General features: G+C 71.8%; 82 protein-coding genes, 1 tRNA gene and 1 pseudogene (2 of these 84 only partly in view). 38 read left to right on the top strand and 46 right to left on the bottom strand.

The window, feature by feature from the left end; translation table 11 throughout:
- The 4 genes from ACFZP7_RS28825 to ACFZP7_RS28810 all read left to right on the top strand — a co-directional run.
- Nucleotides 1–502, top strand: partial view of an N-6 DNA methylase gene (locus ACFZP7_RS28825; RefSeq protein ID WP_385636718.1) — the end only. 1706 nt of this gene lie to the left of the window's left edge; 502 of the gene's 2208 nt are visible here — the last part of the coding sequence; the start codon falls outside the window, past its left edge; the stop codon is at nucleotides 500–502.
- A 151-nt stretch (nucleotides 503–653) separates the two neighbouring features.
- A complete protein-coding gene (locus ACFZP7_RS28820; RefSeq protein ID WP_385636715.1) occupies nucleotides 654–2645 on the top strand; it encodes an N-6 DNA methylase in 1992 nt (663 codons plus the stop codon).
- Nucleotides 2642–3925, top strand: a complete 1284-nt coding sequence (locus tag ACFZP7_RS28815) for a restriction endonuclease subunit S (protein WP_385636712.1) — start codon at nucleotides 2642–2644, stop codon at nucleotides 3923–3925. Before ACFZP7_RS28820 ends, ACFZP7_RS28815 begins: the two co-directional genes overlap by 4 nt.
- On the top strand, nucleotides 3922–7104 hold the full coding sequence (locus ACFZP7_RS28810; RefSeq protein WP_385636709.1) for a type I restriction endonuclease subunit R: 3183 nt from the start codon (nucleotides 3922–3924) through the stop codon (nucleotides 7102–7104). Before ACFZP7_RS28815 ends, ACFZP7_RS28810 begins: the two co-directional genes overlap by 4 nt.
- Nucleotides 7105–7160: 56 nt before the next feature.
- Here the strand turns inward: ACFZP7_RS28810 and ACFZP7_RS28805 are convergent, their stop codons facing one another.
- From ACFZP7_RS28805 to ACFZP7_RS28790, 4 genes are all read right to left on the bottom strand, one after another.
- Nucleotides 7161–7343 (bottom strand): DUF397 domain-containing protein, encoded by a 183-nt coding sequence (locus ACFZP7_RS28805; protein ID WP_381940949.1) that lies wholly within the window; start codon nucleotides 7341–7343, stop codon nucleotides 7161–7163.
- Nucleotides 7340–8194: a helix-turn-helix domain-containing protein gene (locus ACFZP7_RS28800; RefSeq protein WP_385636705.1), complete on the bottom strand. Its 855-nt coding sequence runs from the start codon at nucleotides 8192–8194 to the stop codon at nucleotides 7340–7342. The genes ACFZP7_RS28805 and ACFZP7_RS28800 overlap by 4 nt, the downstream gene beginning before the upstream one ends.
- A gap of 114 nt (nucleotides 8195–8308) precedes the next feature.
- Nucleotides 8309–9235, bottom strand: a complete 927-nt coding sequence (locus ACFZP7_RS28795; protein WP_385636701.1) for a phosphotransferase — start codon at nucleotides 9233–9235, stop codon at nucleotides 8309–8311.
- Between the two features lie 5 nt (nucleotides 9236–9240).
- Nucleotides 9241–11892, bottom strand: a complete 2652-nt coding sequence (locus ACFZP7_RS28790) for an ATP/GTP-binding protein (RefSeq protein WP_385636699.1) — start codon at nucleotides 11890–11892, stop codon at nucleotides 9241–9243.
- Nucleotides 11893–12131: 239 nt separating this feature from the next.
- Between ACFZP7_RS28790 and ACFZP7_RS28785 the strand changes: the two genes are divergently transcribed.
- From ACFZP7_RS28785 to ACFZP7_RS28775, 3 genes are all read left to right on the top strand, one after another.
- Nucleotides 12132–12578: an ATP-binding protein gene (locus ACFZP7_RS28785; protein WP_385636696.1), complete on the top strand. Its 447-nt coding sequence runs from the start codon at nucleotides 12132–12134 to the stop codon at nucleotides 12576–12578.
- 158 nt (nucleotides 12579–12736) lie between these two features.
- On the top strand, nucleotides 12737–14284 hold the full coding sequence (locus ACFZP7_RS28780) for a protein kinase domain-containing protein (RefSeq protein WP_385636693.1): 1548 nt from the start codon (nucleotides 12737–12739) through the stop codon (nucleotides 14282–14284).
- Between the two features lie 48 nt (nucleotides 14285–14332).
- Entirely contained in the window at nucleotides 14333–16480 is a 2148-nt protein-coding gene (locus tag ACFZP7_RS28775; RefSeq protein ID WP_385636691.1) for a UvrD-helicase domain-containing protein, read from the top strand.
- A 55-nt stretch (nucleotides 16481–16535) separates the two neighbouring features.
- Here ACFZP7_RS28775 and ACFZP7_RS28770 read toward each other — a convergent pair whose 3' ends face one another.
- From ACFZP7_RS28770 to ACFZP7_RS28760, 3 genes are all read right to left on the bottom strand, one after another.
- On the bottom strand, nucleotides 16536–18461 hold the full coding sequence (locus ACFZP7_RS28770) for a DUF262 domain-containing protein (protein WP_385636688.1): 1926 nt from the start codon (nucleotides 18459–18461) through the stop codon (nucleotides 16536–16538).
- 129 nt (nucleotides 18462–18590) lie between these two features.
- Nucleotides 18591–19598: an alpha/beta hydrolase gene (locus ACFZP7_RS28765; RefSeq protein ID WP_385636685.1), complete on the bottom strand. Its 1008-nt coding sequence runs from the start codon at nucleotides 19596–19598 to the stop codon at nucleotides 18591–18593.
- Entirely contained in the window at nucleotides 19495–21333 is a 1839-nt protein-coding gene (locus tag ACFZP7_RS28760; protein ID WP_385636683.1) for a phosphodiester glycosidase family protein, read from the bottom strand. The genes ACFZP7_RS28765 and ACFZP7_RS28760 overlap by 104 nt, the downstream gene beginning before the upstream one ends.
- 288 nt (nucleotides 21334–21621) lie before the next feature.
- Between ACFZP7_RS28760 and ACFZP7_RS28755 the strand changes: the two genes are divergently transcribed.
- The 5 genes from ACFZP7_RS28755 to ACFZP7_RS28735 all read left to right on the top strand — a co-directional run bounded on the left by ACFZP7_RS28755 (nucleotide 21622) and on the right by ACFZP7_RS28735 (nucleotide 29162).
- Nucleotides 21622–22140, top strand: coding sequence for a hypothetical protein (locus tag ACFZP7_RS28755; protein WP_046249717.1), 519 nt, complete (start codon nucleotides 21622–21624; stop codon nucleotides 22138–22140).
- Nucleotides 22140–23543 carry a hypothetical protein gene (locus tag ACFZP7_RS28750; protein ID WP_385636680.1) on the top strand — a complete coding sequence of 468 codons (1404 nt, stop codon included), beginning with the start codon at nucleotides 22140–22142 and terminating at the stop codon, nucleotides 23541–23543. Before ACFZP7_RS28755 ends, ACFZP7_RS28750 begins: the two co-directional genes overlap by 1 nt.
- Nucleotides 23540–24985 (top strand): VWA domain-containing protein, encoded by a 1446-nt coding sequence (locus ACFZP7_RS28745; RefSeq protein ID WP_385636677.1) that lies wholly within the window; start codon nucleotides 23540–23542, stop codon nucleotides 24983–24985. Before ACFZP7_RS28750 ends, ACFZP7_RS28745 begins: the two co-directional genes overlap by 4 nt.
- A 65-nt stretch (nucleotides 24986–25050) precedes the next feature.
- On the top strand, nucleotides 25051–26175 hold the full coding sequence (locus ACFZP7_RS28740) for an AAA family ATPase (protein WP_019330725.1): 1125 nt from the start codon (nucleotides 25051–25053) through the stop codon (nucleotides 26173–26175).
- Complete coding sequence (locus ACFZP7_RS28735) at nucleotides 26172–29162, top strand: hypothetical protein (RefSeq protein WP_385636674.1); 2991 nt, start codon at nucleotides 26172–26174, stop codon at nucleotides 29160–29162. The genes ACFZP7_RS28740 and ACFZP7_RS28735 overlap by 4 nt, the downstream gene beginning before the upstream one ends.
- Nucleotides 29163–29338: 176 nt before the next feature.
- Here the strand turns inward: ACFZP7_RS28735 and fusA are convergent, their stop codons facing one another.
- Entirely contained in the window at nucleotides 29339–31384 is a 2046-nt protein-coding gene (gene fusA, locus ACFZP7_RS28730) for an elongation factor G (RefSeq protein ID WP_385636671.1), read from the bottom strand.
- 477 nt (nucleotides 31385–31861) lie between these two features.
- Nucleotides 31862–31946, bottom strand: a tRNA-Leu gene (locus ACFZP7_RS28725).
- Between the two features lie 140 nt (nucleotides 31947–32086).
- On the opposite strand from ACFZP7_RS28725, the gene ACFZP7_RS28720 reads away from it, so the two are divergent.
- Nucleotides 32087–33418 (top strand): DUF2254 domain-containing protein, encoded by a 1332-nt coding sequence (locus ACFZP7_RS28720; RefSeq protein ID WP_385636668.1) that lies wholly within the window; start codon nucleotides 32087–32089, stop codon nucleotides 33416–33418.
- 42 nt (nucleotides 33419–33460) lie between these two features.
- On the opposite strand, the gene ACFZP7_RS28715 is transcribed toward ACFZP7_RS28720, so the two are convergent.
- The 3 genes and pseudogenes from ACFZP7_RS28715 to sucC form a co-directional block, all read right to left on the bottom strand.
- Nucleotides 33461–35041 (bottom strand): aldehyde dehydrogenase family protein, encoded by a 1581-nt coding sequence (locus ACFZP7_RS28715; protein ID WP_385636665.1) that lies wholly within the window; start codon nucleotides 35039–35041, stop codon nucleotides 33461–33463.
- Nucleotides 35038–35940, bottom strand: a complete 903-nt coding sequence (sucD, locus tag ACFZP7_RS28710) for a succinate--CoA ligase subunit alpha (protein ID WP_355271275.1) — start codon at nucleotides 35938–35940, stop codon at nucleotides 35038–35040. Before sucD ends, ACFZP7_RS28715 begins: the two co-directional genes overlap by 4 nt.
- A gap of 14 nt (nucleotides 35941–35954) precedes the next feature.
- Nucleotides 35955–37084 (bottom strand): annotated as a pseudogene (gene sucC, locus ACFZP7_RS28705) (ADP-forming succinate--CoA ligase subunit beta).
- A 143-nt stretch (nucleotides 37085–37227) separates the two neighbouring features.
- Between sucC and ACFZP7_RS28700 the strand changes: the two are divergent.
- The 4 genes from ACFZP7_RS28700 to ACFZP7_RS28685 all read left to right on the top strand — a co-directional run bounded on the left by ACFZP7_RS28700 (nucleotide 37228) and on the right by ACFZP7_RS28685 (nucleotide 43858).
- Nucleotides 37228–38910: a thiamine pyrophosphate-binding protein gene (locus ACFZP7_RS28700; RefSeq protein WP_164287199.1), complete on the top strand. Its 1683-nt coding sequence runs from the start codon at nucleotides 37228–37230 to the stop codon at nucleotides 38908–38910.
- 10 nt (nucleotides 38911–38920) lie between these two features.
- Nucleotides 38921–40207 (top strand): formyl-CoA transferase, encoded by a 1287-nt coding sequence (gene frc / locus ACFZP7_RS28695; RefSeq protein ID WP_385636661.1) that lies wholly within the window; start codon nucleotides 38921–38923, stop codon nucleotides 40205–40207.
- A gap of 4 nt (nucleotides 40208–40211) precedes the next feature.
- Complete coding sequence (locus ACFZP7_RS28690) at nucleotides 40212–42356, top strand: acetate--CoA ligase family protein (RefSeq protein WP_385636658.1); 2145 nt, start codon at nucleotides 40212–40214, stop codon at nucleotides 42354–42356.
- Between the two features lie 122 nt (nucleotides 42357–42478).
- On the top strand, nucleotides 42479–43858 hold the full coding sequence (locus tag ACFZP7_RS28685) for an OFA family MFS transporter (protein WP_031021992.1): 1380 nt from the start codon (nucleotides 42479–42481) through the stop codon (nucleotides 43856–43858).
- Nucleotides 43859–43952: 94 nt separating this feature from the next.
- Here ACFZP7_RS28685 and ACFZP7_RS28680 read toward each other — a convergent pair whose 3' ends face one another.
- The 19 genes from ACFZP7_RS28680 to ACFZP7_RS28590 all read right to left on the bottom strand — a co-directional run bounded on the left by ACFZP7_RS28680 (nucleotide 43953) and on the right by ACFZP7_RS28590 (nucleotide 68018).
- Nucleotides 43953–45161: a sugar phosphate isomerase/epimerase gene (locus ACFZP7_RS28680; RefSeq protein ID WP_046251880.1), complete on the bottom strand. Its 1209-nt coding sequence runs from the start codon at nucleotides 45159–45161 to the stop codon at nucleotides 43953–43955.
- A 114-nt stretch (nucleotides 45162–45275) separates the two neighbouring features.
- Entirely contained in the window at nucleotides 45276–46676 is a 1401-nt protein-coding gene (locus tag ACFZP7_RS28675; RefSeq protein ID WP_385636655.1) for an alkaline phosphatase family protein, read from the bottom strand.
- A complete protein-coding gene (gene eboE / locus ACFZP7_RS28670; RefSeq protein ID WP_385636652.1) occupies nucleotides 46673–47848 on the bottom strand; it encodes a metabolite traffic protein EboE in 1176 nt (391 codons plus the stop codon). The genes ACFZP7_RS28675 and eboE overlap by 4 nt, the downstream gene beginning before the upstream one ends.
- 3 nt (nucleotides 47849–47851) lie before the next feature.
- Nucleotides 47852–48700 carry a TatD family hydrolase gene (locus tag ACFZP7_RS28665; RefSeq protein WP_385636650.1) on the bottom strand — a complete coding sequence of 283 codons (849 nt, stop codon included), beginning with the start codon at nucleotides 48698–48700 and terminating at the stop codon, nucleotides 47852–47854.
- The gene (locus ACFZP7_RS28660; protein WP_223780860.1) at nucleotides 48700–49365 is read right to left on the bottom strand and encodes an EboA domain-containing protein; all 666 of its coding nucleotides are present in this window, start codon (nucleotides 49363–49365) and stop codon (nucleotides 48700–48702) included. The genes ACFZP7_RS28665 and ACFZP7_RS28660 overlap by 1 nt, the downstream gene beginning before the upstream one ends.
- Nucleotides 49362–50342 (bottom strand): sugar phosphate isomerase/epimerase, encoded by a 981-nt coding sequence (locus ACFZP7_RS28655; protein WP_086875538.1) that lies wholly within the window; start codon nucleotides 50340–50342, stop codon nucleotides 49362–49364. Before ACFZP7_RS28655 ends, ACFZP7_RS28660 begins: the two co-directional genes overlap by 4 nt.
- Nucleotides 50339–51418, bottom strand: coding sequence for an SCO3242 family prenyltransferase (locus ACFZP7_RS28650; protein ID WP_385636645.1), 1080 nt, complete (start codon nucleotides 51416–51418; stop codon nucleotides 50339–50341). The genes ACFZP7_RS28655 and ACFZP7_RS28650 overlap by 4 nt, the downstream gene beginning before the upstream one ends.
- On the bottom strand, nucleotides 51415–52764 hold the full coding sequence (locus ACFZP7_RS28645; RefSeq protein WP_385636642.1) for an inositol-3-phosphate synthase: 1350 nt from the start codon (nucleotides 52762–52764) through the stop codon (nucleotides 51415–51417). Before ACFZP7_RS28645 ends, ACFZP7_RS28650 begins: the two co-directional genes overlap by 4 nt.
- A gap of 189 nt (nucleotides 52765–52953) precedes the next feature.
- Nucleotides 52954–56658: a ThuA domain-containing protein gene (locus ACFZP7_RS28640; RefSeq protein WP_385636639.1), complete on the bottom strand. Its 3705-nt coding sequence runs from the start codon at nucleotides 56656–56658 to the stop codon at nucleotides 52954–52956.
- A gap of 287 nt (nucleotides 56659–56945) precedes the next feature.
- Nucleotides 56946–57944, bottom strand: coding sequence for a sugar phosphate isomerase/epimerase family protein (locus ACFZP7_RS28635; protein ID WP_385636636.1), 999 nt, complete (start codon nucleotides 57942–57944; stop codon nucleotides 56946–56948).
- Between the two features lie 16 nt (nucleotides 57945–57960).
- Nucleotides 57961–59262 (bottom strand): Gfo/Idh/MocA family protein, encoded by a 1302-nt coding sequence (locus ACFZP7_RS28630; RefSeq protein ID WP_385636634.1) that lies wholly within the window; start codon nucleotides 59260–59262, stop codon nucleotides 57961–57963.
- A gap of 84 nt (nucleotides 59263–59346) precedes the next feature.
- Complete coding sequence (locus ACFZP7_RS28625; protein ID WP_031017864.1) at nucleotides 59347–60390, bottom strand: substrate-binding domain-containing protein; 1044 nt, start codon at nucleotides 60388–60390, stop codon at nucleotides 59347–59349.
- 17 nt (nucleotides 60391–60407) lie between these two features.
- On the bottom strand, nucleotides 60408–61427 hold the full coding sequence (locus ACFZP7_RS28620; protein WP_019328717.1) for an ABC transporter permease: 1020 nt from the start codon (nucleotides 61425–61427) through the stop codon (nucleotides 60408–60410).
- Nucleotides 61424–62941, bottom strand: coding sequence for a sugar ABC transporter ATP-binding protein (locus ACFZP7_RS28615; protein WP_385636631.1), 1518 nt, complete (start codon nucleotides 62939–62941; stop codon nucleotides 61424–61426). The genes ACFZP7_RS28620 and ACFZP7_RS28615 overlap by 4 nt, the downstream gene beginning before the upstream one ends.
- Before the next feature lie 165 nt (nucleotides 62942–63106).
- Nucleotides 63107–64288, bottom strand: coding sequence for an ROK family transcriptional regulator (locus tag ACFZP7_RS28610; protein WP_031017868.1), 1182 nt, complete (start codon nucleotides 64286–64288; stop codon nucleotides 63107–63109).
- 289 nt (nucleotides 64289–64577) lie between these two features.
- Nucleotides 64578–65264, bottom strand: coding sequence for a GntR family transcriptional regulator (locus ACFZP7_RS28605; RefSeq protein WP_029394051.1), 687 nt, complete (start codon nucleotides 65262–65264; stop codon nucleotides 64578–64580).
- 213 nt (nucleotides 65265–65477) lie between these two features.
- The gene (locus ACFZP7_RS28600; protein ID WP_031017872.1) at nucleotides 65478–66428 is read right to left on the bottom strand and encodes a beta-ketoacyl-ACP synthase III; all 951 of its coding nucleotides are present in this window, start codon (nucleotides 66426–66428) and stop codon (nucleotides 65478–65480) included.
- Between the two features lie 137 nt (nucleotides 66429–66565).
- Nucleotides 66566–66709, bottom strand: coding sequence for a hypothetical protein (locus ACFZP7_RS28595; RefSeq protein ID WP_167546083.1), 144 nt, complete (start codon nucleotides 66707–66709; stop codon nucleotides 66566–66568).
- On the bottom strand, nucleotides 66678–68018 hold the full coding sequence (locus tag ACFZP7_RS28590; protein WP_175462542.1) for an OFA family MFS transporter: 1341 nt from the start codon (nucleotides 68016–68018) through the stop codon (nucleotides 66678–66680). The genes ACFZP7_RS28595 and ACFZP7_RS28590 overlap by 32 nt, the downstream gene beginning before the upstream one ends.
- Before the next feature lie 178 nt (nucleotides 68019–68196).
- Here ACFZP7_RS28590 and ACFZP7_RS28585 point away from each other — a divergent pair, with 178 nt between their 5' ends.
- The 6 genes from ACFZP7_RS28585 to ACFZP7_RS28560 all read left to right on the top strand — a co-directional run bounded on the left by ACFZP7_RS28585 (nucleotide 68197) and on the right by ACFZP7_RS28560 (nucleotide 76897).
- On the top strand, nucleotides 68197–69168 hold the full coding sequence (locus ACFZP7_RS28585) for a 2-dehydropantoate 2-reductase (RefSeq protein ID WP_019328710.1): 972 nt from the start codon (nucleotides 68197–68199) through the stop codon (nucleotides 69166–69168).
- Complete coding sequence (locus ACFZP7_RS28580) at nucleotides 69165–71087, top strand: molybdopterin oxidoreductase family protein (protein WP_192340217.1); 1923 nt, start codon at nucleotides 69165–69167, stop codon at nucleotides 71085–71087. Before ACFZP7_RS28585 ends, ACFZP7_RS28580 begins: the two co-directional genes overlap by 4 nt.
- Complete coding sequence (locus ACFZP7_RS28575; RefSeq protein WP_385636626.1) at nucleotides 71068–73089, top strand: NAD(P)H-dependent oxidoreductase subunit E; 2022 nt, start codon at nucleotides 71068–71070, stop codon at nucleotides 73087–73089. The genes ACFZP7_RS28580 and ACFZP7_RS28575 overlap by 20 nt, the downstream gene beginning before the upstream one ends.
- On the top strand, nucleotides 73086–73946 hold the full coding sequence (locus ACFZP7_RS28570) for a 2Fe-2S iron-sulfur cluster-binding protein (protein ID WP_385636625.1): 861 nt from the start codon (nucleotides 73086–73088) through the stop codon (nucleotides 73944–73946). Before ACFZP7_RS28575 ends, ACFZP7_RS28570 begins: the two co-directional genes overlap by 4 nt.
- A gap of 5 nt (nucleotides 73947–73951) precedes the next feature.
- Nucleotides 73952–74800 (top strand): formate dehydrogenase accessory sulfurtransferase FdhD, encoded by an 849-nt coding sequence (fdhD, locus tag ACFZP7_RS28565; RefSeq protein WP_385636622.1) that lies wholly within the window; start codon nucleotides 73952–73954, stop codon nucleotides 74798–74800.
- 207 nt (nucleotides 74801–75007) lie between these two features.
- Nucleotides 75008–76897, top strand: a complete 1890-nt coding sequence (locus tag ACFZP7_RS28560; RefSeq protein ID WP_385636620.1) for an exo-alpha-sialidase — start codon at nucleotides 75008–75010, stop codon at nucleotides 76895–76897.
- Between the two features lie 22 nt (nucleotides 76898–76919).
- Here ACFZP7_RS28560 and ACFZP7_RS28555 read toward each other — a convergent pair whose 3' ends face one another.
- The gene (locus ACFZP7_RS28555) at nucleotides 76920–77951 is read right to left on the bottom strand and encodes a bile acid:sodium symporter family protein (RefSeq protein ID WP_374105044.1); all 1032 of its coding nucleotides are present in this window, start codon (nucleotides 77949–77951) and stop codon (nucleotides 76920–76922) included.
- A gap of 140 nt (nucleotides 77952–78091) precedes the next feature.
- Here ACFZP7_RS28555 and ACFZP7_RS28550 point away from each other — a divergent pair, with 140 nt between their 5' ends.
- From ACFZP7_RS28550 to ACFZP7_RS28540, 3 genes are all read left to right on the top strand, one after another.
- On the top strand, nucleotides 78092–78973 hold the full coding sequence (locus ACFZP7_RS28550) for a LysR substrate-binding domain-containing protein (RefSeq protein WP_220670707.1): 882 nt from the start codon (nucleotides 78092–78094) through the stop codon (nucleotides 78971–78973).
- Between the two features lie 310 nt (nucleotides 78974–79283).
- On the top strand, nucleotides 79284–81110 hold the full coding sequence (locus tag ACFZP7_RS28545; protein ID WP_385636616.1) for an AMP-dependent synthetase/ligase: 1827 nt from the start codon (nucleotides 79284–79286) through the stop codon (nucleotides 81108–81110).
- Between the two features lie 83 nt (nucleotides 81111–81193).
- Complete coding sequence (locus tag ACFZP7_RS28540; protein WP_019328701.1) at nucleotides 81194–82030, top strand: aldo/keto reductase; 837 nt, start codon at nucleotides 81194–81196, stop codon at nucleotides 82028–82030.
- Nucleotides 82031–82106: 76 nt separating this feature from the next.
- On the opposite strand, the gene ACFZP7_RS28535 is transcribed toward ACFZP7_RS28540, so the two are convergent.
- Nucleotides 82107–83045, bottom strand: coding sequence for a class I SAM-dependent methyltransferase (locus ACFZP7_RS28535; RefSeq protein ID WP_385636613.1), 939 nt, complete (start codon nucleotides 83043–83045; stop codon nucleotides 82107–82109).
- Between the two features lie 153 nt (nucleotides 83046–83198).
- On the bottom strand, nucleotides 83199–84935 hold the full coding sequence (locus tag ACFZP7_RS28530; protein WP_175462536.1) for a glycoside hydrolase family 6 protein: 1737 nt from the start codon (nucleotides 84933–84935) through the stop codon (nucleotides 83199–83201).
- A 529-nt stretch (nucleotides 84936–85464) separates the two neighbouring features.
- On the opposite strand from ACFZP7_RS28530, the gene ACFZP7_RS28525 reads away from it, so the two are divergent.
- The 3 genes from ACFZP7_RS28525 (at nucleotide 85465) to ACFZP7_RS28515 (ending at nucleotide 91671) form a co-directional block, all read left to right on the top strand.
- Nucleotides 85465–88386: a glycoside hydrolase family 48 protein gene (locus ACFZP7_RS28525; RefSeq protein WP_385636611.1), complete on the top strand. Its 2922-nt coding sequence runs from the start codon at nucleotides 85465–85467 to the stop codon at nucleotides 88384–88386.
- Between the two features lie 244 nt (nucleotides 88387–88630).
- Nucleotides 88631–91285 (top strand): cellulose binding domain-containing protein, encoded by a 2655-nt coding sequence (locus tag ACFZP7_RS28520; RefSeq protein ID WP_385636609.1) that lies wholly within the window; start codon nucleotides 88631–88633, stop codon nucleotides 91283–91285.
- 140 nt (nucleotides 91286–91425) lie between these two features.
- Nucleotides 91426–91671, top strand: a complete 246-nt coding sequence (locus tag ACFZP7_RS28515; protein ID WP_107477411.1) for a hypothetical protein — start codon at nucleotides 91426–91428, stop codon at nucleotides 91669–91671.
- A gap of 16 nt (nucleotides 91672–91687) precedes the next feature.
- Here ACFZP7_RS28515 and ACFZP7_RS28510 read toward each other — a convergent pair whose 3' ends face one another.
- The 3 genes from ACFZP7_RS28510 to ACFZP7_RS28500 form a co-directional block, all read right to left on the bottom strand.
- A complete protein-coding gene (locus ACFZP7_RS28510; protein ID WP_385636607.1) occupies nucleotides 91688–93565 on the bottom strand; it encodes a rhamnogalacturonan lyase in 1878 nt (625 codons plus the stop codon).
- Between the two features lie 95 nt (nucleotides 93566–93660).
- The gene (locus tag ACFZP7_RS28505) at nucleotides 93661–94401 is read right to left on the bottom strand and encodes a class I SAM-dependent methyltransferase (RefSeq protein WP_019328694.1); all 741 of its coding nucleotides are present in this window, start codon (nucleotides 94399–94401) and stop codon (nucleotides 93661–93663) included.
- A gap of 5 nt (nucleotides 94402–94406) precedes the next feature.
- Nucleotides 94407–94712, bottom strand: a complete 306-nt coding sequence (locus tag ACFZP7_RS28500) for a 4a-hydroxytetrahydrobiopterin dehydratase (RefSeq protein ID WP_019328693.1) — start codon at nucleotides 94710–94712, stop codon at nucleotides 94407–94409.
- A 133-nt stretch (nucleotides 94713–94845) separates the two neighbouring features.
- Here ACFZP7_RS28500 and ACFZP7_RS28495 point away from each other — a divergent pair, with 133 nt between their 5' ends.
- Nucleotides 94846–95661 carry a helix-turn-helix domain-containing protein gene (locus tag ACFZP7_RS28495; protein WP_385636604.1) on the top strand — a complete coding sequence of 272 codons (816 nt, stop codon included), beginning with the start codon at nucleotides 94846–94848 and terminating at the stop codon, nucleotides 95659–95661.
- Here the strand turns inward: ACFZP7_RS28495 and ACFZP7_RS28490 are convergent.
- Nucleotides 95643–96068, bottom strand: coding sequence for a hypothetical protein (locus tag ACFZP7_RS28490; RefSeq protein ID WP_199577520.1), 426 nt, complete (start codon nucleotides 96066–96068; stop codon nucleotides 95643–95645). The two genes, ACFZP7_RS28495 and ACFZP7_RS28490, sit on opposite strands and share 19 nt — an antisense overlap.
- A gap of 229 nt (nucleotides 96069–96297) precedes the next feature.
- Here ACFZP7_RS28490 and ACFZP7_RS28485 point away from each other — a divergent pair, with 229 nt between their 5' ends.
- The 6 genes from ACFZP7_RS28485 (at nucleotide 96298) to narI (ending at nucleotide 104664) form a co-directional block, all read left to right on the top strand.
- Nucleotides 96298–97161 (top strand): helix-turn-helix transcriptional regulator, encoded by an 864-nt coding sequence (locus tag ACFZP7_RS28485; RefSeq protein WP_031017912.1) that lies wholly within the window; start codon nucleotides 96298–96300, stop codon nucleotides 97159–97161.
- Between the two features lie 68 nt (nucleotides 97162–97229).
- Complete coding sequence (locus ACFZP7_RS28480) at nucleotides 97230–98051, top strand: SAM-dependent methyltransferase (protein WP_031017915.1); 822 nt, start codon at nucleotides 97230–97232, stop codon at nucleotides 98049–98051.
- A gap of 104 nt (nucleotides 98052–98155) precedes the next feature.
- The gene (locus tag ACFZP7_RS28475) at nucleotides 98156–101851 is read left to right on the top strand and encodes a nitrate reductase subunit alpha (RefSeq protein ID WP_385636600.1); all 3696 of its coding nucleotides are present in this window, start codon (nucleotides 98156–98158) and stop codon (nucleotides 101849–101851) included.
- A complete protein-coding gene (gene narH / locus ACFZP7_RS28470) occupies nucleotides 101851–103446 on the top strand; it encodes a nitrate reductase subunit beta (RefSeq protein ID WP_046248745.1) in 1596 nt (531 codons plus the stop codon). The genes ACFZP7_RS28475 and narH overlap by 1 nt, the downstream gene beginning before the upstream one ends.
- Before the next feature lie 4 nt (nucleotides 103447–103450).
- Nucleotides 103451–103945, top strand: coding sequence for a nitrate reductase molybdenum cofactor assembly chaperone (gene narJ, locus ACFZP7_RS28465; protein ID WP_030968971.1), 495 nt, complete (start codon nucleotides 103451–103453; stop codon nucleotides 103943–103945).
- Nucleotides 103942–104664: a respiratory nitrate reductase subunit gamma gene (narI, locus tag ACFZP7_RS28460; RefSeq protein WP_031017920.1), complete on the top strand. Its 723-nt coding sequence runs from the start codon at nucleotides 103942–103944 to the stop codon at nucleotides 104662–104664. Before narJ ends, narI begins: the two co-directional genes overlap by 4 nt.
- A 12-nt stretch (nucleotides 104665–104676) precedes the next feature.
- Here the strand turns inward: narI and ACFZP7_RS28455 are convergent, their stop codons facing one another.
- The 6 genes from ACFZP7_RS28455 to ACFZP7_RS28430 form a co-directional block, all read right to left on the bottom strand.
- On the bottom strand, nucleotides 104677–105102 hold the full coding sequence (locus ACFZP7_RS28455; RefSeq protein ID WP_019328683.1) for an OsmC family protein: 426 nt from the start codon (nucleotides 105100–105102) through the stop codon (nucleotides 104677–104679).
- 85 nt (nucleotides 105103–105187) lie between these two features.
- Nucleotides 105188–106996, bottom strand: a complete 1809-nt coding sequence (locus ACFZP7_RS28450; protein ID WP_385636599.1) for a DUF2201 family putative metallopeptidase — start codon at nucleotides 106994–106996, stop codon at nucleotides 105188–105190.
- Complete coding sequence (locus ACFZP7_RS28445; protein WP_355271236.1) at nucleotides 106993–108054, bottom strand: MoxR family ATPase; 1062 nt, start codon at nucleotides 108052–108054, stop codon at nucleotides 106993–106995. Before ACFZP7_RS28445 ends, ACFZP7_RS28450 begins: the two co-directional genes overlap by 4 nt.
- A gap of 75 nt (nucleotides 108055–108129) precedes the next feature.
- On the bottom strand, nucleotides 108130–109542 hold the full coding sequence (locus ACFZP7_RS28440) for an amino acid permease (protein ID WP_385636596.1): 1413 nt from the start codon (nucleotides 109540–109542) through the stop codon (nucleotides 108130–108132).
- Nucleotides 109543–109626: 84 nt separating this feature from the next.
- On the bottom strand, nucleotides 109627–111771 hold the full coding sequence (locus tag ACFZP7_RS28435; RefSeq protein ID WP_127435925.1) for an alkaline phosphatase family protein: 2145 nt from the start codon (nucleotides 111769–111771) through the stop codon (nucleotides 109627–109629).
- 119 nt (nucleotides 111772–111890) lie between these two features.
- Nucleotides 111891–112292: a hypothetical protein gene (locus tag ACFZP7_RS28430; protein WP_019328679.1), complete on the bottom strand. Its 402-nt coding sequence runs from the start codon at nucleotides 112290–112292 to the stop codon at nucleotides 111891–111893.
- An 82-nt stretch (nucleotides 112293–112374) separates the two neighbouring features.
- Between ACFZP7_RS28430 and ACFZP7_RS28425 the strand changes: the two genes are divergently transcribed.
- A complete protein-coding gene (locus tag ACFZP7_RS28425; RefSeq protein ID WP_046248748.1) occupies nucleotides 112375–113148 on the top strand; it encodes an MBL fold metallo-hydrolase in 774 nt (257 codons plus the stop codon).
- Nucleotides 113145–113771, top strand: coding sequence for a DedA family protein (locus ACFZP7_RS28420; RefSeq protein WP_031017925.1), 627 nt, complete (start codon nucleotides 113145–113147; stop codon nucleotides 113769–113771). Before ACFZP7_RS28425 ends, ACFZP7_RS28420 begins: the two co-directional genes overlap by 4 nt.
- A 30-nt stretch (nucleotides 113772–113801) precedes the next feature.
- Here the strand turns inward: ACFZP7_RS28420 and ACFZP7_RS28415 are convergent, their stop codons facing one another.
- Entirely contained in the window at nucleotides 113802–114863 is a 1062-nt protein-coding gene (locus ACFZP7_RS28415) for an MBL fold metallo-hydrolase (protein ID WP_046248749.1), read from the bottom strand.
- On the bottom strand, nucleotides 114860–115343 hold the end of the coding sequence (locus tag ACFZP7_RS28410) for an aminotransferase class I/II-fold pyridoxal phosphate-dependent enzyme (protein ID WP_385636592.1). 794 nt of this gene lie beyond the right edge of the window; the window shows 484 of its 1278 coding nt (coding positions 795–1278); its start codon lies beyond the right edge, outside the window; the stop codon is at nucleotides 114860–114862. Before ACFZP7_RS28410 ends, ACFZP7_RS28415 begins: the two co-directional genes overlap by 4 nt.

Genomic DNA, 115343 nt, shown 5'->3' with positions numbered 1-115343 from the left:
GCCCGAGACGCGTGCGGTGCTCACCGGCTCGGACATCGCGACCGGGTCGGGCCCCACGGGAGACCCGGCGGGGCTGCACGACGACACGGCACCGGTGATCGCCGCCGGGGACGTTCTCGTACGGGCGCTCGCAGGCGACGGGGGCCCGATGGCCCGGGTCGCCGGCGAGGAGGACGCCGGGGCGCTGCTCGGCCACCACGTCCACCTGTTTCGACCGGACCCGGCCCGCCTGGACGCCTGGTTCCTCGCCGGGTTCCTGGGTGCCGAGGACAACATCGCGGGCGCGTCGACGGGCAGCACGGTGCTGACGGTCAGCCCGGGCCGGCTGCGCGTACCGCTGCTGCCGCTGGAGGAGCAGCGGCGGTACGGGGAGGCGTTTCGGCGCGTGCACGAGCTGCGGGCGGAGGCGCGACGGGCGACGGTGCTGGCGGAGGAGACGGCGCGGTTGCTGGCGGGCGGGCTCACGGGCGGACAGTTGCTGCCGCCGCCGGGAGACATCTGAGGCACGCGGGCCGTGGGGTGGCGATTCGCCCCATTCGGCACGCAGGCCTTCACACATGGACCACACTTGTCAGACCGCCCCGGCGGGCCGATCAACCGGCTCGATTCGGGCGGTGGGGTCGGGACATTTCGGAAGGAACCTGGGGATCCAGTTGAACAGCAGTAAGCACACGGAGTTGGCGAACCACGCGTGGTCCGTCGCCGACCTCCTGCGGGGGGACTACAAGCAGTCCGACTACGGCAAGGTCATCCTGCCGTTCACGGTGCTGCGGCGACTGGAATGCGTGCTGGCGCCGACACGCGAGAAGGTCGCGGAGATCGCGGAGCAGTACAAGGACAGCGACATCGACCCGGACCGCTTTCTGCGCCGGGCCTCGGGCCACTCCTTCTACAATAGGTCCCGCCTGACCCTGAAGAAGATCGCCGAGGACCCGCAGAGCGCGGCGATGAACCTGCAGGTGTACGTGGGGGCCTTCTCGGACAACGCCCAGGGCGTGCTGGAGCGCTTCGAGTTCGCCCAGCAGATCAAGCGGCTGGACAGTGCGGGACTGCTCTACAAGGTCATCGGCAAGTTCACGGACCTGGACCTGAGGCCCGAGGTCGTGCCCAACCACAACATGGGTTACATCTTCGAGGAGCTGATTCGCCGCTTCGCGGAGCAGTCCAACGAGACGGCCGGTGAACACTTCACGCCGCGTGAGGTCATCCAGCTCATGGTGCGGTTGCTCGTCGCCCCTGACGGCGACGCGCTCCAGCTTCCCGGTACGGTCCGCACGGTCCTAGACCCGGCCTGCGGCACGGGCGGCATGCTCTCGGCGATGGACGACCTCATCACCGATTTCAACGAGGACGCCACGGTGGAGGTGTACGGGCAGGAGCTGAATCCCGAGTCGTGGGCGATCTGCCGGTCCGACCTCATGATCAAGGGCCAGAACCCGGAGAACATCGCCTTCGGCAACTCCTTCTCCGACGACGGCCACGCCCGCAAGACCTTCGACTACATGCTGGCCAACCCGCCGTTCGGCGTGGAGTGGAAGAAGGTCAAGGAGGCGGTCGAGCACGAGCACAAGGCGCTGGGCGAGGCCGGCCGCTTCGGGGCGGGGCTGCCGCGTATCAACGACGGCTCGCTGCTGTTCCTCCAGCACATGATCGACAAGATGAAGCCGGTGGACGTGAACGGCGGGGGCGGCTCGCGCATCGCGATCGTCTTCAACGGCTCCCCCCTCTTCACGGGCGCGGCGGGCTCGGGCGAGTCGGAGATCCGCCGCTGGATCCTGGAGAACGACTGGCTGGAGGGCATCGTCGCCCTGCCGGACCAGCTCTTCTACAACACCGGCATCTCCACGTACTTCTGGATCCTGACGAACAGGAAGAGCCCGGACCACAAGGGCAAGGTCGTCCTGTTGGACGCCCGCGACCAGTGGCAGAAGATGCGAAAGTCGCTCGGCGACAAGCGCAAGCAGCTGAGCAAGGATCACATCGCGACGGTGGTCAAGCTGTACGGTGAGGCGCTGGCCGTCGCAGACGACCCTGATCACCCGCTGCACGGCAAGGTGAAGATCTTCCGCAACGAGGACTTCGGCTACCAGCGGATCACGGTGGAACGCCCGCTGAAGCTGCGGTTCGAGGTGACGGAGGAGACGCTGGCGGCGCTTGAGGTGTCTAAGGCGATTCAGAAACTTCCCCAGGCTCCGGCACTGGCGGACGCCTTCAAGTCCCTGATGGGCACCAAGTGGGCGACGAAACAGGAGGCTTGGCTCGCGTTGAAGGACGCGGTGGTACAGGCCGGCGGGACGTGGCCCACGGGGGCGCCCTTCAACAAGGCGCTGCGCGAGGTCGTCGGGGTGCGGGACCCGAAGGGCGAGGTCCAGCGCGTCAAGGGCGGGCCCGAGTCGGACGCGGAGCTGCGGGACTACGAGAACGTTCCGCTGGGCGAGGACGTTGAGGATTACCTGGCGCGGGCGGTCCACCCCCACGTGCCGGATGCGTGGATCGATCACAGCAAGACGAAGATGGGGTACGAGATTCCGTTCACACGGCACTTCTATGTGTATGAACCGCCGCGTCCGTTGGCGGAGATCGACGCAGAGTTGAAGGCGTTGGAGGTAGAAATTCAGGGGTTGTTGGGAGAGGTCACAGAATGACGGAGTCACGTCTGGCACCTTGGCTTTCTAATTCACGATGGCCCACGGCACCGATTCGACTGGTGGCACGCTTGGGATCTGGGCACACGCCCAGCCGAAGCAAGCCTGAGTACTGGGAGAACTGCACGGTTCCTTGGATCACGCTCGCCGATGTCTGGCAGTTGCGTGACGGTCGGACCAGCGTCATCGCTGATACCAAGGAGATGGTCAGCCCGCTCGGGTTGGCTAACTCAGCGGCAGTCCAGCACCCCGCCGGAACGGTAATTCTTTCCCGCACTGCCTCGGTGGGGTTCTCCGCAATCATGGGTAGCGACATGGCCACGAGTCAGGACTTCGCCACTTGGACATGCGGCCCAGAGCTGGAGCCTCGGTATTTGCTGCATGCCCTGCGTGGTATGGAACCGGACCTCAAGCGTGTGGCCACAGGGTCGACGCACAAGACCATTTACATGCCGGACATTGAGCAATTGCGGGTACCGCTGCCCCCACTGGGAGAGCAACGCCGCATCGCCGACTTCCTCGACGCCGAGACCGCCCGCATCGATGAGCTGATGGATCTTCGCCGCCGCCAGATCGCTCTTCTGCGCGAACGCGCAGATGTAGCACTGACCGAGCTCTTCTCCCAGGCAACAGGAAGCCGGGAGTATCGCTTCCGTCACCTCATGCGTTTCAACCCCTGCTACGGCGTTCTGGTTCCCCGCTTCGCGGAAGATGGAGTCCCACTGATCCGTGTCAGCAACCTCGGTCGCCTCGACAACGAACTCGACAGACTGCCCCGCATCGAAACAGACCAGGCAGTCGAGTACCGACGCACGCGCATCTCTCCTGGTGATCTCCTGATCACCGTGGTCGGCGCCACGATCGGACGCTGCGATGTCGCCCCACTGGAGACGGACGGGTTCAACGTCAGTCGGGCAATCGCCCGAGTCCAACTGATCCCGGGACTGTCACCATGGCTGATGGCCGCTTGGGTCAGAGGTCGACAGTTCCGGATTCAAGCGGAACTCGCCACGAGTGGAGCGGCCGCCCAACCAGCCCTGAATATGTCCGATATGGCGCATTTTACCGTATGGCTGCCGGAAACCACTAAGGGGCGAGAGCTGCTGGCAGAGCGGGTGAGTAACCAGGAGAAGGCAGTAAACAGCCTGTTGTCTGCCGTGGAAGCACAACTTTCACTCCTGACAGAACGCCGCCAGGCCCTGATCACCGCCGCGGTAACCGGCCAGTTCGACGTGACCACTGCCAGCGGACGCAATGCCACCGAAGGAGTCACCGTATGAGCCCCGTGCACGACGAGTCCTCCTTCGGTTCTGCCATCGTCGCCGCACTCTGCGAGCGAGGCTGGCGGGAGGCCAACCCGGAGGACTATCAGGCCGACCTGGGACTGGACACCAACGAGTTGTTCACCTTCATCGGCGCTACCCAGCCCGACGAGTGGAATGAACTGCTCACCGTCTACGGCCGCAACCCCGATGAAGCCCAGCGCGGTTTCGCGCAGCGGCTCGATCGGGCCATCGCCGATGACGGGCTCCTCCACGTCCTCCGCAACGGCGTCAAGGACCGCGGAGTCCGTCTCCGCGTCGCCTACTTCAAGCCGAACCTCATCTCCGCCGACTCCGTCCTCGACGGCTACCGGGCCAACCGCCTCACCGTCGTCCGGGAACTCCCCTACGCCACCAAGCAGGCCGACTGGGGCCACCGGCTCGACCTGACCCTGTTCCTCAACGGCATCCCCGTCGCCACCGCCGAGTTGAAGAACTCGCTCACCGGTCAGGGCGTCGAGCAGGCCAAGGAGCAGTACCGGACGGACCGCGACCCGACCGAGCTGATCTTCACGCGCCGCGTCATCGCGAACTTCGCCGTCGACCCGGACCTGGTCTTCGTCGCCACGCAGCTGCGCGGCAAGAGCACCCGGTTCCTGCCGTTCAACACCGGCTCCAATGGACCCGGCCAGCCCGGCGGGGCCGGCAATCCGGCACCCACGGCGCACGGCAAGTACGCCACCTCCTACCTCTGGGAAGAGGTCTGGCAGCGGGACAACTGGCTCGACCTCCTCCAGCGCTTCGTGCACCAGCAGAAGCACAAGACGCCCGGCGGCGGCACGACCAAGACGACGATCTTCCCCCGCTTCCACCAGTGGGACGTCGTCCGGAAGCTCACCGCGCACGCCTCCGTTCACGGCGCCGGCCAGAACTACCTGGTCATGGCCTCTGCCGGTTCTGGCAAGTCGAACACCATCGGCTGGCTGGCCCACCGCCTCAGCGATTTGCACGCCCGCATGGACCCGCACGTCCTGCGTCCCGAAGCGCTGGCAGAGGGCCGTATCAAGCCCGGCGAGCCCGTCTTCGACAAGGTCATCGTCATCACGGACCGCCGTAACCTGGACTCCCAGCTCCGGGAGACCGTCGGCGCTTTCAGCCAGACCGACGGCCTCGTCGTGAAGGTCGACGAGAAGCACGGCGCGAAGAGCGAACAGCTCGCCCGTGCCCTCTCCCGGGACACCGGCAAGATCGTCACGGTCACCCTGCACTCGTTCCCGGCGCTGCTCGACTACGTCAAGCGCAACCCCACCGAGATCAAGGGCACCCGCTTCGCGATCATCGTCGACGAGGCGCACTCCTCGCAGTCCGGCGACGCCGCCACCGCCGTGAAGTCCGCCCTGCGCGACCTCGGCCTGGACGCCGACTCGGACGAAGAAGGCGCGTCCACGGTCACCGTGGGCGACAAGCTGAAGGCGAAGGCGGTCGAGCGCTCCCGCGCCGCCAACCTCTCCTACTTCGCCTTCACCGCCACGCCCAAGTCCAAGACCCTCGAACTCTTCGGCACGGAAGGCGTCGAGAACGGCAAGGCCGTCTACCGCCCCTTCCACACCTACTCCATGCGCCAGGCCATCGAGGAAGGCTTCATCCTCGACCCCCTGCGCAACTACGTCACCTACAACACCTACTGGAAGCTGGCGAACCTCAACCGCGACGAGAAGGAGGTCGACCCCTCCAAGGCGAACAGCCTGCTCGCCCGGTTCGCGCTCATGCACGAGCACACGGTGTCCCAGCACGCCCAGGTGATCGTCGAGCACTTCGTCGCGCACACCCGCGGCCGGCTCGGCGGACGGGCCAAGGCCATGGTGGTCACGGCCTCCCGTCACTCCGCCGTGCAGATGGCCCGTGCCATCCGGAGTTACATCGCCGACCGCGAGTACGACACCAAGTACCCGGACCTCGGCGTCCTGGTCGCCTTCTCCGGGACCCTCACCATCGACGGCGAGGAGACCACCGAGAGCAAGGAGAACGGCGGCCTTTCCGAGAGCGCGCTGCCGAAGGCCTTCGGCTACACCCGCGCCGACGACAAGGCCGCGAAGGCAGGCGGCAAGGGCCAGCAGGAGTACCGGATCCTCGTCGTCGCCGAGAAGTACCAGACCGGCTTCGACCAGCCGCTCCTCACGACGATGTACGTCAACAAGACCCTGACCGGCATCGCAGCCGTCCAGACCCTCTCCCGCCTCAACCGCACCGCCGAGCGCAAGTCCCAGGCCGACCTCGCCGTCCTGGACTTCGTCAACGAGGCCGAGGACATCCAGGACGCCTTCCGCCCGTACTTCGAGGAGGCGCACACCCTGCCCTCCGACCCTAACCTCCTCTACACGGCCCAGAGCCGCGTCATGTCCGCGCCGATCATCTCGGAGCAGGACATGGACGAGTTCGTCGCCGCGTACTTCGAGGCACAGGAGAAGGCCGGCGGCTCGCAGTCCAAGTGGGAGAAGCTGCACGCCGAGCTGTACCGGCTCCTCTCCCCCGCCGTCACCCGCTTCACCGCTCTCCTGGAGAGCGACGAGGAGGACGACGTCGAAACGGCCGAGGAGTTCCGGGCCAACCTGAACGACTACGTCCGCAAGTACGGCTTCCTCGCGCAGATCGTCCCGTACCGCGACGCCGAACTGGAGCGCCTGTACCTCTACGGGCGTTACCTGCTCAACCGCCTTCCCCGCCTGGCGGACGGCGGAGTCGACATAGGCGAGGTCGACCTGAGCCACCTGCGCGTCGAGAAGACCGGCGAGCACGACGTGTCCCTCAACCCCGACGGCCCCGCCGAGCTCAAGGGCTTCGGCGATGGCGTCGGCGGCGCGAAGGACGCCGAGAAGTCACTGTTGTCCGAGCTGATCGAGAAGTTCAACGCCAAGTTCGGCACGGAGTTCACCGAGGAGGACGTCCTCCCCGCCTTTAACGCGACCAAGGAGGACCCGAAGGTTCGGGCTGCCGCCCTCGTCAACGACGAGGAGAACTTCGGCATCGTCTTCGACAAGAAGTTCGAGGAGAACATGATGGATCACGTCTCCACGATCGACACGCTCGGCAAGCGGTACTTCGGCACTGACCGTGACTTCAAGTCCAACCTCGACCGCAGCGCCCGCCGCGCGGCCTGGCGGATGATCCGCCGAGAGGAAGGGCTGGACGACATCTGACGCGTCGGGGTCCGGTGCGACGTGCGCACCGGACCCCGCTCGTCGTAAGTCTGAGTTCAGCGGCCGGAGGCCATCCGCACAAAGCCGGCCCACGCCTCCGCCCCGAAGGACAGCCTGGCCTCCACTGGCCGCTTGGAGTCACGTACCAGCACAGCGTTGCTGGTCTCGGCGACCTCGACGCACTCGCCGCCCTCCGCGCCGCTGTAGCTACTCTTGCGCCACGACTCGCCCGTGTTCATAGCTCTCCCAGCACCTTCTCTACGAATCCCAGAGACTCTCGCGGAGTGAGAGCCTGACTTCGGATGATCCCATAACGCGCTGAGATGGACCGCACCTCGTCCCGGTCAGTGACGAGCATGCTGCGTCCCTGTACTTCCAAGTACGCGATCTGTTCGCCCTTCTTCGGGGTGATCAACGTGAACGGGCCATCAACACCGGCATTGTCCTCCTGATCGTTCGGCATGACCTGGACCTCGACGTTCCGTCGATGCCCGATCAAGAGGACGTTCTCAAGCACTCCGCGCAATACGGCCTTGCCGCCGAAGGGCTTGCGCAGCACGGCCTCTTCAATGACGAAGCTCACCAGTGGTGCTGGCCAACGCGCGAACGTCTCCTGACGGGACAGCCGTGCTGAGACCCGCTGTTCAATCGTGTCCTCATCCAGCAACGGTCGTCGCATGGCGAGCAGTGCACGCGTGTAGTCCTCGGTCTGGAGGAGCCCCGGGATCGCCTGCACCGCGTAGAGGAAGAGCTCGTGAGCGTCCGACTCCAGCCGCGCGGCATCCCTGAAGAACGAGGGGTACTGAGCCCGCCCAACCTCCTCCTTCAATGCCACAAGCACCCCACCCGCCCCCAGCACCTCATCCGCCTTCTCGATGAACCGGGCCTGTGGGATCCGCCTCCCCTGCTCGATCGACGCCACCGTGTCCGCCGAGTAGCCGACCCTCTTGCCGAACTCGGCCCGGTCCAGCCCCGCCCGGATCCGCAGCAGCTTCAGCTGTCGTCCGAACGCGGTCACCACGCCCGTTCCCGGCTCGTCCTCCGGTCGCTGCTGACGCTGCGGCGGCTCCTCGTCGTTCACCACGCTCACTGCCCTGCCCCTCTTCCAGCGCAACCCACCTCGGATCACGCTAGGACACAGTCCGCAACCGTGAGTAGCGGTTCGTAAACCAGTCACCCTCCGGTGAAACGGGCAGGCGCAGCCTCACACCCGACCGGCGACCGATTCCGTGAAGCGGACCATCGCCCGGTGATACGTGGCCCTCTCCGGGTTCGGGAACCGGACGTTGTGGCGGTGATAGCGGTGGAAGGCGATGATCAGCGCCGCGTGCTCGATCTCGAGGGGGAGGATCGCGCGGTCCACCGTGGTGAGGGGGCGAAGTTTCTCGTATCCGTCGAGGAGCGCGTGGAGACGCTCGGTGTCGAGAAGGCCGGCCTCGTCCTGGGCGAGGCCCACGGCTGCCATGCCGAGGTCGAGCAGGGGGTCGTCGAGGGAGACCGTCTCCCAGTCCAGGACGGACAGGCCACCGTCGTCACGGACGATGACGTTGTCGTCGAAGAGGTCTCCGTGGATCAGGCAGGGAGCTCGGTGGCTGTCGGCCTCGGCGCTACGGACTAGGTCGAGCCTGGAGGTCAGCCACCGGGCGAACTCCTGGTCCGCGAAGCCGGGGATCGACGCGAGGTGCTCGGCGGAAAGACGGCGGGAGCCGACGGGGACGTCGGCCAGGCCTTCGGCGTCGGGGGCAAGCTCGTGAAGACGAGCGAGGAGGCTGCCGGCCTCGGGAAGGAGGGCGAGGGGCAGGGGCTGCTCGACCGCACCGGCGATCCACCTCTTCAGGACGAGGAGGCGGCCGTCGACCGGGACGATGAGTGATCCGTCCGTGGCGGGGACGACCTCGCTGGTCGGCACGCCGAGCCGCCGGAGAGCGCGGGTGTGGCGGGCGAGGGTGTTCGCCGTGTCCTCGTCGTGGTTGTCGAGGGAGGTCAGCACGTACTCGCCCTGGTCGCAGGCGAGGCGGAAGCTGGAGTTCGCGGCGCCACCCGAGAGCACGGTGAGGGACGCGCCCGTCAGTCCGTACCTGTCGGCAACGCTGGAGAGGTCGATCTGGTCCGCTGTGGTGTAGTGCGCCACCTGATTCAGGCTCCTTGCTGTGCTGCCGACTCCTGTCGGCGATCCTCGATGAGGCCGACCCAGCGTGCCCGCACCTGAGGGGCACTGTCCAGCCACTCGGCGCGCGGGAGGTCGGAAGGCGGTTCCTCGTCCGCCATCAGATAGGTCAGTTCGGCGAGGTACGCGAACTCGACGCCGTTGACGCAGTCCTCCATCAGGCGCTCCCGGGCCTGGGCGAGCGCTCCTGGGGCGCCGGACACGAGGGCATGCAGGCATTCGGCGAAGCGGATATAGGCGACCGACGAGGTCAGCCCCGCCTCCACGGCCTCCACCGCCACAGCCTCGGCGCGCGTCGGCAGGTCCGGCGCGATACCCGCGTCCCTCACCAGTGCTGCGATGCGGGTCTGCGTTTCGGCCCATCGGATCGACACGCCCGCGAGCAGGTCCTCGGCCCGGGCGATCTGCTCGGCGGCGCGCGGGCGGTCCTGAAAGGCCGCGGCGAAGGCGAGGCAGGCCTGTGACAGAGCGGCTTCGCCGACCTGCCCGGTGGCCAGTGCCTGATCGCGGCTGGCGGCGTAGGCGGAGCAGGCCAAGGCGATGGATCCCTGAGGCCACCAGAGGTCACCGAGTACGCGGTCCTGGCGGCCCTCCGTACCCAGGTGCAGTGCCGCCTCCCTGGCCTGCGGGAAGTCACCGATGCGGCGGGCCAGGTGGATCAGCCCCCGGCGGGCGGTCGCGGCGAGGCGGCCTCCCCGTTCCGCGACGCGCTGCATGCCGTTCAGTGACTCCTGAAAGTTACCCAGGTCCCGGTCGCACTCGGCCAGGAAGTAGCGGGGCAGCTCGTCGAGACTCGGCGGCAGGGCTCCGGCCTGCAGGACGTCACGGAGTTGTTGTGCCGTACTGCCTCGGTGCCGGCGCTGGCGCTGGGCGATGGCCGAGAGAGTCGTGGCGAGTGCTTGGGCCGGAGTGGGAGAAGCCCCGGCCAGGACAGCCGCAGGCGGCTCGACGGGCTCCCAGACGAAATCGTCGACGTACTGGAAGGCCGCGTCCTCGAGCCAACCGAGCGGAAGGTCGAACTGGTGGGCCAGGGCGAGGCCTTGGCGGAGAGCGGATACCAGGCGCCCGCGGTGGGACTTGTCTTCCTTGCCGAGGGCCTGGAAGGCGCGTCGCGCAGCGCGCTGCCAGTCGGCAGACGTCCACCGGTCGTCGCTGGTCGAGTCCGCCTCTCGGACCGCGTCCCGGACCAGGGCGTGCAGGCGGTAGGGCCAGGGCGCACCGGGGTCGTGATCGACGAACGGCCTGTCCACCAGGTTCTGGGCCGGAGCATCGTGGTCGAAGCCTGCGGCCGCCGAGGCGAGCGGCACGGAGAAGGTGTCCAGGAGGCTGACGGACCGTACGACTCGCCGGACGTCCGGAGGCAGGTCACGGAAGGTCCGGGCGACCAGGGCGGGGAAGTCGAGGTTGAAGTCGTGCACGGAGGGAGCGTTCCCCGAGCGGCGGTACAGATCAAGGAAGCGCATCGCCGCGAGGTCGAGGTAGAGCGGCAGTCCGTGCGAGTTCGCCGTGATCAGACGGCGGGTCGCTTCGTCCATCATCGGACGGCCGTCACGTGTCAGGCGCTGGGACAGATAGGTTTCGCAGTCTCCCGCGGACAAGTAGCCGACGGTGTGTTGTCGGGGCTCACGCGTCGCACCACCGGCGAGCTGGGGCCAGCACTCCGGACCTGCCCAGTCGAGTTGGCCCTCCAGCAGCGGATCATCCCATTGAAGGCGATTGCGGCCCGTGACGATGAACAGGGCGTTGGGCATCAACCACACCACTCGCTGGACAAGACGCTCCAGATCCCGGTGCACCCGGTCTCCTACGTCCTCGAACGTGTCCAGCAGCACCACCAGGGTGGCCCGGTGCTTGGCGGGCAGGGACGCCAGGTCCCACGCCAGGAGGTGCGGATAGTAGCTGAGTGCGTCCTGGTCGGGAGTGGTCTCCAGCAGGTCGGCGAAGCGACTGCACTCCGCAAGCGCCCTGATCCGGTGCTGTCGTTCCCTCAGCGCTCGCACGACCGTTCGCAGCCCGTGGCCGACCACCTGCCCCACCGTGCCGGGAAGGGCCACCGCTTGCGCCACGTCCGCCAGCGCCGACTGCATCTGTGCCGACAGGTTCCGCGCTCCGGGAAGGGAGCTCAGTCGGGTGCGGCGACGGACGTACTCCTCGAGCGGTTCACCGGGATGGTTGTGTTCCCAGTACCGCTGGAGGGCCAGGTCGAACGTCGGCATCGGCTGCCCGATCTCGGCCGCGGCCAGCCGGACGGCCAGGATCAGGGATTCGAAATCGACGCCCGAGTCGCGCGACAGATCCACCCTCACCGGTACTACGGGGCCGAGGCTCTGGTCGAGCGGCGGCCAGTGCTCCTGGACCGGGAGTTCTCCCGTGAGATGCTGCGCCACGCACCGGGACAACGTCGACTTGCCGATGCCGCCGACACCGTAGAACGTGAGCACATTGCGGCGGGGCGTCTCGAGGTCCTGCACGTCGAAGCCATCGGCGCGAACTTCACGGACGAGGTGGGCAAGGCTCCGTGCCACCGAGTCCCACTCGTCGCGCCTGTCGGCGAAGTAGTCGACCGCCTTGACTTCGCGATCGTTCGAGCGGAACAACGCCCTCAGATCCGACTGGCTCACCAGCGCCCCCTTTGTCGACAATGGTGACAGAAGAGCAGCCGACCTGAATGGGCGTCAAGTTGCCTCCGGAGCGGGCAGACAGTTCCAGAACTCCCCCGTGGTGAAGTACTGGGTGATCCGGACCCCGGACCCACGACCCAGTACCACCGCGTACAGCGCCCGTCTCCGTCCCGTACGGAGGGCCGACGTCAGCGCGTCACCACTGGTCACGCCAGGCCACGGCCCACCACCGTGAGTGCATGACCGCAACGCAATCACCCCGCACGGTGCACCGGTTCACGATGCGCTTCAGCTCCACCCCGCGCGGCGCCCGCCTCGCCCGGCGGCTGTGCGGGCACCGGCTCGACGCCTGGGGCGTCCCGTACGGCAGTGACACGCACGACGTCGTCACGCTCGTCGCGTCGGAGCTGTGCGCCAACGCCGTACGGCACGGGCACGTCGCCGGACGTGACTTCCACCTGCTCCTCACCGCCGACCCGGTGACCGGCACCGTACGGATCGAGGTGAGCGACACGCGTGGGGAACGCCTCCTCCGCCTTTCCGCCGGCGTACCGGAGGACGGTGACGGCGGCCGGGGGCTGCTGCTGGTCGAGGCGCTGGCCGACCGCTGGGGATGGTCACCGCGTTCCTCGGGCGGACCCGGCAAGACGGTCTGGGCGGAGTGCACCGCGCCCGGCCTGAACTGATCCTGTAGCTCCACGGCGACCTGGCTGGACGCGCCGAACCCCGGCCCGCGAGACTGATCCCTTCGGACACGCGACGGGGCGGGAGCGGGGACCAGGTGCCGGACGTACAACGGATCGCGGGGCGTTACGAACTCCTCGAGCAGTTCAACCATGGCGGCATGGGGGACGTTTGGCGCAGTTACGACGCCGTACTGGACCGGCCGGTCGCCGTGAAGCTGATTCGGCCGCAGGCCGTCACGTCGCCGCAAATGGCGGAGGAGTTCGAGAAGCGGTTCCGGCGTGAGGCGCGGGTCACCGCGCGGATCCAGCACCCGGGCGTGCCGCAGGTGTACGACGCGGTGCTGGACGAGTCGTACGAACAGCTGTTCCTCGTGATGGAGCTGGTCGACGGCGTTCCGCTGACCGCGTACGTGCACCCCGATCACCCGCTGCCCGTCAGCTGGGCGGTGGCGGTGGCCGCGCAGGTGGCGACCGTACTGTCGTACGCGCACGACGTGCCTGTCGTCCACCGCGACCTGAAGCCGAGCAACATCATCGTCGCCCGGGACGGCACGGTGAAGGTGCTGGACTTCGGCATCGCGGCGATCCTGCGGACGGACGTCACCAAGCTGACCGCGACGGGCAGTCCCATCGGGACGCATCAGTACATGGCACCGGAGCAGGTGCGGGGTGCCCGGGTCACGCCCCGCACCGACCTGTACGCGCTGGGCTGTGTGCTGCACGAACTGCTCTCCGGCAGGCTGGTGTTCAGCGGCGACAGCGAGTGGCAGCTGATGATGCAGCACGTCAACGCTGCCCCGACGCCGCTGCGGCAGTTGCGTGCCGACGTACCGGTGGCCCTGGAAGAACTCGTCCTGCACCTCCTCCGCAAGGCACCCGAGGCGCGTCCGGCGGACGTGCAGGAGGTGTACGAGCGGCTGCGGCCCTTCCTGCCGGTGCCCGGCGAGGAATCCGTGCCGGAGGAGGCGGGACCCACCGGGGCGCCCGATCCGACGGGGATCTTCCGGCGGCCCTACGCGCCCCGCTCGCGTGCCGGTGCCTCGGGCGGCGCGCGGCCCGACGTAGCCGCTGTCGGCCCGGACGCGCCACCGGTCGTTCCCGCGGCCGAGCGCGAGGCGCTGCGGGAGCAGATCCGCGAGGTGCACGCGCACTATGTGGCGCTGATGGAGGAGGAGCGGTACGCGCAGGCCGCCGATGTGATGGCTGAGTTGATCGAGCCTGCCGCACGGTCCCTCGGCTCGGAGAACAAGGCGGTGCTGCGACTGCGTTCGTGGCGGGCAGCGAGCCGTCAGTTGGCGGGTGACCACCGGGCCGCGCTGCCGGAGTTCGAGGCGCTCGCCGACGCGTACGGGCGCGTGAGCGGCCCGAGCAGCGAGGAGGTGCTGGAGTGCCGGGCCCAGGCGGCGCGCTGCCGCGGTGAACTCGGCCAGGTGACCGAGGCGCTGGCCGGGCTGCACGGCGTCCTGGAGACCGTCCGCGCCGTCGACGGCGACGTCAGCGAGAACGCGGTGGAACTGCGCCGCGACATCGGCATGCTGCTCCTCGCACAACAGCGGGCGGCGGAGGCCTTCGACGTCCTGAAGCCGCTGCACACGGACCTGTGCGTGGTGTTCGGCCCGGACGACGAACTCACCGTCGAGGTGGCCGAGACCCTGGCCGTGATCCGTCTGGATCTCGACGGTGACAGTGCCGCTTCCTCGCCCTGACCTGGCCTTCCCGCACATGGCAGCCCACCCGGACACTAGGATCTCCGCATGCCGCAGCTCGCCTTCGATGTCGGTTTCTTCGCCGAACTCCCCAAGCTCCAGCCTCCCGTCAGGAAGGGTGTCCTCGAGGCTTGGGAGAAGTTCGACCGGCTCACTCTCGACCAGCTCTTCAAGGACCCAGGACTGAAGCTGGAGAGCCTCACGAAGGCGAAGGACAAGCAGATCCGGACCATCCGCATCGACCAGTTCTGGCGCGGTGTCGTGCTCGCACCGCCTTCCGGGGACACCTTCGTCCTGCTGCAGGTGATGCAGCACGACAAGGCCATCTCCTGGGCGATGAAGCAGAAGTCCAGCATCAACGAGGTGACGCGGGCCGTCGAGATCCGGGACGCGGCGACCCTGGACGAGATCACGCCTGCCTACGAGCGGGTGGCCGAGGCCTCGTCGAAGGAGCGGCTGTTCGCGAAGTTCTCCGACGGTGACCTGAAGGCGCTCGGTATCGACGACGAGACGCTGCGGCAGGCCCGGTCGCTGGTCGACCAAGAGCAGTTGGACGTCTTCGCGCCGCTGCTGCCGCAGGACCAGCGGGAGGTGCTGCAGTACCTCGCCGCGGGGTGCACGGTGGAGGAGGTCTGGCAGGACATCGTGGCGCCCGCCTTGCACGCGTCCTCCCAGCCGGTGGACACGGCGGACTACGAGACGGCGATCCAGCACACCCTGGCGCGTATCGCGCTGGTGTCGGCCCCCGAAGAGCTGCGGGACATCCTGGAGAAGCCGTTCGAGGCCTGGCGGGTGTTCCTGCACCCCTCGCAGCGGAAGGTGGCGTACCGGGCCTCGTACTCGGGACCGGCGCAGGTCACCGGCGGGCCGGGCACCGGCAAGACCGTCGTAGCCCTGCACCGGGTCAAGCACCTGCTCGGGCATCTGCGGGACGGCGACCGCATTCTTCTGACGACTTACACCAACGCGCTGGTGAACGCGCTCCGCTCGGGCTTGGAGTCTCTGGTGGACGATCCGGAGCTGCGGGAACGCGTGGACATCTCGACGGTGGACGGCTTCGCCAGCCGGGTCATGACGGAAGCACCGGGCGCGGTGGCTCTTCGGCCGTTGATGAGCAACGAGGAGGTGAGCCGCTGGGGCAAGGCAGCCAAGGCGACCGGCTTCACCGGCAGTGCTCAGTTCCTTGCCCAGGAGTACCGGCACGTCATCCTGGCGCAGGGGATCCGGACGCCGGCCGAGTACGAGACGGCGGACCGGCGGGGCCGCGGGAGCGGGCTGACAGCGGCGCAGCGGCCTCTCGTCTGGGAGACGGTGGAACGGTTCACAGCCACCCTGGTCGAGGACGGGGCTCGCACCTGGCTGCAGACCTGTGCGGAGGCGGCACAGTTGCTCGAGGAGACGGGACCCCGGTACCGGCACGTCGTGGTGGACGAGGCACAGGACCTGCATCCTGCGCAGTGGCGTCTGCTGCGTGCGGCCGTCCCCGCCCGCCCGGACGACCTGTTCATCGCCGGCGACCCGCACCAGCGCATCTACGACTCGAAGGTGTCGCTGAAGTCGCTCGGTATCAGGGTGGCCGGGCGGTCGGTGAAGCTGCGCAAGAACTACCGCAGCACGCAGGAGATCCTGCGCTGGTCCACGGCCCTGCTCATCGGCCGTCCGATCGCCCAGCTCGAGGACGACAGCCGCAACGAGACGCTGCTCGGTTACCGTTCCGCGCTCCACGGGGACGGGCCCACCGTGCATCCGGTGAAGTCCGAGGAGGCCGAGCTGGAGGCGCTGGTCGCGCAGGTGCGCGCGTGGATGGCCGCGGGCGTCGGCGCGGGTGAGATCGGGGTCAGCGCCCGGTTCAACAAGACCTGCGCGAAGGCGGTCGCGTACCTCAAGGACGCCGGTATCCCTGCCGCGACGCTCCGTTCGACCGAGACCGCTGGGAAAGCGGCGACCGTGCGGGTCGGCACCATGCACTCCTTCAAGGGGCTGGAGTTCCGTTGTGTAGCGGTCATCGGTGTCGATGACGAGGCGCTACCGTTCCCGAAGGCGGTCACCCCTCCCGAGGTGGATCCGAAGCAGCACGAGGCCGACATGATGTCCGAACGCTGCCTGCTCTTCGTCGCCTGCACGAGGGCCCGCGACAGCCTGTACGTCTCATGGTCGGGCAAGCCAAGTCAGTTCCTGGTGGAGGCTGGCGTGTGACCGTTTTCGTCCCGCCGAGGAATCGGCAGGACGAAATACCGAAGTTTGTCTGCCACTACCGAATGCTTTGCAGCAGCTGCCCCGTGGCCGTGACGATCCAGAAGGACCATCCGTTTCGGTTCGGATTGACGTGGGGGTTGAGGGCGTGCACCACGGCGACTGCCGCCCCGCTGGGAGTGTCGTACTCGCCCCGACCCGGTCCGGAGGGGATCGTCACCGTGCGGGACAACGGGTCGTAGAAGGCGTCGGTCCGCCGACCCTCGTAGACCGCGTGGACCTCCACCCCCCGCTTCGTACGGAGCCGGTGGACATCCGCACCGATCAGTGTCGGCGCGGACGGTTCCTCCGCGAGCACTTGCTCGTCGGCGGGCAGTTCGTCGGTGTCCTGGTGGACGGTCTGCCCGTCGTAGGCGGGAAGGCCCAACAGCTCGTTGAGGACGTTGGCCAATGCACGCCTCCGGGCAGCCAGGAAATCGGGGAAGCGCTCGAGGGACCGCAGTGCCGGGTCGTCGGGGATCCACTGTTCCGCGAGGCGCTCCCGTGCCACTTCCGCCATGTACTGAGCGGGTAGCCGGGAGGAGATCATCTTGTTGGTCTGGCCGGTGATGAAGGCCAGGTTGGCCAGGCTGTTCCATTCTTCCTTCGCGTACGCGCCCTGGACGCGGGCGCGCGGGAAGACGTGATGGAACTCGATCTTGGCTCCGCTGTTCATCGGCTGGTCGCTGATGGCGATGTTGGTTGCCCAGTCCCGCGCCGTGCCGCGCAGTGCGGCGATGTAGAGCAGCTTGAAGAACGGGTGCGTGGAGTACTTCTGCTCCAAGTCCCTCGGGTGGAGGGCACTGTCCAGGGAGCGAGGGCCGGAAGCGCGGCGGATGAGTTCGGCGAAGAGGTCGTCGCCCGTCCGCGACTTGATCAGCCTGGCCTCGGCGTCGAGCTTGCCCTCGACCTGCAGCGAGTAGTGGCTGAACGCCATGGCCGTGTACACCCAGCGGCGCAGCAGCTGAGCCTCCCCCGGGCGCAGTTTGCCGTCCCGGTGGTGCAGCAGCATGGCCGGCACGATCGTGACGTTCGGCGACGAGAGGACCTCGGACCGGGGGATCGAGCACTCGCCCTTCAGGAAGTCGATGGCGAAACGCAGGGCACGCTCTGTCGCCTGCCAGGCCTCCTTCAGGGCGGCCTCGTCCACGTCCGCCCCGATGAGCTTGATGTGATGGGCGCCGGTTCCCGCGAGGAGGCTCATGAGGCGCAGGACCGCTTCCCGGTTCAGCGGGAAGTTGCCGTCCTGCAGTTCCTGGTGGAAGGCGTCCATGGTTTCCAGGCCGTCGGCCCAGCGCGCGGCGATCGCGCTGTACACGAGGTCGCCCTTGGACAGCCGACGACCGCCCTTGTTCAGCCGGGCGAAGAGTTCGGCCACCTCCTCGTAGTCGTCGGACTCGTAGGTGATGACCGCGATCTGGTGCTGCCGGATGTTGTTCACCTTCTGCAGTCGCTGCACCCATGCGTCGAAATTCGGGTCGTCGATCGATACGCCGGCCTTACGCAGCACCTGGTAGAACTGCACGTTCTCCTGCAGCAAGGTCGACACCGGGACCAGCAGTGCGTCCTTGCGCTGCACGGCACTCGGGTTGACGAACTCCTCGGTGCGCACGTCGAACCGCAGGTCGATGAGTCGCCCGTCGGCCTTCGACTCCGGCCGGTACACCCAGGCCAGGGAGGTCAACCGTTGCTGCCCGTCGAGGAGATAGACCGGCTGTCGCTCCGACTTCTCGGTCTGGACGACGGCTGCGGTCTTGAAGGGGACGGCCAGGTTGGTCTTCCACAGCAGCAGGGCACCGACCGGGTAGCCCCGGTAGAGGGAGTCGAAGAGATCACGTACGTCGGGCCTCATCCAGACGAAATCGCGTTGGATGGAGGGAATCACGACCCGGCCCCGCAACAGGTCCTCGACCTGAGTGATGATCCTGTCGTTTGCCAGCCCCATGCTGCCCCCAGCCTGCGAGATACGTGCCACAGACACCATAGCCACCGGCAGTGACAGTGAACTGGCCATTGGTGACGAAAGCGTAGGCGATGGTGATCGGTGCGGCGGGCACCTCGTGGCGGGGGTCTCCTACCTCAGCGCCCCTAGCAGCATGGGCAGCGAGGCGTGCAGCTCCCGCTCCCAGTACGCCCAGGTGTGCGTGCCCGCACCGTAGAAGTGGGTCGTCAGATGCCGAGCCCCCACCCGCCGCAACTCCTCCGCCAGCGCCAAATTCTGCCGCTCGAAGTCCGCCTCCAACGCGCTGGTGCTCCCCGGCGCGTCCAACGGCCCCGTCGTCCCGTCCCCGCAGGACAGGTACACCGGGATGGAGCGGAGACGCTTGGCGAGGTGGAAGGGGTCGTGGGCCTTCCAGATCCGGCGTTGGGCGACCGGGTCGCCCCAGACCCTCAACGGGTCGTTGTCCTGGCCGGCGAAGAAGCCCATGATGCGGGCCACCGACTCGTCGTTCAGCAGGGGGTGGGCAGAGCCGGAGTAGGAGGCGGTGGCCTTGAACATGCCCGGGTGGCGGGCGGCGTAGAGGAGGGCGCCCTGGCCGCCCATCGAGAGGCCGGCGACGACGCGGTCGCGGCCGGCGCCCCAGTCGCGTTCCAGGAGGTGGCGCAGTTCCTCGGTGTGGAACGTCTCCCAGGCGGGGTCGCCGCCCTCGCCGTGGTTCCACCAGTCGCTGTACCAGCCGTTCCAGCCGGCCTCCGGCATGACGACGAGGACGTCGCGGAGGGCTGCGGTCTCCGCCACGTCCGTCCTCGCCGTCCACGAGGTGTAGTCGCCGCAGCAGCCGTGCAGGAGCCACAGGGTCGGCCAGTGCTGTCGGCGGCGGTCTGCGGGGTTCCAGCCGTCGGGGGTCAGGAGGCGGACCTTGACCGTGCGGCCGCCTAGGGCCGTCGAGCGGACCGAGAGGTCGACCTGCCGGTCCGCGACCTGGGTGACGGCTATGACCTCGGCGCCGTGGGGGGAGCCGGAGGCACGGGCGGCCTCAGCGGCGGCCGGGGCGGCCGGGGTCAGGGTGGCGAGCAGTGCGGCGAGGACGAGCAGGACTCGGGTGCGTAGGGACAGGGCGTGGGGCACGTTCGCGAACACGGCGGCTCCCTGGGTGGGTGGCGGATCTTCGCTGCGGTGCGGGTGTTGCCGGCGGTGCGGTGCGGGGGTGTGGAGGGAGTGGGTGCAGGGGGGTGTCAGTGGTTCTGCGGCGGGGCAGGATCAGCAAGGCGTCACCCACGGGACGTTCGCCGGCTGCGTCCGACGGGGCGTTGATCACCGTGCCGCCGGTCACCATCGTCGTGGAGCCTCCGCCGTCGAGGTTGACGGCGTCGCGCAGGCCCAGGGACTGGGCGACCTCGGCGCTCTCGGCGATGCTCAGGCCGAGGGAGGCGGTGCTGCGGCCGTCGGCCGTGACGAGGACGGTCCTGCCGGCCGCGTCCACCCCGGCCAGCGTGCGCGGGTTGCGCTTGTGGACCCAGCCGTAGTACCAGCTCGGGTCGTCCGGGTGGACCATGCCGTCGGTGGCGGGGGTGACGTGCAGGCGTCCGTCGCGGACCAGTTCCGGGCCGGCGTTGAGGATGTCCGTCTTCGCGGTGGGCCGGATGCGGTGGCCTCGTTCGTCCAGGAGGGTCGTGCTGACGCGGAGGCGGTCGCCGAGGTGTGCCGCGGCCGTCAGGTCGGCCACGCGTCGGCCCGTCGCCTGTACGGAGCTTCCGCCCGTCGGGAGGGCGCCGCCTCGCGGTGAGCGCAGTTCCACCACCCGGCCGTGGGCGTCCAGTACGGCTTCCAGTCCCTCACCGGACGGGGTGGCGGCGCCGTACTCGGATGTGAAGGTGACCAGTTCGTCGGGGTTGGTGCAGGTGACGTCGTGGAGGGGCCGGGAGGTGGGGGTGTCGCCCGCGCTGCCGCCGCAGTTCCTGATCAGGCCGGGTACGCGGTTGATGCCGTTCAGCGGGAGGGAGGCGGCGCCCGCGTCGACCCGGCCGCGCCAGGTGAGGCGGGTGACCTCGGTGCGTCGGCCGTTGTCGTGGGTCACCAGGGCGGGGCGGCCGGCGACGGGCTCGCTCAGGAGGCGGCCGTCGTAGACGCCCACGCCCGCCGGGTCGCCGGGGGCGCCCGCCTTGGGGTCGAGGACGAAGAATCCGGCGTTCACGGCGGCCGTCGCGCCGGCCGTCCGGGACAGTTGGCTGGTCGGTTCGCGCTGCTCCAGATCGGGACCGTACGACGCGTCGAGGCGGCCCCGGAACTGGCGCGGGTCGATGGTGAGCACGTCGACGTGCCAGGGGCCGCGGGCGTCGGCGTCGCCGTCCCAGCCGGTGTGGACGGCGGATCCGGTGTGGCCGGCCGCTCTCAGGCGGGTGCGCTCGGCGGTCGCGGCGGACTGGGAGTCGAAGGTGCCGACGCGGACCCGCCAGCCGAGGGTGCCGCCCGCGTAGTCCGCCGTGCGCTCCGTCCTGACCTGCTCCGCGCGCGCCTGGAAGCCCTTCGACTTCAGCTCGGCGGTCAGCTCCTCGGCGCTCGCCCGGTCCTTCAGGGTGGTCGGCGGAGCGTCGGGGTCCGGTGAGGTCGCGCCGCCGGGGATGGAGACCTCGACGGTCCAGTGCGGGGCGGGGGCGGCGGTCTCGTCGCCGCCCCGCACGATGCGGGTGAGGGTGACGCCGGGCTGGAGCGTGGTGGTGGTACGGGTCTCGGTCAGGTCGGCGGGGCCGAGGGGGAGCGCGTGCCGGGCCGGCTGATGCGGACGGGTCGCCGGGGAGGACGCCTGGGCCGGGGGTGCGCCCGCCGTGACGAGGACGCCGAGGACGGCAGCCGCACCGCACAGTCTCTTCTTCATCTGCACCGCCTGGAGGGAAGGGACCGAAGACCTGGGACGATCATTCGCCGTCCATCCTCTCCGCTCACTTCTGACGCGGACGTGGACAGCGGTGCAACGCTCACTGCACAAGTAGTGACCCGTTCCGGCGCACCGTCAAGGCCGCGGTTCCCGGAGGTCGGCCATGAACCTCATGGCCACGAGGCCCGCGTCAGGGCGGACCGCGTCAGGGCGGACCGCGTTGTCAGTGGTCGCCGATAGATTCGATCTCGTTCCGCCGAGGTGGCGTGAACGCCCCCCTTCGCATGCATGGGAGATGGTGCGTTGTCCGACTGGGAGAAGTCGAGCACGGCGCGGGTGGTGCCGTCCGCACGACCGCGGAAGCTCGCCAAGGTGCCGTTCGTGGAGCTGGCCGACGGGCGGTTGCAGGGTGTGGTGTCCAGTGGGTCGGACATCGGGCGGGTGTACGTGTCGTCGATCGCGGCGGGGTCGTACGCGTACGCGTGCAGTACGAACAACAACCGTCCCTGCGGCGGGGCGCGCGGTTCGTTCTGCAATCACATCCGGGCGCTCGTGAGCGAGGCCGTGCTGCAGTACGGGACCGAGCGCGTGGCCCGGTATCTGAAGGTCGACGCCGAGGGGACCGCCGACGCGCACGTCCTCACGTCCGCCATGACCGCCACGGGGCCCGGGGCCGGTGACGCCTCGGCCGCCGCGCAGGTGTTCAGCCGGTTCCTGCGGCACCTCGCCTATCTCGAACTGCCGGCGAGCACCGCTCCGTTGCCCGAGATGCAGTGGTTCCCGACGGCCGGGGCGGTGGCGGCCTGATGCGTACGGATCTGCTGGTCGACGTCGTCGACGGGCTCGACGAGGCGCTTGCCGCCGTGGACGGTTTCGACGCCGCTCTCGTGGGCGGGCTGCTGCGCCCGCAGCCCGGGCAGGCCGGGGGGCTGACCGGACTCGCGGACGCCGTCGCCGGGACACCGCTCGCGTCGCGGGTGGCCGAGGCCGCCGAGAAGACGGCCGCCGGGGCCGGTGACGAGGGGCACTTCGTCGCGCTCGCCGCCGCTCGTACGGCGCTGCTCGGGTCCGTCCACGACGCCCTCGTCGCCCGGGTCGAGGAGGCCACCGGGCGACCGGCGACGGGCGACACCGACGCCGTGCCGGTCGGCGCGGGCGCGGAGCAGGCGACCAACCTGCTGGTAGCCGCGCGTAGTTGGCTGTCCGACCTGGCGCGCGCCGGGTGGCAGGGCATCGACCACGAACTGGTCGGCGGGGCCGCGCCCGTCGTGTCCGCGATGCTGCCCGACCCGGCGCTGCGCCGGCTCGCCACGCTCCTCGACGGTTTCGCGGCCGAGCTGGCCGCGTCCTGCCCCGGCGCGACCCTGGAGCGGGTGCCGGTACGGCGGTGGGCGGATCTGTGGTCGCGGGCCGTGCTGCTGACGGTGCCGGGGGCCGTGTCGGCGCGGGCCGCCGACGAGGCCACGGGGCGTCTGCTGCCGCTCGGCGTCGACCTCCAGGAGCACGCCACCGCCGTCCAGGCGCAGGTGCACGCGGTGTTCGAGCCCGCGGACGGCGGGGCCGCCCGGCTGGTGCGGGCCTCGGTGTCCGCGCCGAAGCCCGACACGGTCGTCGGGGCCGGACTGTGGCAGCTGCTGCGACCGCACATGTCGCTGCTGGCCGCCGTGAGCGAGGGCCGTTCCATGGAGCTCGACGCGATGCCCCTCACCGGCGAGGGTGACCTCATATGGGACGACGCCCGGGCCCGGGCCGGTGAGCCCGCCGACGCGTTCGCCACCGCCAGGGTGGCGCTGCCGGCCGCCGCCGCGTTCGCCGTCGCGCCGCTCGACCGGCATCCGGCCCGGATCGCGGTGCCGGTCCTGTTGGAGGGGTACGGCGTGGAGGAGGCCGAAGGGGACGGCGGGGTGGTGTTCGACGTCGCCGGGTGCCGTATCGCTGTCGACACCGGCCGCGTACCGGCCGCCGGGCCGCTGACGCCGGAGGCCGTCGCCTCGTCCGGTGCCTGTCTGGGGCTGCTGCGCTGGGACGCGGGGGCCTTCCTGCTCCAGCCGCTCGCGGTGGAGCGGACCGTGCGGAAGAAGGCGGTCGCCGTGCACGCCGGGGCCTGGGCCGGGGAGACGGCCGACAAGGCCGGGGTACGGGCCGAGAAGGCCGCCACCGACGCCGTGAAGGTGCTGCGCGAACGCGCCGGGAAGCTGCTGCGGAAATGACCGAACAGAACACCGGACACGGCCCGGGCGGCGCGGCCGATGCCCCGGACGCCGACGACAACCGTCGGCAGGTGCTCTACTGGCGCCTGCTCGCCCGCCTCTTCGACCACGAGGAGCAGCCCGCGCTCGAGTCGGCGAGTCTCGCCGTGGTCGAGGACATCGGCCTGCCGCCCGCCCTGCTCGACCCGGGGGCGTCCGTCGGCTCCGTCGTGCAGCGGCATCCGGAGCTGGCCGCCGAGTTCGACGGGCTGATGACGCCCGAGCCGGAGGAGGACGGCGGGCGTGACCGGGCCGCCGAGGTGCGGCGCGCGGCGCTGGCGTCGAAGGTGCTGCTGAACGTCTTCGCCTCCGGTTCCGGCACGGTCACCGCCGAGCAGCTGGCCCGCTGGCAGTCCGACGCCGAGTGGTTCGAGCGGGCCCTCGGCTGCCGGCCCGGCGAGCTGCGGGGCGGCCGGGGCGGCGCGGGACGTGCGGGTGCCGGGGGCGGCACCGGTGTCGGCCCGACGAGCACCGGCGTCGGCGGGCCCTTGCCCGACCTCAGCCGGCTGATCCCCGCGATCGGCCCGGAGCTGGGCTCCATCGAGGCCGGTCTCGTCAAGCGCATGCACCTACGTGAGGTACTGGCCGATCCCGCGCTGGCCGCCCGGCTGACCCCGAGCATGTCGCTCATCGAGCAGCTGCTCCGGGACAAGGACAACCTCTCCGGCGTCGCCCTCGCCAACGCCAAGGCCCTGATCCGGCGTTACGTCGACGAGGTCACCGAGGTGCTGCGCACGCAGGTCGAGAAGTCCACGGTCGGCGAGCTGGACCGGTCCGTGCCGCCCAAGCGGGTCTTCCGCAACCTCGACATCGACCGCACCATCTGGAAGAACCTCACCAACTGGGACCCGGAGGGGGAGCGGCTCTACGTCGACCGCCTCTACTACCGGCACACCAGCCGCAAGACGACACCCCAGCGGCTGATCGTGGTCGTGGACCAGTCGGGTTCCATGGTCGACTCGATGGTCAACTGCACCATCCTGGCGTCCATCTTCGCGGGTCTGCCGAAGGTCGACGTCCATCTGATCGCGTACGACACGCAGGCGCTGGACCTCACGCCGTGGGCGCACGACCCGTTCGAGACGCTGCTGCGCACCAAGCTCGGCGGCGGCACCGACGGCACGGTCGCCATGGCACTCGCCCAGCCGAAGATCGCCGAGCCGCGCAACACCGTGGTGGTGTGGATCTCCGACTTCTACGAGTGGCGGCAGCAGGAGCTGTTCGACAGCATGGCCGCCGTCCACCGCTCCGGGGCCAAGTTCATCCCCGTCGGGTCGGTGACCAGCTCCGGGCGCGGCAGCGTCAACCCGTGGTTCCGGGAGCGGTTCAAGGACCTCGGCGCGCCGGTGATCTCCGGTCACATCAAGAAGCTCGTGCACGAACTCAAGACGTTTCTCACCTGATCACCGAAGGCGCCCCGCAACGCCCTTCTTCTCTTCGTGATCACCGTACGGAAAGGCTTTCCCTCATGTCCGACCTGCTGCGCGCGCCCGCCGAGATCAAGTACGCCGAGGAGCTGGACTGGTTGGAGTCGATCGACGACAACCCGAAGCCGTTCTCCTGGCGTCTGTCGCCGAAGATGGTCCGGCTGTTCATCCTCGGGTCCGAGCGGTCCGACGGCCTGGACCGGGAGGTCTCGCAGAAGTGGTTCGGCGACCGCAGTTTCGTGGAGCGGTCGATCGTCACCCTCGCCTCCGACCGGGGTCTGCTGCTCATCGGTGACCCCGGCACCGGCAAGAGCTGGCTGGCCGAGCTGCTGTCCGCCGCGATCTGCCGCAACTCGACGCTGGTGGTGCAGGGCACGGCCGGCACCACCGAGGACCACATCAAGTACTCGTGGAACGTCTCGATGGTCATCGCCAAGGGGCAGTCGCGGGAGTCGATGATCCCCTCGCCGATCATGACGGCGATGGAGGCGGGGTCCATCGGACGCTTCGAGGAGCTGACCCGGTCGACCAGTGACGTCCAGGACGCGCTGATCTCCATCCTCTCCGAGAAGTACATCTCCGTGCCCGAGCTGGAGAGCGGCGGCGGTGACGACAACATCGTCTTCGCCAAGCCCGGCTTCTCGATCATCGCCACGGCCAACAGCCGCGACCGGGGCGTCAACGACCTCTCCTCCGCGCTCAAGCGCCGTTTCAACTTCGTACGCATCCCGGTCGTGACCAACAAGAAGAGCGAGGCGGAGATCGTCCGCTTCCGCACCGAGGAGCTGCTGCGCCGGCACTCGATCGACCTGGACGTGCCGCCGACGCTCCTGGACGTGCTGCTGCAGAGCTTCGCCGACCTGCGCGCCTCCGCGGCCGCCGCGGGCAGCGACGACGAGAAGCTGGAGTCGGCGCTGTCCACGGCCGAGCAGATCGGCGTGCTGGAGGACGCCGTCCTGCACAGCAACTTCTTCGGCGAGCGCGCCCTGACCGCCCGTACGCTCGCCTCCTCCCTCGTCGGTTCCCTCACCCGCCGGGAGCCCGAGGACCTGGCCATCCTCAACAAGTACCTGCACGGCGTCGTGGAGCCGCGCAGCAAGGAGGAGGGCGGCTCCTGGCCCGAGTTCCTGGAGGGCGGCCGCGACGCGATCGCCACGCTGTCATGAGTGGCCCCCAGGAGAGCGGGGTCCGGGTGAACAGGTCCCAGGAGAGCAGGTCGCAGGAGAGCACCTCGTTCGCCGCGCTGCGCGGGCAGTTGCAGGAGGCCGCCGCCGCCTTCGCGGGCGGGCCCGACGCGCTGGAGGGCATCCTGCTCGGGCTGGTCGACGACGTCGACCGGGCGGTGCGGGAGCCGCTGGAGATCTTCCCGGTCTGTCACCACTCCCCCGCCTCGGCGACGGCCATGGCCCGCCGGCTGCGCGAGAAGCAGCCCAAGGTCGTGTACCTGGAGCTGTGCGAGGACATGGCCCCGCTCCTGACCGAGCTGCGCAACTGCCGGCTGCCGGTGGCCGTGCAGGCGTTCGCCGGCGACGTGGACGGTTTCCCGCAGGAGTGGGCTCCGTTGTCGGTCGTCGCGCCGATCACCGAGGCGTCCGCCGAGTACCAGGCGATCGCGTACGCCCTCGACACCCCGGGGGTGGAGCTGGTCCTCGTCGACCGGTCGGCGGACCACGTCTTCCAGTGGGACGACCGGGGAGAGAAGGCCGCCGAGGACGGCGAGGCCGCTCCCGAGGAGCCCGAGGCCGGGCTGCACGGCGAGGCCGTCGGCGTCGAGATCGGCGACCTGCGTCCGCGCTTCTCCCAGCTGGAGGAGCACCTGCTGCGCCACGGCAAGGTGCGGCACTGGTCGGAGTGGTGGCACCAGTACGTCGAGGTGCCGCTCGGCGACAGCGCGGCCGACCACGACACCTACCGTCAGGTCATGTTCCTCATCGGCAGCCTCTTCCGGCGGCTCGCCCCGGGTGACGGTGCCCGGGTCCGGGTGGACGAGGACCGCGAGCGGTACATGTGGACCCGGATGCGCGAGCACATGGCTGCCACCGGGACGGAGCCCGCGGACGCCCTGTACGTGTGCGGGGCCTTCCACGCGGCCAGCCGGGTGGCCGAGTTCGGGGTGGACGGCAGCGACACGTTCACCATCTCGCCGCGTTCCGGCACCACCTGGCAGTACGGGCTGATCCCGTCCAGCAACGCGGCGATCGAGGCGCAGTTCGGCCTCGCCGCGGGCTCGGTGTCGATCGCGGCGACGGAGTGGGCGAAGAGCCTGAAGCGCACGCGTGTGCGACCGTTCCGGCTGGCGGGTCAGACGGGTGGCAAGCAGCGCCCCGCGAAGAAGGCCGCGCCAAAGGCCGCGCCGACCCAGCGGGCCCAGGTCTCCTCCGGTCCTGCGGCGGATTCCGCCGCGGGGGACCGGCTGTCCGGGTTCCTGCGGCGGCCGCCCGTGATCGACGCGTTGGACGAGGCGGAGCTGCTGGGCTGGTCCGTGGACATCGTGCGCGCCGCCCGGCGCAACGGGTACCTCGCCTCCACCGCCGACGCCATCGCCGTCTTCGAGACGTCGATCCTGCTCGCCGGCATGCGCGACCGGGCCAAGCCGACGCCGTACGACTTCCAGGACGCGGCGGTCACCTGCATCGAGAAGGACGTCGTCCCCGGGCGGCGGGACGTGCGGCGGCTGGTCGAGATCATGATGGGCGGCGACCGGATCGGCCAGGTCGGCTACGAGGCGCTGCCGCCGCTCGCCCGCGACGTGCACGACCGGCTGGCGCCGCTGGGGCTGAAGCTCCAGCAGCGCGGGGTGCAGCGGGCGCTGCTCGACATGGCGTCCCGGCCGGAGCTTCAGGCGTGTTCCGACGTGCTGTGGATGCTGCGGCGCCTGATGCCGCACGGCGCGGCCCGGCCGATCATGGGCGAGCGGCGGCTCGGCGAGCGGTCGATCCAGGAGTCCTGGGACGTGGCGCTCGGCACCCATCAGCGGGCCCTCATCGAGCTGGGCTACGAGGGTGTCAGCATCGAGCAGGTGCTGGAGCAGCGGCTGCGGCGCGACGCCTACGGGCCGCGGGCGACGACGGCGAGCGTGCTGGCCGCCGTCGAGGACGCGACCCTGTACCTGGGCAGCCGCCGTCTCGCCGACGAACTCGGCACCCATGCGCTGAAGGTGCTCGCCGGCGAACGCAGCGTCGACGGGGCGCCGGAGGTGCTGCGGCGGGTGCGGGCCCTGCTGGCGTACTACCGGACCAGCGAGCCGGTGCTGCCGGCGTGGATCGAGTCGTTCGTCAAGACCGGGTACGCGCACTACTGCACGCTGCTGCCGACGGCGTTCCGGGACGAGGACGCGACGGTCGGGCAGGTCGCGGCGATGCTGGGCTTCCTGTTCAGCATGGAGAGCCTTGCCCTGTCGCTGGGCTGCGACCGGGCGCAGCTGGAGCTGGCGGTCGCCCAGTCGCATCCCGAGGACCCGTCCAAGACGGCCCTGTTGTGGGCGGCGCAGGTGCAGCTGGGGACGTTGTCACGGGCCGAGCTGCGGGCCCGGTGCGACAAGCTGCTGGACAACCCCCTGGTGGTGCCTTCCTACCCGCGCTACCTCAGCGGCTTCGTCCACGCGCTGGAGCCCGTGCCGGGGCTGGCGGACGTGGTCGTGGAGGCGGTGTCGAACGCGTTCGGGCGGCTGCCGGACTCGGTGCTGCTGCCGTGGCTGCCGCTGCTGATCACGACGCTGCGGTCCGGCGCCGCGGATCTCGCTCCGCTGCTGATCCGCGAGGCCGGGCGGATCTTCCCCGGCCGGCTCGAGGCGCTGGACGCGTGGGTGCCGCCGTGGCGGGCGTCCGCGGACCCGTCCGGGGGCGTGCGGGCCGACGCCGGCCGCCGGGGCGCGGCGTTGCTTCCGGCGCACCCGGCGACCTGCGACGCGGTGGCCGACCTGCTGGGCTGCGCCGAGGGGTGGGCGAGCCCCGGGGACCCGTCCGTCGCGGCACCACCGGGAGTCGGGCTCCTGACCGCTCACCCGGCGACCTGCGACGCGGTGGCGACGCTGCTCGGCTGCGACGGGGAGTGGGCGGCGGGGGCGGACGGTGCGCCCTCGGCGGGCTCCGTGCTGACGCGCCGTCACCCCGACGCTTCGGTGGCGTTGGAGGCGCTTCTGACGGGCGGGTGACCAACGGACGGCGGGCCGGCCCGATCCGGGACCGGCCCGACCGGCCCGACCGGCCCGACCGGTCGGCGTCCGCCTCGCGGGCGGGTGCCGGGTCGGCCGAGCGGCCGACCCGGCCTGGGTACCCCTCGGTCGGGCCGGTCGCCTCCGCCCGGGACGGGTGGAGGCGACCCCGTGCGCTACCGCGCCGGTGCCTCGGCGGGGGCCGGGGCGTAACCGGTCGGGCGGGCCGTGAAGGTGCCGCGGCCCTGGGTGCGGCTGCGCAGCCGGGTCGCGTAGCCGAACAGCTCGGCCAGCGGCACGGTGGCCGTGACGACCGCAGCGCCGCCCCGCGTCTCGGAGCCGGTGACCCGGCCCCGGCGCGCGGCGAGGTCGCCCAGCACGCCGCCGACCGCGTCCTCGGGCACGGTGACCGTGACCTCGACGACCGGTTCCAGCAGGACCATCCGCGAGGCGCGCAGGGCGTCGCGGAGACCGAACCGGCCGGCGGTGCGGAAGGCGGTGTCCGAGGAGTCCTTCACATGGGTCTGGCCGTCGGTGAGCGTGACCCTGAGGCCGGTCACCGGGTGCCCTCCGAGGGGGCCCTCGGCCAGCGCGTCTCGGCAGCCCGCCTCGACGGCCCGCACGAACTCCTGGGGCACGCGCCCGCCGACCACCGTGGAACGGAACTCGAATCCACCCTCCTCCCGGGGTTCGACGTCGAGGACGATGTGCGCGAACTGACCGGCCCCGCCGTCCTGCTTGACGTGCCGGTGCACGAACCCGGTCACGCCCGCGCGGACCGTCTCGCGGTACGCCACACCCGGCCGGCCGACGGTCACCTCGAGGCCGTGTTCGCGGCGCACCCGCTCCACCGCGACCTCCAGGTGCAGTTCGCCCATGCCCGACAGAACGGTCTGCCCGGTCTCCGGGTCGGTCCGCACGGCCAGCGAGGGGTCCTCCTCGGTCAGCCGTGCCAGCGCCGAGGCCAGCCGGTCGGTGTCGGTGGCGCGGCGGGCCTCCACCGCCACGTGCACCACCGGTTCGGCGACGCCCGGGGGTTCCAGGACCAGCGGGGCGTCCGGCGCGCACAGGGTCGAACCGGCGCGGGCGCCCTTCAGGCCGATCACCGCGACGATGTCCCCGGCGACCGCCCGTTCCAGCGGGTCGTGACGGTCGGCCCGTACCCGCAGGAGGCGGCCGACGCGCTCGGTGCGACCGGTGCCGGCGTCCCGCACGGTGTCTCCCTTCTCGATCGTGCCCGAGTACACCCGCAGGTACGTCAACCGTCCCGTCGGGGTGGCGTTCACCTTGAACGCCAGTGCCGCCATGGGGGCCGCCGGGTCGGCGGGCCGTTCCTCGTCCGCGCCGTCGTGCGTGCCGCGTACCGGCGGGACGTCCAGCGGGGACGGCAGGTAGGCGACCACGGCGTCCAGCAGCGGTTCGACCCCGCGGTTGCGGTAGGCGGAGCCGCACAGCACCACCACGCCGTCGCCGGTGCGGGTCAGGTCGCGCAGCGCGCCGGCGAGGGTGGCGGCGGTGAGCGTCTCCCGGTCGCAGAACTCCTCCAGCGCGGCCGGGTGCCGTTCCGCCACCGCCTCCTCCAGCAGTCGCCGTCTGCGGGCCGCCTCTTCGCTCAGCGCGTCGGGGACGGGCCCCTCCTCGGGTGTGTCCGCGCCGTCCGCCCACACCAGGGCGCGCATGCGCAGCAGGTCGACGACGCCGGTGAAGCCGTCCTCGGTGCCGATGGGCAACTGGGTCACCAGGGGCACCGGGTGCAGCCGTTCGCGGATCGAGGCGACGGCGGTGTCGAGGTCGGCGCCCGCGCGGTCCATCTTGTTGACGAAGGCGATCCTCGGCACCCCGTGCCGGTCGGCCTGCCGCCACACGGACTCGCTCTGCGGTTCGACGCCCGCGACGGCGTCGAACACGGCGACCGCGCCGTCCAGCACGCGCAGGGAGCGTTCGACCTCGTCGGCGAAGTCGACGTGCCCCGGGGTGTCGATCAGGTTGATCCGGTGACCGTCCCAGGAGCAGCTGACGGCCGCGGCGAAGATGGTGATGCCGCGGTCGCGCTCCTGCGGGTCGAAGTCCGTGACGGTCGTGCCGTCGTGGACCTCGCCGCGCTTGTAGGTGGTGCCGGTGGTGTAGAGGATCCGCTCGGTGACGGTGGTCTTGCCGGCGTCGACGTGGGCGAGGATGCCCAGGTTGCGGACGGTGGTGAGGGGGTTGGTGCTGGTGCGCACGGCCCGTGGCCTTTCGCTGGTGTGAGCAGGGCGGCGCGATTCCCGGGAGGAGGAGGACGGAGCGGGGTGAGGGCTCGCCGCACGGGGCGGGAGCGGTCGCTCGTCAGATGCTCGTCGCGGGCTTCCGGTGCCGGCCGCGCTGCGGACACCGGTCGGCCCGAGACACGAGGATCACCTCGTACCGGGACGGGGGAACGACGGCAGCGGTGCGGATGCGCACGGCCCGGCTCCCCTCACTCGATCTCGATGTCGTGGTGAGTGTAGGGAAGCGAGGCGGGGCACCGCAGCGCATTTTCCGCGCTCCCACCCGCGCCGCCCGCGCCGCCCTCCCGCCCACGCCGGGCTCCCGCCCACGCCGCGCTCACGCTCCCGTCCGCGCCCCGCCCCCCGCCGCCGCCAGGGCGCCGGTCGAAGCGCGCACAACGCGAGAGGCCGACCGGGATCTCTCCCGGCCGGCCTCTCGCTCGACCTGCTCTGTGTCCGAGGGGGGACTTGAACCCCCACGCCCGATAAAGGGCACTAGCACCTCAAGCTAGCGCGTCTGCCATTCCGCCACCCGGACTAGGTGTCTGCCGTTCGCGTGGTGTTCCCTCGCGGCGACATGGACAACCATACCAAGGTTTCGCAGTGCCTTTCACCTGCGTTTCCTTCCCCAGAGCGCCGCTCCGGGGTCGACGGCGCCCTTGCGCCTAGGGTCGTACCATGAGTGACTGGCTGGTTACCCAGGGCCCGCTTCCGCGTCGTCGGCCGCGGGTGTTGTCGCCGCTCAGGGAGCATCTGCGGGACACGTTCTGGTTCGCGCCCACCGCGGCGATGGCGGGTGTGTTCGCGGTGTGGTGGGCGGCTCAGGAGGTGGATGCCGCGCTCGTCCGGTCGTTGCAGGACGACGGGGACTACGGGGCGGTGGCGGAGCTGCTGCGGTTCGCGGAGGACGCGCGGACGGTGGTGTCCGCGGTCGGCTCGGCGATGATGACGTTCATCGGTGTGGTGTTCAGCATCTCGCTGGTGGCGGTGCAGATGGCGAGCGGGCAGTTCACGCCGCGGGTGGTGCGGCTCTTCGTGCGCAGCCGGATCACGAAGGCGACCTTCGCGGTGTTCCTCGCCACCTTCGTGCTGACGCTGCTCGTCCTGACCAGTTACGACAGCTCCCCGGACCCCCGGGTGACGACGTCGGTCCCGCTGGTGCAGTCGGTGCTCACGCTCCTCATGGTCGCCTTGAGCCTGCTGCTGTTCGTGATGTACGTCAACGCGACGCTGCGGCTGATGCGGGTCAGTCATGTGATCGCCCGGATCGCCGCGGAGTCCTTCCGGGTGGCGGCGCTGACGCCCGCGCCGGCGGACGACGGGCGCGCACCGGAGGTCGGGCCGGTGACCGCGTGGGTCGTCCACGAGGGGCCGGCGGGCGTACTGCGGGACGTGCACGTCGCGCGCCTGGTGCGGGTGGCGCGCAAGCAGGGGGCGGTGCTGCGGCTCGTCCCGCGCATCGGGGACTTCCTGGTGCCCGGCACCCCGGTGCTGGCGGTGCACGGCGGGCAGGCGCCGCCGCGCCGGGTGCTGCGGTACGCCCTGAGCGTGGGGGTGGAGCGCACCTTCCACCAGGATCTCGGGTTCGGGCTGCGTCAGCTGTCCGACATCGCGCTGCGGGCCCTGTCGAGCGCGGTCAACGATCCCACCACGGCCGTCCAGGCGCTGGACCGGATCGTGCAGATCCTCGCCGCGCTCTCCCGCCGGCCGCTGGACCGGGCCGTGCACCGGGACCGGCGCGGCACTCTGCGGCTGGTGCGGCCGGTGCCGGGCTGGGAGGACCTGGTGGACCTCGGGTTCACCGAGATCCGAGCCTGCGGGGCGGGGAACGCGCAGGTCACGCGACGGATGCTGGCCGGTCTCGACGACCTGCTGCGGCTCGCCCCGCCGCAGCGGCGCGCGCCGCTGCGGCGGCACCGTGAGCTGTTGCGGCAGGCCGTCGAGCGGGTCACCCCGGCTCCGGCGGACCGGGCCTTCGCGCTGTTTCCGGACCGGCAGGGCATCGGTTGACCCGGGGGGCGTCCGGGCCGGACGCCCCCCGGGTGGTGGCCGTCACGGCATGAGGTGGTGTCCCGGGAAGTTGCCGGGCAGCCGCTCTCCCGGCGGGCCCTGGGTGACGGCGCGCACCAGCAGTTCACCGCCGACGAAGGCGCCGCGCCAGGACGCGCCGTGTCCGCCGAACAGCTCGTCGCGGTCGCCCCGGGAGCGCGGCACTCCGTGGCCGACCTTGAACGCGCGGATCTGCGGCGCCAGCCTCTCGTACGTCGCCCGGTCGTCCGTGGAGAGCGTGGCGACCAGCGCGCCGTTGGAGGCGTTCATCGCGGCGAGCAGTTCGGCCTCCGTGTCGACCAGGACGACGGTGTCGACGGGGCCGAAGGGCTCGGCGTGGTGCAGCGGCGAGGACCGGGGCGGGTTGAGGAGCGTGACCGGCTGGACGTAGGCGGAGGTGTCCTGGCCGGGCAGGAACCGTGCGTCGGCCGCGCTGCCGCGGTGCAGGGGCACGGCGCCCCGGTCGACGGCCTCGGCGACCTGGTCGCTCAGCTCCTTGGCCTTGGCCGCGTTGATCAGGGGCCCGAAGTCGAGGTCGGGGTAGGGGTCGTCCGGTGCCGCGACGGCGAGCGGGTGGCCGACGCGCAGGGTGCGGACCGCCGGGAGGTAGGCGGCGAGGAACGCGTCGAACAGGCGGCGCTGGACGACGAAGCGCGGGTAGGCGGTGCAGCGCTGCTTGCCGTAGTCGAAGAGCTTGGGGATCACCGCCGTGAGCGCGTCCCAGTCGGTGAAGTCCCAGACGCCCCAGGTGTTGAGTCCCTCCTGTTCGAGGATGTGCCGCTTGCCGAGGTCGGCGAGGGCCGTGGCGACGGCGGCGCCGGTGTCCCGGCCGCCGACGAAGGAGACGCACCCGATCTCGGGTGCCCGGACCAGCGCCTGGGACAGCTCGCCCCCGCTGCCGCTGACGAGGGTGACGGGGACCCCTTCGCGGGCGGCGAGTGCGCAGGCCAGGGTCAGACAGGTGACGCCGCCGTCGGTCGGGGTCTTGGCGACGACCGCGTTGCCGGCCAGGGCCTGTACCAGCAGTGCGTGGACGAGCACGCTCATCGGGTAGTTCCAGCTGGCGATGTTGGACACCGGTCCGTCCAGCGGTGCGCGGCCCTCGGTCATCCGGTCGATGCCGTCCACGTACCAGCGCACGCCGTCCACCGCCCGGTCGACGTCGGCCCGGGCCGCCCGCCAGGGCTTGCCGATCTCGTGCACGAGGAGCAGCGCGAGCAGTTCGCGGTGCTGGGCGAGGGCGTCGAGCGTGGCGGCGACACGGGCGCGGCGTTCGGGCAGCGGGACGTGGCGCCAGGCGCGGTGCTGGTCGAGCGCGGCGCGCACCGCCCGGTGGGCGGTGGTCCCGTCCAGCCGGGGCGGACCGGCGACGGGGGTGCCGTCCACGGGGCTGGTGGCGGGCAGGACCCGGCCGTCCGCCTGCCAGCGGGCGTCCCAGAGGTTGAGGACCCGGTCGTCCCGGAACGCCTCCGGCGCGACGGTGAGGCAGCGCCGCCAGGCGTCGGTCCAGGAGGTGCCGGACTTGAGGGTGAGGGGCGCGGCGTGCTCGGCGCCGGTCGTCGGGCCCGTACGTCGTGCGGTCATGCGAGGGCTCCGTCGCGTGCCGTGCCGCCGAGTACGGCCAGGACGTGCCGTGCCGCCCGGGTCGGGGTGGCGCCGACCCGGACGCCGGCGGCCTCGAGCGCCTGCTTCTTGGCGCGGGCCGTGCCGGAGGAACCGGAGACGATGGCACCGGCGTGGCCCATGGTGCGGCCCTCGGGCGCGGTGAATCCGGCGACGTAGGCGACGACCGGTTTGGTGACGTGGTCGCGGATGTAGGCCGCCGCGCGTTCCTCCGCGTCGCCGCCGATCTCGCCGATGAGGACGATCAGTTCGGTGTCGGGGTCGTCCTGGAAGGCGGCCAGGCAGTCGATGTGGGTGGTGCCGGCGACCGGGTCGCCGCCGATGCCGACGCAGGTGGAGAAGCCGGTGTCGCGCAGTTCGTGCATGAGTTGGTAGGTGAGCGTGCCCGACTTGGAGACCAGGCCGACGGGGCCCGGTCGGGTGATGTCGGGCGGGATGATGCCGGCGTTGGACCGGCCGGGGCTGATCAGGCCCGGGCAGTTGGGGCCGATGATCCGGGTGCCCCTGCTCCGGGCGTACGCGGTGAAGGCGACGGTGTCGTGGACGGGGATGCCCTCGGTGATGACGACGGCGAGGCCGATGCCCGCGTCGGCGGCTTCGAGGACCGCGGCCTTCGCGAAGGCGGGCGGGACGAAGACGACGGTGACGTCCGCGCCGGTGCGCTCGATTCCCTCCCGCACCGATCCGAAGACGGGTACGGCGCGTTCGTCGAGGGTCACGGTGCGGCCGGCCTTGCGGGGGTTGACGCCGCCGACCACGTCGGTGCCCGCGGCCAGCATCCGGCGGGTGTGCTTCATGCCCTCGGCTCCGGTCATGCCCTGGACGAGGACCCTGCTCTCCTCGGTGAGGTATATCGCCATGTCGGTCTGTCTCCTCACGCCGCGGTGGCGAGTCGGGCGGCACGGCGGGCGGCGCCGTCCATGGTGGTGGCCTGTTCGACCAGCGGATGCGCGTGTGCGTCGAGGACGGCCCTGCCGCGCGCGGCGTTGTTGCCGTCGAGGCGCACGACGATCGGCTTGGTCGGCCGGATCTCCTCCAGGGCCCGGACGATGCCGTCGGCGACCGCGTCGCAGGCGGTGATGCCGCCGAAGACGTTGACGAGGACGGATCTCACGGCGGGGTCGGAGAGGACGATCGACAGCCCGTCGGCCATCACGCGCGCGGAGGCGCCGCCGCCGATGTCCAGGAAGTTCGCGGGGCGGGCGCCGCAGCCGGCGACCACGTCGAGCGTCGACATGACCAGTCCGGCGCCGTTGCCGACGACGCCGACCTCGCCGTCGAGCCTGACGTAGTGGAGGCCCTTGGCCGCGGCCCGTGCCTCCAGCGGGTCGGCCGAGGCCGCCCGTTCGTCTCCCCAGCCTGTCCGGCGGAACAGAACGTTGTCGTCGAGGGTGACCTTGCCGTCGAGGGCCATCGTCCGTCCGTCGGCCGTCCGGACCAGCGGATTGACCTCGACGAGGAGGGCGTCCTCGCGTACCAGTACCCGCCACAGGCGTACGAGGGTGTCGACGGTCTGCGGGGGCAGGCCGGCCGCGTCCGCGATGCGTACCGCGGTGGCCGGGTCACGCCCGTGGCCGGGTCGACGGGGATGCGCGCCACGGCCTCGGGCCGTTCGGCGGCGACCTCCTCGATCTCCGTGCCGCCCTCGGCACAGGCGACGGCGAGGAAGCGGCCGGCCGCGCGGTCGAGGACGTAGGAGACGTAGAACTCGCGCTCGATGTCGACCGGTTCGGCGAGCATGACGGTGTCGACGCGGTGGCCCTTGATGTCCGTGCCGAGGATGCGCCGGGCGGCTTCCCCGGCCGCGGCCGGGTCGGCGGCGAGCCGCACCCCGCCCGCCTTGCCGCGCCCGCCGGTCTTCACCTGGGCCTTGACGACGGCGCGTCCGCCGAGGGCGCGCGCGATCTCGCGGGCCCGCTCGGGCGAGGCGGTGACCTCGGCCCTCGGCACCAGAATGCCGTGTTTCGCGAAGAGTTCCCTTGCCTGGTGTTCGTACAGGTCCATTCCGGCTCCTGACTGAAAGTGCCGCACGCCCCCTGGACACCACCCACCGGATGCGGGATAACAAGCTTCATACAGTATTCGTCGACTGTATGCAATCTACCGCGACAGCGCCCCGACCCCTCGTGAAGGGACAGGACTTCGCCATGCCCGACGACACCCAGGACGTCATCTCCGGCGGTCACCTCGTCGCCAAGGCACTCAAGGCCGAGGGGGTCGACCGCATCTACACCCTGTGCGGCGGCCACATCATCGACATCTACGACGGCTGCGTCGACGAGGGGATCGAGGTCGTCGACGTACGCCACGAGCAGGTCGCCGCGCACGCCGCGGACGGCTACGCCCGCGTCACCGGCAAGCCCGGCTGCGCGGTGGTCACCGCGGGACCGGGCACGACCGACGCCGTCACCGGTGTCGCCAACGCCTTCCGCGCCGAGTCGCCCATGCTGCTGATCGGCGGTCAGGGCGCCCACACCCAGCACAAGATGGGGTCCCTCCAGGACCTGCCGCACGTCGACATGATGACGCCGATCACCAAGTTCGCGGCGACCGTGCCGGACACCGCGCGGGCGGCGGACATGGTGTCGATGGCGTTCCGCGAGTGCTACCACGGCGCGCCCGGCCCCTCCTTCCTGGAGATTCCGCGCGACGTGCTGGACGCCAAGGTGGCGACGGACAAGGCCCGCGTGCCGAAGGCGGGGGCCTACCGCGCCTCGACCCGCTCCCCGGGCGACCCCGACGCCGTGGAACGGCTGGCCGACCTGCTGGTCCACGCCGAGAAGCCGGCGATCCTGCTCGGCAGCCAGGTGTGGACGACGCGCGCGACGGAGGCCGCCGTCGAACTCGTCCGCACGCTCAACGTCCCGGCGTACATGAACGGCGCCGGACGCGGCACCCTGCCGCCCGGCGACCCGCACCACTTCCAGCTCTCGCGCCGGTACGCCTTCTCCCACGCCGACGTCATCGTCATCGTCGGTACGCCCTTCGACTTCCGCATGGGCTACGGCAAGCGGCTCTCCCCCGACGCGACCGTGGTGCAGATCGACCTCGACTACCGCACCGTCGGCAAGAACCGCGACATCGACCTCGGCATCGTCGGTGACGCCGGCCTGGTGCTCAGGTCGGTGACCGAGGCGGCGTCGGGACGGATCAACGGCGGCGCGTCCAGGCGCAAGGAGTGGCTGGACGAGCTGCGCGCGGCCGAGCGGACGGCGCTGGACAAGCGGCTGCCGCAGCTGCGGTCGGACGCCTCCCCCATCCACCCGTACCGGCTGGTCAGCGAGATCAACGACTTCCTCACCGAGGACTCCCTCTACATCGGCGACGGCGGCGACATCGTCACCTTCTCCGGACAGGTGGTGCAGCCCAAGTCGCCGGGTCACTGGATGGACCCGGGGCCGCTGGGCACGCTCGGCGTGGGCGTCCCCTTCGTGCTGGCGGCCAAGCAGGCGCGGCCCGACAAGGAGGTCGTCGCCCTCTTCGGCGACGGCGCCTTCTCGCTCACCGGCTGGGACTTCGAGACCCTCGTCCGCTACGACCTCCCCTTCGTCGGCGTCGTCGGCAACAACTCCTCCATGAACCAGATCCGCTACGGCCAGGCCGCGAAGTACGGCAAGGACCGCGAGCGGGTCGGCAACACCCTCGGCGACGTCCGGTACGACGAGTTCGCGCGCATGCTGGGCGGCCACGGCGAGGAGGTCCGCGACCCCGCCGACATCGGGCCCGCCCTGCGCCGGGCCCGCGAGTCCGGCAAGCCGTCGTTGATCAACGTCTGGGTCGACCCCGACGCGTACGCCCCCGGAACCATGAACCAGACGATGTACAAGTGAGGTGATCCCGATGACAGGCACGACAGGCACGACAGGCACGACAGCCACGACAGGCCCGACGGGAACGCCGGCGAAGGCGCTCGAGGGCATCCGCGTCCTGGACATGACGCATGTGCAGTCGGGCCCCTCGGCGACCCAGCTGCTCGCCTGGCTCGGCGCGGACGTGGTCAAGCTGGAGGCGCCGACCGGTGACATCACCCGCAAGCAGCTGCGGGATCTGCCGGACGTCGACTCCCTCTACTTCACGATGCTCAACTGCAACAAGCGGAGCATCACCCTCAACACCAAGACCGAGCGCGGCAAGGAGATCCTCACCGAGCTGATCCGGCGCTCGGACGTCATGGTCGAGAACTTCGGGCCGGGCGCCGTCGACCGGATGGGATTCACCTGGGACCGCGTCAAGGAGATCAATCCACGGATCGTCTACGCCTCCGTCAAAGGGTTCGGCGAGGGCCCGTACACCGACTTCAAGGCGTACGAGGTCGTCGCGCAGGCCATGGGCGGATCGATGTCCACCACCGGTTTCGAGGACGGGCCACCGCTGGCGACGGGGGCCCAGATCGGGGACTCGGGCACGGGCGTGCACGTCGTGGCGGGCATCCTCGCCGCGCTGTACCAGCGGGAGCGCACCGGACGCGGTCAGCGGGTGAACGTGGCCATGCAGCACGCGGTGCTCAACCTCTGCCGGGTGAAGCTGCGCGACCAACAGCGCCTGACCCATGGCCCACTCGCCGAATATCCCAACGAGGACTTCGGCGCGGAGGTTCCCAGGTCCGGGAACGCCTCCGGCGGCGGGCAGCCCGGCTGGGCGGTCAAGTGCGCGCCGGGCGGCCCCAACGACTACGTGTACGTCATCGTCCAGCCGGTCGGCTGGCGGCCGCTGAGCGAACTGATCGGCCGGCCCGAGCTGGCCGACGACCCCGAGTGGGCGACGCCCCAGGCACGGCTGCCGAAGCTGAACAAGATGTTCCAGCTGATCGAGGAGTGGTCGTCCGCGCTCCCCAAGTGGGAGGTGCTGGAACGGCTGAACGCGCACAACATCCCGTGCGGGCCGATCCTGTCCACCAAGGAGATCATCGAGGACCGCTCGCTGGCCGCCAACGAGATGATCGTCAAGGTCCCGCATCCGGAGCGCGGCGAGTTCACGACCGTCGGCAGCCCGCTCAAGCTCTCCGACTCCCCGGTGGAGATCAGCAGTTCGCCGCTGCTCGGCGAGCACAACGAAGAGGTCTACGTCGGCGAGCTGGGCCTCGGCGACGAGGAGCTGCGCCTGCTCAAGTCGAACGGGGTGATCTGAGGTGATGGCCGAGGACCGCGGGGCGCGGGTGCGGGCGCTGCTGGAGTCCGTGCGGGCCGAGGGGCGCACCGCGCTGACCGCGCCCGAGGGGAAGGTGCTCGCCGACGCCTACGGGATCGCCGTACCGGGCGAGGAGCTGGCGCGGGACGTCGACGAGGCGGTGGCGTGCGCGGCGCGGTTCGGCGGGCCGGTGGTGATGAAGATCGTGTCGCCGGACATCCTGCACAAGACCGATGCCGGTGGCGTGGTCGTCGGGGTGGAGGGCGCGGCCGACGTACGGGCCGCGTTCTGCCGGATCGTCGACAACGCGCGGGCGTACGACGCCACCGCGCGCATCGAGGGCGTGCAGATCCAGGAGCTGCTGCCGCAGGGGCAGGAGGTCATCGTCGGCGCGGTGACCGATCCGACGTTCGGCAAGGTGGTGGCGTTCGGGCTGGGCGGAGTACTGGTGGAGGTCCTGAAGGACGTCACCTTCCGGCTGGCGCCGGTGACCGCCGACGAGGCGCTGTCCATGCTGGACTCGATCCGGGCGGCGGAGGTGCTGCGCGGAGTGCGCGGACGGGCCGGCGTGGACCGGTGGGCGGTGGCGGAGCAGATCCGCCGGGTCTCCGAACTCGTCGCGGACTTCCCGGAGATCGCCGAGGTGGACCTCAACCCGGTGATCGCCACGCCCGAGGGCGCGATCGCCGCCGACATCCGGGTGATCCTGGCGACCGAGGCGCCCAGGGAGCGCCGCCGGTACACGCGCGAGGAGATCCTCACCTCGATGCGCCGTCTGATGCAGCCCTCGTCGGTGGCCGTGATCGGCGCGTCGGCCGAGCCCGGCAAAATCGGCAACTCGGTGATGCGCAACCTCGTCGACGGAGGCTTCGCGGGCGAGATCCACCCGGTGAACCCGAAGGCCGATGACATCTTGGGCCGCAAGGCGTACAAGAGCGTCACCGACGTTCCCGGTGAGGTGGATGTGGCGGTCTTCGCGATCCCCGCGCGGTTCGTGGCGGCGGCGCTCGAGGAGGTGGGGCGCAAGAAGATTCCCAACGCCGTCCTGATCCCGTCCGGGTTCGCGGAGACCGGCGAACACGCCCTCCAGGAGGAGATCGTGGCCGTCGCCGAGCGGCACGGCGTCCGTCTGCTGGGGCCGAACATCTACGGCTACTACTCGACCTGGCAGGACCTGTGCGCCACGTTCTGCACGCCGTACGACGTGAAGGGCGGCGTGGCGCTGACCTCCCAGTCGGGCGGCATCGGGATGGCGATCCTGGGCTTCGCGCGGACCACGAAGACGGGCGTGTCGGCCATCGTCGGCCTCGGCAACAAGTCGGACCTGGACGAGGACGACCTCCTCACCTGGTTCGGCGAGGACCCGCACACCGAGTGCATCGCGATGCACCTGGAGGACCTCAAGGACGGGCGCGCGTTCGTGGAGGCCGCGCGGGCCACCGTGCCGCGCAAGCCGGTCGTGGTGCTGAAGGCGGGGCGCACGGCGGCGGGCGCGCGGGCGGCGGGCTCGCACACCGGGGCGCTGGCCGGGGACGACGCCGTGTACGACGACGTCCTGCGTCAGGCCGGGGTGATCCGGGCTCCGGGACTCAACGAGATGCTGGAGTACGCCCGCGCGCTGCCGGTCCTGCCCGTCCCCGAGGGCGACAACGTGGTGATCATCACCGGGGCCGGCGGCAGCGGGGTGCTGCTCTCCGACGCGGTCACGGACAACGGGCTGTCGCTGATGGAGATACCGCCGGACCTGGACGCGGCGTTCCGCGCGTTCATCCCGCCGTTCGGTGCGGCCGGCAACCCGGTGGACATCACCGGGGGCGAGCCGCCGTCGACGTACGAGGCGACGATCCGGCTCGGTCTGGAGGATCCGCGCGTCCACGCGCTGGTCCTCGGCTACTGGCACACCATCGTCACGCCACCCATGGTGTTCGCCGAACTCACCGCCCGCGTGGTGGCCGAGTTCCGGGAGCGCGGCGTCGAGAAGCCCGTGGTCGCCTCCCTCGCCGGTGACGTGGAGGTGGAGGCGGCGTGCCAGTACCTCTTCGAGCGCGGGGTGGTGGCGTACCCGTACACGACCGAGAAGCCGGTGGCCGTGCTGGGCGCGAAGTACCGGTGGGCGCGGGCCGCGGGATTGCTGGGGGGCGGTACATGAGGTGAGGCAGCGAAGGGCCGGCCGACGGGTGCGCGTCGGCCGGCCCGGGACCCGCGCGCGCACGAAAGGCATGGGACAGGGGGCGCTGGCCAGAACTTTCGAACGCTAGGGGTGCGAACGACATGACAACCACCGATGTCACACGGGCAGGCACCTACCGGGAGGTGACCGACAGGAACGGACGCGTCTATCGCGTGGGCGAGTCCGACATCGACATCATGGGGCGCAAACGCAAGTGGATGGTGATCCTGCCCTGGGTCGGGATGATGGGCATCTCCTCCGCCGAGTACGCGTTCGCGTCCGCCGAGGACACGCTCCACGAGGCCCACCACTGGTCCAGCGGCAGCATCTACTGGATGATGACCGCCTGGGTCTTCTGCCAGGCGGCGGTCGCCTTTCCGGCGGGCCGGCTGCGAGAGAACGGCAAGCTGCCCGCCCGCTGGGCGATGATGCTGGGTTCGGCCGGCACGCTGCTCGGCTATCTGTCGCTGGCCTTCGCTCCGCACGTCACCCTCGCCTTCATCGGCTTCGGCGTGTTCAGCGGTATGGGTGCCGGCATGGTGTACGCGACCTGCGTCAACATGGTCGGCAAGTGGTACCCGGAGCGCAGGGGCGGCAAGACCGGCTTCGTCAACGGCGGTTTCGCCTACGGCTCGGTGCCGTTCGTCTTCATCTTCCACGGCTACATGGACACCTCCAACTTCCGCTGGGTCCTGGTCTCGGCCGGTGTCTTCCTCGCCGCGACGGTGGCGATCGCCGGCTTCTACTTCCGGGACCCGCCGAAGAACTGGTGGCCGGCCGCCATCGACCCGCTGAACCCGCCGGCCGACCCGCGCGCCCGGCGCTCCCTGGAGAAGAACCCCCCGGCCGTCCGGCAGTACTCCCCGATGGAGGCATGGCGGACCGGCCGGGTGGCGCTGATGTGGTTCTGTCTCGCCTGCACCTCCGGCGTGAACATCTTCGGCATCGCCTTCCAGGTCGACATCGGTGAGGAGGCGGGCTTCGCGGCCGGGATCGTGGCCACCGCGATGTCGCTGAAGGCGATCGTCAACGGCACCGGGCGCGGTGTCATCGGCTGGCTCTCCGACCTGTACGGCCGCAAGCAGTGCCTGCTGTACGTGTGCGCGATCCTGGGCCTCGCCCAGTTCGGCATCATCTGGTCGGCCGAGATCGAGAACCTGCCGCTGTTCCTGCTCTTCTCCGCCGTCTCCGGCTTCGGCGGCGGTGCCATCTTCCCGATGTTCGCGGCACTGACGGCGGACTACTTCGGCGAGAACAACAACGCCACGAACTACGGCATGGTCTACAGCTCCAAGCTGGTCTCCGGCCTCGGCGCGGGCATGGGCTCCGTGGTCGTCGGCGCCTGGGGCTACAACGGGGCCTTCACCCTGGCCGGCTGCATCTCGATCTTCGCCGGTTTCATGGCGCTGTTCCTGCGTCCACCGGGCCGCCCGAGGAACAAGCGCGTCACGCCCAATCCCCGCCCACTGGGTGAGGGGTGACCGAAGGCGCTTCCTCGCTTCCTCGCACGGACCGGGCGGTCCCTCCCGCGGCACGCGGGAGGGACCGCCCGGTCCGTGTTCTCCGTGGGTCGGGTCAGCGGCGCCGCTTGCGCAGGGCGGCCAGGTTGTCGTAGCTGATCTTGGCTTCGCGCAGGGACTGCGCCGGGTCGGTGGCGCTCGGTGAGTTGTCGTCCTCGATCATCGGGTTGTGGTAATTGCGCTGTCCGACCCGTGAGAAGAACGTCGTGTAGTCGATGACGCCGGTGCCGAAGGGCACCATGTCGTACCCCATGCCGTTGGTCGTGCTGACGACGCCGTCCTTGGCGTGGAAGAGCGGGTAGCGCTTGTTGTGGCGGGCGACCAGACCGGCCGGGTCGAAGACGCTCCTGCGGGTCGAGCCGTCGTGGGCGGTGTAGGTGTGGAACTTGTACTGGGCGACGTGCGCCCAGAAGATGTCCATCTCCAGCCAGACCAGCCTCGGGTCGGTGACCTTCAGGAAGTACTCGAGCTTGCGGATGCCCGAGCTGCGGGTCGGCCGGCCCTGGTCGTCCAGCGGGCCGCCGTCGAGCAGGAAGCCGTAGGCGCTGTCGTGGTTGTGGGTGTAGAGCTTGATGCCCTCGCGGCGGGCTATCTCACCGAGCGCGTTCCACTTGTCGGCGGCGACGTCCCAGTCGGCGCGGTAGGAGCTACCGGTGGGGTCGCCACCGGTGCCCATGTGGTCCATGCCGATGATGTTGGCGATCTCCAGGTGCTTCTTGAAGGTGTCCTTGTCCGCCGTGGTCAGCGGCCAGGAGGGCGGGATGAAGCCGTGGTTGCCCTGGGCGCGCAGCCCGTACTCGTCGAGCCAGCGGCGCAGCAGCCTGGCGCCCTCGACGGACTCGAGGTCGGCGCCGCCGGGCGCGTTGGCGTGCTGGCGGTAGCCGGCGAACTCCACCTGGCGGTAGCCGTGTCGGGCGAGCTGCTTGAAGACCTCGCGGAAGCCGGAGGGCAGGTCGGAGGCGAGGGGGTCGCGGGCGGTGGCGTCACGGACGGTGTAGAGGATGATGCCGCGCTTGTCCGCCGGGACGAGGACGTGTCCGCGTCCGTGGCCGTGATCGCGGTCGTGGTCCCCGTCGCGGTCGTGGGCCAGGGCGGGCGCGGCGCCGAAGACGGGTGCCGCGACCGCGCCGGCGGCGACGGCGGTGCAGGTGCTGAGGAAGCGGCGCCGGTCCACGCCGAGGGTGCGGCGCAGGCCCTCGTCCGGGCCGTCGGCGGTCGGGGCCGTGGTGGCTCTGGTGCCGGAGGGGTCTGAGAACAGGGTCACGGGTGCCTGCCTTCTGGGTCGTGGCCTGCGCCGATGCGGCTGGGGCGGGCCGTTGTCAGTGCCGTGTGTTTCACTCTCAGTAGTCGGATCTCGATGGCGTTGCCGGGTGGTACGTCAGCCGAGTCCGGCCAGTCGGAGCAGGAGTTGTTTCACGTCGGTGGCCGCGACGCGGTCGCCGACAGCGCGGGGGGTGGAGCAGATGAGGAGCGGACCGTCGTCGTCGCTCGCAGGGAGGCGGCCGTGGCTGCCACGAATAGGTGACGCGTCCAGGGGCACGACCGCCATGCGGTAGCGCATGCCGAGCTTCTTGCGCGCCAGGGCGGTGGCCGCCTTGACCTTCACGTAAGGGTCGAGGGGGTCCATGAACAACTCGACCGGGTCGTAGCCGGGTTTGCGGTGGATCTCGACCAGCTGCGCGAAGTCGGGCGCGCGGTCGTCGTCGAGCCAGTAGTAGTACGTGAACCAGGCGTCCGGTTCCGCGACGGCGACGAGTTCACCGGCGCGGGGATGGTCGAGGTGGTGGGCCTTCTTGCCCTCGTCGTCCAGGAGCGTCTCGATGCCGGGCAGACCGTCGAGGGCGGCGCGGGTGGCGTCCAGGTCCTCGGGGCGGCGGACGTAGACGTGGGCGATCTGGTGGTCGGCGACCGCGAAAGCGCGGGAGGCCATGGGGTCGAGGTATTCCATGCCGTCCTGGGTGTGGACCTCAAGCAGACCGGCGCGGCGCAGGGCGCGGTTGATGTCGACGGGCCGGCTGACGGGGGTGATGCCGTACTCGGAGAGGGCGACGACGGTGCGTCCCTGGGCGTGGGCGTCGTCCAGGAGCGGGGCCAGGGCCGTGTCCAGGTCGGTGGCGGCTTTGTGGGAGCGGGGGTCGTCGGGGCCGTAGCGCTGGAGGTCGTAGTCGAGGTGAGGGAGGTAGCACAGGGTGAGGTCGGGGCGACGCGTATGCATGATGTGGCGGGTGGCGTCGATGATCCACTGGCTGGAGACCAGGTCCGCGCCCGGTCCCCAGAAGTGGAAGAGGGGGAAGGTGCCGAGTCTGTCGGTGAGTTCGTCGTGCAGGGCGGCGGGGCGGGTGTAGCAGTCGGGTTCCTTGCGGCCGTCGGCGTAGTAGACGGGGCGGGGGGTGACGGTGATGTCGGTGTCGGCGCCCATGGCGTACCACCAGCAGATGTTGGCGACGGTGTAGCCGGGGTGGGCGCGGCGGGCGGCGTCCCAGAGCTTGTCGCCGGTGACCAGGCCGTTGTGCTGGCGCCACAGCAGGACGTCGCCGAGTTCGCGGAAGTACCAGCCGTTGCCGACGATGCCGTGCTCGGCAGGGTAGGTCCCGGTGAGGAAGGTGGACTGGGCGGCGCAGGTGACGGCGGGCAGGACGGTGCCCAGCGGGGCGCGGGAGCCGGACTGGCCGAGCCGTTTGAGGTGGGGCATGTGGTCCAGGAGCCGGGGGGTGAGGCCGACGACGTCCAGGACCAGCAGCGGGACCGGCCCCCCGGAAGATGTGGTGGTGGGGGTCATGGCAGCTCCTTCAGGCCGAGGTCGGTCAGCAGGTCACGGGCGAGCATCAGCTCCGCGGCGATCCCGTCGGTGAGCTGGGCCCGGCCCCGGGGCCGCAACTGGGCCGGCAACGCCTGCCAGGTGTAGGTCTCCACCTCCAGATGCCGGGTCAGCGGACGCGCCCCGCCCACCAGCCGGGACAGAGCCGACTTCAGCACGGGGAGAGTGGAGGTGAGCGGCGCGGCCGGGTCCGCGTGCAGGGGGACGTGGAAGTGCGCGCGCCAGGGCGCCGTGTCGGGCAGCGGACCGCCGGCGGCCAGAGCCTCGTCCAGGTCATCCGTGCCACGCAGGCCGGCCGTGGCAGTGGTGGTGCGGGTCTGGTGCAGGAAACGAGGCTCGGCGAAGGCCGCGAGGGCGTCACGTACTGCGGGGCGAGAAGGGTGTTCGGCGTGCAGGGCGGCGGAGAGCTGGGACTTGACGACGGGGACGCGGGCCGTGGTCAGGGCGTCCAGGGCGGTGTGCGGGTCCTCGAAGGAGGTGGCGAGGTGACAGGTGTCGACACAGATACCGATCCGGTCGTGCCCGATCGCGCCCAGCGGGGCGATCGCATCATGCGTGGTCTCCACGACGCAGCCCGGCTCCGGCTCCAGGCCGATGCGGATGGAGCGGCCGGTCAGCTCGTGGAGGGCGTCGAGGCGTTCGGCGAGGGTGACCAGGGCGCTACGGGCCTTGTCGGCGCGGGTCTCGTCGTAGGCGGTGCGCCAGGCCAGCGGCAGGGTGGAGATGCTGCCGTCCGTGACGTCGTCGGGCAAGAGTCCGGCGAGGACACGGGCCAGGGACGTGGTGTGCTCCAGACGCTCCGGGTCGGCCCAGTCCGGCTTGTAGACGCGGTACTTGACCTCTTCGGCGCCGAAGCCCTCGTAGGGAAAGCCGTTGAGGGTGACGACCTCCAGACCCCGCCGGTCCAGTTCGCCCCGCAGCCCCCGCAACGCGGAAGGATCGGTGACCAGAGCATGAGCCGCGTCCTTGGCCAGCCACAGCCCGATCCCCAGACGATCACGCCCCAGACGGCGCCGGACCGGCTCGCAGTGGTCGCGGAGCTGGGCGAGGACCCCGTCCAGCGTCTCGGCGGGATGGACGTTGGTGCAGTAGGCCAGATGGACGGTCGAACCGTCCGGGTGCCGGAAGCGCATGGCTCACTCACCGCCGCGCAGGATGGAGTTGCCCTCGTGCGTGGCGTCCGGCGAGGCGACGTCCAGGCTCAGTCGTCCGCTGAGGCCGTAGAAGGCGACGGGGTTGCGCCACAGCACCCGGTCCACGTCGTCCTCGCCGAAGCCCTCCTCGAGCATCAGGTCACCGACCTTGCGGGTCTTGAGCGGGTCGCTCCTGCCCCAGTCCGCGGCCGAGTTCACCAGCACCTTCTCCGGGCCGTACTCACGCAGCAGAGCGACCATGCGGGCCTCGTCCATCTTGGTGTCCGGATAGACGGAGAACCCCAGCCAGGCACCGCTGTCCTTGGCCTCCTTGACCGTGGTCTCGTTGAGGTGGTCGACCAGCACCCGGTCCGTGGGCAGCGCGGACTCGCGCACCACGTCCAGCGTGCGGCGCAGCCCGGCGAGCTTGTCCCGGTGCGGGGTGTGCACCAGCGCCGGCAGGCCGTGGTCGGCGGCGAGCTGCAACTGGGCGGCCAGCGCGGTGTCCTCGGCGGGAGTCATCGAGTCGTAGCCGATCTCCCCCACCGCCACCACCCGGTCCTTGGCCAGATAGCGCGGCAGCTCGGCCAGCACCGGCGTGCAGCGCGGGTCGTTCGCCTCCTTCGGGTTCAACGCGATCGTGCAGTGATGGGCGATCCCGTACTGCGCCGCACGGAACGGCTCCCAGCCCAGCAACGCGTCGAAGTAGTCACAGAAGGAAGCCGGAGAAGTGCGGGGCTGCCCCAGCCAGAAGGCGGGCTCGACCACGGCACGGACACCCGCGGCATACATGGCCTCGTAGTCGTCGGTGGTCCGGGACGTCATGTGGATGTGGGGGTCGAAGATGCGCATCAGGACTCCTTGCCGTGGGGGTCGGCCGGGCCGGGAGCGGGAGGCTCCGACTCGGTCAGGGCCAGGACGCGGTGGAGGTCTTCGGGAACGGGACGGCCGGCGGCGGTGCGTTCGGCCGCGTAGTCGGCGAGCATGCGGGCGAGTTCCGTGTCGCCGGCGGCTCGACGGTCGAGGTCCGCCACGCTGTCGACCGGAACGCCGGTGAACAGGCACTTGAGCACGGCGTGCCGCCACTGGTGGGCGTCCAGGTGCCGGGCCGCGTAGGGGCCGAGGGCGGCGGCGACCAGCCGGGTGTCGTTGGTGCGCAGGGCGTCCTCGACGAGCGGGACGGCGTCGGGGCCGGGGACGAGGTGGGGCAGCGCGTGCAGGACGGCACGGCGTTCGTCCGCGGTGCCCTGGGAGTAGACCCTGGTCAGGGCGTCGGTGCCGGCCCGGGCCGCGTGCAGGACGAGGACGCGCGCGGCGTCGGCGTGGGCGGGGCCGCAGCGGCGGCCGGCCTCGGCCAGTCGCAGCTCCCACACCGAGATGGGGCCGTGGGTGCCGGGGTGGGCCGCCGCCTCGTCCAGGGCCTGGTCCAGCCAGGACCGGGCGGCTCCCCCGAGTTCCGCGCTGAGGGCGGCGCGCAGGTCGGCGGGCGGGACGTGGGCCGCGTGGAGCTGCGTCATGGGTGTGGCTCCCTTCCTGGGGTGTCGGAGGGCTCGCCCGAGCGGGTGGTGCGGGAGGTCGCCGTCGCGGCCCGGCGGAGGAACGGGAGGGAGCGTTCGGCGAAGTGGGGGCCCGCGTGGGAGTGCCGGGGCAGTTCGACGACGGTCAGGCCCTGGTAGCCGGTGGCGGCGAGGGCGTCGAGTACGGGCGGGAAGTCGATCTCGCCGTCCCCGAAGGGCAGGTGTTCGTGGACGCCGCGCCGCATGTCCTCGATCTGCACGTGCCGCAGCCAGGGCGCGGCGGCCCGTACGCAGTCGGCGGGCGGCAGGGGCTCCAGGCACTGGCAGTGCCCGATGTCGAGGGTGAGACCGAGGTGCTCGGGGTCGCCGAGGGTGTGCCGCAGCCGGTGGAAGCCGTCGAGGTCGGCCAGGAGGTGTCCCGGTTCGGGTTCCACCGCGAGCGGTACTCCGGAGCCGGCGGCGGCTTCCAGGACGGGGGCGAGGGATTCCGCCAGTCGCTTCCAGGCCGTCTCCTCGTCCGTCCCCGGCGGGGTGATGCCGCTGAAGCAGTGCACGGCGTGCGCGCCGAGGTCGGCGGCGACGCGTACGGCCCGCAGCAGCAGGTCCGTGCGACGGGCACGGTCGCCGGGGTCCGGATCGAGAAGCGAGGGTCCGTGCTTGCGGCGCGGGTCGAGCACATAGCGGGCGCCGGTCTCCACGGTGACGCCGAGGCCGAGCGCGTCCAGCCGGTGCGCCAGACGGCGGGTGCGGGCGGCCAGCTCGGGGGCGAGCGGGTCGAGGTGCATGTGGTCGAGGGTCAGACCGACGCCGTCGTAGCCGAGGTCGGCGAGGAGGCCGAGGGCGTCGTCGAGACGGAGGTCGGCGAGCCCGTTCGTGCCGTAACCGAAACGGAGGGGGGACGCGGGGGCCCCGTCCCGGGCCGTCGGCGTGCTCGGTGCCGTCTGCTCGTGCCGTGCCGGCGGGGACTGTGGGCTCATGTGATGCTCACCTTCCTCATGGCGGCCCTCCTGGCGAACATCCGGCCCGCCGGGGCCAGGGCGGCGACCAGCAGGGACGCGACGGGGGCGCCGGCGCGTGCGGCCAGTGCGGCCTGGAGCGGGACGGTGGCCCGGATGCCGCCGCCGACGGCGCGCTGGGTGAGCGGGGGTGAGGGGTTGAGCGCGGCGTGGACGTAGGGGCGGGCGGCCGTCGCGGCGTAGGCGGCGGCCAGGGCGGTGGTGAGGGCGCCGTTGGCCCCGGTCGGCCGGGTAGGCGGAGTGGAGCCCGACAGGCCGGGGGCGGCTGCTGCCCGCCGGCCTGCCGGGAGTCGGATGCGGCCGTCGGCGACCAGCCGGGTCAGCACCCCGGTGGTCGCCAGGGCCGCCAGCGGGGCCAGGCCCGAGCCGCCGGTGGTCTCCCGCCGGGACACGGCCGTGACCGCGAGGGTGTGACTGCCCAGCAGCGCGGCGGAGGGCAGTGCGGCGCGGGTGCCGCCGCCGGTGGCGGCCGCGCCCAGGAGCAGGTCCAGACCGCGCGCGGCGGCCATCGCCACCGGCCCGGCGGGGGTGTGCTTCAGACCGAGGTCGTAAGCCCAGACGGTTGCCGCCAGGGGCGCGGCGACCGCCAGGGCGGGGCGCCCCGCTCCGGCGGCCAGCGCCAGGCCGGCGCCGGTGAGGACGCCGGCCGCGGTGAGGGCGGCCGCCGGACGGACACGGCCGGACGGAAGGGGACGGTGGGGGCGTTCCACGGCGTCCTCGGCACGGTCCGCCCAGTCGTTCAGGGCCATGCCCGCCTCGTACAGGCACAGGGAGGAGCCGATGGCGAGCAGGGTGCGGCGGCCGGGGCGGGCGCCGGCCGCCGCCGCACCGGCCAGGGCGTCACCGGGAACGGTGAACAGCGCGGGCAGGCGCAGCAGTTCCGCCCAGGCGGCGGCGTGTCCGGACCGGGGGACGGAAGGACGGGCGGCGGCGTCGGAGGAGGCCGCCGGGGCGCCGGCCAGGGACGGTGCGTGCTGCCCGGGCACGGCCGGGTCCGCCGCGGACCCGGCCCGCGCCGCGGGCGCCGTGCGGCTCACCGCCGCCCCCCGCTGTCGCCGGCACCGTGCCGTGGCCCATCGGCCGCGCGGTCACCGGCCGCGCCGTCACCGGGCCCTCGATCCTCGGCCGCGCGGTCACCGGGCGCGGTCCCGTACGCCTCGCTCCCGGCGGCACCACCCCCGGTTCCGCCGTCCGCCCGGACGCCGGTGTCACCGGGGTCACCGGTGTCACCGCTGCCGTCCCGCAGCCGACCGGCGAAGCGTTTCAGCTCCGCGTACTGTTCGCCCAGGGACGCCGGGCCGTCGCCGACCGGGTCCTTGAAGTAGAAGCCGAGTTCGACCAGCGGCCCGGTCAGGCCCCGCTGCTGGGCGCGGGCGGCCAGGCGGGCCAGGTCGAGGACGAGCGGCGCGGCGAGGGCCGAGTCGCACCCCTGCCAGGTGGTCTGCAGGACCATGCGGGCGCCGAGGAAGCCGCCGAACGCGATGTGGTCCCACGCGGTCTTCCAGTCCCCGAGGGCGGGCACGTCGTCGATGTGCACCTCGCCCTCGGGCGCGGCACCCAGGGTGTCGGCGAGGACGCGTTCCTTGCCGGCGTTCTTCGCGGCGGCCGCCGCGGGGTCGGCGAGGGCGGCGCCGTCCCCGCCGCCCAGCAGGTTCGTGCCCGACCAGGCCCGCACCGCCAGCGCCCGCTGGGCGAACATCGGCCCCAGCACCGAACGCAGCAGGGTCTGCCCGGTCTTCCCGTCACGGCCCGCGTACGGCACGCCGGCCGAGGCGGCGAGCGCGGTCAGCGCCGGGTGGTGCAGGCCGGTGGACGGGGTGAAGTTGACGTAGGCGCAACCGGCCCGCAGGGCCGCCGCGGCGTACAGGGAGCTGGGCGGCAGGGAGCCGTCGGCGGGTGCGGGCTCGGTGGAGGCGACGTTCACCACGACGGCGCCCGCGAGGTCCTGGCGGCGCACGAAGTCGCGGATGTCGGCGGCGAACGCGTCGATCCACGCGTCGTCGGTGCGGTCCGGTCCGCCGTCGGTGTCCCCGGGCAGCGGCCCGCCGGGACGTATCTCGCGGTCGGCGGCGACGAGTTCGGCGTGCACGGCGGACGGCAGCCCGTGCGGCAGCACGCCGCCGGCGGCGAGGTGCTCGGCGCGCTTGGGCAGCGGGCAGTCGACGGTGTCGTGGCCGCCGAAGACGAGGGACGACAGCGGGGGCAGTCCGCAGGAGGCGAAGTCGGGAGTCTCGGTGATCATGCCGGTCGGCGGATGGAGTCCGCCGGCGACGGCGGCGCAGCCGGCGATCGCGGTCGTGGCCACGGAGCCGCGTGCCCCGATGAGCCAGACGCCGAATCGGGGGGCGGTGGAGGGGGTGGGACGGGACGGTTCGGCGGACATGGGCAGCCTCCTTGTCGTACGCGAACCTGGTGCGAGCGCCGGAAGGGGACGAGCGGGGTGCCGGGGCGCGTCGGCCCCGGCGGGACGGCGGGCGGAGGTCCGGCGTCCTCCGCCCGCCGCCGTTCCGGTTGCCCCGGAGGGCGGTGCCGCCCCGGGTGGGGCGGCGGGTCCTCCCGGAGGGCGTTCGCCCTAGGAGGGCAGTTCCTTCAGCTGGATGTTGCGGAAGGAGACCTGGTCGTCGGCGCCGTGGTTCTGCAGGCCGATGTAGCCGTCGGTCAGGCTCCGCTGGGGGTCCTTGTTGGTGAAGTCGTTGATCTTGACTCCGTTGAGGAACACCTGGAGGCGTTCGCCCTGGACCTTGATCTCGTAGGAGTTCCACTGGCCGGGCGGCCGCAGGACCTGGTCACGGGCCTTGATGTTCGCCGACTTGAAGGAGTAGACGGAGCCCGTGGTGCGGTCGGGCGCGTCCGTGGCGTCGATCTGGATCTCGTAGCCCTTGTTCACGGCGGACCAGGGGTCGTCGGAGGCGGGGAAGCCCACGAAGACTCCGGAGTTGTCGTCGCCCCGCATCTTCCAGTCGAGCTTGAGGGAGTACGACTTCAGCTCCTTGGCCTGGTACCAGAGCAGGCCCATGCCGCCTTCGGACTCCATGGTGCCGTCCTTGACGGTGAACTTGCCGGGGCCGGCCTGCTTCCAGCCGTCCAGGGTCTGGCCGTTGAAGATGTCCCGGTAGCCCTTGGTCGGCTTGCAGTCCGCCTTGACCTGGCCGGTGGCGTACTGCATGCCGCCGAGCAGATGGGCGCGGAACGCCTCGTCCGCGTAGGACTCCTTGGTGTGGCCGCCGCCGGTGTAGAAGGAGCGGCCGCCGCCGTAGCTCTGGCACCAGGCGATCGGGTGGTCGCCCTTCATGTTCCCGCCCTGGTAGGTGGTCTCGTCGAGGGTGGCGAGGACCTTGGCCTGCTCACGCGGGTTGGTGCGGTAGTTGTACCACTCGTCGGTGCGCTCCCAGGTGTCGCCGAGGTGCGCGGTGGACGGGTGGTCGTGGTCGTGGACGCGCACGGTGGCCTTCTGGATGGCCGGGTGCGAGTCGAAGTAGGCGCCGACGAGGCCGCCGTAGAACTCCCAGTCGTACTCGGTGTCGGCGGCGGCGTGGATGCCCATGTAGCCGCCGCCGTTCTTGACGTAGTTCTCGAACGCCTTCTGCTGGTCGGTGTTCAGGACGTCACCGGTGGTGGACAGGAAGGCGACCGCGTCGTACTTGGCCAGGTTGGCCGTGGTGAACTGGCGGGCCTCCTCGGTGGCCGTGACCGAGATGCCGGCCGGGGCGCCCAGCTCCTTCAGCGCGGCGATGCCCTCCGGGATGGAGTCGTGGCGGAAGCCGGCCGTCTTGGAGAAGACCAGGACCTTCTTGCCCTTCGTGAACGGCTCCTTGGAGAACTCGAAGTCGTCCACGTCGTACAGCGCGCCGTCGCCGCCCCGGAAGACCAGGTAGATCTCCGTGGTGCGCTTCGGCAGGGAGCGCAGCGGCACGTCGACGTTCTGGAACGTCTCCCAGCCGCCGGTCGGCGGGATGTACGCCGAACCGTGCAGCGGGCCGGTGGGCGAGCCGGTGCGCAGCTCGACGAAGCCGCCGGCGCCGCCGGAGGAGGCCCGGACGGTCAGCTTCTTCTGCCCGTCGAACTTGTAGGGGCTGAAGGAGATCCAGTCGCCGTCGTGGATGTCGCCGACGGTCTTGCCGCCGTTGGCGCCGGTCTTGTCGATGACGGACACGCCCTGCTGGGTGCCGAAGTGCTCGGCCTGGCGGTGCGGCGGCTGGATGACGGTGCGCGCGGTGCCGGTCAGGGCCTCCTGGCCGTTGGCGCCGCCGTCGGTGTAGCTGGCGCCGACGACGCCGTAGATGTTGGCGTTGGGGTCGTGACCGCCGTCGCCGGGCGGCGGGTTGAGGGTGCCCTCACAGCCCATCTCGCTGGTCAGCTCGTGGGCGTGGGAGTCATGGCCGAGGCTGTAGGCGACCTTGACCTTGGAGCAGTCGATCGTCTCCTCGGGGTCGGTGACCTTCACCTTGAAGGGGACGGGCTCCCCCATGGGCAGCAGGGTGCCGTTGCCCGGGACCTCGATCTGCACCTTGGGCTCGGTGTTGCCGACGACGATGCGGACGCTGGCGTTGCCGGTGTTGCCCTCGGGGTCCTTCGCGGTGAAGGTGGCGGTGTAGGTGCCGACCTTCTTGTACTTGTGGGTGGGGTTCAGACCCTCGCCCTTGGTGCCGTCGCCGAAGTCCCAGCTGTAGGTGAGGTCCGGGGAGTCGGCGTCCTTGGCGGAGGCGGTGAACTGCACCTTCAGGCCGGCCGCGCCGGACGTCTTGTCGGCGCTGCCCTCGGCGATCGGTGAGAAGCCGTCCTCGGCGTTCTCGATCCGGTACAGCGCGGAGTTCTCGTCGCCCTGGAACCAGGAGACGCCGTAGTCGAGGACGTAGAGCGCGCCGTCGGGGCCGAACTCCATGTCCATGATCTGGGTGCCGGTCCACGGGAAGTCGTTGATCTTCGCGACGGTGCCGTCGGCGTTCTGCTCGATCCGCTTGATCCAGCGGCGGCCGAACTCACCCGCGAAGAAGTCGCCGTCGAACTCCTCCGGGAACTTCACCGAGGAGTCCAGCTCGGGGTCGTAGCGGTAGACCGGGCCGGCCATCGGGGACTCGGAGCCGCTGCCGAACTCGGGCACGCTGCCGCCGTCGTACGGGATCCAGGCGGGCTGGGCGGGCGGCAGGTCGACCAGGCCGGTGTTGTGCCGCGAGGTGTTCTTCGGGGCGGCGCAGTCGAACTTCTCGCCGGAGGTCTTGGTGGCGAAGTCGTAGTCGACGTAGGCGTCGTTGGCGCCGGTGCAGAACGGCCAGCCGAAGTTGGCGGGCTCGGTGACCTTGGCGAACTCGACCTGGCCGGCGGGGCCCCGGTTCGGGTCGGCGGAGCCGGCGTCGGGTCCGTAGTCGCCGACGTAGATCGTGCCGGTCTTGTCGTCGACGCTCATGCGGAACGGGTTGCGGAAGCCCATCGCGTAGATCTCGGGACGGGTCTTCTCGGTGCCCGGCGGGAAGAGGTTGCCCTCCGGGACGGTGTACGAGCCGTCCTCGGCGACCTTGATGCGCAGGATCTTGCCGCGCAGGTCGTTGGTGTTGCCGGAGCTGCGGCGGGCGTCGAAGGCCGGGTTGCGGTCGGCCCGCTCGTCGATCGGCGTGTAGCCGTCGGAGGCGAAGGGGTTGGTGTCGTCGCCGGTGGACAGGTAGAGGTTGCCCTCGGCGTCGAAGTCGATGTCGCCGCCGACGTGGCAGCAGGTGCCGCGGGAGGCCGCGACGTCGATGACCTTCTTCTCGCTGGCCGTGTCCAGCGTGCCGTTGGGGTTGAGGACGAAGCGGGACAGGCGGTTGACGCCGTCGAACTTCTTGAAGTCCTCGGCGGTGCCGGTCTCCGGGGCGTCGCCCGCGGGGGTGTCGAGCGGCGGGGCGTAGTACAGGTAGATCGCCCGGTTGTTCTCGAAGTCCGGGTCGACGCCGACGCCCTGCAGGCCCTCCTCGTCGTGGCTGTAGACGTCGAGCTTGCCGGCCACCTTGGTGACGCCGCCCTGGTCGGTGATGCGCAGGGTGCCGTCGCGCGAGGTGTGCAGGACGCTGCGGTCCGGGAGCACGGCGAGCGACATCGGCTCGCCCATCTCGGGTTCGCCCTTGGCGAGCGGTACCTGCTGGAACTGTCCCTCGGCGGCGGCCGGCTCGTCGGCCGCCGGCTGGGCCACGGCGACGGTGGCCGGGGTGCCCACGGCCAGCATCAGGCCGGTGACCAGCGCGAGGGCGGTGCGAAGTCGGGGACGCCTCGTGGTGTGGGTGCCTTTGAGTCTGCTTCTGTGCACGAAGTCCCTCCGGGAACGGAATGGGCCGTACGGGATGGTGCGGAGTCGTGCGGTGCGTGCGTTGAGGAGAGGTGCGGTGCGGGCGCCGGGGTGCGCCGTCACCCCGGAGGCGTGTGCGTCCTGAACACTTCAGGGACGGTAACCCTGTTCGTCCGGGGCCAACACCCCTTGGGTCAGGAATAGTTGAACTTCTTCCTATCCCAGGACAAAGCGGGATCCGGGCAGATCGGACCGGGGACCGGCGGATGCTCCGGTCCCCGTTCCGACCCGTGGGCGGAGGCGTGGGATCAGCTGTTGAACGCGGCGTCGAAGGACGCCGTCGGCGGCTCGAAGTCGAACGCCTTGAGCCGGGTGAGGGCCTCGGGGGCGCCTTGGAGGCGGTCCATGCCGGCGTCCTCCCACTCGACGGAGACCGGCCCCCGGTAGTCGATGGAGCGGAGCATCCGGAAGACGTCCTCCCAGGGCACGTCTCCGTGGCCGGCCGACACGAAGTCCCAGCCGCGGCGCGGGTCGCCCCACGGCAGGTGGGAGCCGAGCCGTCCGTTGCGGCCGTCGAGACGCCTGCGGGCCTCCTTGCAGTCGACGTGGTAGATCCGGTCGCGGAAGTCCCACAGGAAGCCGACGGGGTCGAGGTCCTGCCACACGAAGTGGGAGGGGTCGAAGTTGAGGCCGAAGGCCGGCCGGTGGTCCACCGCCTCCAGGGCCCGCTGCGTGGTCCAGTAGTCGTAGGCGATCTCGCTGGGGTGGACCTCGTGGGCGAAGCGCACGCCCTCGGCGTCGAAGACGTCGAGGATCGGGTTCCAGCGGTCGGCGAAGTCCTGGTAACCGCGTTCGATCATGGACTCCGGGGCGGGCGGGAACATGGCGACCAGATGCCAGATCGCCGATCCGGTGAAGCCGATGACGGTGTCGACGCCGAAGCGAGCGGCGGCGCGCGCGGTGTCCTTGATCTCGGCCGCGGCCCGCTGCCGTACGCCCTCGGCGTCGCCGTCGCCCCAGATCCGGGCGGGCAGGATCGCTTCGTGGCGCTCGTCGATGATGGCGTCGCACACGGCCTGGCCGACGAGGTGGTTGGAGATCGCCCAGCACTTCAGCCCGTACTTGTCGAGCAGCTGGTGGCGGGAGTCCACGTAGGAGGGGTCGGTCAGGGCCTTGTCCACCTCGAAGTGGTCGCCCCAGCAGGCGAGTTCCAGACCGTCGTAACCGAAGTCGCGGGCGAGTCGGCAGACCTCCTCCAGCGGCAGGTCCGCCCACTGGCCGGTGAAGAGAGTGAAGTTGCGTGGCATGTCGCTGCCGGCCTCCTCAGGGGGCGATGGGGGCGAGTGGTGCGATCGGGGTGTAGACGGAGTTCTTCTCGGCGCTCTCCTCCACGGCCGCGAGCACGCGCTGGACCTGCAAGCCGTCGGCGAAGGACGGCTCGGGCCGGCGGCCCTCGGCGACGGCGTGGACGAGGTCGCGCGCCTGGTGGACGAAGGTGTGCTCGTAGCCCAGGCCGTGGCCCGGCGGCCACCAGGCGTCCAGGTAGGGGTGCTCGGGCTCGGTGACCAGGATGCGGCGGAAACCGCCGTGCTCCCCCGGCTCCGTACCGTCGTGGTACTCGAGTTCGTTGAGCCGCTCCAGGTCGAAGGCGAGGGAGCCGCGCTCCCCGTTGAGTTCGATGCGCAGGGCGTTCTTGCGGCCGGTGGCGTACCGGGTGGCCTCGAAGGAGGCCAGGGCGCCGGAGGTCAGGCGGCCGGTGAACACGGCGGCGTCGTCCACGGTGACCTCGCCCGTGGTGCCGTCCGCGGAGCCCGCCGACAGGCCCTGGGCGGCGCCCTCGGGCAGCGGGCGCTCCCGCACGAAGGTCTCGGTGAGGGCGGAGACGCCCACGATCCGCTCCCCCGTCAGGTACTGGGCGAGGTCGACGATGTGGGCGCCGAGGTCGCCGAGGGCGCCCGAACCGGCCAGTTCCTTGCGCAGCCGCCAGGTCAGCGGCGCCTTCGGGTCCACCAGCCAGTCCTGGAGGTACGTCACCCGCACGTGCCGCAGCCGTCCGACGCGGCCCTGGGCCACCATCCGCCGGGCCAGCGCGGTCGCGGGCACCCGGCGGTAGTTGAAGCCGACCATGGCCACCTGGCCCCGCGCGCCGGCCTCCTCGGCCGCCCGGGTCATCGCCTCGGCCTCGGCGACGGTGTTGGCCAGGGGCTTCTCGCACAGGACGTGCTTGCCGGCGGCGAGCGCGGCCAGCGCGATCTCGGCGTGGCTGTCACCGGGGGTGCAGATGTCGACGAGGTCGATGTCGTCCCGTTCCACCAGGGTCCGCCAGTCGGTCTCGGTGCTCGCCCAGCCGTACCGGTCGGCCGCGGTGCGGACGGCGTCGGCGTCCCGGCCGCAGATGGCCGCCGGCACCGGGTTCAGGGGCAGGTCGAAGACCCGGCCGGCGGTGCGCCAGCCCTGGGAGTGTGCGGCGCCCATGAAGGCGTAACCGACCATGCCGACGCGCAGCGGCGGTCTGTTGGCGGACGCCCCCGTCGCCCCGGTCCCGGCTCCGGTCCCGCTGTCGGTCCCGGTTCCGGTGGCCGGTTCCTGTTCCCCGGCCCCCTCGGGCTGCTGCGGCTGTCCCATGCGGATGTCCTCCTCGTCGTGGTGCGCGGTGGGGGGTGGGCCCCGCCCCGGTCGGCTGGTCGGGCCGCTCCGGGGCGGCGGCCCTCACTTGAAGCCCGTGGGCATGTACTGGTCGACGTTCTCCTTGTCGACGACGGCCGAGTAGCAGGTGACGGTCGAGGGGATCTCGAACTCGGCGAGGCCGCTGATCCCCTTGCCCTGGCCGAGGGCGCGGGCGAGGTCGATCGCCGAGGCGGCCATGGTCGGCGGGTAGAGCACGGTCGCCTTCAGCACCCCGCTGTCCGCCTTGATGGCCTGGAAGGCGGAGAGCGCGCCGGCGCCGCCGACCATCAGGAAGTCGTCGCGTCCGGCCTGCTCGATGGCGCGCAGCGCGCCCACGCCCTGGTCGTCGTCGTGGTTCCACAGGGCGTCGAACTGGGACTGGGCCTGGAGCAGCTGGGCCATCTTGGCCTGGCCCGACTCGACGGTGAACTCGGCGGCCTGGCGGGCCACCTTCTGGATGTTCGGGTAGTTCTTCAGGCCGTCGTCGAAGCCCTTGGTGCGCTGCTGGGTCAGCTCCAGGTTGTCCAGGCCGGCCAGCTCGATGACCTTGGCGCCCTGCTTGTCCTTGAGCTTCTCGCCTATGTAGTGGGCGGCGTTGAGGCCCATGCCGTAGTTGTCGCCGCCGACCCAGCAGCGGTAGGCCTGCGGGCTGTTGAAGATGCGGTCGAGGTTGACGACCGGGATGCCGGCGCGCATCGCCTTGAGACCGACCTGGGTGAGGGCCTTGCCGTCGGCGGGCAGGATGACCAGGACGTCGACCTTCTTGTTGATGAGGGTCTCGATCTGGCCGATCTGCTGGGCGGTGTCGTTGGAGCCCTCGGTGACCTCCAGGGTGACGTCCGAGTACTTCTCGGCGCGCTGCTGGGCCTGGTCGTTGACGGCGTTGAGCCAGCCGTGGTCGGCCTGCGGACCGGCGTAGCCGATGGTGACCGGCTTGCCGGGCTTGTCGTCGGCGGCCGGCTGGGTGTCCGCGGCCTTGTCGCCGCCGTCGTCGGGGTCGTTGCTCGTGCACCCGGTGAGGACGGCACCGGCGGACACGGCGGCCGCTCCGAAGAGCAGTCCTCTGCGGCTCGGGAGGTTCGTCATGGAGGTGGACCCTTTCCTCAGTGCGTGCTTGCGGTACGGCGCTGGACCAGCACGGCGGCGACGATGATCGCGCCCTTGGCGATCTGCTGCACGTCGGTCTGCAGGTTGTTCAGGGCGAAGATGTTGGTGATGGTGGTGAAGATCAGGACGCCGAGCACGGAGCCGACGATGGTGCCCCGGCCGCCGCTGAGCAAAGTGCCGCCGATGATCGCGGCGGCGATGGCGTCGAGTTCGTAGAGGTTGCCGTTGGTGTTCTGGCCGGAGCCGGCCAGGACGATCAGCAGGAAGGCCGCGATGCCGCAGCACAGCCCGGACAGCAGGTAGAGGTAGAGCCGCTGGCGGCGGACGTCGATGCCGGCCAGCCGGGCGGCCTCCGCGTTGCCGCCCACGGCGACGGTGCGGCGTCCGAAGGTGGTCCGGTTCAGCACCAGCCAGCCGATGACGGTGACGGCCGCGAAGACCAGGACCAGCGGCGGGATGCCGAGGATGTAGGAGTCGCGTTCGCCGAGGTCCAGGACGCTGGGCACGGTGACGACCTGGGTGCGGCCGTCGGTGATCTGGAGCGCGAGGCCGCGGGCCGAGGCCAGCATGGCGAGGGTGGCGATGAAGGGCACCATCTGGCCGAAGGCGATGAGCACCCCGTTGACCAGTCCGCAGCCCACTCCCACCACGACGGCGGTGAAGAGGATGCCGACGAATCCGAACTCCTGGGTGGCGACGGTGGTCGCCCACACCGATGCCAGGGCGACGATCGCGCCCACGGACAGGTCGATGCCCCCGGAGATGATCACGAAGGTCATGCCGACGGTGACGACGCCGATCACGGACGCCTGGGTGAGCACCAGCTGGAGGTTGCGGGTGTCGAGGAACGAGTCGGGCTGGGTGATGCCGCCGATGAGGACCAGGACGGCGAGCACGCCGAGCAGGGTGAGGGTGCGGACGTCGGCGCGGCCCAACTGGACCCGCCAGGCCGGCGGACCGTCCACCGGTGCCGCCTTGCCGGTGCCGTCCCGGGGCGGGGACACGTGCTGCGTCATGACGCCGGGCTTCCTTCCATCACGAGGTCGAGTACGCGGTGTTCGTCGAGTTCGCGGGCGGGGGCCTCGTGCACGACGCGGCCCTCGCGCAGCACCAGCACGCGGTCGGCGAGGCCGAGCACCTCGGGCACCTCGCTGGAGACCAGCAGCACGGCCAGCCCCTCGTCGGCGAGGCGGCGGATGACCGCGTACAGCTCGGCGCGGGCGCCGACGTCGACGCCGCGGGTGGGTTCGTCGAGGAGCAGGACCTTGCAGCCGCGCAGCAGCCAGCGGGCGAGGACCGCCTTCTGCTGGTTGCCGCCGGACAGGGTGCGCACGGGCACGGAGGGGTTGTCGGGGCGCAGGGACAGCTCTCGGGTCGCCGCGTGCGCCGCCTCCCGTTCGGCGCCGCGGTCGAGCCAGCCGCCGCGCGAGAAGCGGGACATGGCGGAGACCGACACGTTGCGGGTGACGGACTCCAGCATCAGCAGGGCCTGCGCCTTGCGCTCCTCGGGGGCGAGTCCGAGCCCGGCGCGGACGGCGGCGCGGACGCTGCCCGGCCTGAGCGGGCGTCCCTCGACGAAGACCTGGCCGGTGCTCGCCCTGCGGGCGCCGTAGACGGTCTCCAGGATCTCGGAGCGGCCGGAGCCGACGAGACCGGCGAGGCCGACGATCTCCCCGGGGCGGACCTCCAGGTCGAGGGAGTGGAACTCGCCCTGCCGGGACAGGCCCTTGACGCTCAGCACGGGTTCGCCGGCGGGCGGCGCGGCCGGACGCTGGGGAAAGACGTACTCGACGTTGCGTCCGGTCATCAGCGCCACCACGTCGCGGGTGGGCGTCGACTCGGCGGGCAGTCCGCCGGCGACGGCCCGGCCGTCCTTGAGGACGGTGACCCGGTCGCCGATGCGGCGGATCTCCTCCAGGCGGTGCGAGATGTAGACGACGGCGACGCCGTCGGCGGTGAGGTCGGCGACGATGCGGAACAGGTTGTCGACCTCGTCCGGGTCGAGCGCGGCGGACGGCTCGTCCATCACGATGAGCCGTACGTCGTGCGAGAGCGCCCGGGCCATGGACACGATCTGCTGCTGGGCCGCCGACAGCTCCCCGACCAGCCGTCCGGGGTCGACCTCGGGGTGCCCGAGCCGCTTGAGCAGCCGGGCCGTCGACTCCTTGGCGGTCCTGCCCCGGACGACGAAGCCGCCGGCGGTCGGCTCGTGTCCCAGGTGGACGTTCTCGGCGACCGACATGTGTTCCACCAGGTCGAGTTCCTGGTAGATGGTGGCGATGCCCAAGCGCATGGCCGCGATGGGCGAGCGGAGCGTGACCTCCTCGCCGCGCCACCGGATGGTGCCGGTGTCGGGCTGGTGGGCGCCGGCCAGCACCTTGATGAGGGTGGACTTGCCGGCGCCGTTCTGGCCGAGCAGGCAGTGCACCTCGCCGGCCTGGACGTCGAGGTCGACGCCGTCCAGGGCCCGGACTCCCGGGAAGGACTTGGTGATGCCGGACATGCTGAGCAGCGGTGGTTCTGGTGCCATGTGAGGTCCCCTCGGCGGGCATGCGGGCCGGTGTCAGGGCAGAGCAGGGCAGGGTCGGGGCGGAGCGGGGCAGGACTGTGCGGAACGGAGCCGTACGGAACAGGGCATGTCGGGGTAGAGCGCTGTGCCGGGTGTCGCTGTGATGCCCGTGGAGGCGAAGGGTGCCTACGCGGGTGAGAACAGGTGGTCGCTGATCAGCCGGGCTCCGCCGATGACTCCGGCGGTGGGTCCCAGCTCGCCCAGGACGATGGGCAGGTTGCCGGTCGCCAGCGGCAGCGACTGGCGGTAGACCTGGGTGCGGATCGCGGCGAGCAGGTTGTGGCCGAGGCCGGTCACCCCGCCGCCGATCACCACCAGGCCCGGGTTGAAGAAGCTGACCAGTCCGGCGATGACCTGGCCGGTGCTCCGGCCGCCCTCCCGGATCAGGTCGAGCGCGGTGGCGTCGCCCGCGGCGGCCGCGGCGGCGACGTCGGCGGCACTGAGGCCCCCGTTCGCCTCCAGCCGGCCCGCGAGTTCGGCCGAGCGTCCCTGCTGGGCGGCCTCGGTGGCGTCGCGGGCCAGGGCCGCGCCGCTGAAGTGCGCCTCCAGGCAGCCCCGGTTGCCGCAGGCGCACGGGCGTCCGTCGGGCACGGCCTGGATGTGCCCGATGTCGCCCGCGCTGCCCGTCGTACCGCGGTAGACCTCACCGCCGACGACGATGCCGCAGCCGATGCCGGTACCGATCTTGACGACGAGGAAGTCGTGCACGGTGCGGGCGACGCCCGCGTGCTGCTCCCCCAGCGCCATCAGGTTCACGTCGTTGTCGACCATGACCGGGCAGCCGAGTTCCTGGCTGAGCGCCTCCCGCACGGGGAAGCCGTCCCAGCCCGGCATGATCGGCGGTGCCACCGGCACACCCTCGGGGAAGCGGACCGGTCCCGGGACGCCGATGCCGGCGCCGTCGAAGCCCTCCGCGAGCCCCGAGGCCCGCAACTTGGCGGCCATGGACAGGACTTGCTCGAAGACCGCGACCGGTCCCTCGCGTACGTCCATGGGCTGGTTGATGTGCCCGAGGATCTCCAGCTCGGCGTTGGTGACGGCGACGTCGACCGAGGTCGCGCCGATGTCGACGCCGAGGAAGCGCAGTTCGGGATTGAGCCGGACGTTGTGGCTGCGCCGCCCGCCGCGCGAGGCGGCGAGCCCGTCGGCCACGACCAGCCCGGTCTCCAGCAGCCGGTCCACCTCGACGGCCAGCTTCGACCGGGAGAGGTCGACCTGGTCGCCGAGCTGGGCACGGGAGTTGGGTCCCGAGTCGCGCAACAGCTGGAGCAGTCGCGCCTGGTGGGTGTTGGCGGGTCGTGCGGTCATGCGTCTCACGAACCCCTCCCCGCCTCAATCGGCCTTGAGTGTGCCGGTTTCCGGCCACGTTCCTTGGCTTGCTTTCGGAGGGAACGTAGCAGTGGCCGCCCGGTGTGGGAAGAAGTCACGCACGAATTGCTGCGAACTTTCTCCACTGAGTGGACAAAGACGTGCGGCCCGCCTCCGTCCGCCGGCCGGTGCGTCGCCGGCCCCAGGACGCGAAAGGGCCGCCCGGCTCTCCCGCCGGGCGGCCTCCGCACCGCTTCTGACCTCGCGTTTCCGCTACGAACCGGGTCCGCTACGAGCCGTCCGACTCGGCGCGCGCGTGGTACGAACGCCGGGTGTGCTCGGTGTGCTCGCGCATCAGCCGTGTCGCCCGCTGCTCGTCCCGGTCGGTGACGGCGGCGATCAGCCGGCGGTGCTCGATCCAGGACTGCCGGCCCCGCTGCCGGGCGACGGGCGTGTAGTACCAGCGGACCCGGCGGTCGACCTGTGCGGCGAGTTCGGCGAGTACGGCGTTGCCCGCCAGCTCCATGATCTTCGCGTGGAAGCGGGCGTTGGCGGCGACGGCGGCGTCCACGTCGTCCGCGGCGACGGCCCGCTCCCCCTCCTCGCACAGCGCCTCCAGGGCGGCCACGCCCGCGCTCGAGGCGTTGGCGGCGGCGAGCCGGGCGGCCTCGGCCTCCAGCAGCGTACGGACGGTGAGCAGCTGGTCGGCCTCCTCCTCCGTCGGCTCGTGGACGAACGCTCCCTGGGCGGGGCGCAGATCCACCCAGCCCTCGGTGTTGAGCCGCTGCAGGGCCTCCCGCACGGGCTGCCGCGACACACCGAGATGACCGGCGAGTTCGCTCTCGACGAGGTGCTGGCCGGGCCGGAGGGCCCGGGTGGTGATGAGTTCGAGCAGCGCCTCGTAGACCCGGTCGCGCAGCGGACCGGGGCGTTCGAGTCTGGGCACCGCGCCCTGCGGCAGTCCTGCGGACAACATCGGTCCCCCCTCGGAAAGGTACGACGAGCGGAACGAGCACGGCCGGCACCCGGACGCACGGACACGGCGGGCAGGCCGGATAACGACGGGCACGCCGAGTACGACAGGTACGCCGGGTACCCCGAGCATGAATTGTCTTTCGTCTACAGTCTACGGCGCGGGCGGCCGACGGACCGGGGTGGGGTACGTCACAACCCGGCCGGGCACGGGCGTTCAGGGGCAGCGCACGACCTGCCCGGCGTAGGAGAGGTTGCCGCCGAAGCCGAAGAGGAGCACCGGGTCGCCGGTGGTGATCTCGCCCCGCTCCACCAGCTTGGACAGGGCGAGCGGGATGCTCGCCGCCGACGTGTTTCCGGACTCCACGACGTCCCGGGCGACGACCGCGTTGACGGCGCCGATCTTGGCTGCGAGGGGTTCGATGATGCGCAGGTTGGCCTGGTGCAGGACGACCGCGGCGAGGTCGGCGGGGGTGAGTCCGGACCGCTCGCAGGCCCGGCGGGCGATGGCGGGCAGCTTCGTGGTCGCCCAGCGGTAGACGCTCTGGCCCTCCTGCGCGAACCTCGGCGGGGTGCCCTCGATGCGCACCGCGTTGCCCATCTCGGGCACCGACCCCCACAGCACGGGCCCGATCCCGGCCTCCTCGCCCGGGGCGCAGGCCTCCACGACGGCCGCCCCCGCCCCGTCGCCGACCAGCACGCAGGTGGTGCGGTCGGACCAGTCGGTCACCTCGGACATCTTGTCGGCGCCGATGACCAGGGCCCGGCTCGACGAACCGGCCCGTACGGCGTGGTCGGCGGTGGCCAGGGCGTGGGTGAAGCCCGCGCACACGACGTTGAGGTCCAGCGCGGCGGGGCCGGGGATGCCGAGGCGGGCGGCGACGCGGGCGGCGGTGTTCGGGGAGCGGTCGATCGCGGTGGAGGTGGCGACCACGACCATGTCCACGTCGGCGGGGGTCGCCCCGGCCGCCGCGAGGGCCTTGGCGGCGGCGTGGCCGGCCAGCTCGTCGACCGGCTCGTCCGGTCCGGCGATGCGGCGGGAGACGATGCCGACACGGCTCCTGATCCACTCGTCGCTGGTGTCGACCATGCCCGCCAGGTCCTCGTTGGTGAGGATTCCGGCGGGCTGGTAGTGGCCGACGGCGGTGATCCGGGAGCCGTGGTGCATGGGTGGAGTCCTCGCTGCCTCGGGTACGGGATCCACCAGTGTGATCAGTGACCGGCGGGTACGAGGGCAGGTGAAGCGACAGGAAACGGGCGTCCGCCTTGTCGGCTTCGGTCAGCACCCCGGGCGCTCGTGGTGCGTCACCCGGTGAACAGCTGCGTGGCCTTGCGGACGAGTTCGTACAGGCCGTAGGCGAGCGGCAGGCCCACCCACAGCCAGGTGAAGGCGATCAGCGGCCGCCGGGAGGGCGGCTCAGGCGGACTCTGGCTGCTGTCGGGGGACATCGACGGCCTCCTTCCCCGCCGGGGCGGCGGACACGTGGTGGCGGGGGTGGACGGGACGGACCAGTTCGTTGGCGACGAAACCGACGGCCAGCAGCCCGATCATGATGACGAAGGACGTTCCGTAGAGGGCGGCGCCGTGCTTGCCGGCCTCCTCCTGCCGGTCGGCGATCCAGTTCACGATCAACGGTCCGAGCACGCCCGCAGTAGACCAGGCGGTCAGCAGCCGGCCGTGGATCGCGCCGACCTGATAGGTGCCGAAGAGGTCCTTGAGGTAGGCGGGGACCGTGGCGAAGCCGCCGCCGTAGAAGGAGAGGACGACGAGGGCGCACAGGACGAACAGCGGCTTGCTGGAGTCGCCGAACAGGGCGATGAGCGTGTACATCAGCGCGCCGACGCCGAGGTAGACGCGGTAGATGTTCTTGCGCCCGATCAGGTCGGAGGTCGAGGACCAGCCGATGCGGCCCGCCATGTTGGCCGCCGACAGCAGCGCCACGAACCCGGCGGCGGCGGTCACGGACACCGGCGTGGAGGTGTCCGCGAAGAAGTCGGTGATCATCGGCGCGGCCTTCTCCAGGATGCCGATGCCGGCCGTGACGTTGGTGCAGAGCACGACCCACAGCAGCCAGAACTGCGGGGTGCGCATGGCGCCGCGCGCCGAGACCTGGACTCCTTCGAGCACGGCCGGACCGCCGTCCGCCCCCGTCCTCGGACGCGGCACCCGCACCAGCAGCACGCCCAGCAGCATGAAGACGGCGTACGCGAGTCCGTGCACGAGGAAGGCGAGGGCGATGCCCGAGTTGTCGGTGCCGAAGGACTCCAGCATCTGCGCCGACCAGGGCGAGGCGATCAGCGCGCCGCCGCCGAAGCCCATGATGGCGATGCCGGTGGCCATGCCGGGCCGGTCCGGGAACCACTTGATGAGCGTCGAGACGGGCGAGATGTAGCCGATGCCGAGGCCGATCCCGCCGACGAAGCCGTAGCCGAGGACGATCAGCCAGTACTGCTCCGTCGCCGCGCCGAGCGCGGAGAGCAGGAAGCCGGACGAGAAGCAGACCAGGGCGACGGTCATCGCCCAGCGCGGTCCGTGCCGTTCCACGAGGGTGCCGCCGAAGGCCGCGGACAGCCCGAGCATGACGATCCCGAGCTGGAAGGGCAGCGCGCTCTGCGTTCCGCTGAGGCCGAGGGCGGATTCGAGGGGCGGTTTGAACACGGACCAGGCGTACGCCTGGCCGATGGAGAGGTGGACCGAGAGTGCGGCGGGGGGAACGAGCCAGCGGCTCCAGCCCGGGGGTGCGACGGGGGGACTCATGAGTCCCCAACCGTAGGGGCGGGAGGGGCGGTTGAGAAGACAGTTGAGCAGACAACCACCGGTGCTCCACAAAGCGTGCCGGGTGCCTTGCTGGGTCAACCTCCATACTGTAGACAATATTTCGTCGACATCATCGGCGGTTCCGCGGTATCCCTCGACCGGACGGAGCTCTCTCGTCATGAAAGTCGCAGTCCTCGGCGCCGGGGCGATCGGCGCCTACGTCGGTGCCGCGCTCCACCGCGCGGGCGCCGACGTGCATCTCATCGCCCGTGGACCGCACCTGGCGGCCATGAGGCGGCACGGAGTTCGGGTGCGCAGCCCGCGCGGCGACTTCACCGCGCACCCCCGCGCCACCGACGACCCGGCCGAGGTCGGCCCGGCCGACTATGTGTTCCTGGGTCTCAAGGCGACCTCGTACGCGGCGTGCGGGCCGCTGATCGAGCCGCTGCTGCACGACACCACGGCGATCGTGGCCGCCCAGAACGGCATCCCGTGGTGGTACTTCCACCGGCACGGCGGTCCCTGGGACGGCCGCCGGCTGGAGAGCGTGGACCCGGGCGGCGCGGTCAGCTCCGTACTGGCGCCCGAACGCGCCGTGGGCTGTGTCGTCTACGCGGCCACCGAACTCGAACAGCCCGGCGTCGTGCGCCATGTGGAGGGCACCCGCTTCTCCGTCGGCGAGCCCGGCCGCGGCGTCTCCGCGCGGTGCCTGGCACTGAGCGAGGCGATGCGCGCGGGCGGCCTGAAGTGCCCGGTCGAACCGGACCTGCGCCAGGACATCTGGCTGAAGCTGCTGGGCAACATCTCCTTCAACCCGATCAGCGCCCTGGCCCGCGCCACCATGCGGCAGATGTGCCTGCACGGCGGCACCCGCCGGGTCATCGAGACCATGATGACCGAGACGCTGGCGGTCGCCGCGGCCCTCGGGTGCGAGGTCGGCGTCTCCATCGAGCGCCGGCTCGCGGGCGCCGAGCGGGTCGGCGACCACCGCACCTCCACCCTCCAGGACCTGGAGCGGGGCAAGCCGCTCGAACTCGACGTCCTGCTCGCGGCCGTCGTCGAACTGGCGGAGATCACCGGGGTGCCGGTGCCCACCCTGCGCACCGTGCACGCCCTGTCGGACCTGCTCGCGCTGAGGAGCGCCGCATGAGGAAACGGCAACCGAAGACCTACACCCGGCTCACCCACCCCCTGGTCCGCGACTCGCGCGACCAGCCCTTCCGCCGCGCGACCTGGGACGAGGCGCTCGACCGCACCGCCCGGGGCCTGGCGGCGGCGCGCGGCGCCTTCGGGATGTTCTCCTGCGCCCGCGCGACCAACGAGATGAACTACGTCGCCCAGAAGTTCGCCCGGGTGGTGATGGGCACCCACAACGTCGACTCCTGCAACCGCACCTGCCACGCCCCGAGCGTCGCCGGCCTCTCGGCAGCCTTCGGCTCCGGCGGCGGCACCTCCTCGTACGAGGAGATCGAGCACACCGACGTCATCGTGATGTGGGGTTCCAACGCCCGCTTCGCCCACCCCATCTTCTTCCAGCACGTGCTCAAGGGCATCCGCAACGGCGCCCGCATGTACGCCGTCGATCCGCGCCGCACCTCCACCGCCGAGTGGGCGGAGAGCTGGCTCGGCCCGAACGTCGGCACCGACATCCCGCTGGCGCACGCGGTCGGCCGCGAGATCATCCACGCCGGGCTCGTCGACGAGGCGTTCGTCGAACGGGCCACCACCGGCTACGAGGAGTACCGCGCCCTGGTCGAACCGTGGACGCTCTCCCTCGCCGAGAAGGTGACCGGCGTACCGGCCGCCGCCGTCCGGGACCTGGCCCACGCCTACGCCCGCGCCGAACGCGCCCAGCTCTGCTGGACGCTGGGCATCACCGAGCACCACAACGGCACCGACAACGTCCGCGCCCTGATCAACCTCTCGCTGCTCACCGGCCACGTCGGGCGCTACGGCTCCGGGCTCCAGCCCCTGCGCGGCCAGAACAACGTGCAGGGCGGCGGGGACATGGGCGCGATCCCCAACCGGCTGCCCGGCTTCCAGGACGTCCTCGACCCGGCGGTCCGGCTGAAGTTCGAGTCCGCCTGGGACACGGTCATCGAGCCGCGCCACGGCCTGACCCTCACCCAGATGTTCGAGGCCATGGACGAGGGCGCGCTGCGGGCCGTGTACTGCATCGGCGAGAACCCGGCCCAGTCGGAGGCGGACGGCGAACAGGCGGTACGCCGGCTGCGGGCGCTGGACTTCCTCGTGGTGCAGGACATCTTCCTGACGAAGACCGCCGAGCTGGCCGACGTCGTCCTCCCCGCCACCGCGGGCTGGGCGGAGACCGAGGGCACCACCACCAACAGCGAGCGGCGCGTCCAGCGCGTGCGCCGGGCCGTGACCCCGCCGGGGGAGGCCCGGGAGGACATCGACATCCTCTGCGACCTGGCGGCCCGCCTGGGCCACGACTGGAAGTACGCGGACGCCGAGGCCGTCTGGAACGAGCTGCGGTCCCTGTCGCCGGACCACCACGGGATGACGTACGCGCGCCTGGAGGAGCACCAGGGCATCCAGTGGCCGTGCCCGAGCACCGAGGAACTGGAACCGACCTACCTGCACGGCAGGTTGTGGGACCCGGACCCGGCACGCCGCGGCCCCCGCGCGCCCTTCGGCCTCGTCCGGCACGACCCGCCCGTGGACCTCACCGACGAGGAGTACCCGATCCGGCTGACCACGGGACGGCGCCTCGACTCCTACAACACCGGTGTCCAGAGCGGTGGTTACGCCTCTCCCCTGCGGCGCGGCGAGTCCGTCGAGCTGTGCCCGGAGGACGCCGAGCGCTACGGGGTGGCCGTCGGCGAGGAGGTGCGGGTGACCTCGCGGCGCGGGTCGCTGATCGCGCCCGTGTGGGTCGACACCGCGCTGCGGCCCGGGCTCGCCTTCATGAGCTTCCACTTTCCCGACGAGGTGGACACCAACCAGCTGACCATCGAGGCCAACTGTCCGATCGCCGGGACGGCGGAGTTCAAGGCCTCGGCGATCCGGATCGAGAAGGTGAGCAGCGGTGGACCTGCGCTTCGGTGACAGCAAGCCCACGGACGAGGAGCGCGAGGCCGTCGACGCGCTGCTCGGCCCGCCGGAGTCCTCCTGGGAGGGCGCCGACCGCACCGACACGGACCTCAGATGGGCGCGGGGCGGCCGGGAGGCCCGCGACCGCCGCGACCTCCTCCTCCCGGCCCTGCACGCGGTCAACGACCGGGTCGGCTGGATCAGCGAGGGCGCCCTGGACTACGTGTGCCGGCGCCTGACGGTGCCCCCGGCCGAGGCGTACGGCGTGGCGACCTTCTACGCCATGTTCTCGGTCCGCCCCCGCCCGGCCACGGTCCTCCACGTCTGCACGGACCTGGCGTGCACGGCGGCGGGGGCGGCGGAGCTGTGCGCGGACGTGGAGCGGCGGCTGGGTCCGGAGAGCGGGGTGCGGGTCGAGCGGTCCCCGTGCCTGGGCCTGTGCGAGCGGGCACCGGCGACACTGGCGGTGCGAGCAGGCAGGCCCTCGGCCCGTCCGGCGGAGGGTGACACCCCGGCCCGTCCGGCGGAGGGTGACACCCCGGCCCGTCCGGCGCACGGTGACATCCCGGCCCGTCCGGCGTTCGAGGACGCTGAGGCCGTCCGCGCCGAAGAAGCGAGGGTGGTCCGGGAGCGAGGCCCCCGGGGACGGAACGGGAAGGGGCGGCAGGGGCGAGACACCCTCCACGCCACCGCCGTATGCGCCCCCGCGACCCCGGCCACCGCGCTCCAGGCGGCCACCGCCCCCGAGTCGGCCCCCGCCGAGCCCGACCCCGCCCTCGCCGTCCCCCAGGCCGGCGCCCCCTCCCTCACCCTCCTCACCCGCGTCGGCACGACCGACCCGGCCTCCCTCGACGACTACCGCGCCCACGGCGGCTACACCGCCCTGCGCCGCGCCTTCGCCCTCGGCCCCGCCGGCGTCATCCGCGAGGTCACCGACGCCGGCCTGCTCGGGCGCGGCGGCGCCGCCTTCCCCACCGGACGCAAGTGGCAGGCCACGGCCGCCCAGCCCGACCATCCGCACTACCTCGTCTGCAACGCCGACGAGTCCGAACCGGGCACCTTCAAGGACCGCGTCCTCATGGAGGGCGACCCGTACGCGCTGGTCGAGGCGATGACCGTCGCGGCCTACGCCACCGGCGCCCACCGGGGCTACCTCTACCTCCGCGGCGAATACCCGCGCGCCCTCGCCCGTCTCACCCACGCGATCGAGCGGGCCCGCGCCCGCGGCCTGCTCGGCGACGACGTCATGGGCCGGGGCTACGCCTTCGACATCGAGATCCGGCGCGGCGCGGGCGCGTACGTCTGCGGCGAGGAGACCGCCCTGTTCAACTCCATCGAGGGCCACCGGGGCGAGCCGCGCTCCAAGCCGCCGTTCCCCGTGGAGAAGGGCCTGTTCGGCAAGCCCACGGTGGCCAACAACGTCGAGACGCTGGTCAACGTCCTGCCGATCCTCACCCTGGGCGCCCGGGCGTACGCGGCGATCGGCACCCCCGCCTCCACCGGCCCGAAGCTGTTCTGCGTCTCGGGGAGCGTCGCCCGCCCCGGCGTCTACGAACTTCCCTTCGGCGCGACCCTGGGCGAGCTGCTCACCCTCGCCGGTGTCCGCGACCGCCTCCGCGCGGTCCTGCTCGGCGGCGCCGCCGGCGGCTTCGTGCGCCCCGACGAACTCGACCTCCCGCTCACCTTCGAGGGCACCCGCGAGGCCGGCACGACACTCGGCTCCGGGGTCGTGATGGCCTTCGACGACACCGTCCCCCTCCCCCGCCTGCTCCTGCGCATCGCCGAGTTCTTCCGCGACGAGTCGTGCGGGCAGTGCGTGCCCTGCCGGGTCGGGACCGTGCGTCAGGAGGAGGCACTGCGCCGGATCGCGGAGCGCACGGGCGACGCGGCGGCCGGGGACGTCGCCCTGCTGCGGGAGGTGGGCCGCGCGATGCGGGACGCCTCGATCTGCGGTCTGGGGCAGACCGCGTGGAACGCCGTGGAATCCGCCATCGACCGTCTGGGGGCGTACGAATGACCGCGATACCGCTCGGAGTGCCGCGCCGGCCGGTGGAGTTCACCCTCGACGGGCAGGAGGCCCGTGTCCCCGAGGGCTCCACGATCCTCGACGCCTGCCGGGCCGCCGGGAAGGACGTCCCGACGCTGTGCGAGGGCGACACGCTCACCCCGAAGAACGCCTGCCGGGTCTGCGTCGTCGAGGTCGAGGGCGCCCGCACCCTCGCCCCCGCCTGCTCGCGCCGGGCGGAACCGGGCATGGTGGTGCGCACGGACACCGAGCGGGCCAGGCACAGCCGCAAGGTCGTCCTCGAACTGCTCGCTTCCTCCGTCGACCTGTCCACGACCCCGGCGGTCGCCGGGTGGCTGAAGGAGTACGAGGCGAAACCCGACCGCTTCGGCCCGGACGCGGCCCGGGTCGACGAGCGGCCGCGGATCGACAACGACCTCTACGTCCGGGACTACGGCAAGTGCATCCTCTGCTACAAGTGCGTGGACGCCTGCGGCGAGCAGTGGCAGAACACCTTCGCGATCTCCGTCGCCGGGCGGGGCTTCGACGCCCGGATCTCCGTGGAGCACGACGCCCCGCTGACCGACTCGGCGTGCGTCTACTGCGGCAACTGCATCGAGGTGTGCCCCACCGGGGCGCTGTCGTTCAAGTCGGAGTTCGACATGCGCGCGGCCGGCACCTGGGACGAGGAGCGGCAGACCGAGACGACCACCGTGTGCGCGTACTGCGGCGTGGGCTGCAACCTGACCCTCCACGTGCAGGACAATGAGATCGTGAAGGTCACCTCCCCGCACGACAACCCGGTGACCCACGGCAACCTCTGCATCAAGGGCCGCTTCGGCTACCAGCACGTACAGAACCGGGACTGACACACATGGGACGAGTCACGGAACGACGCAAGGTCATCCGCATTCGGGGCGGGGCGGTCTCCACCCGCCCGGACACACTCGTCGCCGAGGAACCGCTGGAGATCCGGCTGAACGGCAAGCCCCTCGCCATCACGATGCGCACCCCGGGCAACGACTTCGCGCTGGCCGCCGGTTTCCTGGTGAGCGAGGGTGTCCTCGCGGAGCAGGGCGACCTCCGGAACATCGTCTACTGCGCGGGAGCGACCGCCGACGGATCGAACACGTACAACGTGGTGGACGTGCGGACGGCCGCGCACGTCCGGGCTCCGGACATCACCCTGGAGCGGAACGTCTACACCACCTCGTCCTGCGGCCTGTGCGGCAAGGCGAGCCTGGACGCGGTGCGCACGACCGCCCGCTGGCCCATCGCCGACACTCCCCCGGTCCGCGTCACCCCGGAGCTGCTGGCGAGCCTGCCCGACCGGCTGCGCGCCGCCCAGCGGGTCTTCGACCGCACCGGCGGCCTGCACGCGGCGGCCCTGTTCGACGAGGGCGGCGAACTGGTGGACGTCCGGGAGGACGTGGGCCGGCACAACGCGGTCGACAAGCTGGTCGGCCGCGCCCTGCGGAACGGGGACCTGCCGCTGTCCCGGTCCGTCCTGCTGGTGTCCGGACGGGCCTCCTTCGAGCTGGCGCAGAAGGCCGTGATGGCGGGCATCCCGGTGCTGGCCGCCGTGTCGGCGCCGTCCTCGCTGGCGGTGGACCTGGCCGCCGAGACGGGGCTGACGCTGGTGGGCTTCCTGCGCGGCGACTCCATGAACGTGTACGCGGGTGAGGACCGCGTCGTCCTCCGGGCCGCGGCCGCCCGGGGCTGACCGGCTTCCCCGCGGCACGGCGGCGGGGCCCCGAGCGGCGGGGAGCGCCCCCTGCGCCGCCGGGCCCCGCCGTGGTCCGTCCCGGACACCGAGCGGCGTCCGGCGACACGCGCGTGAACGAACGGGGCGGATCAGGCGACGAACGTCCTGATGTACTGATGTCCTGACGACCGGCTCCGACCAGCCGCCTGAAGGGCAGACCGCTCCATGCCGTCACCTCCCCGCACCCGTCCGCGCTCCCCCCTGCTCGTCCTCGCCGCCCTGTGCGCCCTGGCCGCCTCCGCGCTGCCCGCCTCCACGCCGCCCGCCCACGCCGAACAGCGGGACCGGGCGGCGGAGTTGGAGCAGCAGGTCCTCTTCCGGGCCGACCGGGACCCCGGCGGCTACGCCTGCTTCCGCATCCCGGCGATCGTGCGGACGAACGAGGGCACCCTGCTGGCCTTCGCCGAGGGACGCGTCCTCGACTGCGGGGACGCCGGCGACATCGACATCGTCGTCAAGCGCTCCACCGACGGCGGGCGCACCTGGGGCCCGCTCCAGGTCGTCAACGAGGGAGGCGGCGACACCCACGGCAACCCGACCCCGGTCGTGGACCGCGACACCGGCCGCGTCCTGCTGGTGGAGACGTACAACGCGGGCCGCACCGACGGCGGCAACTGCGCGGTGCCCTGTGCGCGCACGCCCCACCTCCAGTACAGCGACGACGACGGCCGCACCTGGTCCGCGCCCCGCGACCTCGGCGCGCAGGTCCTGCCGCCCGACTGGAACTCCTGGTACGCGACCGGTCCCGTGCACGGCGTCCAGCTCAGCGGCGGCGCGCACGCCGGACGGCTGGTGATCGGGGTCAACGCCGAGACCTGGGACGGGGACCGGGTCACCGCCAACCACGCGGCGCTGGTGGTCAGCGACGACGGCGGCGAGCACTGGAGGATCGGGGCCACCGACACCTGGCCCGTGGCCGCCGACGGCACCTTCCGGCAGAAGCCGTCCGAGATGACCCTGACCGAACGCGCCGACGGCTCGCTCCTGGTCAGCGGCCGGGAGGACAACGGCACCGACCTCGGCCACCGCACCCAGGCAGTCAGCCGCGACGGCGGCGACAGCTTCACCGCCCCGTTCCGGGCCCTGCCGGACCTGTACACCCCGCAGGTGCAGGGCGCCGTGCTCCGCCTCGGCGACCGGCTCCTGCTGTCCGCCCCCGCCGACCCGGATCGCCGCCGCACGATGGCGGTCCGCTCCTCCTACGACGGCGGCGCGACCTGGGACAGCGTGGACCGCGGCACGGTCGTCACCCGGGACTGGGCCGGCTACTCCGACATGGTGGCCGTCGACGACGCGACGGTGGGCCTGATGTACGAGGCCGGGCCGGTGGACGCCCGCGACGAGATCCGGTTCGCCCGCTTCACCGAGGACTGGCTCCGGCCCCGCCGGGGAGCCGACCCCACCACCGCCGACCTCGCGCCGGGCGCCGCGCCCGCGGCCGTGCTCGGCGGCGCCGGGACGACGGACGGCGCGGTGGGCGGCGCGCTCGCCTTCGACGGCGCCGACGACGCCGTCCGGCTGCCGTACGACGAGCGGCTGCCGCTCGGGGACGGGGACTTCACGGTGTCGCTGTGGTTCCGGTACTCCGCGAGCGGCGGGGAGCAGCCGCTGCTGTGGATGGGCGGGATCGGCACCCGGCAGCCGCAGGTGTGGCTGCGCGCCGAGCCCGGCGAGGACCGCGTCCAGGGGCTGATCACCGCCCGCGACGGCGCGGCGGCCCCGCGCTCGGCGTGGGTGCGCACCGACGACGCCCACAACGACGGCCGCTGGCACCATGTGGCGCTGCGGCGCGGGGGTGGCCGGCTCACCCTGTTCCTGGACGGTACGGCGGCCGGCACGGCGGACGTCCCCGGTTCGGTGAGCCGCAGCTCGCCGTTCGGGGTGCACATCGGCGAACGGATGGACGGCCGCGCCCGGTTCACCGGCGCGATCGACGAGGTGCGGGTGTGGGACCGGGCGCTGACCGATGCGGAGATCGCCGCCGGTGACCCGCCCTCGGCGGCGGGGAACACCGTGCTGCACCTGCCCCTGGACGGCGTCTCGGCGGGCGGCTGAGGCCGCCGCCCCGGACCTGGGATCAGCGGCCGCCGGTACCCGCCGTCGCGCGCACCGGGACGGCGGGCCCCTCGTCGGGGTCCGCCTGCGCGTCGTGCGACCGGCGCTTGGCGATGACCGCGCAGACCATCAGCTGCATCTGGTGGAAGAGCATCAGCGGCAGCACGGCCAGGGACGCCTGGGCGCCGAACAGGACGCTCGCCATCGGCAGTCCGGCGGCGAGGGACTTCTTCGACCCGGCGAACTGGATGGCGACGCGGTCCGCCCGGTCGAAGCGCAGCGCCTTGGCCCCGTACCAGGTCAGCAGCAGCATCACGGCGAGCAGTACGGCCTCGACCGCCAGCAGCCCGGCCAGCCGGAGGGGGCTGACCTGGTGCCAGACGCCCTCGACCATGCCCTCGCTGAACGCCGTGTAGACGACGAGGAGGATCGAGCCCCGGTCGACGAGTCCGAGGACCTTCTTGTGCCGGGTGACGAAGCCTCCGATCCAGCGGCGCAGCACCTGCCCGGCGACGAACGGCACCAGCAGCTGCAGCACGATCTCGACCAGCGAGTCGGCGGAGAACCCGCCCCCGTCGCCGCCCAGCAGCGCGGCCGCCAGCAGCGGCGTCGCCACGATGCCCACCAGCGAGGAGAAGGACCCGGCGCAGATCGCGGCGGGCACGTTGCCGCGGGCGATCGAGGTGAAGGCGATCGACGACTGGATGGTGGACGGCACCAGGGTGAGGAAGAGCAGGCCCTGGTAGAGGGGGTCGGTCAGGAAGACCGGCACGAGGCCGCGCGAGGCGAGGCCCAGCAGCGGGAAGACGACGAAGGTGCAGGCGAGCACGGTGACGTGGAGCCGCCAGTGCCGCAGGCCGTCCATGGCCTCGCGGGTGGAGAGCCGGGCGCCGTAGAGGAAGAAGAGGAAGGCGATCGCGGCCGTGGACGCGCCGGAGGCGACGTCCGCGCCCGTGCCGCGGGCCGGCAGCAGGGCCGCGAGGCCCACCGTCCCGAGCAGCAGCAGGATGTACGGGTCGACCGGCATCCAACGCGGCCATCGCAGGCGTCTCACGGTGCTCCACTTGCTCGTCGTGCTCGTTCGTTCCGCTCGCGGGACTCACGGGTCCCCGCTCCATCCTGCTCCCCCGCCGCGCGATCGGGAATCCGGTATACCGCTCTGACTGTCATCACGGACCGCGATAGACTGACGGCGTGTACGAGCCGTCCCACCTGCGCACCTTCCTGTCGGTGGCCCAGACGCTGAGCTTCACGCAGGCCGCCCGGCGGCTCGGACTGCGCCAGTCGACCGTGAGCCAGCACGTGCGGCGCCTGGAGGACGCCACGGGCCGGCAGCTCTTCAGCCGCGACACCCACTCCGTGGAGCTGACGGAGGACGGGGAGGCGATGCTCGGTTTCGCGCGCCGCATCCTGGAGGTGCACGAGCAGGCGACGGCGTTCTTCACCGGGACCAGGCTGCGCGGTCGGCTGCGTTTCGGGGCGTCCGAGGACTTCGTGCTGACCAGGCTGCCGGAGATCCTCGAAGGCTTCCGGCACGACCACCCCGAGGTCGACCTGGAGCTGACGGTGGAGCTGTCGGGGACGCTGCACGAACAGCTGGCCGCCGGGAAGCTGGATCTGGTCCTGGCCAAACGCCGGCCCGAGGACCCGCGGGGCGAACCGGTCTGGAGCGACCGGCTGGTGTGGATCGGCGCGGAGCGCCTGCGGCTCGACCCGGACCGCCCGGTGCCGCTCATCGTCTATCCGCCGCCGGGCATCACCCGCGCGCTCGCGTTCGACGCCCTGCAACGTCAGGGCCGCGAGTGGCGCGTCGCGTGCACCAGCGGCAGCCTCAACGGACTGATCGCGGCGGCCCGCGCCGGACTGGGCGTGATGGCGCACTCGCGCGGGCTGATCCCGCCCGGCCTGGTGCGGGTGCCCGACCGGGCGGGGCTGCCGGAGCTGGGCCGGGTCGACTTCGTGCTGGTGCACGGCAGGCGGCACCCCTCGGCACAGGGGGCGGCGGACGCCCTGGCGGCCGCGATCCTGGCGGGCGGCGACCGCCTGCACCGGTCCCGGCGGGCCGGTCTCGGGTAGCCGCGCGGCACGGGGTGTGACACCGTCCGCCCCGCCCGCGCTGTAAGGGGAAACGGCGCCGCCGCGCCCCCGCGACCGGCGGTGAGCGGGTCGTACAGATTCGGTGGAGATCACGCCACCGAAACTTACTCAAACGTCAGGAACGTGCCCGACCCTTCCCCATGTGAGCGCATTTCCTCCCGCTGACCAGCGTGGACCTGAGCACTGCTCGCCTTCGGCACCCCTGCCGCCACCGGTGTGCGTGGGGTAGCTTTCACCGCGCTGTGCGGGGCGTCACCCGGAGCCAGGGAGCCAGAGCGGGGAGCGGGGTTTGCGCGAGTTCACCAGTCCTCCGTCGACGTCGGCACCACCGGTGGGCGGTCTGGCCGATGTCGTCTTCCGGCATGCCCAGGAGGACCCGGGACACATCGCGCTCGGCCGCAAGGACGACGCCGGGCGGTGGCGGGACGTGACCGCGGGCGCCTTCCGCGACGAGGTCCTGGCCCTCGCCAAGGGCCTGCTCGCCCAGGGCATCCGCTTCGGCGACCGGGTCGCCGTCATGTCCCGCACCCGCTACGAGTGGACGCTCTTCGACTTCGCCCTGTGGACCATCGGCGCCCAGGTGGTGCCGGTCTACCCGACCTCCTCGGCCGAGCAGTGCCTGTGGATGCTCCACGACGCCGAGGTGACGGCCGCGGTCGTGGAGCACGAGGACCACGCGATGACGATCGCCACCGTCATCGACCGGCTGCCGCGCCTGCGCGGCCTGTGGCAGCTCGACGCCGGCGCCGTCCAGGAGCTGTACGACGCGGGCGCCCACCTCGACGACGAGGTGGTGCACCGGCACCGCAAGGCGGTCACGCCGGACACGGTCGCCACCGTCATCTACACCTCGGGCACCACGGGCCGCCCCAAGGGCTGTGTGCTGACGCACGGCAACTTCATGTACGAGGCGGACACCGTCATCGAGCGCTGGGAGCCGGTCTTCCACTCCAGGAAGGGCGACGAGGCGGCGACCCTGCTGTTCCTGCCGCTCGCTCATGTCTTCGGGCGGATGGTGGAGGTCGCGGCGATCCGCGGCAGGGTGCGCTTCGGCCACCAGCCGCAGCTCAACGCCGCGGCCCTCCTGCCCGACCTGGCCGCGTTCAAGCCGACCTTCATCCTGGCCGTGCCGTACATCTTCGAGAAGGTGTTCCACGCGGCCCGGCGCAAGGCCGAGAAGGAGGGGAAGGGCGGCCCCTTCGAGAAGGCCGTCGACGTGGCCGTGCGGTACGCGGAGGCGGTGGAGGCGAGGGCCTGGGGCATCGGACCGGGCCCGTCGGCGGGCCTGCGGATGCAGCACCAGTTCTTCGACAAGCTCGTCTACGCCAAGGTGCGGGCCGCGATGGGCGGACGCATCCGCAACGCCATGTCGGGCGGCTCGGCGATGGACCGGCGGCTCGGGCTGTTCTTCGCGGGCGCGGGCGTGCAGATCTACGAGGGCTACGGGCTGACCGAGTCCACGGCGGCGGCCACCGCCAACCCGCCCGAACGCACCCGCTACGGCACCGTCGGCCGGCCGATCCCCGGCGTCACCGTGCACATCGCGGACGACGGCGAGATCTGGCTGAACGGCGACAACGTCTTCCAGGGCTATCTGAACAACCCCAAGGCCACCGACGAGGCCCTGCACGAGGGCTGGCTCGCCACCGGCGACCTGGGCGCGCTGGACGAGGACGGCTACCTCACCATCACCGGCCGCAAGAAGGAGATCCTGGTGACCTCCGGCGGCAAGAGCGTCTCCCCCGGCCTGCTGGAGGAGCGCGTCCGGGACCATCCGCTGGTCAACCAGTGCATCGTCGTCGGCAACGACCGCCCCTACGTCGCCGCCCTCATCACCCTGGACACCGAGGCGGTCGACCACTGGCTGACGATGCGCAACAAGCCCCGGATGTCCCCGGCCGAGCTGGTGCACGACGCCGACCTGGAGACGGAGGTGCGGCGCGCGGTCGTCGCCGCCAACACGCTGGTGTCGCAGGCCGAGTCCATCCGCACCTTCCGCATCCTCGCCCAGCCCTTCACCGAGGAGCACGGGCTGCTCACGCCCTCGCTCAAGCTCAAGCGCAAGGCCATCGAGAACGCCTACTCCGCCGAGGTCGAGGCGCTCTACCGCGCGTGAATTCGCCGGTCAGGAATGCGTCACGGCCCGTGATCGTTGACGATGTGAGTACCACCTGACCACAACCGAAGGATCAAGAGCTCGTGAGCAGCAAGGTCCCCCCGATCATCCTGAACAACGGCGTCGAGATGCCCCAGCTGGGCTTCGGCGTCTGGCAGGTGCCGGACGACGAGGCGCAGACGGCCGTCGCCCAGGCGCTGGAGGCCGGGTACCGCAGCATCGACACAGCGGCGATCTACGGCAATGAGAAGGGCACCGGCCGGGCGATCGCGGCCTCCGGCGTGCCCCGCGAGGAGCTGTTCGTCACCACCAAGCTCTGGAACACGGACCAGGGGTACGACTCCACCCTCCGCGCCTTCGACACCTCGCTGGCGAAGCTCGGCCTGGAGTACGTGGACCTGTACCTGATCCACTGGCCGATGCCGGCCAAGGAGCGCTACGTCGACACCTACAAGGCGTTCGAGAAGCTGCACGCCGACGGCCGCATCCGCGCCATCGGCGTCTCGAACTTCCTGCCGGAGCACCTGGAGCGGCTGACCGCCGAGACGTCGGTGATCCCGGCCGTCAACCAGATCGAGCTGCACCCGCACCTGCAGCAGCACGCCGCCCGCGAGTACCACGCGGAGCAGGGCATCGCCACCGAGGCGTGGTCCCCGCTGGGCTCCGGCAAGGGCATCCTGGAGATCCCCGCGATCGTGGCGATCGCCCAGAAGCACGGCCGCACCCCGGCCCAGGTCGTGCTGCGCTGGCACCTCCAGATCGGCAACGTGGTGATCCCGAAGTCCGTGACGCCGTCGCGGATCAAGGAGAACATCGACGTGTTCGACTTCAGCCTGGACACCGAGGACCTCGCGGCGATCAGCGCGCTGAACGAGGACCGGCGCACGGGTCCGGACCCGGCGGAGTTCAACGCCGAGTGAGACGACGCCCGTGCGCGAGGGGCCCGGTCGCGGTGACCGGGCCCCTCGCGTGTGCGCGGGCGGACCCGCCGGACGGTCAGACGGGCCGGACCGCCGTGTAGACCGTGTGCGCGACCAGCACGAAGACGTCCGTCCGCCGGTGCGCGCTCGCCTCGTCGGCGGGGTCGAGCAGCCGGTCGAGGGTGTCGCGGTCGGTGGCGTCGAGGCCGTCGCCGATGCGGTCGCGCAGGCGGGACAGGGCCGTGGTGACGTAGGCGCGGGCCTCGTCCGACAGGGGCGCCGGCAGGTCCAGCAGGAAGCTGCGGGTACCGGTGTGCTCCAGGCCCGCCGCCGTCAGCATCGCGGGCCAGTCCTCGGTCTCGGTGACGGAGCCGGGCGTGTTCGCGCGCATCTCGGCGAACGAGTCCTCCTCCAGGGCGTGCATCCTGGCCTGCAGCCCGGGGCGCCCGATCCCGATGTCGCGGGGCAGGAACCGGGCGGGCAGCCCGCCCTCCAGCACCGCCAGGGTGCCGCCCGGCGCGAGGTGCCCGGCGAGTGCGGCCACGGCCGCCCGCTGGTCGCCCAGGTGGTGCAGGCTCTGGCTCGCCCACATCAGGTCGGCCGGGTACTCCAGTTCGCCCAGCACGCCGGGCAGGTCGCCGGCGAGGGTGCCGAAGCGGTCGGCGGCGCCGAGGCGGGCGGCGCGGTCGCGGGCCCGCTCCAGCAGGGGCTCGGCGCCGTCGACGGCGAGGACGCGGGCGCCGGGGAAGGTGTCGGCGAAGAGGCAGGAGACGACGCCGGGTCCGCTGCCGACGTCGACGACCAGGCCGGGCTCGGTCACCTCCCGCGCCAGCCAGGTCATCGCCTGCCGGTACAGGGGCGTGTACAGCTCCGCCTGGGCCTCCAGCACCGGGGCCATCTCGGCCCAGTCCAGGTCGGTGTGGTCGTGGTCGTGTCCTTGCCCGTGCCCGTGCCCGTGGCCGTGGCCGTGGCCCGCATCCTGGCGGTGGTGGGTGTCGTGGTGGTCGTGCGCCATGGTGGTCAGCCTCCCGTTCGCGGTGCCGCCAGGGTGCGACGACGCACCGGCGCGGGGCAAACAAAGTTGCCATGACCGCAAAAAGGGGAGAGGACCCTCGGGGCCCGGCCGGGAAGGCCGGGCCCCGAGGGCGTCAGTCACGCCGGAGTCGGCTCAGGACAGCGGCGGGTACGCGTTCTTCATCAGCTCCTGGAACTGCGCGGAGAACCAGTGCCCGGAGATCGGGGCGTCGGCCAGCGCTCCGGAGGGGCTGTTGCCGTTGCGCGCGTTGCCCTCGTAGGTGGGGTCGCACATCCGGTCGAAGCCCTTGCCCTCGTCGTTCGGGATCTCCTTGCTCGCGCCGTCGGACTCGCCCGGGGGCTTCATCCACACGTACGCGTCGATCCCGGCGGCGGGGCTGGCCTGCGGACGTTCACCGAGGCCGGCTCCGGACTGGTTGCACCAGTTGCCGAGGTGGATGCGGCGGTCGTAGCGGCCCCCGTCCACGTAGGCGTCGACGCTGGTCTGCGGGCCGGGACCGGCGGGCCGGGCCGTGCCTCCCCAGCCGTTGCGGGAGGTGTCGATCAGCATGCCGAGGTTCTGGTCGAAGCCGAGCGAGACCAGCTTGGCGCGCATGGCCTGGGCGTAGGACAGCTCGTCGGTGTACTGGTTCCAGTCGACCCACTTGGACTGGCGCACGGAGGTCCCGTTCACCGAGTCCGTGATCTTGAAGTTCTCCTCCTTGAGGGCGCTGTAGTTGGCGGTGTTGACGATGAAGCCGTGCACGTCGTCGACGGTCGCGCCCTCGGTGGTGGCGGCGGTCTTGAACATCTCGGCCGAGGGACCGAAGTTGCTGTCCCAGCCGAGCCAGCCGTGGTGGCCGGCGTCGACGTAGTTGTAGACGTTGCCGACGGCGCCGAGCTTGTTCAGGGCGTAGCCGACGCCCTTCTGGTAGTTGCCGTTGGCCTTCATCACGTCGCAGTTGGGCGTGGCGGTCGGCCGCCCGGAGACGTTGGTGACGAGGTTGGGCAGCGAGTCGATCTCGACCGTGGTGACGATGCGGAGGCCCGCGTACTTCGGGTCGCCCAGGATCTCCGCGATCGGGTCGATGTACTCGGTCTTGTACCGGTCGATCTCCGTCGGGCCCAGTTCGCCGTTGGAGGCGAGGGCGGAGCAGTCGCGTCCGGGCAGGTTGTAGATGACCAGCTGGATCGCGAGTTCGCCGGAACCCTTCTGCGTCAGCGCCTCGTCGAGGTGGTCGCGCAGACCCATGCCGCCGTTGACGCCCTCGATGGCGGCGATCCGGTCGAGCCAGACGCCGGTGGGCTGGTCGGCGATGCGGTCGCCGCCGGGCTCGGCCGCCGCCTTGGCGCTCCACTCCGGGTTCACGTAGACCTTGGCGCCGTCGTACGGGTTGTTCACCCGCTCGCCCTGCTCCGGCGGGTCCGTGGGGTCCGGCGGGTCGGTCGGGTCCGGGTCGGTCGAGCCGCCGCCGTCGACGTTGCAGGTCACGCCGTTGAGGGTGAAGGTGGCGGGGACGGCGTTGCTGCCGCTGTAGGTGCCCTGGAAGCCGAAGCTCGCCGATCCGCCCGTGGCGAGCGTGCCGTTGTACGACTCGTTGGTCGCGGTGACGGCGGCGCCGCTCTGGCCGACCTTCGCGTTCCAGCTGTTGGTGACCTTCTGGCTGCCGGCGAAGGTCCAGCCCAGTGACCAACCGGAGGTCGCGGCACCGTTGTTGGTGACCGTCACGGCGGCGGTGAAGCCGCTGCCCCAGTCGTTCTGCACCTGGTAGTCGACGGTACAGGGGACGGCCGCCGCGCCGGAGCCGGCGGACTGCGCGGCGAAGGCCGTGCCGGAGGCCCCGGCGACCAGCGCCAGGGCGGCGAGCATCGCGGTTCTGCTGCGGGTCATGAGTGCGGGTTCCTTCTTTCGTGGGGTGCGCGTGCTGTGGTCAGGGGTGCGCGTGCTGTTCGTCCGGGACCGCGCGCACGGGGCGCGGTCCGTTCCCGGACGGCATGGGGGTGCCGTCGCGGACGGAGATCAGGAACGGCCCGCGGGCGCGGTGGAACCGCCCGGGGGGTGTGCGAGCCGGCACGCCGGCCGAGGACGCGTCGGACGGACCGCGGACGCGGCTAAAAGTCCTGAACGCAGAAGGTGGTGCGGGGGGTGGCGCATGAGCGACTCCTCGCAGGTCGGACGCGTCGTGACGGACGCGTCGACTGATGGAACCGCTCCCACTGGTGCCGATGAAGGTAGCGCCAAGTGACGGCAAAGAACAGAGGAGTTACCGACTTTCTCCCGGCGCCGACTGTCGAATCTTTTCGACTCTTCACACATCTTGACCGCACCGACCCCCCTCCTCACTATGGGAGCGCTCCCACTGGTTCAAGGCTTGTTGCTCCGCCCCCACACCCCCGAGCCGCAAGGAGGAACCAGCACCATGCACCCCGCCCACAGACGCAGACGCCGCACCGCGCGGCGGCTGTGGACGGCCGCGCTGGCGGCCCTCGCGTTACCCCTCACCATGCTGGGTACCGGTTCGACTCCCGCCCAGGCGGCCGCACTCCAGTGCAGCGTGGACTACCGGACCAACGACTGGGGCTCCGGCTTCACCGCCGAACTGACGCTCACCAACCGCGGCACCGACCCCATCGACGGCTGGACCCTGACGTACGACTACGCGGGCAACCAGCGGCTGACCAACGGCTGGAACGGCAGCTGGAGCCAGTCGGGGAAGACCGTCACCGTCAAGAACGCCACGTACAACGCCCGGGTCGCGGCCGGCGCCGCCGTCACCACCGGCGGGCAGTTCACCTACAGCGGCACCAACACCGCGCCGACGAACTTCGCCGTCAACGGCACCACCTGCGCCGGCGCGCACCAGCCGCCGATCACCGTGCTGACCAGCCCGGAGCCGGGGTCGGTCTACTCGCAGGGCGAGGCCGTCCCGCTGGCCGCCACGGCCGCCGCGGCCGACAACGCCACCATCAGCAAGGTGGAGTTCTACGACCACACCACGCTGCTGGGCACCGACACCAGCGCGCCCTTCACGCACTCGGCCTCTGGCTTGACCGTGGGCAGTCATTCACTGGTGGCGAAGGCGTACGACAGCATGGGCGCCTCCGCCGCCTCCGTGCCGGTCGGCATCACGGTCGCCTCGGGACCGACCGTGGTCGCCACGCCGGCTCAACTGGGTGTCCAGCAAGGCGAGTCGGGAAGCTTCGAGGTCAAGCTGTCGAAGCAGCCGACCGCGAACGTCACCGTGACGACGGCCCGCGCGAGCGGCAACTCCGGTCTGTCGGTCTCCGCCGGGGCGAGCCTCACCTTCACTCCGTCGAACTGGAACACCGCGCAGCGGGTGACCATCGCGGCCGACGCCTCCGGCAGCGGCTCGGCGGTCTTCGAGTCCACGGCCCCCGGCCACGGCAAGGCCACGGTCACCGTGACCCAGCTGGGCGCCCGGAAGGACTACGACGCCCGCTTCCTGGAGCTGTACGGGAAGATCACCGACCCGGCCAACGGCTACTTCTCCCCCGAGGGCATCCCGTACCACTCGGTCGAGACGCTGATCGTGGAGGCGCCGGACCACGGGCACGAGACCACGTCCGAGGCGTACAGCTACCTGCTGTGGCTCCAGGCCATGTACGGCAAGGTGACCGGCGACTGGGACCGGTTCAACAACGCCTGGGAGATCATGGAGACCTACATGATCCCCACCCACGCCGACCAGCCGACCAACTCCTCCTACAACGCGTCCAAGCCGGCGACCTACGCCCCCGAGCTGGACACGCCGCAGGAGTACCCGGCGAAGCTGGACGGCACGGTCTCCGTCGGCCCGGACCCGATCGCCGGTGAGCTGAAGTCGGCGTACGGCACGGACGACGTCTACGGCATGCACTGGCTCCAGGACGTCGACAACACCTACGGCTACGGCAACTCGCCCGGCAAGTGCGAGGCGGGCCCCTCCGACACCGGTCCGTCGTACATCAACACCTTCCAGCGCGGCGCGCAGGAGTCGGTGTGGGAGACGGTGCCGCAGCCGACCTGCGACGCCTTCAAGTACGGCGGGAAGAACGGCTACCTGGACCTGTTCACGGGTGACGCCTCCTACGCCAAGCAGTGGAAGTTCACCAACGCCCCGGACGCCGACGCGCGGGCGGTGCAGGCGGCGTACTGGGCGGACATCTGGGCCGAGGAGCAGGGCAAGGGCGAGGAGATCGCCGGCACCCTGGACAAGGCCGCCAAGATGGGCGACTACCTGCGCTACGCGATGTACGACAAGTACTTCAAGAAGGTCGGGAACTGCGTGGGGCCGTCGAGCTGCCCGGCCGGCACCGGCAAGGACTCCGCGCACTACCTGCTGTCCTGGTACTACGCGTGGGGCGGCGCGGTCGACACCTCGGCGGGCTGGGCCTGGCGCATCGGCTCCAGCCACACCCACGGCGGCTACCAGAACCCGCTGGCCGCGTACGCGCTGAGCACGTACGACGACCTGAAGCCGAAGTCGGCGACGGGCGCGGCGGACTGGGCCAAGTCCCTGGACCGGCAGATCGAGTTCTACCGCTGGCTCCAGTCCGACGAGGGCGCCATCGCGGGCGGCGCGACCAACAGCTGGGCGGGCCGCTACGCGACGCCGCCGGCCGGTACGCCGACCTTCTACGGCATGTACTACGACGAGAAGCCGGTGTACCACGACCCGCCGTCCAACCAGTGGTTCGGCTTCCAGGCGTGGTCCATGGAGCGGGTCGCCGAGTACTACCGGCAGAGCGGCGACGCGCGGGCCGAGGAGGTCCTGGACAAGTGGGTCGACTGGGCGCTGTCGGAGACGACGGTCAACCCGGACGGCAGCTTCCTGATGCCCTCGACGCTGAAGTGGTCGGGGCAGCCGGACACCTGGAACGCGGCCTCCCCCGGTGACAACGCCTCGCTGCACGTCACGGTCGCGGACTACACCAACGACGTCGGTGTGGCGGCCGCCTACGCCAAGACGCTGACGTACTACGCGGACCGCTCGGGCGACACCGAGGCGGCGGCGACCGCGAAGGCGCTGCTGGACGGCATGTGGGAGAACAACCAGGACGCGCTCGGCATCGCCGTCCCGGAGACCCGCGCCGACTACAACCGCTTCGACGACCCGGTGCACGTCCCCAACGGCTGGACCGGGACCATGCCGAACGGCGACACGATCGACGCGTCGTCGACCTTCTCCTCGATCCGTTCCTTCTACCAGGACGACCCCGCCTGGTCGAAGATCGAGAGCTATCTCGCGGGCGGTGCCGCGCCCACGTTCACGTACCACCGGTTCTGGGCGCAGGCGGACATCGCCCTCGCCATGGGTTCGTACGCGGAGCTTCTCGAATAGCCCCCGCGGAGCGCCGGGCGGGATAGGCGGTTCCTCGGCTGCGGGCCGTGTGTGGCCGGTCGCGCAGTTCCCCGCGCCCCTGACGGGCGCGGGGGCACCGCTCCTCCCCCGTGGCGCTCGACGGCTCCGCGTGCTCGGTCCCGCCACCGGACGGCGGGACAACCTGCCGGGCGGCCCTCGTCCACGCCGAGGGCCGCCCGGCCTCGCATGTGTTCTGTTCCTGACGGAAGGACGGTTCCCCACCGTGCGAAGAACCCGGCTCCTCACAGCCCTGCTGGCCCTGGCGGCCGGCCTCCTCACCGGCGGCCCGCCGGCCGCGCTGGCCGCCGAGTCACCGAGGCCGGCCGCCGTGTCCGCCGACACCTACACCTGGAAGAACGCGCGCGTCGACGGGGGCGGCTTCGTCCCCGGCATCGTCTTCAACCGCTCCGAGAAGGACCTGGCCTACGCCCGCACCGACATCGGCGGGGCCTACCGCTGGCAGGAGGGGACGAAGTCCTGGGCCCCGCTGCTGGACCACGTCGGCTGGGACGACTGGGGCCACACGGGCGTGGTCAGCGTCGCCTCCGACGCCGTCGATCCCGACCGGGTGTACGCGGCGGTCGGCACGTACACCAACGACTGGGACCCGGGCAACGGCGCGGTGCTGCGCTCCGCCGACCGGGGCGCCACCTGGGAGAAGGCCGACCTGCCGTTCAAGCTGGGCGGCAACATGCCGGGCCGCGGCATGGGCGAGCGGCTGGCCGTCGACCCGCACGACAACGACGTGCTGTACCTGGGCGCGCCCAGCGGCCACGGCCTGTGGCGCTCGACGGACGCGGGCGTGACCTGGTCCGAGGTGACGGCCTTCCCGAACCCCGGGAACTACGCGCAGGACCCGACGGACACCAGCGGCTACGCCTCCGACAACCAGGGCATCGTCTGGGTGACCTTCGACGAGTCCACGGGCACGGCGGGCACGCCCACGAAGACGGTCTACGTGGGGGTCGCCGACAAGGAGAACGCCGTCTACCGCTCGACCGACGCGGGCGCGACCTGGCAGCGGGTCGCCGGGCAGCCCACCGGCTACCTGGCGCACAAGGGCGTCCTGGACGCGGAGAACGGCTACCTCTACCTCGCCTACAGCGACACCGGCGGCCCCTACGACGGCGGCAAGGGCCGGCTGTACCGGTACGCGACGGGGACGGGCACCTGGACGGACATCAGCCCGGTCGCGGAGGCCGACACCTACTTCGGCTTCAGCGGACTGACCGTCGACCGGCAGAACCCCGGCACGGTGATGGCGACGGCGTACAGCTCCTGGTGGCCGGACACGCAGATCTACCGGTCCACGGACAGCGGCGCGACCTGGACGCAGGCGTGGGAGTACACGTCGTACCCGACGCGCGAGAACCGCTACACCATGGACGTCTCCTCGTCCCCGTGGCTGACTTGGGGCGCGAACCCAGCGCCGCCCGAGCAGACGCCGAAGCTGGGCTGGATGACGGAGGCGCTGGAGATCGACCCGTTCGACTCGGACCGGATGATGTACGGCACCGGGGCGACGATCTACGGCACGGAGAACCTCACGGTCTGGGACGACGAGGGCGGGAAGTTCGCCATCGAGCCCATGGTCCGCGGGCTGGAGGAGACGGCGGTGAACGACCTGGCCGCTCCCCCGTCGGGTGCCCCGCTGCTCAGCGCGCTCGGTGACATCGGCGGCTTCCGGCACACGAGCCTGACCGAGGTGCCGTCGATGATGTTCACCTCCCCGAACTTCACCTCCACCACCAGCCTGGACTTCGCGGAGTCGAACCCGGACGTCGTCGTGCGGGCCGGCAACCTGGACGCGGGCCCGCACATCGCCTTCTCCACGGACAACGGCGCCAACTGGTTCGGCGGGACCGACCCGGCGGGCGTGAGCGGCGGCGGCACGGTGGCCGCGGGCGCGGACGGGAAGCGCTTCGTGTGGAGCCCGCAGGGCGCCGGCGTCCACTTCACCCACGGCTTCGGCACGTCCTGGCAGGCGTCGAGCGGCATCCCGGCCGGGGCGGTCGTCGAGTCCGACCGGGTCGACCCGAACACCTTCTACGGCTTCAAGTCCGGGAAGTTCTACGTCAGTACGGACGGCGGCGCGACCTTCACCGCGGCGGCGGCCACCGGACTGCCCGCCGGGGACAGCGTCCGCTTCAAGGCGCTGCCGGGTGCGAAGGGCGACATCTGGCTGGCCGGCGGGGCGGCGGACGGCCCGTACGGGCTGTGGCACTCCACGGACGGCGGCGCGAGCTTCACCGAGCTGCCGAACGTCGAGGAGGCCGACACGGTGGGCTTCGGCAAGGCGGCGCCGGGCGCCTCGTACCAGACCCTGTACACCAGTGCGAAGATCGCCGGGGTCCGCGGCATCTTCCGCTCCACCGACCGGGGCGCCACCTGGACCCGCGTCAACGACGACGCCCACCAGTGGGGCTGGACCGGCGCGGCCATCACGGGCGACCCGCGGGTGTACGGGCGGGTGTACGTGGCGACCAACGGGCGCGGGATCGTCTACGGCGACACCGCCGGTACCGGCCCCGGTCCGGGACCGGACCCGGAGCCGGCCGGCACCTGCGCGGTGACGTACAAGGTCACCAACCAGTGGGCGGGCGGCTTCCAGGCCGATGTGCGGCTCACCAACACGGGCACCGCCGCGTGGCGGGGCTGGTCCCTGGACTGGTCGTTCCCGGGCGGCCAGGAGGTGACGCAGATGTGGAACGCCGAGCACACCCGGTCGGGCACGGTGGTGACGGCGAGGAACGTCGGCTGGAACGCCGACGTGGCACCGGGCGCTTCGGTGAGCTTCGGCTTCACCGGGAGCTGGTCGGGGACGAACGCGGCACCGGCGTCGTTCGCGATGGGTGACCGGGTCTGCGGTCGGGCGTGACCTCGCGGGAGGGGCGCGTGCGTACGGCGCGCCCCTCCCGCTTCCGGGACCTGTGCGCCCGTTTCACGCCCTTGTGGCCGCGCTGCACTTCTTCGACCGTTGTGTCAGCAGGAGTGGGTGGCGAGGACAGGGGGCGCCGTATGGCGCGGACATGGGAGGGCGCGGCGGGGCGGCTGATGCTCGCACTGGCGGCGCTGCTGCACCGGACGGTCACGGGAAAGGCCGCGAGGAAGAGACTGCACGACTGCCGGGACGCGGCCCTGCGCGCCGCGTACCGGCGGGGCGTACCGCTGGAGGTGCTCGCCTCCCGGACGCGGCTGACGCAGGGGCGGGTCAGGGAGGTGGTCACCGGCGGGAAGCGCCCGCCGGTGGACAAGGCCGCGTGAGGACGCGGGCCCCGGATCAGGGCGTGTACACCGCCGGCCTGGGTGCCGTCGCCATCCCCGCGCCGATGAAGAAGCTCGGGTGCGGCGGCTGATTATAGGCGGTGTTCTGCCAAGCCAGCGCCGTGCGGTACTGGGGGTCGTGGAGGAGGGTCGTGATCCTGCGGTCCGTGTCGTGCGGGGTGGAGTAGATCCGCAGGGCCCTGTTGTCCGACGTGCGCCAGACGATCTCCTCCCGCCAGTCGCCGAGGATGTCGCCGGACAGGACCGGGGTGGCCTTGGTGCCGTTGGTGGCGGCGACGCCGGAGCCGGTGAGCAGGCGGGTGTCACCGGAGGTCCCGTACTTGTCGACACGGGTGCCGTCGAGGAGTTCGCGGACGGGGTCGCCGTCCCACCAGGACAGGAAGTTGGTGCTGGAGGGCTTGCGGCTGTTCACGACCGTGCCCTTGGGGTCGCGGATGCCGCTCTCGGCCGACGACCAGGACTCGGCGCCCGCGCTGCCGGACCAGATGTCGGCCGAGACGCCGCGGCCGTTGTCGCCGCTCGCGCCCGTGGCCCAGATGATCTGACCGGTGCGGGCGTCGGCCATCCAGGACGAGGGCTTGGAGCCGTCCTCGTCGACCTTGAACTCCTCCAGGCCCGCCCGGGACGGGTCGAGGTCGCCGACGTGCAGGGCGTCACCGTGGCCGTTGCGCGTGGTCCACAGGCCGTGGCCGTTGTCGTCGACGGCCATCGCGCCGTAGACGATCTCGTCCCGGCCGTCGCCGTCGACGTCCGCCACGGAGAGCTGGTGGTTGCCCTGGCCGTCGTAACCCTTGCCGGCGTTGGTGGAGGAGTCGGTGTCGAAGGTCCAGCGGCGGGTGAAGCGGCCGTCCCGCCAGTCCCAGGCGGCGATGACCGACCGGGTGTAGTAGCCGCGCGCCATGATCAGGGAGGGGCGGGAGCCGTCCAGGTAGGCCGTGCCGGCCAGGAAGCGGTCGACGCGGTTGCCGTAGGAGTCGCCCCAGGAGGAGACGTTGCCCCGGCCGGGTACGTAGTCGACCGTGCCCATGGCCTTGCCGGTCTGCCCGTTGAACATGGTCAGGTACTCGGGGCCGGTCAGCACGTAGCCGGAGGAGTTGCGGTGGTCGGCCGAGGAGCTGCCGACGACCGCGCCCGTGCCGTCCTTGGTGCCGTCGGCGGTCTTCATGGCGACCTCGGCCTTGCCGTCGCCGTCGTAGTCGTACACCTGGAACTGCGTGTAGTGGGCGCCGGAGCGGATGTTGCGGCCGAGGTCGACGCGCCACAGCCGGGTGCCGTCGAGCTTGACGCCGTCGACGATCGTGTTGCCGGTGTAGCCGGACTGGGAGTTGTCCTTGGCGTTGGTGGGCTGCCACTTCAGGACGAGGTCGAGGGCGCCGTCGCCGTCGAGGTCGCCGACGGAGGCGTCGTTGGCCTCGTAGGTGTAGGCGACGCCGTCGGGGGTGGTGCCGCCGGCGGGCGGGGAGATCGGCACGTCCTTGTACCCGGCCCGGAACTGGATCGCGTGGACCGAGTCGCCCTGCTCGGTGCCGCCGACGACCGCGCGGACGGTGTAGTCGGCGTGCGAGGGGGCGCCGGCGTGGAAGAAGGTGGTGGAGCCGTTGAGCGGTGCGGAGTTGACCTTCGTGCCGGCGCGGTAGACGTTGAAGGCCACGCCGTCCGGGTCGGTGCCCAGCCAGCGCCAGCTGACCAGATTGCCGTCGCCGGTGTGGACGCTGACCACGCCCCGGTCGAGGGCCTCGACCTGCCGGGCGGTCGCGGCCTGGGCGGTGTCGGTGGTGAGCGTGGTCAGGCCGGTGCCGACGAGCCCGGCGGCGGCGAGGGCCGCGCCGAGGACGAGCGGACGGCGTCTGCGGTGCGTGTGGGGGTGGCTCACGGGACGAACCTCCTGGAGGACGGATGGGTTCCGCCTCCTGGTCGCCGCCCGGGGCCGCCGGGTTGCCGCCCGGGGCCCGGCAATTCACGGGTCCGCTACGGCTTCGCGAACGCCCGCAGGGTGAACACCGGGTCGGGTCGGGGCCGGTCCTGGTCGGGCAGGGCCGCGAGGCGGGCGGCGAACTCCTCCGCGAGCGGCTCCCCCGGCGGCAGGGTGACGAACCAGCCGCGCCTCAGGTCGGCGATGGTGCGGCGCGGACTGCGGCCCTGGCCGTGGCCGGTGAAGCGGGCCTCGCCCGCGGGGACCAGGCCGTGCGCGCGGGCACAGGACTCGACGAGGGGGGCGGCGTCGTGCGCGGTGCTGGGCGGGCGGTCGGCGAGCACCGCGTCGATGTCGCTGCCGACGTTGTGCGAGGGGCCCTTGTCGACGGTGGTCACGTACACCCCGCCGGGGCGCAGCACGCGCGCGCACTCGCCGACGACCGCCCGCACGTTCCGCTCGCCGCCGACCAGATGGAGCAGCCACACGCTGGTGACGGCGTCGAATCCGCCCTCCCGGAAGGGCAGCCGGCGGCTGTCGGCGAGCACCACCGCGCCGGGCAGCCGGGCGGCGGCCCGCCTGGCCATGGCGGGCGCGAGGTCGGCCCCGGTGACGCGCAGGGCCGCACGGCCGGCCGCGAGCCGGCGGGTGACGATGCCGGTGCCGCAGGCCACGTCGAGCAGCTCGCGGGCGCGCGGCGGAACGAGGCTCAGTACCGCCCGTGCGGCGGCCTCGGCGCGGGGTTCGCCGCCGCGTGAGGCGTCGTAGACTTCCGCTTCCTTGTCGTAGTCCAGCACACCCGTCAGTGTGCCCCGTGGCCGGTGGCCAGGTCCTCCACCCTGCGGGCGAGCTCCACGTCCTTCTCGGTGACGGCGCCGCCCGCGCTGTGGGTGTGCACGGCGAGGGAGACGGTGTCGTAGCCGAGGGTCAGGTCGGAGTGGTGGTCCAGCTCCTCCTGCACCTGGGCGACGTGGACGACCATCGCGGTCGCCGCGAAGTGCGAGCCGAGCCGGTAGGTGCGGGTGAGGCGGCCGTCGTCGAGGGACCAGCCCGGCAGCTCGGCCAGCCGTTCCTCGATCTCCTTCTGCGACAGCGGTTCGACGGGCATGGGCCGCGCTCCTCTCCTGGACGGCGCCGCCGGGGCGGCTCGGCTCCCTCAGCCTGCCACAGGGCGGCGCACCCGGCCCCGGCCGGGCGGGACCGGCACTCCGACGGCGGCCCCGGTCGGCTACCGTGCGGGTATGACCGCACTCGTGTCGGACACCGTCCCCACCGCCCAGGGCGTGGGCCCACTGCTGCGGGCCTGGCGGGAGCGGAGGCGGGTCAGCCAGCTGGAGCTGGCGCTGCGCGCGGACTCCTCCGCCCGGCACATCAGCTTCATCGAGACGGGCCGCTCCCGGCCGAGCGAGGAGATGGTGCTGCGGCTCGCCGAGCACCTGGACGTGCCTGTGCGGGAACGCAACGCGCTGCTGCTCGCGGCCGGTTACGCCCCGCACTACCCGGAGACCCCGCTGGACGACCCGGCGCTGGACGCCCTGCGCGAGGGCATGGAGCGGCTGATCCGGGGATACGAGCCCTACCCCGCGCTGGTCGTGGACGCGACGTACCGGGTGCTGGCCGCCAACCGGGGCATCCTGATGCTGCTGGACGGCCTGCCCGAGCACCTGCTTCAGCCACCGGTCAACGCGATGCGGCTGACCCTGCACCCGGAGGGACTGGCGCCGCGCATCCGCAACCTGCGCGAATGGCGCGGGCACCTGCTGGAGCAGATGCGGCGCCAGATCGCCCTGCACCGCTCGGAGCCCTTGCGCGCGCTGTACGAGGAGGTGGCGGCGTATCCGGTGCCGGAGAGCGGGGCGGGTGAGGAGCCGGCCGAGCCGGTGCCGTACTTCGCGCTGCCGATGCAGATCGAGCACGAAGGACGGACCCTCTCGTTCATCTCCTCCATCTCGACGTTCAACACGCCGATGGACGTCACCGTCGCCGAGCTGGCCATCGAGACGCTGCTCCCGGCCGACCCGGCGACGGTCAAGTACCTTCACACGCTGCTGTCCTGACGCTGCCTCAGCGCCGCGTACTGGAGCAGCGCGAACCCGGCGACGACCAGCGCCTGGAGGACGGTCCACACCGCACCGGTGGTGGTGGGCGACAGCCACAGACCGAGGGCGGCGAAGCTGACCGCCGCCCAGGCGAGGTTGGCCTCGACGACCGCCCGCACCCCGAGGGCCGGCGGCCGGGTGCGCGCGGCCAGCAGCGCCACGCAGCCGGCGTAGACCGCGAGGAACGCGCCGAGGGCGAGCAGCAGTCCGGAGCGGGCGCCGAGGAGCCGGCCGAGCGGTCCGGAGAGCGTGAGGTAGGCGACCGCGTTGGTGCCGGTCACCACCGCGTCGAGGGCCAGGAAGCGGCGCAGCATCAGCTGCGGTTCGGCGGTGCGGGCGAGGACGGCCAACTGGTTGGCGGACATGACAGGTCACCCTCCGTCGGGGTCGGGACACTGCTGGGGGGCCGGGTCACGGGCCGGAGTGCGCCTGCCCGTGACCCGGTGACTCCACGATCGCGTCCGGCGCGGTCCCGGTCGATTACCCGTCGGGTAATGACGCCGCTCCGCGCCTTGATCCACCACCACCCCTGTGAGACTGACAGGGGAACATGACAGACTGCGGTGAGACTTGGGCGCGTTGGGGAGGCGTGGCGTGAGTGAGCGGCGGGCCGCACCCACCGTGGGCCAGGTGGTCCTGGGCAGGCGGCTGCAGGAACTGCGGGAGACGGCGGGCCTCAAGCGCGAGGAGGCCGCCAAGGTGCTGCGGGTGGCCCCGGCGACCGTGCGGCGCATGGAGATGGCCGAGGTCGCGCTGAAAATACCGTACGTCCAGATCCTGCTGACGGCGTACGGGGTGCCCGCGGCGGAGGTCTCCGCGTTCGTCGCGCTGGCCGAGGAGGCCAATCAGCCGGGCTGGTGGCAGCGCTACCACGACGTGCTCCCGGACTGGTTCAGCATGTACGTGAGCCTGGAGGGCGCCGCGCGGATCGTGCGTTCCTACGAGCCGCACTTCGTGCCGGGGCTGCTGCAGACCGAGGACTACGCGCGCGCGGTCATGGAGGCGGGCACGATCGGGAACGCGGGCGGCGACGCGGTCGAACGCCATGTGTCCCTGCGCATGGAGCGGCAGCGGCTGCTGGAGCGCGCCGACCCGCCGCACCTGTGGGTGGTGATGGACGAGACGGTGCTGCGGCGGCCGGTGAGCATCGACGGACGGGTGATGCGCGACCAGCTGGACAAGCTGCTGGAGCTGGCGACCCGCGACCGGGTCACGCTCCAGGTCGCCGAGTTCGACGACGGGCCGCACCCCGGGACGTACGCGCCGTTCACCCTGTTCCGGTTCGCGGAGCCGGAGCTGCCCGACATGGTCTTCACCGAGTACCTGACGGGCGCTCTGTACCTGGACTCCCGCACGGAGGTCTCCGCGCACCTGGAGGTCCTGGACCACATGACGGCGCGTGCCGCCTCGACCCAGCGCACCGAGAAGATCCTGCGCCGCTACCGCGAGAACTTCTGAACCGGCCGCCTCGAAAGCTTCCGACCCGGCGGTCCCGACCCCCCAGGCACCCGAGGAGAGCACACCGCATGACCGGATCCGACGCCACGTCCGCCGCCGCTCCCGTCGACACCAGCCGGCCGCACCCGGCCCGGGTCTACGACTGGTGGCTGGGCGGCAAGGACAACTACCCCGTGGACGAGGAACTGGCCCGCAAGATCCTCGCCGCGGACGACACGGCGGTGCGCGGCGCGCGGGCCAACCGCCGGTTCATGCACCGTGCGGTGCGGACCCTCGCCGAGGCGGGGGTGCGCCAGTTCCTGGACATCGGCACCGGCATCCCCACCGAGCCGAACCTGCACCAGGTCGCCCAGGCGGTGGCGCCCGAGGCGCGGGTGGTCTACGCCGACAACGACCCGATCGTGCTGCGGCACGCCGAGGCGCTGCTGCACGGTTCCGCCGAGGGCTCGACGGAGTACGTCCACGCGGACGTGCGCGACCCGGAGACCATCCTGCGGCTGGCCGCCGAGTCGCTGGACTTCGCCCGGCCGGTCGCCCTGTCCCTGGTGGCCCTGACGCACTACCTCGGGGACGCGGCCGACGGCGACGACGTGCACGGCCTGCTGAAGCGGTACGTGGACGCCCTGGCGCCGGGCAGCTTTCTGGTCCTCTCCCAGGTCACGCCGGATCTGAACCCGGAGGCGGTGGGGAAGGCGGCCGGTCTGTTCGCGCGCAGCGGCACGCCGTTCTACCCGCGCTCGCTCGGTGAGTTCTCCCGCTTCTTCGACGGCCTGGAGCTGCTGGGCCCCGGCGTCATCCCGGTCACCGGCTGGCGGCCGGACCCGGAGGACGTGGCGGTACAGGCGGAGGGCATCGTGCCGGTGTACGCGGGGGTGGCGCGCAAGGTCTGACGGGACCGGCCGGCGTCCGCCCTGACCCGTACGGGCGCCGCGAACGGGTGCGCTCCCGCACCCGCCCCTAGGTTCGGAGCCAGGGCGACCGAGGGAGAGCGCACGTGACGGACACGCGGACACCGCCCACCGAGCCGGGCGCGGCACTGCTGCGGGCGGGGCGGTTCTTCCGGCCCGGCACCGCCGCCCCCGACCTGCACAGCATCGGACTGGTCGGGGGCCGGGAGTCGGACGCGTTCTACCGGGACCGGTGGAGCCACGACAAGGTCGTCACCTCCACGCACGGTGTGAACTGCACGGGGTCGTGCCGCTGGAACGTCTTCGTCAAGGACGGCATCATCACCTGGGAGACCCAGGCGACGGACTATCCGTCGGTGGGCCCGGACCGCCCCGAGTACGAGCCGCGCGGCTGCCCGAGAGGGGCGGCGTTCTCCTGGTACACGTACTCGCCGACCCGGGTGCGCTACCCGTATGTGCGCGGGGTGCTGCTGGAGATGTACCGGGAGGCGAAGGCCCGGCTGACGGACCCGGTGCTGGCCTGGGCCGACATCCAGGGCGACCCCGAGCGGCGGCGGCGCTACCAGCGGGCCCGCGGCAAGGGCGGTCTGGTGCGGGCGAGCTGGGACGAGGCGGTCGAGATGGTCGCCGCGGCCCATGTGCACACCATCCGCACCCAGGGCCCGGACCGCATCGCGGGCTTCTCCCCCATCCCGGCGATGTCGATGGTGTCGCACGCGGCGGGCGCCCGCTTCCACTCCCTCATCGGCGCCCCGATGCTGTCGTTCTACGACTGGTACGCCGACCTGCCGGTGGCGTCCCCGCAGGTCTTCGGCGACCAGACGGACGTGCCGGAGTCGGGGGACTGGTGGGACGCGGCGTACCTGATCATGTGGGGGTCGAACGTCCCGGTGACCCGCACGCCGGACGCGCACTGGATGGCCGAGGCCCGCTACCGGGGCCAGAAGGTCGTGGTCGTCTCCCCCGACTACGCCGACAACACCAAGTTCGCCGACCAGTGGCTGCACCCGCACCCGGGCACGGACGCCGCGCTGGCCCTGGCGATGGGGCACGTGGTGCTCAAGGAGTTCTTCGTCGACCGGGAGACCCCGTTCTTCGACGACTACGTACGCCGCTTCACCGACCTGCCGTTCCTGGTGACGCTGACCGAGCGGGACGGCGGGTACGTGCCGGCGAAGTTCCTGCGCGCGGCCGACCTGGGGCAGGAGGGTGCGGACGCCGCCTGGAAGACGGTGGTGCTGGACGACACGACGGGCCGTGCGGTCGTGCCGAACGGCTCGCTGGGCTTCCGCTGGAACGAGGCCGACCAGGGCAGGTGGAACCTCGACCTGGGCGACGTGCGGCCCCGGCTGAGCCTGCACGGCCACGAGATGGCGTCGGGTGTGGAGGTGCTGCTCCCCCGCTTCGACACCGAGGGCGGCGCGCACGCGCAGGGCCGCGGCGAGGTGGTCCGGCGCGGTGTGCCGGCGACCCGGCTGGGCGGGGCGACCGGGCCGTTGGTGACCACGGTGTTCGACCTGCTGCTGGCGCAGTACGGGGTGGCCCGGCCCGGGGTGCCGGGCCGGTGGCCGGCGTCGTACGAGGACGCGGAGGCGCCCGGCACCCCGGCGTGGCAGGAGACGCACACCTCGGTGCCGGCGGCGGCCTGCGTGCGGATCGCCCGGGAGTTCGCGCGGACCGCCGAGCGCTCCCGGGGACGCTGCATGATCCTGATGGGCGCGGGCACCAACCACTGGTTCCACTCCGAGACGATCTACCGGGCGTTCCTCGCCCTGCTCCAGCTCACCGGCTGCCAGGGCCGCAACGGCGGCGGCTGGGCGCACTACGTGGGCCAGGAGAAGTGCCGCCCGTCGACCGGCTGGGCGTCGCTGGCCGCCGCGTCGGACTGGTCGCGGCCCCCGCGGCAGATGATCGGCACCGCGTACTGGTACCTGAACACCGACCAGTTCCGCTACGACCGGTTCGGCGCGGACGTGCTGGCCTCGCCGCTCGGTGAGGGCAGGTTCGAGGGGATGACGGGCGCGGACTGCCTGGCGCTGTCGGCGCGCACGGGGTGGATGCCGTCGTACCCGACCTTCGACCGCAATCCCCTGGAGCTGGGCGAGACCTTCGGCGACCCGGTGGCGAACGCGGTGGCCGAGCTGCGCGCGGGAACCCTGAAGTTCGCCTGCGAGGACCCGGACGCGCCGGAGAACTGGCCGCGCATCGTGACGCTGTGGCGGGCCAATCTGCTGGGTTCGTCGGCGAAGGGCGCCGAGTACTTCACCAAGCACCTGCTGGGCACCCACTCCTCGCTGCGCGCCGAGGAGGCCGCGCCGGGCGAGCGGCCCCGGGACGTGGTCTGGCACGAGGAGGCGCCCGAGGGCAAGCTCGATCTGCTGCTGTCGCTGGACTTCCGGCACACCTCGTCCACGCTGCTCTCCGACGTGGTGCTGCCCGCCGCGACCTGGTACGAGAAGCACGACCTGTCCAGCACGGACATGCACCCCTACGTGCACGCCTTCTCCCCGGCCGTGAGCCCGCCGTGGCAGACCCGCACCGACTTCGACACGTTCAAGGTGCTCGCGGAGAAGCTGAGCGAGCTGGCCGCCGGCCACCTCGGGGTACGCAAGGACCTCGTGGCGGCGCCGCTCCAGCACGACACACCCGGCGAGATCGCCCAGCCGGGCGGGGTGGTCCGGGACTGGCGGCGCGGGGAGTGCGATCCGGAGCCCGGGAAGACCATGCCGAACCTCGTCGTCGTGGAGCGCGACTACACGGCGATCGGCGCGAAGTTCGCGGCGCTGGGCCCGCTGGTGGAGGCCAAGGGCCTGCCCGCGAAGGGGATCACGCTGAGGCCGGACGAGGAGGTGGCGCGGCTGCGGGAGCTGAACGGCGCGGTGCGCGGCGGCCCGGCCGACGGCCGCCCGGCGCTGGACACGGCGGTGAAGGCCGCCGACACCATCCTGGCCCTCTCCGGCACCACCAACGGGCGCCTGGCCACCCAGGGCTTCCACACCCTGGAGGCGAAGACCGGGCAGGAGATGGCCCACCTCGCCGCCGAACACGAGGGCAAGCGCGTCACCTACGCGGACACCCAGGCGGCGCCCGTGCCGGTGATCACCTCCCCGGAGTGGTCGGGCAGCGAGGCAGGCGGGCGGCGGTACACGGCGTTCACGCTCAACACCGAGCATCTCAAGCCCTGGCACACCCTCACCGGACGGCAGCACTTCTTCCTGGACCACGACTGGATGCACGAGCTGGGCGAGGCGCTGCCCGTGTACCGGCCGCCGCTGGACATGAGCCGGCTGTTCGGCGAACCGCGGCTCGGCCCGGACGGGCACCGTGAGGTGACGGTCCGCTATCTGACCCCGCACAACAAGTGGTCCATCCACTCCGAGTACCAGGACAACCTGTTCATGCTGGCCCTGTCGAGGGGCGGCCAGACCATCTGGATGTCGGCGCGGGACGCGGAGGCGATCGGCGTCGGCGACGACGACTGGATCGAGGCGGTCAACCGCAACGGCGTGGTGGTGGCCCGCGCGATCGTCTCGCACCGGATGCCACCGGGCACGGTCTACATGCACCACGCGCAGGAGCGCACGGTCAACGTGCCCCTCGCGGAGACGACCGGGAAGCGCGGCGGCATCCACAACTCGCTCACCCGCCTGCTCCTCAAACCGAGCCATCTCATCGGCGGCTACGCCCAGTTGTCGTGGGCGTTCAACTACCTGGGCCCGACGGGCAACCAGCGCGACGAGGTGACGGTGATCCGCCGCCGCGGCCAGGAGGTCGAGTACTGATGCGAGTGATGGCCCAGGTCGCGATGGTCATGAACCTCGACAAGTGCATCGGCTGCCACACCTGCTCGGTCACCTGCAAGCAGGCGTGGACCAACCGTCGGGGCATGGAGTACGTCTGGTTCAACAACGTGGAGACCCGCCCCGGTCAGGGTTACCCGCGCCGCTACGAGGACCAGGAGAGGTGGAAGGGCGGCTGGGAGCTGAACCGGCGGGGCGCGCTCAAGCTCAAGGCGGGCGGCCGGATCAGGAAGCTCGCCGGGATCTTCTCCAACCCGAAGCTCCCGGAGATCAAGGACTACTACGAGCCCTGGACCTACGACTACAAGAACCTCACCGACGCCCCGCTCGGCTCCGACTACCCGGTCGCCCGGCCCGTCTCGCAGCTCGACGGCAAACCGATGAAGATCGGCTGGTCCTCGAACTGGGACGACGACCTGGGCGGCGCCCCCGCCTACGGCGACCTCGACCCGATGGTGGAACGGACGCGGCAGCGGGCCTCGGAGAAGGTGCGGTTCGCGTACGAAGAGACGTTCATGTTCTACCTGCCGCGCATCTGCGAGCACTGCCTCAACCCGTCGTGCGTGGCGTCGTGCCCGTCCGGGGCGATGTACAAGCGCTCGGAGGACGGCATCGTCCTGGTCGACCAGGACCGCTGCCGGGGCTGGCGGATGTGCGTGACCGGATGCCCGTACAAGAAGGTGTACTTCAACCACCGCACCGGCAAGGCCGAGAAGTGCACCTTCTGCTATCCGCGCATCGAGATCGGGCAGCCGACGGTCTGCTCGGAGACCTGCGTCGGCCGGCTCCGGTACCTGGGTGTGGTGCTGTACGACGCCGACAAGGTGACCGAGGCGGCCTCCACGCCGGACGAGCACGACCTGTACGCGGCACAGTTGGGCGTCTTCCTCGACCCGGAGGACCCCGAGGTGCGGCGGGAGGCGGAGAAGGCGGGCATCCCGTTCGACTGGATCGAGGCGGCCCGGCGCTCCCCCGTGCACGCGCTGGTGAGCAGGTACCGTGTCGCCCTGCCCCTGCACCCGGAGTACCGCACCATGCCGATGGTCTGGTACATCCCGCCGCTGTCACCGGTGGTGGACGCCCTGACGGAGACCGGGCACGACGGCGAGGACGCCGACAACCTCTTCGGGGCCATCGACACGCTCCGCATCCCGCTGGAGTACCTGGCGGAGGTGTTCACGGCGGGCGACACCGGCCCCGTACGGGCGTCGCTGGAGAAGCTGGCGGCGATGCGGGCCCACATGCGGGCGATCAACCTCGGCGAGGAACCGGACCCCGCCGTCTGCGCGGGTGTCGGCATGAGCCCGCAGGAGGTCGAGGACATGTACCGGCTGCTGGCGATCGCCAAGTACGAGGAGCGGTACGTGATCCCGACGGCGGCCGTCGGCGACGCGCACCGGCTGGAGGCGTCGGCGCTGCCGGACACGTGCAGCCTGGACACCGACGGCGGGCCGGGGATGGGCGGGGACGGGCCGTTCGGCCAGGACTCGGGGCGCAGGCGGCTGCCGCTGGTGCCGGTGGAGAACTTCCACATCCTGCGCAGGCGGCAGACGGCGGACGACGAGAGGGAGGTCTGATCCCATGCCCGGCTTCGAGCTGCTGTACCAGGCGGCGGCGCTCTGTCTGACGTATCCCGACGACGACTTCCGCGCCCGGCTGCCGCTGCTGCGGGAGGCCGCTCCGCAACTGCGGGGCTTCACCGACCACGCGGCGGCGACCGAACAGGGCGCGCTCCAGGCGCACTACGTGGAGGTCTTCGACTTCAAGAACCGGCACAGCCTCTATCTGAGCTGGTGGACCGACGGCGACACCCGCAACCGCGGCATGTCGCTGGTCCGCTTCAAGGAGCTGTACCGGGCGCACGGGCTGGAGTTCACCGACGAGGAACTGCCCGACTTCCTGCCGGCCGTGCTGGAGTTCGCCTCCCGCACCGGGAACATCGGGATGCTCACCGAGCACCGCGACGCCCTGGACCAGCTCCGCTCCCGGCTCACCGCCTTCGGGACGCCCTACGCGTGCGTCCTGGACGCGGTGTGCGCCACCCTGCCGCCCGCACCCACCGGAGCCCGCCCGTGACCGTCTTCCTCTGGGGCGTGCTGCCCTACGCCGCCTTCGCCCTGCTGATCGCGGGCCTGGTCTGGCGGCACCGCTACGACCGGTTCGGCTGGACGACGCGCTCCTCGCAGGTCTACGAGTCGAAGCTGCTGAACATCGCCTCGCCGGTGTTCCACTACGGCATCCTGTTCGTGCTCGTCGGCCATCTCGTCGGGCTGTTCGTTCCCGAGTCGTGGACGGACGCGCTGGGCGTGAGCGAGCACGCCTACCACCTGCTGTCGCTGTACGGCGGCACGGCGGCCGGTGTGCTGGCCGTCGCGGGCATCCTCATGCTGATCTACCGCCGGCGCACCAACGCGCCCGTCTTCCGGGCGACGACCGCCAACGACAAGGTCATGTACGTCTTCCTGCTGGCGGCGATCGTCCTCGGCATGGTCGCCAAGCTGGCGCACTCCTCCGGCACCGGCTACGACTACCGGCACACCATCGCGCCCTGGTCGCGCAGCCTGTTCACCCTCCAGCCGAAGACGGAGCTGATGGTGGGGGTGCCGGTGCTGTACCAGGTGCACGCGGTGGTGGGGATGCTGCTGATCGCCCTGGTGCCGTACACCCGGCTGGTGCACATGTTCAGCGCGCCGGTGCAGTACCTGACCCGCCCGTACGTGGTGTACCGGTCGCGCGACCCCAGGCAACTGGGGCCGCGCCCGGACCGGCGGGGCTGGGAGCGCGCGGGCTCCTAGCGCCCTGTCCGACTAGGCCAGCTTGGCCGTCAGGGTGATGGTCGTGCCGGTCAGGGCCTGGCTGACCGGGCAGTTCTTCTTGGCGTCCTCGGCGGCGGCGACGAACGCGTCGTTGTCGAGGCCGGGGACGGTGCCCTCCACGGTGAGGTGGATGCCCGTGATGCCCTCACCCGGCTGGAAGGTGACGTCGGCGGAGGTGGTGAGCTTGGTGGGCGGGGTGCCGGCGCCGGCCAGGCCGTGCGACAGCGCCATGGAGAAGCAGCTGGAGTGGGCGGCGGCGATCAGCTCCTCGGGGCTGGTCTTCCCGTTCGCCTGCTCGGCGCGCGACGGCCACGACACCGGCTGCTCGCCGATGCCGGACGAGTCGAAGGTGACGACACCGTTGCCCTCGAGCAGGTTGCCTTCCCAGACGGTGTGTGCGGAGCGCGTGGTTGCCACGGCGGTTCCTCTCGAAATCTCTTGCTGTACTGGGGCGGTGGGAGCCCGCGACCGGGTTCCCACCCCCATCCGATCACACTCCGGCTCAGCTCACCCGGAAGACCGGTCCCCGGGCGGTGAACGGCAGCCGTGCGCCCTTCGGGATCAGGTAGGCGTGCTCGCGCCGCACCCGCAGCACGTCGCACCAGCCGTCGGTGATGACGAGGACCGGCGCGGTGGGCGGGAAGTCGTCGGCGCGCAGCAGCAGGTCGACGCCGGGCTGGAGGACGGTGCCGCCCCTGCCGTGCACCCGCACCCGGCCCGCGATCTCCGTCACCGGCAGATACCCGGCGTCGTGCGGTGCCGCGTCGCAGAACACGACGCGGGCGGCGGGCACGTCGCGGGCCTCGGCGTAGGAGGCGATGGCGCCGAGCGCCTTGCCGAGCAGCGTGCGGTCCATGGAGCCGGAGGTGTCCAGGACGACGCCGAAGGTGCAGCGGGCGATCTCCTCGGGCGGGAAGTACCGTCCGGCGCGCGGGATGTCCGGGGTGGCGGCCTGGCGCCGGGAGGGGCGGGCGTACGAGCGTACGGGCTCGGGGCGGGGCACGAACTCGTCGAACCAGCGGGCGAGGCGGGCGTCCCAGGGCAGCGGCGGGTGGCTGAGGGCGCGGATCTCCTCGACCAAGCCGCCGGGCAGGTAGCCGCGCTCCTGCCGCTGGTGCAGGTCGAGGCCCTGGGCGAGGCCGCGCCGGTAGAAGCCGTCGAGGTCGACGTGGTCGCGGGGCGCGCCGAGCGGGCCGCCGAGGATGTCGCCGACGCCCTTGCCGCGCAGGGTGGACAGGCGGCGCATGCGGCGCAGGTCGCCGGCGATGCGGTCGTAGACCTCCTCGGCGGACAGGCCGGCGAGGGCCGGGTCGTGCAGCAGGCCCTCGGGCATGGTGCCGACCCGCATCTCGACCAGCCAGCCGTTGATCACGTAGTCGCAGGCGACGTTGAAGAGGTAGGGGTCGCGGGTGCCGCGGCGGTCGCCGTGGCGCAGGGCGGCGTGCAGCATCTCGTGGGCGAGGATGAAGCGCCATTCCTCGTCGTCGTACCGGCGCAGGGGGTTGACGTAGATCTCGCCGGCCTCGGCGTCGACGGCGGCGACGGAGATGCCGTGGGCGCGGGCGAGTTCGGCGTCGGCGACGAGGGTGATGCCGGCCGCGATGCCGCCGAGCAGCGGGTAGGAGGAGACGAACCAGCTCAGGGCCTGCTGCCAGGGGTGCAGGCGGGTGGGGCCGCCCAGCATGTCGTCGCGCCGGCCGCCCGCGAGGTCGAGGGCGGTGGACATGGTGCGGGTCAGGGCGTGGGCGAAGGCCAGCTGCCAGTCGGGGGCCTGGCCGTTGTATCCGTCCCAGGGCACCAGCAGCTGGTCGGGTTCGGCGCCCGCGGTGCCGCAGTGCTCGTAGGCGGCCGGGATGCCGCCCTCGCGGCGCCAGGCGGCGGCAATGCGTTCCTCGTCGCCGTCGGGGTACGTCGGCGGCAGGTGGTCCGGGGTGCGGCCGACCGGGAAGGTCGCCAGGAAGCGGTTGACGACGACGCAGCGGGCGGCGAGGTCGTAGCGGTCGGGCTGGGGGCGCTCGCCGGTCGCGGCGGGTACGTGGCCGAAGCCGAGGTGGATCAGGGCGTGGGCGATGGCCCAGGCCCACTCGGCGGGCTCGGCGTGACGGGTGTGACTGAGGTGGACCCGGCCGTTGGAGCTGACGCGGACGAGTCCCTGCCGGGGCGCGACCCGGCACTCCTCCTCGCGGCACAGCTTGACCTCCATCGCCGCCAGGGCGGGGTTGGCCCACACCAGCCGGATGCCCTCGGCGCAGTCCTCCGCCGCCGGGTCCTTCTTCTTCTGCTGCTGCTTCTGCCTGCGGGTGCGGCTCATCGGCGGGCCTCGACCAGCCGGGGCATGTCGCGGGCGGCCTCGACCAGGAACCAGGCGGGCAGCACCGGGTTGCCGTCGGGGTCGGAGGCGATGACGCTCTGGGCGACCTCGACGGAGATCTCGGCGAGCTGCACCAGCAGCGACTTGGCGCGGTAGGCGGTCTGGCGGCCGTTCGCCGACATGTGCTCCTTGCTCGCGGGCAGTTCCTTGACCAGCCGGCCGCGGAAGGACTCGGCGAGGTAGTAGAGCAGGTCGCGGTCCTGGAGGCGGCTGGGCCAGCGGGCCTCGCCCTTGAGGATCGCCTCGATGCCGAACCGGCTGCGCACGATCTTGACGTAGCCGCAGAAGGCGGTGGCGTGGGCGGGGGTGAGCGTGCCGTGGGCGAGGACCTTCAGGGTGTCCTCGTCGAGGTCGCGGCCGAAGGAGTGCAGGGCGTCGGAGAGCATGTGCCAGGAGCGCGGGGTGGAGAACGGCTCCTCGGTCTTGGGCGGCTTGGACCACAGGTGGTCGGGGCGGTCGGTGAGGTGGTCGGTGATCCAGGGGTGGATGCCGTTCTCGCCGGCCCAGGTGAGCCAGTCCTGGGCGGAGGCGTCCAGGTGGACGTGGGTGAGGCGGTTGACCAGCGCGGAGGCGAGGGGGCGGGCCAGGGCGTTGTCGGTGGCGCGGTTGCCGGCCCCGATGACGATGGAGCCCTTGGGGAGTTCGTAGCTGCCGATGCGGCGGTCGAGGATGAGGGAGTAGAACGCCTTCTGCACGTCGGGGGTGGCCGCGTTCAGCTCGTCCAGGAACAGGCAGTACGGCTCGTCGCGGGCGATGGACTCCGGCGGGCAGAACACCGACCGGCCGTCCCGGATCTGCGGGACGCCGATCAGGTCCTCGGGCGCGAGCTGGGTGCCGAGCAGGCTCACGCACTCCAGGCCCAGCGAGTCGGCGAAGTTCCTCACCAGGGAGGACTTGCCGATGCCGGGTGCGCCCCACAGGAAGACCGGCCGCACGGTGGCGAGGCCCAGCAGCAGTTCCGGGAGTCGGGCGGGAGTGACGGTGACGGCTGCCTGCACGCAGGGGCTCCTCGAGAAGATCGTCGGGAGGGGACCGCACCAGTGTGGGTGTCCCGCCGTTCCCGCGCAGCCCAATTACGGTGCCGCGGGCCCCTCCGCGCGCCGCCTGCGGGCCGCCATCACCGCGTACACGAGCACGCCCGCGAACAGGAAGAGCACGCCCTGGTAGACCGCCGCGTAGCCGGCGCCGGCGACCAGCCAGAGGGAGAAGCCCGCCGCGACCGCCGCGATCACGCCGTCGCGGACCAGGCGGGCCCGGTCGACCTTCTCGCCCTGCCCGGAGACGAGGTGGAAGATCTGGGCGGCGGTGGCCAGCAGATAGGGCACGGTCGCGGTGAAGGTGGTGACGAGGACGAGGATCTCGAAGACCTTCGCCGAGCCGGACGTGTAGTTGTAGACGGTGAGCAGGGAGGCGAGGACGACGGTGACGCCGACGCCGACGGTGGGGACACCGCGCCGCTTGCGGGCGAAGGCGGCCGGGAAGAGGCCGTCCTTGGCGGCGGCGTACGGGGTCTGGGCGCTCAGCAGGGTCCAGCCGTTGAGGCAGCCGGTCATGGAGACCAGGGCGGCCAGCGCGACGGCCCAGCCTCCCCAGGCGCCGCCGAACATGGCGTTGACGGCGTCCGAGAAGGGCGCGGTGGAGTCCACCAGGCGGTCGTGGGCGACCGTGCCGAAGACCGAGAGGGTGCCCAGCAGGTAGACGAGGGCCGCGCCCGCGGTGCCGATGACGGTGGCGCGGCCGACCGTGCGGCGGGGGTCCTTGACCTCACCGGCGCTGACGGCGGCGGACTCCACGCCGAGGTAGGAGAAGAGCAGGATCGCGGCGGCGGCCGAGACGGCGCCGATGCCGCTGCCGCCGGTGGCGTTGAACGGGCCCAGGTTGTCGGCGTCGAAGAAGAACAGACCGCCGACGGCCACGAGCAGGAGCGGGGCGAACTTCAGGACCGTGGCGACGAGCTGGACGGCGCCGACGTAGCGGGTGCCGGCGAAGTTGGCGAGGGCGGGCAGCCACTGGATGACGAGGGCGGCCAGGCAGGCGGTCCAGCGGTGGTCACCGACCGGGATCAGGACGTCCAGATAGCCGACGGCGGCGACGGCGAGGGCCGCGTTGGACACCCAGGTGGTGATCCAGTACGCCCAGGCGGCGAGGAAGCCGGCGAAGTCGCCGAATGCCTCGCGGGCGTAGACGTAGGGGCCGCCGGTGCGCGGGTCGCGCCGGGCGAGGCGGCCGAAGACCAGGGCGAGCGCGATGGCGCCGACGGTGAGGACGCCGAAGGCGAGCAGGCTGATGGTGCCGAAGGGGGCGACGGAGGCCGGGAGCAGGAAGATGCCGCCGCCGATGATGTTGCCCATGACCAGGGCGGTGGCGACGGGGAGGCCGAAGCGGCGGGTGTGCCTGGTGCCCTCGGGGGCGGGGGTGGAACCGGGGGCCGCGGGGGTCTCCTGCGGGGCCGGAGCCGGTGGGGGGACGGTCCCGGTGACGTGCATGGGGTGGTGCGCCTTCCTTGGAACTGGTGCCCGGGATCGCCGGGACGGCGCCCATGGTCCGGCACGGCCCGGCACCGCTCCAAATCAGGCGCTTTTGTCCTGCACGACCCCGTCCGGGACCGGAAATGGTCCGTCGGCGACGGTCCTCGACCGAGGATCCTCCACGGGCACCTGGGGGCCGTTGGACTCGCGCAGCCAGCGGCGGAGCACCCGGTGGACGGCCTCGGCGCCGGTGATCTCCGCACCGTCCCGGGTCGGCGCGGACAGGACGACCGGGGAGAGCAGGAAGGCGCGGGACTGGGCGCCGCCGAGTCCGCCGTGGGAGCCGATCTGCTCCTCGAAGGCGAGCACCTCGCCGTCGACCGGGTCGTGGAAGGAGTTGACCATGATGTCGGCGGTGTGCGGGAAGGAGTGGGTGCGCCGGACGGCGTCGGCGGCGCCGGGCCCGAACGGCGCGAGCGGGCCGGGGTCCTCGTCGAGCCGGTCCAGCGGGACCTCCGCGCCGCGCGCGCCGAGCACCACACCGCCGTGCTCCTCGCTGCGGACCAGCAGGAAGCCGACGCCGGGGTGGTTGGCGAGGGTGGTCAGCAGGGCGGGATGGCGGGCGTCGATCTCCTCGCGGGTCATCCGGTGCCGCACGTCCGGGAAGGAGACCAGGCCCAGGTTGCCGGAGGCCAGCACGATCGGCTCCGAGCGGCGGCCGGTGGGGGTGTCGGCGGGGCGCTGCTGCTCGGCGCCCTCCTCGACGGGCCGGTGCAGGGCGGCCCGTACGGTGTTGCGGGCCTCGGCGCCGCTGCGGGTCCGCTGGGCGCGGCGCGGCACGGGCAGGCCGCAGCCGGCCCGGACCAGATCGCCGAGGGTGAGGCCGTAGCGGGCGCGGAAGGTCTCGCCGGGGCTCTGTCCGTGGTCGGACAGGACCACGATCCGGTACTTGCGGGGGGCGTGCTCGGCGACCTTCTCGATCAGCGCGAGGGACCGGTCGAGCCGCTGGAGGACCTTGGCGGCGTCCCGGCTGCGCGGTCCGGAGTGGTGCGCGACCTCGTCGTAGGCGACCAGGTCGGCGTAGACGGCGGTGCGGCCGGCGAGCATGTCGCCCATCACCGCGGCGACCACGACGTCCCGTTCGACGACGGTGGCGAAGGCGCGGACGAAGGGGTAGAGGCCGCCGCGCGAGACGCGCGGGCGGACCTTGTGGACACGGGCGCGGGTGGACTGGCCGATCTCCCGGCACACCTCCGCGACGAAGGACAGCGCGGTGCGCACGGCGTTGGCCGGGTCGGAGAAGTAGGCGAAGTAGCCGGAGCGGGAGCGCGTCTCCTTGCTGCGGCGGCGGGTGGCGATGGACAGCACGAGGGCCTGTTCGTCGGCGCCTCCGCTGAAGAGGTTGCCGCGGCTGGCGCCGTCGAAGGTCAGCAGGCCGCCGTCGCCGGTGTGCGCGATGGCGCGGTGCTGGAGTTCGGCGGCGCTGGTGGGGCGGTTGCAGACCACGACCTCGCCGGTGTCCTTCTCGAACCAGCGGAAGGCGGGGACGTCGTGGTTGGAGCCGTGCAGGATGCCGAGCTGGCTGGCGCCGGTCTGGCTGGACCAGTCGGTGCGCCACGGGGCGAGGCGGTGGGTGGCGGAGGCGCCGTCGCGGCCGAGCCAGCGGGCGATGGTGGGCATGTCACCGGCCTCGACGGCGTCCAGCAGGACGTCGTGGCCGACGCCGTCGAGTTGCAGGAAGAGGGTGCCGGGCCCGTCCGGGCAGGGCGGGCCGGATCTGCGGCGGCGGTCGGCGAGGCGGTAGAGCCGCCGCCGGTAGGCGTCGTCGTCGCGCACGGCCAGGGCACCGCCGGTGGCGGAGGCGACCGCGGACATGACGGCGGCCACCACGACGGCGGTCTCGGGGGCGACGCCGCCGCGCCCGGCCGGGTTGACGTCGATGGCGAGGAGCAGCAGCCCGCCGTTGAGGAAGAAGACCAGCAGCCCGAGGACGAGCGCCGGCACCAGGAGCAGCAGCCGGACCATCAGCGGCCACACCAGGGCGGACAGCAGACCGAAGGCACCGGCGCCGACCGCGGCGGTCACGGCGATGTCGGTGGCGCTGTCCCCGTCGGGCGACTGGAGCCGGAAGTCCGGCAGGATTCCGGCGAGCGCGAGCATCGTGAGCGTGGACACGGCCCACACGGCGACACTCCGGCCGATCTGACTGGCGACCCGGCGCCAACGCCCTCCACCCACGCTCCGCACACCTCACGTCCCGGCCCGTCCGTCGGCACGGGCATCCCCCACCCTGCCACAACGCTCCGGGACGTCCGTTTGTCCCCCGGGGTCCGGTTCACACCCCCGACGGGGCCGTGGCACTCCGGTCAGCGGCCGTCGTACCCGGCCGTCGGCATGGACAGCCGCCGGTGCACGCACGCCTTCATCCGGGCGTCGTACGCCGGTTCGGCTCGGCCGACGGTCTCGACGCGGACGCCGCGGCGCGCGCACTCGGCGGTGAACGCGTCCACCGACGACAACGCGCTCTCCAGCACCCGGCGGCTGGGCGCGACGAACAGGTCGTGCCCGGGACGGACGCCGTCCCACAGGGCGTCGTGGTCGGGACGCAGTCCGCGGACCAGCAGTTCCCGGGCGACGACGTAGCCGTGCTCGGCGGCCCAGCGGGCGCACATCGCGTGCTGACTGCGGGAGTCGACCAGGAACGGGTCGTCGTCCAGCTGCTCCAGCGGCGTCAGACTCGCGATCGCCGTCACCCTCACCAGTCCCATGGTGTCCCCCTCACCTCCCGTTTCGCCGCCGACCCTACTCCTGGACGTAGGCTGCGGGGAGTCGCGCGAAGGAGGCAAAGGAGTGCCGGTGGAGCTCACCTGGTGGGGTCACGCCACCTGCACGGTCGAGGACTCGGACATCCGTGTGCTCACCGATCCGCTGTTCGTCCGCCGGCTGGCCCATCTGCGGCGCAGACGGGGCGCGGTGCCGCCGCCGGACGCCTGGCGCGCGGACGTGGCGCTGGTGTCGCACCTGCACGCCGACCATCTGCACGTGCCGTCGCTCGCGCGGCTCGCGCCGGGCACGCGCCTGCTCGTGCCCCGGGGCGCGCCGCGCGCGGTGCCCGGGATGCGCAGACTCGGACACCTGGAACTGACCGAAGTGGTGCCCGGCGACGAGACCACCGTCGGCGACCTGCGGATACGGGCGGTGCCCGCCCGGCACGACGGGCGCCGGCTGCCGCTCGGCCCGCACCGCTCCCCCGCGCTCGGCTATGTCGTCGAGGGCGAGGCCCGGACGTACTTCGCCGGGGACACCGGCCTGTTCGACGACATGGAGAAGGAGGTCGGGCCGGTCGACGCGGCGCTGCTGCCGGTGGGCGGCTGGGGGCCGTACCTCGGCCCGGAGCACCTGGACGCGGGGCGGGCGGCCGAGGCGCTGGCCCGGCTGGCGCCGCGCACGGCGGTGCCGGTGCACTACGGCACGTACTGGCCGATCGGGATGGACGCGGTGCGCCCGCACGAGTTCCACACGCCGGGTGACGAGTTCGTGCGCCTGTCGGCGCTGCGCGCGCCGGGCGTGGCGGTGCACCGGCTGGGGCACGGTGAGAGTGTGCGCGTGGAGGTCGCGCGGTGAGCACGCTGGGCGCCGCCGTGACGAGCATTCCGACCGAGCCGACCCAGCAGGCGTTCGGCTATCCCTCGCTGTTCCTGCTGGTGCTGATCGGGGCCCTGGTGCCGGTGGTGCCGACGGGGGCGCTGGTGAGTTCGGCGGCCGTGGTGGCGATGCACCAGACGCTGCCGTACTCGATGCTGATGGTGTTCGCGACGGCGTCGCTGGCCGCGTTCTGCGGGGACATGGCGCTGTACTGGCTGGGGCGGCGCGGGGTCGGTTCGAAGAACGGCTCGCGCTGGCTGGAGGCGATCCGGTCCCGGGCGCCCGAGGACCGGCTGGAGCAGGCGCAGGAGAAGCTCGCCGAGCACGATGTCGCGGTGCTGGTGCTGTCGCGGCTGGTGCCGGCGGGCCGCATACCCGTGATGCTGGCCTGCCTGCTGGCCGAGTGGCCGGCGCGCCGCTTCGCCCGGGGCAACTTCCCGGCCTGCCTGGCCTGGGCGGTGACGTACCAGCTGATCGGCATTCTGAGCGGCGCCCTGTTCAGCGAGCCGTGGGAGGGCGTGGCCGCGGCGATCGCCCTGACGGTGCTGGTGAGCGGCGCGCCGAGCGTGTGGCGGCGGCTGCGGGGGCCGGCGAAGGCGTAGGCCCTCCGGCCCAGGGGGCTTGCCGGGGAGTCACTCCAGTACCCGGGAGCCGCCCACGGGGAGGTCCCACAGGTGCTCGCGGGGCAGGCCGGCGCGTTCCCAGGCGGTGCGTACGCGGGTCAGGGGCTCCAGGACCGGTTCCGCGGACAGCACGAACGTGCCCCAGTGCATGGGCGCCATCCGGCGGGCGCCGAGGTCCTGCGCGGCCCGTACCGCCTCCTCCGGGTCGCAGTGGACGTCCCGGAGCCACCAGCGGGGGTCGTAGGCGCCGATGGGGAGCAGGGCGAGGTCGATGCCGGGGTAGCGGCGGCCGATGCGGTCGAACCAGTGGCCGTACCCGGTGTCGCCGGCGAAGTAGACCCGGCGGCCGTCGGGGGCGGTGAGGACCCAGCCGCCCCACAGGGTGCGGCAGGTGTCGGTGAGGCTGCGCTTGGACCAGTGGTGGGCCGGTACGAAGTCGAAGCGGACGCCGTCCAGTTCCGTCGCCTCCCACCAGTCCAGCTCGGTGACGCGGGTGAAGCGGCGGCGGTGGAACCAGCGGCCGAGTCCGGCCGGTACCAGGACGGGGGTGTCGCGCGGGAGCCTGCGCAGGGTGGGGGCGTCCAGGTGGTCGTAGTGGTTGTGGCTGATGACGACCGCGTCGACGCGGGGCAGGGCGCTCCAGGGGACGCCGACGGGCGTGACGCGGGCCGGGGTGCCGAGGATGCGGCGGGACCAGACCGGGTCGGTGAGCACGGTGAGCCCGCCGATCCGCACCACCCAGCTGGCGTGTCCCGCCCAGGTGACGGCGACGGTGCGGGCGTCCACGCGGGGCAGCGGGCCGGGCTCGTACGGCAGCCGGGGGATGTCGGCGAGGCCCTCGGGGCCGGGTCTGACCGCCCCCTCGCGGGCGAATCTCGCGAAGGCCTTGAGACCGGGCAGCGGTGCGGTCAGCCGGTCGTGGAAGGTGCGCGGCCACACCCGGCGCTCGGCGGGCGGCCGGGGGTCGGCGAGCGGCGGGAACGGGGGCGCCGCGGAGAGCGCGGCGGGCGGGGCGTCGGCGTCCTCGGCGGGAGTGGGCGTGCTCGCGGTCGACCGGGGCTGCTGCGTCATCGAAGGGGCTCCCATCGCTGAGCGTCGCGGAGACCGCCGAAGACCGACTTCAGGCGGGCCAACGCGCTGTGCACCTGTGGCAGTTCCAACGGGTCGGGGGAGGTGAGGCATTCCGTGCGCCGCTCGTCGGTGCCACCGCCGAGCAGGGGGCCGGTGGCGAGCCGTACGCGCAGCGACGGCAGGTCGTCGCCGAAGCGATGGCCGCCCGGGGCGGGCATGCCGAGGCGGGCGGTGAGGAGGTCCTCCAGTTCCTGGGCGTCGCCGACGCCCTCGGCGGCGAGCGCGTCCCGCAGCGGGCCGAGGTCGGCGTAGAGGTGGCGGCCGGCCTGCGGGGGCCGGGCGGTGGCGCCCGCCGTGACGACGGCGGCGTGCGCGGCGGCGGCCAGGCGCGCGTGCAGGCGTACCGCGGCCGATCTGCGGTCGGTGACGGGTCCGGATTCGCCGAGCACGTACCCGGCCGCGGCGGCGACGGGCGCGGCG

The sequence above is a fragment of the Streptomyces sp. SudanB5_2050 genome (assembly GCF_964272335.1).
Lineage (GTDB): Bacteria > Actinomycetota > Actinomycetes > Streptomycetales > Streptomycetaceae > Streptomyces > Streptomyces rochei.
The sequence above is the reverse complement of the archived record's forward strand: the minus strand, read 5'-3'. Positions and strand labels throughout refer to the sequence as shown.

Coding starts and splice junctions, on each gene's coding strand:
- ACFZP7_RS28720 (WP_385636668.1), top strand. CDS start 32,087: ATGAGTGACTGGCTGGTTACCCAGGGCCCGCTTCCGCGTCGTCGGCCG.
- fdhD (WP_385636622.1), top strand. CDS start 73,952: ATGGGACGAGTCACGGAACGACGCAAGGTCATCCGCATTCGGGGCGGG.
- eboE (WP_385636652.1), bottom strand. CDS start 47,848: ATGCGCTTCCGGCACCCGGACGGTTCGACCGTCCATCTGGCCTACTGC.
- ACFZP7_RS28700 (WP_164287199.1), top strand. CDS start 37,228: ATGCCCGACGACACCCAGGACGTCATCTCCGGCGGTCACCTCGTCGCC.
- ACFZP7_RS28600 (WP_031017872.1), bottom strand. CDS start 66,428: ATGCACCACGGCTCCCGGATCACCGCCGTCGGCCACTACCAGCCCGCC.
- ACFZP7_RS28775 (WP_385636691.1), top strand. CDS start 14,333: ATGCCGCAGCTCGCCTTCGATGTCGGTTTCTTCGCCGAACTCCCCAAG.
- ACFZP7_RS28735 (WP_385636674.1), top strand. CDS start 26,172: ATGAGTGGCCCCCAGGAGAGCGGGGTCCGGGTGAACAGGTCCCAGGAG.
- ACFZP7_RS28645 (WP_385636642.1), bottom strand. CDS start 52,764: ATGTCCGCCGAACCGTCCCGTCCCACCCCCTCCACCGCCCCCCGATTC.
- ACFZP7_RS28570 (WP_385636625.1), top strand. CDS start 73,086: ATGACCGCGATACCGCTCGGAGTGCCGCGCCGGCCGGTGGAGTTCACC.
- ACFZP7_RS28630 (WP_385636634.1), bottom strand. CDS start 59,262: ATGGGACAGCCGCAGCAGCCCGAGGGGGCCGGGGAACAGGAACCGGCC.
- ACFZP7_RS28780 (WP_385636693.1), top strand. CDS start 12,737: ATGGGGGACGTTTGGCGCAGTTACGACGCCGTACTGGACCGGCCGGTC.
- ACFZP7_RS28415 (WP_046248749.1), bottom strand. CDS start 114,863: ATGACGCAGCAGCCCCGGTCGACCGCGAGCACGCCCACTCCCGCCGAG.
- ACFZP7_RS28615 (WP_385636631.1), bottom strand. CDS start 62,941: ATGGCACCAGAACCACCGCTGCTCAGCATGTCCGGCATCACCAAGTCC.
- ACFZP7_RS28760 (WP_385636683.1), bottom strand. CDS start 21,333: ATGAAGAAGAGACTGTGCGGTGCGGCTGCCGTCCTCGGCGTCCTCGTC.
- ACFZP7_RS28715 (WP_385636665.1), bottom strand. CDS start 35,041: ATGACCGCACGACGTACGGGCCCGACGACCGGCGCCGAGCACGCCGCG.
- ACFZP7_RS28610 (WP_031017868.1), bottom strand. CDS start 64,288: ATGACCGCACGACCCGCCAACACCCACCAGGCGCGACTGCTCCAGCTG.
- narJ (WP_030968971.1), top strand. CDS start 103,451: ATGCCCGGCTTCGAGCTGCTGTACCAGGCGGCGGCGCTCTGTCTGACG.
- ACFZP7_RS28620 (WP_019328717.1), bottom strand. CDS start 61,427: ATGACGCAGCACGTGTCCCCGCCCCGGGACGGCACCGGCAAGGCGGCA.
- ACFZP7_RS28750 (WP_385636680.1), top strand. CDS start 22,140: ATGCGTACGGATCTGCTGGTCGACGTCGTCGACGGGCTCGACGAGGCG.
- ACFZP7_RS28810 (WP_385636709.1), top strand. CDS start 3,922: ATGAGCCCCGTGCACGACGAGTCCTCCTTCGGTTCTGCCATCGTCGCC.
- ACFZP7_RS28490 (WP_199577520.1), bottom strand. CDS start 96,068: ATGTCCGCCAACCAGTTGGCCGTCCTCGCCCGCACCGCCGAACCGCAG.
- ACFZP7_RS28525 (WP_385636611.1), top strand. CDS start 85,465: ATGCACCCCGCCCACAGACGCAGACGCCGCACCGCGCGGCGGCTGTGG.
- ACFZP7_RS28675 (WP_385636655.1), bottom strand. CDS start 46,676: ATGACCCCCACCACCACATCTTCCGGGGGGCCGGTCCCGCTGCTGGTC.
- ACFZP7_RS28745 (WP_385636677.1), top strand. CDS start 23,540: ATGACCGAACAGAACACCGGACACGGCCCGGGCGGCGCGGCCGATGCC.
- ACFZP7_RS28605 (WP_029394051.1), bottom strand. CDS start 65,264: ATGTTGTCCGCAGGACTGCCGCAGGGCGCGGTGCCCAGACTCGAACGC.
- ACFZP7_RS28805 (WP_381940949.1), bottom strand. CDS start 7,343: ATGAACACGGGCGAGTCGTGGCGCAAGAGTAGCTACAGCGGCGCGGAG.
- ACFZP7_RS28690 (WP_385636658.1), top strand. CDS start 40,212: ATGGCCGAGGACCGCGGGGCGCGGGTGCGGGCGCTGCTGGAGTCCGTG.
- ACFZP7_RS28785 (WP_385636696.1), top strand. CDS start 12,132: ATGACCGCAACGCAATCACCCCGCACGGTGCACCGGTTCACGATGCGC.
- ACFZP7_RS28430 (WP_019328679.1), bottom strand. CDS start 112,292: ATGGGACTGGTGAGGGTGACGGCGATCGCGAGTCTGACGCCGCTGGAG.
- ACFZP7_RS28625 (WP_031017864.1), bottom strand. CDS start 60,390: ATGACGAACCTCCCGAGCCGCAGAGGACTGCTCTTCGGAGCGGCCGCC.
- ACFZP7_RS28560 (WP_385636620.1), top strand. CDS start 75,008: ATGCCGTCACCTCCCCGCACCCGTCCGCGCTCCCCCCTGCTCGTCCTC.
- ACFZP7_RS28635 (WP_385636636.1), bottom strand. CDS start 57,944: ATGCCACGCAACTTCACTCTCTTCACCGGCCAGTGGGCGGACCTGCCG.
- sucD (WP_355271275.1), bottom strand. CDS start 35,940: ATGGCGATATACCTCACCGAGGAGAGCAGGGTCCTCGTCCAGGGCATG.
- ACFZP7_RS28495 (WP_385636604.1), top strand. CDS start 94,846: ATGACCGCACTCGTGTCGGACACCGTCCCCACCGCCCAGGGCGTGGGC.
- ACFZP7_RS28440 (WP_385636596.1), bottom strand. CDS start 109,542: ATGCACGTCACCGGGACCGTCCCCCCACCGGCTCCGGCCCCGCAGGAG.
- ACFZP7_RS28770 (WP_385636688.1), bottom strand. CDS start 18,461: ATGGGGCTGGCAAACGACAGGATCATCACTCAGGTCGAGGACCTGTTG.
- ACFZP7_RS28590 (WP_175462542.1), bottom strand. CDS start 68,018: ATGAGTCCCCCCGTCGCACCCCCGGGCTGGAGCCGCTGGCTCGTTCCC.
- ACFZP7_RS28450 (WP_385636599.1), bottom strand. CDS start 106,996: ATGAGCCGCACCCGCAGGCAGAAGCAGCAGCAGAAGAAGAAGGACCCG.
- ACFZP7_RS28660 (WP_223780860.1), bottom strand. CDS start 49,365: ATGACGCAGCTCCACGCGGCCCACGTCCCGCCCGCCGACCTGCGCGCC.
- ACFZP7_RS28595 (WP_167546083.1), bottom strand. CDS start 66,709: ATGTCCCCCGACAGCAGCCAGAGTCCGCCTGAGCCGCCCTCCCGGCGG.
- ACFZP7_RS28815 (WP_385636712.1), top strand. CDS start 2,642: ATGACGGAGTCACGTCTGGCACCTTGGCTTTCTAATTCACGATGGCCC.
- ACFZP7_RS28535 (WP_385636613.1), bottom strand. CDS start 83,045: ATGGCGCACGACCACCACGACACCCACCACCGCCAGGATGCGGGCCAC.
- ACFZP7_RS28580 (WP_192340217.1), top strand. CDS start 69,165: ATGAGGAAACGGCAACCGAAGACCTACACCCGGCTCACCCACCCCCTG.
- ACFZP7_RS28530 (WP_175462536.1), bottom strand. CDS start 84,935: ATGACCCGCAGCAGAACCGCGATGCTCGCCGCCCTGGCGCTGGTCGCC.
- ACFZP7_RS28665 (WP_385636650.1), bottom strand. CDS start 48,700: ATGCGCATCTTCGACCCCCACATCCACATGACGTCCCGGACCACCGAC.
- ACFZP7_RS28740 (WP_019330725.1), top strand. CDS start 25,051: ATGTCCGACCTGCTGCGCGCGCCCGCCGAGATCAAGTACGCCGAGGAG.
- ACFZP7_RS28480 (WP_031017915.1), top strand. CDS start 97,230: ATGACCGGATCCGACGCCACGTCCGCCGCCGCTCCCGTCGACACCAGC.
- ACFZP7_RS28685 (WP_031021992.1), top strand. CDS start 42,479: ATGACAACCACCGATGTCACACGGGCAGGCACCTACCGGGAGGTGACC.
- ACFZP7_RS28515 (WP_107477411.1), top strand. CDS start 91,426: ATGGCGCGGACATGGGAGGGCGCGGCGGGGCGGCTGATGCTCGCACTG.
- narH (WP_046248745.1), top strand. CDS start 101,851: ATGCGAGTGATGGCCCAGGTCGCGATGGTCATGAACCTCGACAAGTGC.
- ACFZP7_RS28755 (WP_046249717.1), top strand. CDS start 21,622: ATGGGAGATGGTGCGTTGTCCGACTGGGAGAAGTCGAGCACGGCGCGG.
- ACFZP7_RS28585 (WP_019328710.1), top strand. CDS start 68,197: ATGAAAGTCGCAGTCCTCGGCGCCGGGGCGATCGGCGCCTACGTCGGT.
- ACFZP7_RS28655 (WP_086875538.1), bottom strand. CDS start 50,342: ATGAGCCCACAGTCCCCGCCGGCACGGCACGAGCAGACGGCACCGAGC.
- frc (WP_385636661.1), top strand. CDS start 38,921: ATGACAGGCACGACAGGCACGACAGGCACGACAGCCACGACAGGCCCG.
- ACFZP7_RS28500 (WP_019328693.1), bottom strand. CDS start 94,712: ATGCCCGTCGAACCGCTGTCGCAGAAGGAGATCGAGGAACGGCTGGCC.